This is a genomic window from Alloalcanivorax sp. C16-1 (assembly GCF_046507805.1).
Taxonomy (GTDB): domain Bacteria; phylum Pseudomonadota; class Gammaproteobacteria; order Pseudomonadales; family Alcanivoracaceae; genus Alloalcanivorax.
The window spans coordinates 113,771-224,449 of sequence record NZ_JBKFTK010000002.1; the positions used below are offsets into that span (position 1 = coordinate 113,771).

Here is a 110,679-nt window from a genome sequence, read left to right on the forward strand (position 1 = left end):
CTGTTCCAGGGGGACTGGCGCTGGCCGCTGGCGGCCAGTGGCGTGGTGGCGCTGGTCGGTGCTCTGGCCTGGTTGCCGATGCTGCGTTTCAAACCGTCGCGGACCACCCTGGCGCTGCCGCGTCCCTCGCTGTGGCGGCAGCGGGACGCCTGGATCCTGAGCCTGTTCTTCGGCTCCCAGAGCCTGCTGTTCTATACGCTCACCGCCTGGCTGGCCAAATTCTACATCGACACCGGCGTCAGCGAGGCCGAGGCCGGCCGCCTGCTGACCCTGTTCACCATCACCGGCATGCCGGCCAACTTTCTGGCGCCGCTGCTGTTCGCGCTGCTGCGTCGGCGCCGGCGGCTGGCGGTGGGGCTGCTGCAACTGCCGCCGCTGATCGGCATGGTGGGGCTGCTGGCGGCGCCGCTCACCGCGCCGGTGCTGTGGGTGGTGCTGCTCGGCTTCGGGCAGGGCTGCATGATCGCCCTGGGCCTGACGCTGATGGGCGTGCGCGGTGCCGACGCGCGGGTATCCGCCGGGCTGTCCGGCATGTGTCAGTCGCTGGGCTATCTGCTGGCGGCCACCGGCCCGGTGACCCTGGGCGCGCTCTATGACCTGTCCGGCGACTGGTTGCTGCCCATGTGGCTGCTGATGGGCGTGACCGTGGCCCAGGCGGTGGCCGGGGTGCGGGTGGCCGAGGGTCCGCCGATCCAGGCCGACGGCACCACGACTTCGCCGGAGCGCTGAACCGGACGGCGTTTTCGTGATCGTATAAAGTGATTGTACAGGTTGTCAGGACGCGGTTGCCGTGGGCGGCGGGCGTTCCTAAAATGCAACTCATTATCATTTTTGCGGGGGCGCCGGGGTCCGTGCGTCACTAAAACGTTCAAGGGTGGGTCGGCTACCGGGCCGGCCGCTCCCGAACTGGTCCGATTTCATGTCTGAATCCTCTCGTCCTTCCCGGCCGGGCGCCCCCCGGCGTCGCTGGGTGCTCGCGCTCGTTTTTCTGCTGGTGGTGCTCGGCCTGTGGTGGCTGCTGGGCCGTTCGCCCGGCAGTGGCGTGCCCGGCGGCCACCGGGGTGCCGCCTGGGATGGTCCGGTGGCGGTCAGCACGGTGCGCGCCGAAACCGGTCGCCTTACCGTGGAAGTGCGTGGCATCGGCACCGTTACCTCCCTGAACACGGCGGTGGTGCGCAGCCGGGTGGACGGCCTGCTGCTGGAGGTGAACTTCGAGGAAGGGGCCCGGGTGGAGCAAGGTGATCTGCTGGCGCGCATCGATCCGCGTCCCTATCAGGTGGCGCTGGACCAGGCCCGTGGCCAGTACCAGCGTGATCTGGCGGAACTGAAGGGCGCCCGTGAAGACCTGGAGCTGTACCAGCTGCTGGACCGTCAGGATTCCATCGCCGGCCAGCAGCTCAACCAGCAGAAGGCCCTGGTGGAGCAACTGGAAGGCACCGTGGCCACCGACCGGGCGGCGGTGGCCGACGCGGAGCTGCAGCTGTCCTGGACGCGCATCGAAGCGCCGATTTCCGGGCGCCTGGGTCTGCGCGCGGTGGACGCCGGCAACCTGGTAAGCAGCGCCGACACCGACGGCTTGGTAACGATCACCCGGATGGCCCCCATCGCGGTGGAATTCACCATCCCCGAAACCCGCCTGCGGGAACTGCTTGAGGCACGCGGGGACGACCGGCCGCTGACCGTGGAAGCGCTGGACCGGGACGAAAGCCGGGTGCTGGCCACCGGCGAACTGACCACCGTGGACAACCGCATCGACACCGCCACCGGCACCCTGCGCCTCAAGGCCCGCTTCGAGAACGCCGACGGCGTGCTGTTCCCCAACCAGTTCGTCAATGTGCGCCTGAAACTGCGCGCCCTGGACGAGGCGGTGGTGATTCCCACCGACGCGGTCCAGTACGGCTCCCAGGGCACCTACGTGTACCTGGTGGAGGACGGCAAGGCGACCCTGCGCACCCTGACCCTGGGGCCCACCGAGGGTGAGCGGGTGGCGGTGGAGTCCGGCCTGAAAGGCGGTGAGCAGGTGGTGCTGGAAGGGCTGGACCGGCTGCGCGAAGGCCGTGAGGTGGTGACGGAAGCGGACGCGCAACCGTGAGTGCGCGGCGCCCCGTGACCCGGCGGCGGGCCGGCGCGCGCGCGCCGGAGGCGAGCCGATGAGTCTGTCGCGCCCGTTCATCCTGCGCCCGGTGGCCACCTCGCTGCTGATGGCGGCGCTGCTGATGGCCGGCCTGCTGGCCTGGCGGCTGCTGCCGGTGGCGGCTTTGCCGCAGGTGGACTACCCGGTGATCCAGGTGTTCACCTTCCAGCCCGGCGCCGGCCCGGAGGTTACCGCGCGCACCATCACCGCGCCCCTGGAGCGCCAGCTCGGGCGCATCCCCGGCCTCAAGCAGATGTCGTCCACCAGCGCCGCCGGCGCTTCGGTGATCACCCTGCAATTCGACCTGGCCATGGACCTGGGGGTGGCCGAGCAGGAGGTGCAGGCGGCCATGAACACCGCCAGCAACCTGCTGCCCACGGACCTGCCCACGCCGCCCATCTACCGCAAGGTGAACCCGGCGGACGCGCCGATTCTGACCCTGGCGATCAGCTCCGCCACCCTGCCGTTGCCGGCCGTGCACGACCTGGTGGACACGCGCATCGCCCAGAAGCTGGCGCAGCTGTCCGGGGTCGGGCTGGTGAGTCTGGCCGGCGGCCAGCGTCCGGCCCTGCGGGTACAGACCAATCCCATGGCGCTGGCCGCCTATGGCGTCAGCCTGGAGGAGGTGCGCGCGGCCATCGCCGCCACCAACGTGAACCAGCCCAAGGGCAGCTTCGACGGACCGTTCCGCAGCACCATGCTGGAGGCCAACGACCAGATCCGCTCGGTGGCGGAATACCGTGATCTGATCGTCGCCTGGCGGGACGGCGTGCCGCTGCGTCTCGGGGATGTGGCGACCATCGTGGACGGCGCCGAGAACCGCTTTCTGGCCGCCTGGGCCGGGGATCAGCCGGCGGTGCTGGTGAACATCCAGCGCCAGCCCGGCGCCAATGTGATCGAGGTGGCCGACAGTGTCCGCGCCCTGTTGCCCCAGCTCACCGCCACCCTGCCGGCGGCGGTGGACGTGGCGGTGCTCACCGACCGCACCGAAAGCATCCGTGCCTCGGTGCGCGCCACCCAGACCGAGCTGCTGTTCGCCATCGGCCTGGTGGTGCTGGTCACCTTCGCGTTCCTGCGCAGCGTGCCGGCCACCATCATTCCCAGCGTGGCGGTGCCGCTGTCGCTGGTGGGCACCTTCGTGTTCATGTACATGGCGGGCTATTCGATCAACAACCTGACCCTGATGGCGCTGACCATCGCCACCGGGTTCGTGATCGACGACGCCATCGTCATGCTGGAGAACATCGCCCGCCACCGGGAACGCGGTGTCTCGCCGCTGGAGGCGGCCCTGCGCGGCGCCTCGGAAATCGGCTTCACGCTGGTGTCGCTGACCGTGTCGCTGATCGCGGTGCTGATCCCGCTGCTGTTCATGGGCGACGTGGTGGGGCGCCTGTTCCATGAGTTCGCGGTGACCCTGGCGGTGGCCATTGGTCTGTCGCTGCTGATCTCGCTGACGCTGACGCCGATGATGAGCGCGCGCATGCTGCGCCGGCCGCCGGGGCACGACCCGGAGGCGCCGTCGCTGATGAACCGGGTGCTGGGCCGCTACGACCGGGCGCTGACCTGGGTGCTGGCGCGGCAGACCGCCGCCCTGATGGTGATGCTGGCGACCATCGCGCTCACCGGACTGCTCTATCTGGCGGTGAAAAAAGATTTCTTCCCGGTGCAGGACAGCGGCGTGATCCAGGTGATCACCGAGGCGCCGCAGAGCGTTTCGTTCCAGGCCATGGGCGAGCGCCAGCAGCGGCTGGCCTCGGCGCTGCTGGCGGACCCGGGCGTCGCCAGCCTGTCCTCCTTTATCGGCGTGGACGGCACCAACACGGCGCTCAACAGCGGCCGCATGCTGATCAATCTGCCCGTCCACGGTGACCGGGACGAATCGGTGCAAACGGTGATGGCGCGTCTGGCCGAACGGGCCGCCGAGGTGGACGGCATCCGCGCCTGGTTTCAGCCGGTCCAGGAGCTGAGCATCGAGGACCGGGTCAGCCGCACCCAGTACCAGTTTTCCGTGACCACCCCGGACAGCGACGTGCTGGAGGAGTGGGTGCCGCTGCTGGTGGCGGCGCTGGCCGAGCGACCGGAATTGCGCGATGTGGCCAGCGATCTGCAGCAGCGCGCGGCCCAGGCCTACATCGACATTGACCGGGACCGGGCCGCCCGGCTCGGCATCCGCGTGGCGGACATCGCCGACGCCCTGCAGAACGCCTACGGCCAGCGTCAGGTGGCGACCCTGTTCACCCAGTCCAACCAGTACCGGGTGATCCTGGAAGCGGCCCCCCGTTTCGCCCAAGGGCTGCCGGCGCTGGAGCGCACCTATGTGAGCAACGCCGACGGCGAGCCGGTGCCGCTGGCCACCCTGGCGCGGGTCACCCAGCGCCACGGTGCCCTGCAGATCAACCACCAGGGGCAGTTCCCGTCCGCTACGTTGTCGTTCAATCTGGCGCCGGGGGCTTCCCTGGGCGAGGCGGTGGACGCGATCGAGACGGTGCAGCGCGAGATCGGGCTGCCCGCCCAGGTGGACAGCCGGTTCCAGGGCGCCGCCGAGGCATTCCGCGCGTCCCTGGCCAATACCCTGTGGCTGATCCTGGCGGCGGTGGTGGTGATGTACATCGTGCTGGGGGTGCTGTACGAGAGCTTTATTCATCCCATCACCATTCTTTCCACGCTGCCGTCGGCGGCGGTGGGCGCGCTGTTGGCGCTGCTGCTCACCGGCCGGCCCCTGGACCTGATCGCGGTGGTCGGGGTGGTGCTGCTGATCGGGCTGGTCAAGAAGAACGGCATCATGATGGTGGATTTCGCCCTGGACGCGCAGCGTCACGAAGGGCTGGCGCCGCGGGAGGCGATCCATCGTGCCGCGCTGCTGCGCTTCCGGCCGATTCTGATGACCACCCTGGCGGCGCTGTTCGGCGCCATCCCGCTGATGCTGGCCGGCGGCTCCGGCGCCGAGCTGCGCCAGCCGCTGGGGCTGGTGATGGTGGGCGGCCTGCTGGTGAGCCAGGTGCTGACCCTGTTCACCACGCCGGTGGTCTACCTGTTCTTTGACCGGCTGTCGCGGCGCCGGGCGGAGCCGGCGCGGTGAATCCGGCGGCGCTGTTCATCGCCCGGCCCATCGCCAGCGTGCTGATCGCGCTGGCGGTGGTGTTGGGCGGGTTGCTGGCCTGGCGATTGCTGCCGGTGGCGCCGTTGCCGCAGGTGGACCTGCCGGTGATCACGGTGAGCGCCAGCCTGCCCGGCGCCAGCCCGGAGAATATGGCCGCCAGCGTGGCCACGCCGCTGGAACGCTCCCTGGGCAGCATCTCCGGGGTCACCTCGATTTCCTCGCGCAGCGGCCAGGGCTCCACCGAGATCGCCTTGATCTTCGAGCTGGACCGGGACCTGAACGAAGCGGCCCGGGATGTGCAGGCGGCCATCAACGCGGTGCGCGGCCAGCTGCCCGCCGGCATGCCCGGCAATCCGCAGTACCGCAAGATCAATCCGTCCCAGGCACCGATCATGGGGCTGGCGCTGAGTTCGCCGAACCTGTCCCCGGCGCAGCTTTACGACGCCGCCTCCACGGTGCTGGCGCAGAAGATCGCGCAGATCCGCGGCGTCGGCGAAGTACGGGTGGACGGCGCCTCGCTGCCGGCGGTGCGGGTGCAGCTCAATCCCGGCGCCCTGGTGTCCCGGGGCATCGCCCTGGACCAGGTCAGCGACACCATTGGCGCCGCCAACGCCCTGCAGCCCCTGGGCGCGGTGGAGGAGGGCGAGCGCCACTGGGACCTGACCCTGAGCCGGGCCCTGGACCGGGCGGATGAGTACCGGCCCCTGGTGCTGCGCGCCGAGGACGGCGCCATCACCCGCCTGGACGACGTGGCCACCGTCACCGACTCGGTGGAGAACCGCTATACCAGCGGCTTCCACAACCAGCGCCCGGCGGTGATCGTGGAAATCAGCCGCCAGCCCGGCGCCAACATCGTCAGCACCATCGACGCCATTCGCCAGGAGCTGCCGGCGCTGCGCGCGCTGATGCCGGCGGACAGCCAGCTCACCGTGGTGATGGATCGCTCGCCGGGCATTCGCGCCTCGTTGAGCGAGGCGCAGACCTCCCTGCTGATCGCGGTGCTGCTGGTGGTGCTGGTGGTGTGGCTGTTCCTGGGCAGCGTGCGCACCGCGCTGATTCCGTCGGTGGCGATTCCGGTGTCGCTGATCGGCACCTTCGCGGTGATGTACTTCTACGGCTTCTCCCTGAACAACCTGTCGCTGATGGCGCTGATCGTCGCCGCCGGTCTGGTGGTGGACGACGCCATCGTGGTGTTGGAGAACGTGCAGCGCCATCGCGAGGCGGGCCTGCCGCCGATGCAGGCGGCGATCACCGGCGCCCGCGAGGTGGGCTTCACCCTGCTGGCCATGAATCTGGCACTGGTGGTGGTGTTCGTCTCCATCCTGTTCATGGGCGGGGTGGTGGAGAAACTGTTCCGGGAGTTTTCCCTGACCCTGGCGGCGGCCATGCTGATTTCCCTGGCCCTGTCGCTGACCCTGACACCGAGCCTGTGCGCGCGCTGGCTCACCCACCAGAGCCGCCAGGCGCCGGGACGGCTGGCGCGGCGCAGTGCCGCCCTGTTCGACGACCTGCGCGACGCCTACGCCACCAGCCTGGACTGGGCGCTGCGCCATGGCGTGCTGACGATGCTGGTGCTGGCGGCGGTGATCGGCGGCAACCTGTATTTGTACGTGGCGATTCCCAAGACCACCTTGCCGCAGCAGGACACCGGCCAGATCCGTGGCTTCGTGCGCGGCGACGACGGCTTCTCGTTCCAGGTAATGCAGCCCAAGATCGAGGCGTTCCGGCAACAGATCCTGGACGATCCGGCGGTGGCGGACGTCACCGGTACCTCCGGCGGTGACCGGGGCCTGACCAACGCCCAGCTCACCATCCGCCTCAAGCCACGGGCGGAGAGGGGCGTGTCCGCCCAGCAGGTGGTGGACCGGCTGCGCGCCACGGCGCCGCCGGTGCCCGGCGGCTTCCTGTTTCTGATGGTGGACCAGGACATCATGCTCTCCAGCCCGTTCAGCCGCAGCGAGCACGAACTGATTCTGCGCTCCGATTCCCTGGAAGCCCTGGATACCTGGGGCCGCAAGGTGGCCACCGCCATGCAACAACTGCCGGAGCTCACCGACGTGGACGACGCCGGCAACGAGGAAACCCGCCAGATCACCCTGGACATCGACCGCGAGGTGGCGCGCCGCTACGGCGTGGACATGCAAACCGTGGCCTCGGTGCTCAACAATTCGTTTTCCCAGCGCCAGGTGGCCACCCTTTACGATGAGCTCAATCAGTACCGGGTGGTGATGGAGCTGGACCCGCGCTACACCGCCGACCCCTCGGTGCTGGGGCAGTTGCAGGTGCTCACCGACGATGGCCAGCGGGTGCCGTTGTCCACCTTCGCCACCTGGCATTACGGCATGGCGCCGGACCGCATCCGCCATGAGGGCCAGTTCGCTTCCCAGGGCATCGGCTATGCGCTGGCGCCCGGGGTGGTGCTGTCCGAGGCCCAGGCCGCCATCGACGCCATGCTCAACCGGGTGATGCTGCCCACCGAGGTGCATGTGGCGCCGGAGAACAGCGGCCCCAAACTGACCGGCGAACTGAGCCAGCCGATGCTGATTCTGGCGGTGCTGGTGGCGGTCTACCTGGTGCTCGGGGTGTTGTACGAAAGCACCCTGCATCCGCTGACCATTCTCTCCACCCTGCCGTCGGCGGGGGTGGGCGCGCTGCTGGCGTTGCGGTTCAGCGGCACGCCGTTCAGCCTGATCGCGCTGCTCGGGCTGTTCCTGCTGATCGGCATCGTGATGAAAAACGCCATTCTGATGATCGACTTCGCCCTGGCCGCCCAGCGCCGTCAGGGGCTGGCGCCGCCGGCGGCGATCCGCCAGGCGGCGCTGCTGCGCCTGCGCCCGATCCTGATGACCAACCTGGCCGGCCTGCTCGGCGCCGTGCCGCTGGTATTGGGCCTGGCGGAAGGTTCGGAGTTGCGTCGCCCGCTGGGCATCACCATCATCGGCGGACTGGCCTTCAGCCAGTTGTTGACGCTGTACACCACGCCGGTGGTCTACCTGTATCTGGAACGGCTGCGGCAGTGGTCCCTGCGCCGCGCCGGTTCCTCCGACACCGTGAATGCCGCCCCATGAGTCTGCACCGATCCCTGCCCACCGTTACGCTTCTCGCCGCCGGCCTGCTGCTGGCCGCCTGCACCGTGGGGCCCGACTATCAACGTCCGGAGGCGCCGCTGCCGGCGGATTTCAAACACGAACAGGGCTGGCGCACGGTGCCGCCGCAAAGCTGGGCCGCCAGTGGCGAGTGGTGGCGGGCGTTCGACGATCCGGTGCTCACCGGCCTGCTGGATCAGGCGGCCGCCGCCAACCAGACCCTGGCCCAGGCCCAGGCCCGTTTCCGCGCCGCCGAGGCCCGCTGGGCCGATGCCCGCGCCGGTTACAGCCCGGTGCTGAGCGCCTCGATGGAGGGCCAGCGGCGCGGCAGCGATGAGTCGCGCAGCGTGGTCACCGGCAGCACCGTGCGCAGCGGCCGCATTACCGAGTCCTACAGTGCCGGGCTCAATCTCAACTGGGTGCCGGATCTGTGGGGCCGGGTACGGCGCCAGGTGGAAGCGGACCGCGCCGGTCTGCAGGCCAGCGCCGCCGATCTGGCGGCGGTGCGGTTGAGCATGCGCGTCTCCCTGGCGCAGAGCTATGTGCGGCTGCGCGCCCTGGACCGGCAAATGGCGCTGTTGCGGGAAACCATGGAGGCCTACGACCGTTCCCTGGAACTGACGCGCAATCAATACAACGCCGGCATCGTGGCGCGCTCCGACGTGATCCAGGCCCAGACCCAGAGCCAGTCCCTGCGCACCGAGCTGTCCGATCTGCGCAACCAGCGCGCCGCCGAGGAGAACGCCATCGCCGTGCTGATCGGCCGGGCGCCGTCGGAGTTCGCCCTGGCGCCAGCGGACCGGTTGCCCACGGTGCCGGCCCTGCCGGCGACCCTGCCCGGGGTACTGATCAGCCGCCGGCCGGACGTGGTGGTGGCGGAGCGGCAGGTGGCCGCCGCCAACGCCGGCATCGGCGTGGCGCGGGCCGCCTGGCTGCCGGACCTGACACTGACCGCCTCCTACGGCGTGGAGGCGGACCGCTTCTCCGATCTGCTCGACGCGCCGGTGCGGGTCTGGTCGGTGGGGCCGTCCCTGGCGCAGACCCTGTTCGACGGCGGCGCCCGCCGGGCCGCCAACGACCTGGCCCTGGCCGAGTACGACGAGCAGGTGGCGCTGTACCGGCAAACGGTGCTGGAAAGTCTGCGGGAAGTGGAGGACGCCCTGGCGGCGCTGCGCTTTCTGACACAGCAAAGCGAGCAGCAGGACGCGCTGCTGGCCCTGGCCCGGGACAACCTGCGGGTGGTCACCAACCGTTACCGGGCCGGCATGGTCACCTTTCTGGAAGTGGCCAACGCCCAGGACCTGGCGCTGGACGCCCAGCGCGCCCAATTACAGATTCTGGCCGATCGCCTGAACGCCTCGATCCGCCTGGCCGCCGCCATCGGCGGCGGCTGGGACCTGGACGATCCGGTGGTGCAAACGGTGGTGGAGCCGCCGCGGCCCTGGGAAGACAACGCTCAGTAGAGCGGGCTGTTCTTGTCCAGGTCGTTGAGCAGCCCCAGGAAGCGCTTGCGCTCCCGCTTCAGGCGGGCGCGCTGCTCCGCGTCCGCTTCGTGCAGTTCACCGGCCGGGCGCGCCTTGATCAGATTGCGCACCTGGTTGCGCAGCGCCTGGCGGTCGCCGTCCGGGTAGTACTGAAGAATCTGCTGCACGATCGGCTCCGCATCACGGGGACCCTCGCAGGCCAGTACCTGCTCGGTCCACTGCTGCAGCCGCTGCTGGCGCACCGGGTCGGTGAGCGACGCCAGGGCGGCCAGCAGCGTGTCCGGATCGGAATCGCTGATCAGCCGGCCCACGTACAGCGCGTGGCGGCGGCGCGCGTCCGGATGCTGAATGCGGCGTGCTTCGTCCAGGGCCGCGCGCAGCGGGTCATTGAGCGGCAGACGCGCTTGCTGGCCGGCCTTGAGGGCCATCAGCTCCAGGCCCACTTCCTGCAGTTCCTGCATTTCCAGTTTGCGGCGTGTCTTGCTCGTCAGGGGATCGTTATACTCGGTCATATCATCAACGCGGAAGAGAAAGCCTTAGTTTATGTCCGAAAACGCCAGCGCGACAGTTGATCTCGGTCCTCATTCCCTCGCCGCCGCCCGCGATGTGGTCGCCCGCGTGCTCGAGGAAGCCAAACGGCAGGGCGCCAGCGCCGCCGAAGCGCGCCTGAATCTGGCCCAGGGCCTGTCCGTGGACGTGCGCCTGGGCGAGGTGGAAACGGTGGAGTTCCACCGCGACCGCGGCCTCGGCGTGACCGTGTTCTTCGGCCAGCGCAAGGGCCACGCCAGCACCTCCGACGACAGCCCGGAAAGCCTGCGCGACGCGGTGGCCGCTGCCTGCGCCATCGCCCGCCATACCGAGGAAGACCCGTTCGCCGGTCTCGCCGAAGCGGATCAGCTGGCTGGCCCGGAGCCGGATCTGGCGCTGTATCACCCCTGGGCGCTGACCACCGATCAGGCCATCGAGGAAGCGCTGCGCTGTGAAAACGTGGCCCGTGACGACGCTCGCATCGTCAACTCCGAAGGGGCCTCGGTGAGCACCGGCGTCAGCGTGCAGGTGCTGGGTACCAGCGCCGGCTTTCTGCAGGGCCACGCCGGCACCTTCCACTCGCGCAGCTGCGCGGTGGTGGCCGAGGACGTCAACGGCATGCAGCGCAACTACTGGTACGACGGCAACCGCCAGGCCGACCGCATGGCCGGGCCGGAGCAGGTGGGCGAGGAAGCGCGCCGCCGCACCCTGGCGCGGCTCGGCGCCGAGGTGCCGGCCACCGGCCAATGGCCGGTGCTGCTGTCGCCGGAAATCGCCGCCACCCTGCTGGCGCATTTCGTGTCGGCGATCAGCGGCGGCACCCTGTACCGGCGCGCCTCCTTCCTGCGTGACCGGCTCGGCGAACGCCTGTTTCCCGCCGGTATCGACATCCGTGAGGATCCGCTGCAGGTGGGCGGCAACGGCTCCGCCGGGTTCGACGCGGACGGTCTGCCCACCCGTGCCCAGGCGTTCGTGGAGGACGGTGTGCTGAAGCGTTACGCGCTCGGCCTGTACGCGTCACGGCGTCTGGAAATGGCGCCCACCGGCAACGGCGGCGGGGTGCGTAATCTGTCCATCACCGACACCGGCGAGGACCTGGCGGCGCTGATGCGGCGCATGGGCACCGGCGTGCTGGTCACCGAGGTGATGGGGCAGGGCGTCAATCTGGTGACCGGGGATTATTCGCGGGGCGCCGCCGGTTTCTGGATTGAGAACGGTGTCATACAGAAGCCGCTTCAAGAGTTTACCATTGCCGGAAATCTGGGGGACATGTTCGCCGGCATTCAGGGGAGCGGTACCGATGTGGACCGTCGCGGCAACATTGCCTCCGGATCCCTTTTGCTGGCCGCGATGAAAGTGGCCGGCGTTTGAATCGTTATTTTTTTATTTGCTGAAAGCAAGGGAAGCTATCCATGAGTGATGTGAATCCGTATCAACAACCGGAAGCCGATGTCGTTGGCAACGCGACGGCCCCGGGAGATATGCAACTGAGCGAGCCCCGCAAGGTGACCGTGGGCGAGGCGCTGGGCTGGATCGGCGACGGCATGAAGCTGCTGTCCGGTCACTGGGGCGTGGTAATCGGGGCCCTGGTGCTGATCTTCGTGATCACCACCGTGTTGCAGTTCATTCCGTTGATCGGCCCGCTGGCGCAGCCGTTTCTGATGACGCTGCTGTACGGTGGCCTGGTGAAGATGTTTCACCGCATCGACACCACCGGCCAGTCCGATTTCACCGATCTGTTCGCCGGCTTTTCCCAGCGTACCGGTCCGCTGCTGCTGCTGTCGCTGGCCCAGCTGGGTGTGTTCCTGGCCATCGGTTTGCTGGTCGGTGGCCTGATGGTCATGACGCTGGGCGCCGGCGCGCTGTCGGGCATGGATCCGGGAGCAACCAGTGGTGGTCTGAGTGGCGGGCTGTTCCTGGTGTTGATGTTGGTGGCCGTGGTCGTGGTCACCTTGGTGGCGTTTCTGTTCTACTTCACCGTGCCGCTGGTGATGCTCACCGATACCGGCCCGGGCCGGGCCCTGAAACTCAGTTTCCAGGCGTGCCTCAAGAACCTGATCCCGATGGTCGTCTACGGTCTGGTGGCCACCGTGATCGTGGCGCTGGCGGCGCTGCCGGCGCTGCTCGGCTGGCTGTTCGTGATGCCGATCCTGGCCGGCGCCTTCTATCTGTCCTTTAAACAGGTCCTGACCGCGTCATGATCAATCCCTACCAGGGCCCGGAAGCGGACCTGGGCGGGCCCGCCGGCCCCGGCCCCGAGCGGGTCGGCGCCGCCAGGCGCCGGCCGATCGGCCATGGCTGGCTGTGGTGGCGGCGGGCCTGGCGGCTCACCGCCGCCAACCGGGTGCTCTGGTGCCTGGCCCTGCTGGTGTTCATGGCGGTGATCATGGGCATCAGCCTGCTCGGACTGTTCGTGCCGGTGCTCGGCAACTTCGCGCCGACGCTGATCGGGCCGGTGCTGGCGGCCGGTCTGATGCAACTGGCCTGGCGGCGCTGGCACGATGAGGAGTTCGATTTCGGGCAGCTGTTCGCCGGCTTTTCCCAGCGCACCGGGCCCCTGTTCCTGACCGGCCTGACCCAGGTGGGGCTGCAGATTCTGTTCACCCTGGTGATGGTGGCGGCGGCGCTGCTGCTGTTCGGCCGGGAAATCGCCGCCCTGTTTACCGCCGGCTTCCAGGGCGAGCCCCTGGATCCGGCCTCCGCCTCGGCGTTCGGGCAGATGGGTATCATCAAGACCGCGCTGCTGATGCTGATCATGGTGGCGGTGTCGATCCCCTATATGGCGGTGATCTGGTTTCAGGTGCCGCTGGTGTTCTTCGGCGACCGCCGGCCCCTGCCGGCGCTGAAGGAGAGTCTGGTGGCGGTGCTTCGCAACTGGCTGCCGATGCTCTGGTACGGCCTGGTGCCGATGCTGTTCTTGCTGCTGCTGGCGGTGTTGCTCGGTGTGCTGCTGGCCGGCGCGAATCTGCTGTTCGGCGCGGACAGCCTGGCCATGCTGGTGGTGGGCCTGGTCAGCGGCCTCCTGTCCCTGGTGTTCGCCCTGTTCTTGCTGGCCCTGACCACGGTGTCCGTCTACGCCTCGTTCCGGGATATCTTCGGCGTCGGCGACGACGAACCGGACGCCACGCCGGATTTGTGAGGAGGCGGCCGCCAGGCCGCTAGAGCAAACTGGCGTAGAGAATCGTCGCCAGCCCCAGAAACGCGAAGAACCCGACCACATCCGTAATGGTGGTGAGCACCACCGACCCGGCCAGCGCCGGGTCGATGCCCATGCGTTTCATGGCGATGGGAATCAGGGCCCCGGCGCCGGCGGCCACCACCAGGTTCAGCACCATGGCCGAGGCGATGATCATGCCCAGGCTGGCGTCGTCGAACCAGAGCGCGGCGGTGGCGCCGATCACCAGGGCCCAGAGCAGGCCGTTGAGCGCGCCCACCGCCAGTTCCTTGGTGAACAGATAACGGGTATTGCCTTCCTGCACCTGGCCCAGGGCCATGGCGCGGATCACCAGCGTCAGGGTCTGGCTGCCGGCGATGCCGCCCATGCTGGCCACGATCGGCATCAGCACCGCCAGGGCCACCACTTTTTCCAGGGTGTTTTCGAACAGACTGATCACCGCCGAGGCGGCCAGGGCGGTGAGCAGGTTGATGCCCAGCCACAGGGAACGGCGCCGCACCGTGTGCCACACCGAGCCGAAGGTGTCCTCGTCCTCGTCCAGGCCGGCCATGCCCATCAGCGAGTGGTCCGCTTCCTCGCGGATCACGTCCACCACGTCATCGATGGTGATCCGGCCCACCAGCACGCCGTTCTCGTCCACCACCGCGGCGGTGATCAGGTCGAGCCGTTCGAACAGCTTGGCCACGTCGTGGGCGGGGCGGTCGGCGGGGATCGCCTCCACGTCGGTGCGCATGGCTTCGCGCACCGTGGTGCCCGGGTCGGAGATCAGCACCCGGGTCAGCGGCAGCACGCCGATAAACTGGTTGCGGCGATTGACCACCAGTAGGTTGTCGGTGGTTTCGGGGATTTCACCGCGACGGCGCAGATAGCGCTGTACCACGCCGAAGGTGATCTCCGGGCGCACCGTGATCACGTCGGTGTTCATCAGGCCGCCGGCGGTGTCCTCCGGGTAGCTCATCACCTGTTCCAGGCGTTCCCGGTTCTGCGCGTCCAGGGCGGCCAGCACCTGGCTGGTGACCTGCTCGGGCAATTCCTGCAGCAGGTCGGCCAGGTCGTCGGTGTCCAGATCCTCGATCAGCGGGACCAGTTCTTCCGGCGGCAGGTCGCGCAGCAGTTCCACGCGCACCTCCTCGCCCAGGTACTGCAGCACCTCGGTTTCCTGCTCCTGGCTGAGCAGGCGCCAGAGAATTTCCCGTTCCCGGGGCGGGGAGGATTCCAGCAGGTGGGCGGTCTCGGCGCCGGGCAGGCTGTTGAGCAACTGGCGCACCTGGGAAAAGGTGCCCCCGGCCAGGGCCCGGTTAACGGCGTTGAGATTGCGCTTGTGCTGACTTTGTTCGGACATGACCCCTCCTCGCTGTGCGCCAGTTTAACCCAGCGCCGGCCAGGGAAGGATCAAAGGGTGAAAAAGCGGCCGCTACTCGCCTTCGTCGAACTTGCGTTCGAACAGGTCGGCCAGTTCGTCCATGGCGGGCACTTCGTCCTCGCCGTCCACCCGCACCGTCAGGGTGGTGCCCTTGGCGGCGCCCAGCATCAGCAGGCCCATGATGCTTTTGGCGTCGATCTGGCGCTCGCCGTGCAGCACCTGGATGGTGCAGCTGTAGCGGCAGGATACGCTCACCACCTTGGCGGCGGCGCGGGCGTGCAGGCCGAGCTTGTTGGTGATCGTCAGGTTCCGCTCAATCATCCATCCAGCTCCCGGTGGCGCACGTGCAGGGGCACGCCCTTTTCGCGCAGCCGTTGGGCCAGCTGTTCGGTGATGTAGACCGAGCGGTGGCGGCCACCGGTGCAGCCCACCGCCACGGTCACGTAGCTGCGATCGTTGGCGCCGTAGGCGGGCAGCCAGCGGTCCAGGAAGTGAAAGATGTCGTCGAGCATGGCGCCGCTTTCCGGGTGGCCGCGCAGAAACTCGGCCACCTTGTCGTCGCGGCCGGTGAGCGGGCGCAGGTCCCCCTGCCAGTGTGGGTTGGGCAGGGCGCGCACGTCGAACACCAGGTCGGCGTCGTGGGGCAGGCCGTTCTTGTAGCCGAACGACTGGATCAGCAGGGACAGCCGCACGTCCCGGCGCGCCACCCGCTGGCGGATCATATTGCGCAGGGTGTGCACGTCCAGGTTGCTGGTGTCGATCACCAGATCGGCGAGCTGGCGGATATCGGCCAGCAGTTTGGCTTCCAGCTCGATGGCGTCGGCCAGGGTGCGTTCGTCGCCGCTCAGGGGGTGCCGGCGACGGGTGGCGCTGAACCGCTTCAACAGCGTGGCCGGCTCCGCCTCGAGAAAGATGATCTCGGTGTCCAGCGGCTGCTGGCGCAGTTCCTCAATGATGCGATTGAACGCCAGCAACTGGCGGGGCAGGTTGCGGGCGTCCACGCCCACCGCCACGCGCTGCGGCGCGTGGTCCTCGTTCTGCAATTGCGCCGCGAGGGTGGGGAGCAGGCCCAGGGGCAGGTTGTCCACGCAATAATAGCCGTGGTCTTCCAGGGCCTGGAGGGCGGTGGTCTTGCCCGAGCCCGATCGTCCGCTGAGGATGGTCAGTTTCATAGCGATGGTCCGGCCGACCGGCTCAGGATGCCAGGCGAATTTCGGCCTCCGATTCCACCGCGGTCTGATACAGACGCTGATTGCCGTGGGCGTGGCGCAGGTCGCTGCGGTAGTCGTCGTCGTTGAACAGATTGGCCAGGTGGCTGAGGGTCTTGAGGTGCTGTTCCGGGTTCTGTTCCGGCACCAGCAGCACGAACACCAGGTCCACCGGACGCCCGTCCACCGCGTCGAAGTCCACCGGTTCGGACAGCTTCAGCAGCAGGCCGATGGCGGCGTCGCAGTGACCCAGCCGGCAGTGGGGGATGGCGATGCCCTCGCCGATGCCGGTGGAGCCCAGCTTTTCGCGGGCCACCAGGGCGTCGAAGACTTCCTGCTCGTTGAGGCCGCCACAGCTGGCCGCGGCCAGCTGGGCGATTTGGTCGAGCAACCGTTTTTTACTGGTGACCGCCACGTCGTCATAGGTGCGGTCTTCGGTGAGCAGTTCGCGTACTCGCATAATCGGGTTCTGGGCGACCTAGTGGCCGTGCTTGCGGCCCACGGTCTTTTCCTTGTGTTTGAGAATTTGCCGGTCCAGCTTGCTGGTCAGCGCATCAATGGCCGCGTACATGTCGTCCGCCTGGGCGGTGGCGAACAGGTCCGCTCCGGATATATGAATGGTGGATTCCGCCTTATGGCTCTTGGGCTCCGGGGAAAGGATCACCTGAACGCTGGTGATCTGGTCGGAGTGGCGCTCCAGTTTGGCGAACTTCTCGTCCACGTAGTCACGCAGGGCGTCGGTGATGTCCAGATGGTGGCCACTGAGGTTGATCTGCATAGCTGGCTCCTTCTCTCTTGTCGAAGAGATATCCGTTCCGGTCCGGCCTAGACCAGCCGCTTGCGCGCGCTGGAGGACGGGATTCGCATCGCCTCGCGGTACTTGGCGACGGTGCGGCGCGCCACCTTGATGCCCTGGTCGTTGAGCAGGCTTGCCAGCTTGTTGTCGCTGAGCGGCTTGCGAGGGTTCTCGGCGGCGACCAGCTTCTTAATGATGGCACGAATGGCGGTGGAGGAACACTCACCGCCGCCGTCCGTGTCCACATGGCTGGAGAAGAAGTACTTGAGCTCGAACACGCCCCGGGGCGTGAGCATGAATTTCTGGTTGGTGACCCGGCTGATGGTGGATTCGTGCATCTCCACCGCCTCGGCGATGTCGGCCAGCACCAGCGGTTTCATGGCTTCCTCGCCGTAGTTGAAGAAGTCCTGCTGCACCTCGACGATGCGGCTGGCGACCTTGAGCAGGGTGTCGTTGCGACTTTGCAGGCTTTTCAGGAACCACTTGGCTTCCTGCATGCAGTTGCGCAGGTACTGACCGTCGTCGCCGCCCACCTGCCGCGCCATCTGCGCGTACTGGGCCTGCAGATTGACCTTGGGCAGCACCTCTTCGTTGAGCTCCACCCGCCAGCCGCCCCGGTGGGCGCGCACCACCACGTCGGGCACCGCGTAGTCGGCGGTGTCGCCGCCGATCTGCTGGCCCGGTGCCGGGTCCAGGGTGCGCAGCAGACCCAGTGCCGCCACCAGGTCCGCCTCACTCACCGCCAGGGCGCGACGCAGGCCGGCGTAGTCGTGTTTTTCCAACAGCTCCTGGTGGACCAGCAGGGCGCGGGCGGTGTCCAGATGAGGGGTGTCGGCGGCCAGCTGGGCCAATTGCACGCCCAGGCATTCGGCCAGGTCGCGGCTGGCCACGCCCACCGGGTCGAACTGCTGCAGGCGGTGCAGCACCGCCACCACCTCGTCGTCTTCCAACGGGTCGTCCGGGTCGGCGATCTGGGTCTCGGCGGTGCCCACCAGATCCTCGAGGGAAACCGTGACATAGCCGCGCTCGTCCAGGGCTTCCAGGATGATCTGGGCGATCACCCGGTCGCGGTCGCTCATCGGGGTCAGGTTGAGCTGCCACTCCAGGTGGTCGAGCAGGGTGTCCGGGTTGGCGTGGCGCTGTTGCCAGGCGTCCGCGTCGTCGCCTTCACCGGCGCCGGCGCTGCTCTGGCCCACATAGAGGTCGTCCCACTCGCTGTCGGTTTCCACGCTGCCCTCGACCAGGTCGTCCAGGGCGTCGTCGCGCTCCAGCTCCATCTCGCCGTCGCCGTCCGGGTCGTCCGCGGAAAAGTCCTCGGCGCCGTCTTCCAGCTCCAGCAGGGGGTTGTTCTCCACCGCCTGCTGGATCTCCATGCGCAGGTCCAGCGTCGACAGCTGCAGCAGGCGGATTGCCTGCTGCAGCTGGGGCGTCATGGTCAGCTGCTGGCCGATTTGCAGTTGTAGAGTGGGTTTCATGCTACTGGGTCGCTCGTTCCCGAAGTCGGGCAGCATAGCAGCATTAATTTGCTTTAAGCAATAATCATGCCAAGTGTTGCTTTTCCCGGGGCGAGGGTGTAGGGCGGGGCCGGCGCGGGTGGCCGGTTCCGGTTATAGCCGGAAGTCCGCCCCCAGGTAGACGTCGCGAACCTGCTGGTTGCCGAGAATGGTGGTGGCGTCGCCGTCGGCGATGATGTGACCGGTACTGACAATATAGGCCGTGTCGCAGATGTCCAGGGTTTCGCGCACGTTATGGTCGGTGATCAGCACGCCGATGCCCCGTTCCTTCAGGTGGCGGATGATGCCCTTGATGTCGTTCACCGAGATCGGATCGACGCCGGCGAAGGGCTCGTCCAGCAGGATGAAATCCGGGTTGGTGGCCAGCCCGCGGGCGATTTCCGCCCGCCGGCGTTCGCCGCCGGACAGGCTCATGCCCATGGAGTCGCGAATGTGGTCGATGTGGAACTCGCTGAGCAGGCTTTCCAGTTGCTCCTCGCGCTGCGCCTTGGTCATTTCCTTGCGCGTTTCCAGGATCGCCATGATGTTCTGCTCCACGGTGAGCCGGCGGAAAATACTGGCTTCCTGGGGCAGATAGCCGATGCCCCGGCGGGCGCGGCCGTGCATCGGCAGGTGGGTGATGTCGTCGCCGTTGATTTCGATGCGGCCGGCATCGGCGGCCACCAGACCCACGATCATATAGAAGCAGGTGGTCTTGCCGGCGCCGTTGGGGCCCAGCAGGCCGACGATCTGGCCGGCTTCCACTTCCAGGGACACGTCCTCGATGACGCGGGTGCTTTTGTAGCTTTTGGCCAGGTTATGGGCGCTCAGATGTGCCATTCAGGGGGTCTCCGTGTTGCCGTCTTGAGCGCCGTTTTCGCCGGCCGGCTCGGTGTTCTTGGCCGGGATCACCAGCCGCACGCGCTTGTCGCCTTCACCGCTGGCGTCCACCCGCCGTGAATCCAGGTTGTACTGCACCCGGGCGCCCTCGAAGGTGTTGCCCTGGTGGTCCACATGGGCGTCGCCGGTAAGCACCAGCCGCCGGGCGCGCAGGTCGTAGACCAGGTTCCTGGCCCGCGCCTGCAGGTCCTCGCCCTCGCGCATGCGCACCGGATTGCCGGTGGCCTCCACGCGTACCAGTTGGTTGTTCTCCGTGAACAGCCGGATCACGTCGGCGTTCAGGCGCCGGTTGCCCTGGATCAGTTCCGCGTCGCCGCGGTACACGCCGGTGCCGGCGCTTTGCTCGAAGGTGGCGCTGTCGGCGCTCACCTCCACGGGCTGGCCGCCGGGAGGCTGGGCGGCGCCGGCCAGGCCGGCGAACAGCAGCCCGAACAGGCCGAGCCCTTTAATTGCTGCCCGTGAATTCACTTACCACTCCTTTTTCGAGGGTCATTTCGCCGCTGGTCAGGTCCGACCGCATGCTGCCGGCGCGGGTGTTGCCGTCGCGATGCTCCAGGGTCAGCGCGCCCGGCGAGCGGACCTGGCTGGCATCGTTCAGATACTCCAGTTCGTCGGTGCTGAGCGTGACGCCGTTGGTCTCGCTGCGTGCCTTGACCTGATCCAGAAACACGATCAGGTCGCCGTTGTCGCGCACTTCACCACGGCGGGAACGGATGGTCCAGATGCCGTTGTCGTTTTCCATGCGCAGATCCGGCTCGGTGAGCGTGGTCAGCGCCTCCCGTTGAAACTGCTCCAGGTGATCGGCCTTGAGCTCGTAGCTGACCTTGCCGGTGTCCCGGTCATAGGCCTTGGCGGTAATGGTGTCGGCAATGATCAGCGGGGCGCTGAGAAAGGCCTCGCGATCGTCCTCCAGGGGGTTGTCCCACTCGTGCAGGGTCATCAGCACGATCAGGCCGAGCAGCAGAATGCCGGAGGCGCTGAGCAGGCCCTGGCGTCTCACGGCGCCTCCCGCAATGCCAGCAGGGCATCGCAGATTTCACGGACCGCGCCGTCGCCGCCACGGGCCCGGGTAATGTGATCGGCGGCCTGCCGCGCGCAGGCATGGGCGTTGGCGGGGGCGAAGGCGATCTGGGCCCACTGCAGGGCCCCCACGTCCGGTTCATCGTCGCCGGCATAGCCGGTTTCCCGGGCACCGATACCCAGGCGCCCGGCCAGGTCGGCGAGGGCGACGGCCTTGTCCTCGCGGCCCTGAATGACGTGCTCGATGCCCAGTTCCCGGGCACGGCGCGCCACCATGGGCGTGTCCCGGCCGGTGATGATGGCCAGGGTGACGCCGCTGGCGGCCAGCTTCTTGAGGCCGTGGCCGTCGTGCACGTGAAACACCTTGAGGGTTTCGCCGTCCGGCCCGTAGTGCAGGCGGCCGTCGGTCATCACGCCGTCCACGTCGAACGCCATCAGGCGCAGGGCGCGGGCATCGGCGGTGGAAATCGAAAAAGCCATTACATCACTCCGGCGCGCAGCAGGTCCTGGGTGTTGAGCGCGCCGATCGGTCGACGCTGGTCATCACAGACGATCAGGCCGTTGATCTTGCGCGTTTCCATGATCTGCAGCGCCTCGGCGGCGAGCAGCCCCGGGGCCATGGTCACCGGGTGGCTGGACATCACCTCGGCGATGCCGGCCTGGCGGATATCCAGGCCCTTCTCCAGGGTGCGGCGCAGGTCGCCGTCGGTGAACAGACCGATCAGGCGGTCGTCCTCGTCCACCACCGTGGTCATCCCCAGGCCCTTGCGGGTCATTTCCAGCAACGCCTCGGACAGACTGGCGTCGCGGGGTACCCGCGGCAGGCGCTCCCCGGTGTGCATGATGTCATCCACCTTCAACAGCAGGCGCCGGCCCAGGCTGCCGCCCGGGTGGCTGAGGGCGAAATCCTCGGGGGTGAAGCCGCGCGCCTCCAGCAGGGCGATGGCCAGGGCGTCGCCCATGGCCAGAGTGGCGGTGGTGGAGGAGGTGGGCGCCAGATTGTGCGGGCAGGCCTCCTCCTCCACGGCCACGTCCAGGTGCACGTCGGACAGCCGCGCCAGGGACGACTCGGGGCGGCCGGTCATGCTGATCAGGCCGGCGCCCTTGCGCTTGATCACTGGCAGGATGGTGAGAATCTCGCCGGTTTCGCCGGAGTTGGACAGCGCCAGCACCACGTCGGCGCCGGTGATCATGCCCAGGTCGCCGTGGGAGGCCTCGCCCGGGTGCACGAAAAACGACGGGGTGCCGGTGCTGGCCAGGGTGGCGGCCACCTTGCTGCCGATATGGCCGCTTTTGCCCATGCCGGTGACGATCACGCGGCCGGGGCATTCGAGAATGCGCTCGCAGGCGCGCACGAAATCGTCGCTGACCCGCAGGCTCAGCGCGGCCACGGCGCGGGCTTCTTCGTCGAGAACGCGGCGGGCGATGGCGATGTGGTCGTTGCTCATGGTCTCTCGTGTCTCCTCGCTGGCGGCGATTATACACTGGCGCGCCCGCCCTGAGACCCCGCGCGGGCCACTGGCGTTCCCGGTGTCCCGCTCTTCACGGAACCCCGGTGCCCTCCCGTGTTCCAATAACAAACGCCTGGACACCCCGGTGGGAAAGCCGTACAACCGGGCATCAAGCAATTACAGGGAGTGAAGTATGACCTTAAAACAACCTTTCGCGGCGGTAATGGCGCTGGTTCTGATGGCCATGGCGGGCCTGGCCCAGGCCGCTCAGGATCCGCGCGAGCTGGTTCAGGACACCCTGGACCGCATGACCACCCTGATCGACCAGAACCGCGACCGGCTCAATAAGGAACCGGAGTACGCGCGCCAGCTGGTGCGCGAGGAACTGGTGCCGCTGGTGGACTTCAAGCGCATCACCCGCATGGTGATGGGTGATTACTTCGACGAGGCCAGCCGGGATCAGAAGTACCGTTTCCTGGACGTGTTCAAGAACAGCCTGATCAATACCTATGCCTCCGGCGTGACCCTGTACCAGGGTCAGAAGATCGAGGTGCTGCCGATGCGCGAGGAAGACCGCAAGGGCAACTATGCCCGGGTGCGGGTGCAGGGCACCACCGACGACGGCAAGGTGATTCCGGTGTATTTCACCCTGTTCCAGGACGGCGACCAGTGGAAGGTGGTGAACGTGTTCGTCAACGGCCTGGACCTGCGCGCCGTCTACCAGGCCCAGTTCGCCCAGTCCATGCAGCAATACGGTGACCTGGACAAGGCCATCGACAACTGGTCCGCCCAGAACGCCGACGTGGAAGAAAAGGTCGACATCGAGAGCGCCCCTCAAAGCGCTCGGTAATCCCGCCCTCCGGGGCCGGCGCCCGCCGGCCCCGGCATGACAACCCCGGTGGCCCTCGCGTATCATTCGCCCCTCAGCAATAAGGAGCGACCATGAATCCCGAAGACGTGAAGGCACTGGTGGAAGCCGGTTTCGACGATGCCGATGTGGCGGTGGAAGGCGAAGGTGACCGCTTCCTGATCCGCGTGGTATCCGATGCCTTCGAAGGGCTGATGCCGGTGAAACGCCAGCAGCTGATCTACGCCTGCATCAACGATCGCATCAAGGACAACAGCATTCACGCCGTGTCCCTCAAAACCTTCACCCGCGCCGAGTGGGACAAAGCCCAGAAAATGGGCATCGCCTGAAGACCGGGTTCTAAGAGACTTTCCATGGACAAATTGATCATCACCGGCGGCAAGCGCCTCGACGGCGAGATTCGTATTTCCGGTTCCAAGAACTCGTCGCTGCCGATCCTGGCCGCCACGCTGTTGGCCAGCGAGCCGGTGACGGTGGGCAACCTGCCGCATCTGCAGGACGTGACCACCCTGATCGAACTGCTCGGCCGCATGGGCGTGCAGCTGGTGATCGACGACCGCCTCAACGTGGAGGTCGACGCGTCCCGCATCGAGGACTTCGTGGCGCCCTACGATCTGGTCAAGACCATGCGCGCCTCGATCCTGGTGCTGGGCCCGTTGCTGGCTCACTTCGGCCGCGCTTCCGTGTCCCTGCCCGGCGGCTGCGCCATCGGCTCGCGGCCGGTGGACATCCACCTGCGCGGCCTGGAAGCCATGGGCGCCGACATCGAGGTGACCAACGGCTATGTGCACGCCAGCGTGGACGGGCGCCTGAAAGGCGCGCGCATCGTCATGGACACGGTCACCGTGACCGGCACCGAGAACCTGATGATGGCGGCGGCTCTGGCCGACGGCACCACCATTCTGGAAAACGCCGCCCGCGAGCCGGAAGTGGTGGACCTGGCCAACTTCATCAATGCCATGGGCGGCAAGGTCCGTGACGCCGGCAAGGACACCATCGTCGTCGAGGGCGTGGCCAAACTGGGCGGCTGCCACCACGAAGTGATTTCCGACCGCATCGAGACCGGCACCTATCTGATCGCCGCCGCCATCACCGGCGGGCGCATCAAGTGCAAGGACACCGACCCGACCCTGCTGGACGCGGTGCTGCAGAAGCTGGAAGAGGCCGGCGCCCGCATCGAGACCGGCGACGACTGGATCAGTCTGGACATGGAAGGCCGCCGGCCCAAGGCGGTGAGCCTGCGCACCGCGCCGTATCCGGCCATGCCCACCGATATGCAGGCGCAGTTCATGGCGCTGAACATCATCGCCGAGGGCACCGGCACCATCGTCGAGACGGTGTTCGAGAACCGCTTCATGCACGTGCAGGAAATGAACCGCATGGGCGCCGACATCGAAGTGCAGGGCAACACCGCCATCTGCCGGGGCGTGGAGAGCCTCACCGGCGCGCCGGTGATGGCCACCGACCTGCGCGCCTCGGCGTCCCTGGTGATCGCCGGCCTGGCCGCCTCCGGCGACACCACCGTGGACCGCATCTACCACATCGACCGTGGTTACGAGTGCATCGAGGAAAAATTGCAATCCCTGGGCGCGATCATCCGTCGCGTGCCGGGCTGAGTGGGACCGCGCCTGACATGACCGAGACACCGCTGACCATCGCCCTGTCCAAGGGCCGCATCCTCCAGGAGACGCTGCCGCTGCTCAAGGAAGCCGGCATCGAGCTGCTGGAGGATCCGTCCGCGTCGCGCAAACTGATCTTCGACACCACCCGGCCGGATGTGCGCATCATCGTGATCCGCGCCACCGACGTGCCGCCCTATGTGCAGCACGGTGGCGCCGATCTGGGCGTGGCCGGCAAGGACGTGCTCATGGAGCACGGCGCCGAGGGGCTGTTCGAACCTCTGGATCTGGAAATCGCCCGCTGCAAGCTGATGGTGGCCGCGCTCAAGGACGCGCCGCCGGTGAGCGGTCGGGTGCGGGTGGCCACCAAGTTCGTCAACGTGGCGCGGGCTTACTTCGCGCGCCAGGGCAAGCAGGCCGAGATCATCAAGCTCTATGGCGCCATGGAACTGGCGCCGCTGGTGGGGCTGGCGGACCGCATCGTCGACATCGTCGACACCGGCAACACCCTGCGCGCCAACGGCCTGGAGCCCACCGAGATCATCGCCGACGACATTTCCTCCCGGGTAGTGGTCAACCGGGCCAGCATGAAGACCCGTCACGCCGACATTCAGGGTATTCTGGATAAACTGGAACAAGCGGTAGCCAAACGACGGACTCCGGCATGAAAACCACTCGCCTCGACACCCGTGACAGCGATTTCACCGAACGCCTGAACGCCCTGACCGCCTGGAGCGAGGAGCGCGACGAGGAAGTCGGCGAGCGGGTGCGCGCCATCCTCCGCGACGTGGCGAAACGCGGCGACGCGGCGGTGGTGGAATACACCAACCGTTTCGACCGCCGTGACGCCGCCACCCTGGCCGATCTGACCGTGGAACGGCCGGAGCTGGAAGCGGCCCTGGCGCGGCTGTCCGCCGAACAGCGCCAGGCCCTGGAGGCCGCCGCCGCCCGGGTACGCGACTACCACGAACGCCAGAAGCAGGATTCCTGGAGCTACCGGGACGCGGACGGCACCCTGCTCGGCCAGCAGGTCACCGCCCTGGACCGCGCCGGCATCTACGTGCCCGGCGGCAAGGCCGCCTATCCCAGCTCGGTGCTGATGAACGCGCTGCCCGCCCACGTGGCCGGGGTCGGCGAGATCGTCATGGTCAGCCCGGCGCCGGACGGCGAGCTGGACGACATGGTGCTGGCCGCCGCCGCGGTGGCCGGGGTGGAGCGCTTCTTCACCGTGGGCGGCGCCCAGGCGGTGGCGGCGCTGGCCTTCGGCACCGAATCGATTCCGGCGGTGGACAAGATCGTCGGCCCGGGCAACATCTATGTGGCCGAGGCCAAGCGCCAGGTGTTCGGCAAGGTGGGCATCGATATGATCGCCGGCCCCTCGGAAATCCTGGTGGTCTGCGACGGCCTGACCGATCCCGAGTGGATCGCCATGGACCTGTTTTCCCAGGCGGAACACGACGAGGAGGCCCAGGCGATCCTGGTCAGCCCGGACGCCGCCTTCCTGGACAAGGTGCTGGAGACCATGGAGCGCCTGGCGCCGACCCTGGAACGGGAGGCGATCATCCGCACCTCCATGGCCAACCGGGGCGCGCTGATCCTGGCCCGGGACCTGGACGACGCCTTCGAGGTGGTTAACCGGATCAGCCCGGAGCATCTGGAGCTGTCCCTGGACGACGCCGGTCGCTGGGCGAAAAAAGTGCGCCACGCCGGCGCCATCTTCCTGGGCCGCTATACCCCGGAGGCCCTGGGCGACTACTGCGCCGGGCCCAACCACGTGCTGCCCACCAGCGCCACGGCGCGCTTCTCCTCGCCGCTGGGCGTCTATGATTTTCAGAAGCGCAGCTCGCTGATCGGCTGCTCCCCGGAGGGCGCCAGCGCCCTGGGGCGGGTGGCCTCGGTGCTGGCCCGGGGCGAGCGGCTCACCGCCCACGCCCGCAGCGCGGAGCTGAGAATCAAGAAAGACTGAGGCCTTATGAGCAAATTCTGGAGCCCGTTCGTCCGCGACCTGGAACCCTACGTGCCCGGCGAACAGCCGAAAATGGCCCGGCTGGTCAAGCTCAACACCAACGAACACCCGCTGGGCCCGTCGGCCAAGGTGATCGAGGCGATCCGCGCCGCCGCCGACGAGCGGCTGCGCCTCTACCCGGACCCGGACGCCCTCGAACTGAAGAACGCCATCGCCACCTATTACGGTGTGAAGACCGATCAGGTGTTCGTCGGCAACGGTTCCGACGAAGTGCTGGCGCACATCTTCTTCGGCCTGTTCAAACAGGACCGGCCGCTGTTGTTCCCGGACATCACCTACAGCTTCTACAAGGTCTATTGCGGGCTCTACGACATCGACTACCGGCCGGTGCCCCTGGACGACGACCTGGCCATCGACCCGGCGGACTATTCAGCCCCGAACGGTGGCATCATCTTCCCCAATCCGAACGCGCCCACCGGTCGCCTGCTGCCGCTGGACGCCATCGAGACCGTTCTCTCCGCCAACCCGGATTCGGTGGTGGTGGTGGACGAGGCCTATGTGGACTTCGGTGGCGCCACCGCCATCGCCCTGGTGGACCGCCATCCCAATCTGCTGGTCACCCAGACGCTGTCGAAATCCCGCGCCCTGGCCGGCGTGCGGGTCGGTTTCGCGGTGGGCGACGCGGCCCTGATCGAGGGCCTGGAACGGATCAAGAACAGCTTCAACTCCTACCCCCTGGACCGCCTGGCGATCGCCGCCGGCAAGGCCGCTTTCGAGGACGACGACTGGTTCCAGCGTGGCCGTGAATTGGTCATCGAGGAGCGCGAAACCCTGCGCCGCGCCCTGCAAGGGCTGGGCTTCGACGTGTTGCCCTCGGCGGCCAATTTCCTGTTCTGCCGCCACCCGTCACGGTCCGGCGCCGACCTGGCGGCGGCCCTGCGCGAGCAAGGCATCATCGTGCGTCACTTCGGCAAACCGGAGCGCATCCGCGACCACCTGCGTATCACCGTGGGGCGGCCGGATCAAAACCAGGCACTGATTAAGGCGCTAGAAGCGCTGCTCTGATCGTGGGGGGGGATGGGCGCGGCTGAAGCCGCTCCTACGATGCCGTGCCATTCGGTAGGAGCGGCTTTGCCGCAATCGGCTACGTTTGGTCTACTGCCGGGCCGGCGGGCGGGTGCCGATGGTTACGTCCAGATTCAGGCGCTGGCCATTGCGCAGCACATTGAGGGTCAGGGCGGTGCCGGGCTGGGTGCCGGCGATGCGGTTCATGGCTTCGTAGCCGTCGCCCATGGTCTCGTCGTTGATACCCACCAGCACGTCCTCGGCCTGCAGGCCGGCCTGCTGGGCGGGGCTGCCGGACACCACTTCGGTGATCACGCCGCCGCGCACCTCCTCCATGCCGAAGGTTTCCGCCAGGGTCGGGTTGATGTCCTGGACGCTGACGCCCAGGTAACCGCGGATCACGCGACCGTGTTCGATCAGGTCGCTCATCACCTCGCGGGCGATGGAGGCCGGGGTGGCGAAGCCGATGCCCTGCCAGTTGCCGTCCTGGGAGAGGATGGCGGTGTTGATGCCGATCAGGTGGCCGCGGGTGTCCACCAGGGCGCCGCCGGAGTTGCCCCGGTTGATGGCCGCGTCGGTCTGAATGAAATTCTCGAAGGTGGCGATGCCCAGGTGGGTACGACCGGTGGCGCTGACGATGCCCATGGACACGGTCTGGCCCACGCCCAGCGGGTTGCCGATGGCCAGCACCACATCGCCCACATTGACCGGCTGGGGGCCGTTCAGGTCGATCACCGGCAGATTCTCCAGGGCGATCTGCAGCAGCGCCAGGTCGGTTTCCGGGTCGGTGCCCACCACCCGCGCCGGCGCGTCGCGGCCGTCGCGCAGGGCCACCAGGATCTCGTCGGCGTCGCGGATCACGTGGTAGCTGGTCATGACGTAGCCGTCCGGCGAGACGATCACGCCGGAGCCCAGGCTGGCCAGGGCCCGTTCCCGGCGCGGTCGTTCCATGAAGCGGTCGAACAGGGGGTTGTCGCTGACGCTGTCGCCGCGGGTCACGATCTGGGTGGTGTAGACGTTGACCACCGCCGGCGCCGCGCGGGTCACGGCGCTGGCGTAGCTTTCCACCGCCGGCGCCGCGCCGCCGGCATTCTGGCGCTGCGCGCCGGGGCCCTGCTGGTACCACCACAGCACGCCCAGGCCCACGGCCAGGCCGGCCAGCACCGGCGGTGCCAGAAAGCGAAGCAGCTTCTTGACCACTGAGTTTGCCCCCACGAATCATGTAAACTGCGCGCAATGTTAGCACAGGGGAGAACGCCGATGCTGAAGCGCGACCACTTGCTGCGGGTGCTCGACGAGGCGCTGCAAACCCACCGTTTCCAGGACTATTGTCCCAATGGGCTGCAGGTGGAGGGCCGCGAACAGGTGCGGCGTCTGGTCACCGGAGTGACCGCCTGCCAGGCGCTGATCGACGCCGCCATCGTCGAGGAAGCGGACGCCATCCTGGTGCACCACGGCTATTTCTGGAAAAACGAGGATCAGCGGGTGCGCGGCATGAAGAAGCAGCGGCTGCAGAGCCTGCTGCGTCACGACATCAGTCTGTTCGCCTACCACCTGCCGCTGGATGCGCATCCGCAGATGGGCAACAATGCCCAGCTGGCGCGGCGCCTGGGGCTGCATGTGGAAGGTGGCCTTGAGCCGGACAACCCGCTGTCCATCGGCAACGTGGGGCGCCTGGACGAACCGATGAGCGCCGAGGACTTCGCCGCCCACGTGGAGGCGGTGCTGGGCCGCCAGGCGTTGCACATCGGCGACAGCCAGGACGAGATCGAGACCCTGGCCTGGTGCACCGGCGCCGCCCAGGGCTTTATCGAGCGGGCCCAGGCCCTGGGGGTGGACGCCTACCTGAGCGGTGAGATTTCCGAGCCGACCACCCATTTCGCCCGCGAAACCGGCATCCACTATTTCGCCTGCGGGCACCACGCCACCGAGCGCTACGGCGTGCAGGCAGTGGGCGAGTGGCTGGCCAACGAGTACGGGGTGGAGCACGTCTTCATCGACATCGACAACCCGGTGTAACCCGCCTTTCGGAGCAGTATCGCGCCGCCCGGGCCGGATCCCCGGACGTCGCGATTTCAGGAATTCCATGAACATCACGGTGATTTTCAACCCCACCGCCGGCGGCGGCAGGGCCCGGCGGCTGCGCCAGTTCGTGCGCGCCCTGGAACAGGGTGGCGCCCGCGTGCGGCTGTACCACACCCGCGCCCCGGGCGACGCCACCCGCTATCTGAACGCCTTGCAAAGCCAGGGCGAGTGCGTGGTGGCCGCCGGTGGCGACGGCACCACCAACGACGTCATCAATGGGCTGAACCCGGGCGTGGCGCTGGCGCTGTTTCCGATCGGCACCGCCAACGTGCTGGCCCGCGAGCTGAATCTGCCGCGCAAGCCGGAAGAGGCCGCCCGGGTGGTGCTGGAAGGGCGCACCCTGAACATCACGCCGGCGCTGCTCAATGGCCGCCGCTTTCTGGTGATGGCCGGGGTCGGCTACGACGCCTGGGTGGTCGATCAGGTGGACCTGATCGCCAAACGCCGCATCGGCAAGCTGGCCTACGCCCTCAGCATGCTGCGTCAGGTGTTCCGCTACGGCGAAGTGCGCTACCGGGTCACCGTGGACGGCCGGCCTTTGGACTGCTTCTCGGCGGTGATCAGCAATGGCCGCTATTATGGCGGCAGCTTTATTCTCAGCCGCCAGGCCAACCTGAGCCGGCGCAGTGTCCAGGTGCTGCTGTTCCAGCGGCCCGGCCGGTTGTTTCTGCTGCGTTGCCTGGCGGCGCTGCTGCTTGGCCGCATGGAGCGGGTGGATGGCGTCGCCTCGTTGAGCGCCGAGCGGGTCACGGTGACCGCGCCGGGCCTGGAGCCGGTGCAGACCGACGGTGACCCGGCCGGTTTTCTGCCCGCCGAGATCGAACTGGAAGCGGAACCGGTGGCGGTGCGGGTGCCCTGGGCATAAGGCCCAAACGGATTGTTCTTAGCAGCGCTGGAGACCGCCACGCCGGCGCCGGTATAATCCGCCGCCAACCCCAACGACCACCTTCTAGGGAGTGAACATGTCGCAACTGGTGAAACCCCATGGCAGCGAGACGCTGAAAACGCTGCTGCTGGACGGCGCCGAACGGGAACAGGCTCTGGCCGCCGCCAGGGACCTGCCGCAAATCCGCCTCAGCTCCCGGGAGCGGGGCGATCTGATCATGCTCGGCATCGGCGGCTTCACTCCCCTGGACGGCTTCATGGGCAAGGCCGATTGGCAGGGCGTGTGCGACAACATGGCGCTCACCGACGGTGTGTTCTGGCCGATCCCCATCACCCTGTCCACCGACGCCGCCACCGCCGACGGCCTGGCCGAGGGCGCGGAAGTGGCCCTGGTGGACGCCGACGGTGAGATCATGGGCTCCATGGTGGTGAACGAGAAGTACACCATCGACAAGGCCCACGAATGCCAACAGGTGTTCAAGACCACCGACGAAGAGCACCCGGGCGTGAAAATGGTGATGGCCCAGGGCGAGGTCAATCTGGCCGGCCCGGTCAAGGTGTTCAGCCAGGGCGAATTCCCCGAGAAATACGCGGGCATCTACATGACCCCGGCGGAAACCCGCGCCATGTTTGAACAGCGTGGCTGGAAAACCGTGGCCGCGTTCCAGACCCGCAACCCCATGCACCGCTCCCACGAGCACCTGGCGAAGATCGCCATCGAGATCTGTGACGGCGTCATGGTGCACTCCCTGCTGGGCAACCTGAAGCCCGGTGACATCCCCGCCGAAGTGCGCCAGGAAGCGATCAGCACCCTGGTGGAGCACTACTTCGTGGAGAACACCGTGGTGCAGTCCGGCTACCCGCTGGACATGCGCTACGCCGGCCCCCGCGAGGCGCTGCTGCACGCCCTGTTCCGCCAGAATTACGGTTGCTCCCATCTGATCGTGGGTCGTGACCATGCCGGCGTGGGTGACTATTACGGCCCGTTCGACGCCCATCACATCTTCGATGAGATCGCCGACGATGCGCTGATCACCCAGCCGCTGAAGATCGACTGGACCTTCTGGTGCGACAAGTGCGGCACCATGGCGAGCATGCGCACCTGCCCGCACACCGCCGACGACCGCGTTCTGGTCAGTGGCACCAAGCTGCGCAAGCTGCTCAGCGAGGGCGGCGACGTGCCGGACAACTTCAGCCGTCCGGAAGTGCTGGCGGTGCTGCGCGCCTATTACGAGGGGCTGCAGGACCACGAGAAGGTGAAAGTGGAACTCAAGGGCCACTCGGCACGCTGATCCGCGCCATCGCGCATAAAAAAACCCGGGCCTGGCCCGGGTTTTTTTATGCGTCGATTCGCTCGTTTCAGCGCGGGCGGTCGCTCTCGTCGTTGTCGTCGCGCACGTCGGCGTAATCGCGGGGCGGCTCCATCACCGTGGAGGGGCTGTTGTCCTCGTCCACGTTGACCGGACTGAACGGACCGTCCGCTTTCTTCTGCAGGCCGAAATCCTCGGACAGGGTGCCCTGGGCCTTGGGCGCGTAGTCGAGCGGCTGGGACAGCGGCGCTTCCGGCTCGTAGGCGGCGTCCAGGCTTTTCGCGGCGGCTTTCTTGCGGCCGGTTTCGCTGCACAGGTCGTGGGCGCCCCGGGACAGATGCTGATGCACGGCCCGGTAGGACTGGGTCAGTTCGTTGACCAGATCGGCGGTTTCCAGAAAATGATGATCCACCTGATCGCGATAATGGTTGAGGGCGTTGCGTGCGTCGTCGCGCTCGCGAATCACCTGGCTGGCCTGACGGCGCGCCGGCATCAGCCAATACAGCAAGCCGGCGCCCGCGATCAGGCCGGCCAGAAAAGTGAGCAGGTGGGTTGTCAGCGTATCCATGTCATACTCCCTCAAGGAATCACATTGCAGCACAGACCCCGTGGCCACGCCAAGCGAACCCGGGGTGAAATTGTATCGGGAGGAAACATGAGCCGTGATCGTCTGGCCCTGGAGGGCCCGGAAGGGACCCTGGAAGCGGCGCTGGAAGGCGATACCGACAACCCGGCGATGATCGCCATCGTCTGCCACCCGCATCCGCTGTTCGGCGGCACCATGGACAACAAGGTGGTCACCACCCTGGCGCGCGCCGCCCGGGACGCCGGCGCCGCCGTGTTGCGCTTCAATTTTCGCGGTGTTGGCAACAGCCAGGGCGCGTTCAGCGACGGCATCGGCGAGACCGAGGACCTGATCGCCGTGCATCGCTGGCTGACCCGCGAATTTCCGGACCGGCCACTGTGGCTGGCCGGGTTCTCCTTCGGCAGCTTCGTGGCGGCCCGGGGCGCCGAGGTGCTGGCCGCCAACGGCCAGGCGCCCAAGGCGCTGATGCTGGTGGCGCCGCCGGTGCACCATTTCGACTTCGAGGGCATCGAGACCGCAGGCTGCCCGGTGACGGTGGTGCAGGGCGAGGACGACGAGGTGGTGCCCGCCGAGCAGGTGTTCCGCTGGGCCGGGCAGACGCCGCTGACGCCGGACCTGATCCGCTTCCCGGACAGCGGCCATTTTTTCCACGGCAAACTGGTGGACCTCAAGGAAGTGGCGGCCTCGCGTTTGCCGGCCTAGGCCGGCCGCCATGGTCTGTCGCGGTCGAACGACCGTGATTGCGCAATGATTGTCAGCGCTTGCCGGTGACGCTACATTGAGTCGCCGTTCATCATCACCGGACACCATGACGCCCCTCGAGAAATACCAGGCCGACCTGACGCGCCCAGAATTCGTCCACGACGACGCCCAAGAGCAGGCGGTGCGCGCCCTGGATCACCTCCATCACAAGCTGTGTCAGGCACGCCCTCCGGCGGGCCTGCTGGCGAAGCTGCGCAAGCAAAAACGCACGCCGGAAAAGGGCCTGTACATGTGGGGCGGGGTAGGGCGCGGCAAGACCTACCTGATGGACGTGTTCTTCCAGTGCCTGCCGTTCGAGGAAAAGCGGCGCATGCACTTTCATCGCTTCATGCAGAAGGTGCACCGGCAGATGCGCGAGCGGCAGGGCGAGAAGAACCCGCTGACCAGCATCGCCCGGGAATTCGCCCAGCGCTACCGGGTACTGTGTTTCGACGAATTCTTCGTCACCGACATCACCGACGCCATGATCCTGGCCACCCTGATGCAGACGCTGTTCGACGAGGGCGTGACCCTGGTGGCCACTTCCAATATCGAGCCCGACGGGCTCTACAAGGACGGTCTGCAGCGCGCCCGTTTTCTGCCCGCCATCGAACTGCTCAAGCAGCACACCCGGGTGATGAACGTGGACGGCGGCCACGATTACCGGTTGCGGGTGCTGGAGCAGGCGGAACTGTTCCACTGCCCCCTGGGCGCCGAGGCGGACCGTTTCATGGAAGAGCGCTTCGCCGCCCTGGCCTCGGAGCACGGCCGCCACCGCGCCAACGGCAATATTCTGGTGGAAGGGCGCAAAATCGCCACGGTGAAATCCACCGACGACGTGGTCTGGTTCGATTTCGCCGCGCTCTGCGACGGGCCGCGCAGCCAGAACGATTACATCGAAATCGCCCGGGAGTTCCACACCGTGCTGGTTTCCGATGTGCAGCGCATGGGCGCCGGCAGCGACGACCGGGCGCGCCGCTTTATCAATCTGGTGGACGAATTCTACGACCGGGGCGTGAAGCTGGTGGTCACCGCGGAAACCCCCATCGAGGACCTGTACGCCGGCGACCGCCTGGGCTTTGAGTTCGAACGCACCCGCTCGCGGCTGCTGGAGATGCAGTCCCAGGAGTACCTGGCCCGGGAACACCTGGCCTGAGCGTTTTGGTCATTGTTCCCCGGGTGGGGCTGACGGGACACTCTGTATCCCGTTCATCGACCCGGAGACAGCCATGATTCCCCGTACCCTGTTCAGTTCCGACCACGAAGCCCTTCGCGACACCGTTCGCCGGTTCCTGGAAAACGAGGCCGTACCGCACCACGAACAGTGGGAGCAGGACGGCCAGGTGCCCAAGGCGCTGTGGCGCAAGGCCGGGGAACAGGGCTTTCTGTGCCCCATGGTCAGCGAGGAATACGGCGGCCTGGGCACCGACTTCCTGTACAGCGTGGTGATCAGCGAGGAAATCTCCCGGGCCGGCCTCACCGGCATCGGCTGGGGCCTGCACACCGAGATCGTGGCGCCCTACATTGAGCACTACGGCTCCGAAGCCATGAAGCAGAAGTACCTGCCGAAGATGGTCAGCGGCGAGATGATCGGCGCCATCGCCATGAGCGAACCCGGCGCCGGCTCAGACTTGCAGGGCGTCAAGACCAGCGCGGTCAAGGACGGCGACCACTACATCCTGAACGGCTCCAAGACCTTTATCACCAATGGCCAGAACGCCGACATCGTGATCGTGGTGGCCAAGACCGACCCGGCCAAGGGCGCCAAGGGCACCAGCCTGATCATCGTCGAGGAGGGCATGGAAGGCTTCGAGAAGGGCAAGAACCTGAAGAAAGTGGGCATGAAAGCCCAGGACACCTCCGAGCTGTTCTTCCAGGATGTGAAAGTGCCCGCCGAGAACCTGATCGGCCAGGAGGGCATGGGCTTCGTTTACCTGATGCAGGAACTGCCCCAGGAGCGGCTGGGCATCGCCATCAACGGCCTGGCCATGGCCGAGAGCGCCTTCCGGCACACGGTGGACTACGTCAAGGAACGCAAGGCGTTCGGCCAGCCCATCGCCGGCTTCCAGAACACCCAGTTCAAGCTGGCGGAAATGCGCACCAAGCTGGACGTGGCCCGGGCCTACGTGGACCGCTGCCTGGAAATGCACCTCAAGAAGGAGCTGGACATCCCCACCGCCGCCGGCGCCAAGTACTGGGTCACCGACCTGCAGTGCGAGATCATTGACGAGTGCGTGCAATTGCATGGTGGCTACGGCTACATGTGGGAGTACCCCATCGCCCGCATGTTCGCGGACGCCCGGGTGCAGCGCATCTACGGCGGCACCAACGAGATCATGAAAACCATCGTGGCCCGGGCGGTGCTGGCGGACTGAGGCCCGCAGGGGTGGGAAAGGCGACCGGGTGGTCGCCTTTTTTGTCGAAAAAACGCCCGGTTTTACATTCGCCGGCTTCTCGGTTCTGCCTTGCAAGTTTATTCTTACACCGTCGGTGTATACCGACTTTTTCCGGGTGCCCGGGTCTGTGTGGATGAAGCGACCCGGCGCCTTCGGCTCGATACGATGGAGAACAACATGATGAAAAGAAGAGGCGCGTTGCTCGCGGGTTCCGTGCTGTCGCTGGCTTCCGGCACGGCCCTCGCTTCCGGTTTTGGCGTTTCCTACCAGTCCGTGTCCGCCATGGGCACCGCCTACGCCGGCTCCGGTGTACTCAGCGAGGACGCCACCAACCAATGGTATAACCCCGCCACCCTGGCCGGTCTTTCATCCGCCCAGTTTTCCGTGGCCACCCATCAGGTGTGGATCGACACCACCTTCAAAGCGGACGGTGCATCCGGCCCCGGCGACTTCGAGGACGTGGAACCTTTCGTGGGCAGCGTGTTCCTGGCGGTGCCGTTCAACGACCGGGTCACCTTCGGCCTGGGCATCAATGCGCCCTTCGGCACCAAGATCGAGTACGAGGATGGCTGGGGCAACGCGGTCGCTCCGGGCGTGACCTCCGGCGACTTCTATGCCCAGGAATCCGACGTTAAGACCCTTAACGTAAACCCGGCGGTGGGTATCCAGGTCACCGATAACCTGCGCCTTGGCGCCGGTGTCAGCTATCAGAAGATTGATGCGGATATCGAGAACGCCGCTACTCGCCTTGAGGGTGACGACGACGCTTTCGGTTGGAACGTGGGCCTGACTTACAGCCCCAACGAAAACAACCATTTCGGCGTGGCCTACCGCTCCGAGATCAGCTACGACATCGACGGTGATATCACCTTCAAGCCGGCGGCTACCGGTTTGCCGGTCGCCCTGGAGTTCGCGGGTAAAACGAGTCTGGATTTGCCCGCAACCCTGCAGTTGTCCTACGCGGGTGACTTGAACGACCGCACCCAACTGCTGTTGGGCGTGGAGCGTATGTATTGGCACAGCCTGGATCGATTGGTGATTGACCATGCCGGTCCGGCACCGTTGCCGAACCCGGCGGTGGAGAACTTCAACTGGGACGACACCACCCGTTATTCCATCGGCCTGCGTCATACCCTGCCCAGCGACACCGTGCTGCGCCTGGGCCTGGCCAAGGAAGAGTCCACCCAGAGCAGCGACAACCGCTCCGCCATCTCCCCGGACTCCGATCGTGTCTGGGCCACCATTGGCGCCGGCTTCCAGCCCACCGACAACCTCAGCATCGACGTGGCCTACGCCCATATCTGGGTGGATGACGCGGACATCCGCCGTCAGGACGGCACCAAGCCGCCGCTGGCCGGCACCTACGAACTGGACGCCAACGTGATCGGCGCGCAGCTGAACTACCAGTTCTAAACGCCGTTCGCCAAGGCGAAATAAAAAAGCGGGTCCTCGGGCCCGCTTTTTTTATGACCGGATCAATGCGGTGTCTCCACCCGGAACCGCAGCGGCACGAACACCACCTCGATCTTGCCGTCCAGTTCCACCGGCACCTGACCGGCCAGCACGCTCCGGGGCAGCGGGTTGTTCAGGGCGTAGCTCTCCCGGTAGCCGGCCACCCGTTCCATGGGCAGGTCGAGCAGGCGGATCAGGCGCGCCGGCGATCGGTCACGGCCGTCGGGGGAATAGACCCATTCGGGAACAAGGCAGATCACGCCGTCCATTCGGATGGCGTCACATTGGATGGATACGTCGGGCTGCTCGTCCGAGCGCAGGTTGACGATAAGCGAGTCCATGCTCTAACCCCAGGAGATCAAGTCGTGCCGGTTCTTATTATTTGCTCAAAATATCACCTTGTGTGAACTGTATCACTTGACCGGTAAGCCAGCCCTTCGCTGTCGATCCTGCATCGTGAGACGGGAGCCCAGAAGGCGGTTTGCGTCTTTTTGCTCCGGTGACCGGTTGGCTTTACGGGCGGTGTCGGGCTCTGACAAGCTGCCCGAATGATCCCCGCTCAGGCGGGCCCGGCGATCCAGGTCGAATTGGTCGAGAACGGAAGGGAGGCCACGGAGATGTTGATCTGTTGCAGTGAGTGCCGTTACCGCAGTGCCCAACCGAGGCGCACCCATTATGGACCCGACGTGTGGTGCAATCATCCCGACAACCGGCAGTCGGTGCCGCAGGGCATCCTGGATGTGAAGACCACCCGGGTGAGTTGCGCCTTTGGCGCCGGCAAGCGGGCCGACCGGGGAGAGCCGATCGCGGAGCCGCTGGTGCGCACCCGCCGGCGCATCCCGGTGGTGGCGCCCGCTGAGCTGAGTCGCCGCGTCTAGGGCAGCAGGGCGGCGAGGGCCGGCGCCACCCGGTCGGCGATATGGGCGTAGCCCGCTTCGCCGGGGTGGTAGCCGTCCTCGGCCAGCAGCGCCGGGTCGGCGACCACCGGGTAGGCCAGAGCGTGCACGCCGGGCAGGCGGGCCGCCAGGGCCTGCTGGGCGCGGTCGAGCTGGCCGGCTCGGGCGCCGAGCACATCGCGCAGGGGACGGGGCAGGGCGGTGAAATGCTGCATCGGGGGCACCGCCAGCAGGGCCACGGGCAGGCCCGGCCGCTTCCGGCGCAGGGTGTCGATCAGCCGGCCCAGTTCCCGCTGGTAGCGGCGTGGCGAGGTGAGGCCGGTGGTGTCGTTGACGCCCAGGCTGACTACCACCAGGTCTTCTTCGGGGGCCGGCCGGTCGGCGAGCCGCGTCGCCAGGGCGGCGGCGCGGATGCCGTTGACGCCGTCCACCCGCCAGGCCACCGGGCGCCCCTGCTGCCGGTGCAGGGCCCGGGCCAATTGCGCGCCCAGGCCCTGATCATGTTCCCGTACGCCGACTCCCACGGCGGTGGATTCGCCCACCAGCAGCAGCCGCAGCGGCGCGCCGCCGGCGCCCGCCTGGCCGTGGTCGGCGCCGCCGGCTTCCGGCAGCCGCGGTGTATCACGCCGCGCCCGGCGGCCCTGCCAGAGCAGCAGCGGCGCGAGCAGCACGAAGGCCAGCCAGAAGCGCACCGCTTCAGCCCACGAACATGCGCCGCGCCAGCGGCAGCCCTTTGCGACCGGTGACCGCCAGGGTAGTGGTCAGGCCGGCCACCAGGGCCCCCACCACGCCGCAGGTCAGGACGTCCTGGCCGGTCAGGTACAGGCCCGGCACCCGGGTTTTCGGGCGCAGCCAGTCCTGATCGAAGCGTTGCGGGTCGTGGTCCAGCCCGTAGATTTCCCCGGTGGGGTAGCGGCAGAACCAGGCGGTGGACAGGGGCGTGGACAGCTCGTAGTAGTCCAGGTGATCGCGCAGGTTCGGGTGTTTCTCGAACAATTTTTCCAGCAGGCGACGGGCAAAGGCCTCTTTATGGGCCTCATAGTCCTCGCCGCGTTGGCCCCAGGTGGTGCCGTCCCACTGGCGGTACCAGTCATGGGGCGCGGCGGCGACGATTTCCACGGTGGCGCGGCCCGGGTAGCGGCGGGCGAAGTCCGGGTCCTTGGCGCTGGGAAACGAGATGTAGGTGAGCGGGATATCGTGCCGGTCCGGGTCGGCCAGGGCCTGGTCCAGCCGCGCTTCGTAATCGTTGTCCGGGTAGATCCAGTAGTTGGTTTTCGGCAGGCCCAGGTTCTCGGCGCTGTCGTCCAGGCCGATGTAGAGGCAGGCACTGGCCATGGAGCGCTGCACGCCGCTGAGCCGTTGCTGATAGAACTCATAGCCGGGGGCGTGTTCCGGCAGCAGTTCGGTGAAGGTATTGAACACGCCGGCGTCGCTGATCACGCAGGGCGCGCGCTCCTCGTGGCCGTCGGCCAGGCGCACGCCGGTGGCGCGGCCATTCTCCACCAGAATGTCGGTGACGTCGGCGTAGGTGAAGACGTCGCCGCCGCTTTGCTGGATCACCGGAATCACGGTGCGCGCGATCTGCGCCGCGCCGCCCACCGGGTAGTAACCGCCGTGCAGATAGTGGCGGGCGATCAGCGCGTGGATCAGAAAGCTGGAGCGGGACGGCGGCAGGCCGTTGTCGCCCCACTGGCCGGTGAGCACCGCGATCAGTTCCTGGTTGTCGGTGAGTTCCTCGAGCACCGCCCGGGTGGTGCGGTTGTAGCGGCCCAGGGCGCCCCGGTCCAGGCCCTTGCGGGCGATCCGCGCCAGCGCGCCGGGCAGCAGGCGGGTGACGGTGAGTGGCTGAACCGCGCCGGCGGCCTTCTTGATGGCGCGCAGGTAGGCGTCGATGGCGTCGTGCTCGCCGGGGAAGGCGCGCCGCAGCTCGTCGCGGAAGGCGGCCGGGCCGGCCATCAGGTCGTAATGGCGGTCGCCCAGGTGGATGCGGTCGTAGCAGGCGTCCATGGGCGCCCACTTCAGTTGCCCGTCGCTGATGTGGTCGAACAGCCGCCGGCCCAGGGTGTCGGCGCGGCCCATATCGCCAATGTAATGAACGCCCACGTCCCATTCATAGCCGTTGCGTTCATAGCTGTGGGTGAAACCACCGGCGGTGTAGTGCTGCTCGAACACGGCCACCTTCCAGCCCATCTTGCTCAGGCAGGCGGCGGTGGTCAGCCCGCCGATGCCGGAGCCGATCACCAGGGCATCGTAGGGGCCGTCGAGGCGGTTGGCGCGGTAGCGGCGGCCGACGCGCAGGCTGCTGGGTTGAGGGCTGGACATGGGTTCGCTCCCTGAAAGTACACAGTGTGCACATTGACCGGAACGACGATGTCCGTCAAGCGGTCGGGCGCCCGTCCGGGCGCCCGGTCTGGTCAGGGCGCGGGGATCGGGAAGCGGGTGTGGATCGCTTCCAGGGCGTCTTCCAGGTCCTTGTCCCAGGGCAGGTCGACGCTGTCCAGGTTCTCGCGGAGTTGGTTCAGGTTGGTGGCGCCGATGATGTTGCTGGTCACGAACGGGCGGGTGGTGACGAACTGAAGCGCCAGCTGGGTGGGGCTGACGCCGCGTTCCTCGGCCAGCTGGCAGTAGGCTTCGGTGGCGGCCACCGCCTGTTCGCCGTTATAGCGGGCGAACTGCTTGAAGCGGGTCAGGCGGGCATCGGCGGGCCACTGGCCGTGGCGGTATTTGCCGGTGAGCATGCCGAAGGCCAGTGGCGAGTACGCCAGCAGGCCCACGTTCTCGCGGTGCGCCACCTCCGCCAGGCCCACCTCGAAGCTGCGGTTGAGCAGGGAGTAGGGGTTCTGGATCGAGACCGGCGGCGCCAGGCCGATCTTCTCCGCTTCGCGCAGAAAGGTCATGGTGCCCCAGGGGGTTTCGTTGGACAGGCCCCAGTGGCGGATCTTGCCGGCGTCCACCAGCGCCTTGAGGCCGGCCACGGTGTCGGCGATGGGCACCGCCTCCGGCGCTTCCTTGTGCTTGTAATTGAGGCGGCCGAAAAAGTTGGTGGGGCGCTCCGGCCAGTGCAGTTGATAGAGGTCGATGACGTCGGTGCGCAACCGCTTGAGGCTGCCTTCCACCGCGTCGCGCAGGCTGTCGGCGGTGAAGCGCGGGCCGCCACGGATGTGTTTGACGTACTCGCCGGGACCGGCGGCCTTGGTGGCCAGCACCACTTTGTCCCGGTTGCCGGTGCGCGCGAACCATTCGCCGATGATTTCCTCGGTGCGAAACGAGGTTTCCGGGCTGGCCGGTACCGCGTACATTTCCGCGGTGTCGAAGAAGTTGACGCCCCGGGACAGGGCCAGCTCCATCTGCGCGAAGCCTTCCTCGGCGGTGTTCTGGTTGCCCCAGGTCATGGTGCCCAGGCAGAGGCTGCTGACCTTGAGGTCGGTGCCACCCAGCGGACGGTATTCCATAAACGGCTCTCCTGTGATCCGGAAACGAAGTCGAAAAACGCCCGGCGGCGGCCGGCGCAAGGGCAAGACTATAGCAGCACGTTTTCCCGCTTGTCTTTGTCGGGGTGGTTCAGTACAATTCGCACCCTCTTGCCCGGCGGGCTCTCGCCGGAGGGTTGATTGAACCCGTAACGTATTGAATTCAGGGCACAAATTTTAGGGAAGACTCCCATGAAGACCTTCAGCGCGAAACCGGAAAGCGTAAAGCGCGACTGGTATGTGGTGGACGCCTCCGGCAAAACGCTGGGCCGGCTGGCCGCGGAAATCGCCAGCCGTCTGCGCGGCAAGCATAAGCCGGAATACACGCCGCACGTGGACACCGGCGACTACATCGTCGTGATCAATGCGGAAAAAGTGGCCGTGACCGGCAAAAAAGCTTCCAACAAGATGTACTATCGCCACAGCGGTTACCCGGGCGGTATCAAGGAAGCCAACTTCGAGACCCTGATCAGCGAAAAACCGCAGATGGTGATCGAGAAAGCCGTGAAGGGCATGATGCCGCGTAACCCGCTGGGTCGCGACATGTTGCGCAAACTCAAAGTCTACGCCGGCGCCGAGCATCCGCATACTGCTCAGCAGCCGCAGCAGCTCGAACTCTAAGAGGTCAGTCGATGGCAACTGCAAACGCCGATTACGGAACCGGCCGCCGCAAGACGGCTTCCGCCCGCGTCTTCCTGCGCCCGGGCAGCGGTAACATCACCGTTAACGGTCGTCCGCTGGACGTGTTCTTCGGTCGCGAGACCAATCGCATGGTGGTGCGTCAGCCGCTGGAGCTGGTGGACGCCGCCGAGCGCTTCGACGTGTACGTCACCGTCAGCGGTGGCGGCAACAACGGTCAGGCCGGCGCCATCCGCCACGGTATCACCCGTGCGCTGATGGAGTACGACGGCGAGCTGCGTGGCGCCCTGCGCCGTGCCGGCTACGTGACCCGTGACGCCCGTGAGGTGGAACGTAAGAAAGTGGGTCTGCACAAAGCGCGTAAGCGTCCGCAGTACTCCAAGCGGTAAGACAGCGCGTCGCGTTGTCGAGCCCCGAAAAAGCCCGGCGTTGCTGGGCTTTTTTTATGCATAAATCAGTGGTTTAGCAAGGCGCCGGCGAACAATAACCGGTTGTCAGATGTGGTCTTTTTCATTACCATTTCCGCCGCCTTACTCCGCCCGGAGCACGAGCACCGACCTCGAGTCTCGGATCACCCCCCGAGCGTGGGATCTAAGGGGAGAATAATTCAATGAGCAATGACGGCGTAAATACCAGCCGCCGCACCTTTTTGATCGGCCTGACCTCAGCGGTGGGCGCGGCGGGTGCCATCGGCGCGGCGGTACCTTTTGTCAAATCCTGGCAGCCCAGCGCGAAGGCAGAGAATGCCGGCGCCCCCGTCGAGGTGGACGTCAGCAAACTCGATATGGGGCAGCGCGTGGTGGCCGAATGGCGCGGCCAGCCGATCTGGGTGGTGCGTCGCACCGACGACATGATCGCCAACCTGGACAAACTCAACGGCGAACTCAAGGATCCGCAGTCCGAGGCGGATCAGCAGCCGCCCTACGCGGCCAACGAGTGGCGCTCCATCAAAAAAGAATATCTGGTGCTGATCGGTATCTGTACCCACCTGGGTTGCTCCCCGCTGTTCGAGGAAGAGCCCACCGTGGAGCTGCAGTTCGGTGGTTTCTTCTGCCCCTGTCACGGTTCCAAGTTCGACCTGGCCGGCCGGGTCTATCAGGGTGTGCCGGCCCCCACCAACCTGGTGGTGCCGCCCCATTCCTACACCAGTGACGCCGTCATCATCATCGGTTCTGAAGAAGGGGAGACTGAGGCATGATGCGAATGGTCAATGGTTTGATCGACTGGGTGGATGCCCGTCTCCCCGTCGTCAACACCTACAAGAAGCACATGTCGGAGTACTACGCTCCGAAGAACTTCAATTTCTGGTACTACTTTGGGGTGCTCTCCATGGTGGTACTGATCAACCAGCTGCTCACCGGCATCTGGTTGACCATGTTCTATTCCCCGTCCGATGGTTTCGGTTCGGTGGAATACATCATGCGCGACGTGCAATGGGGCTGGCTGATCCGCTATATGCACGCGGTCGGTGCCTCGGCCTTCTTCGCGGTGGTCTACCTGCACATGTTCCGCGGCCTGCTGTACGGCTCCTACAAGCCGCCCCGCGAGCTGGTGTGGATCTTCGGCATGCTGATCTACGTGGCGCTGATGGCGGAAGGCTTCCTGGGCTACGTACTGCCCTGGGGCAACATGTCCTACTGGGGCGCCCAGGTGATCATTTCCCTGGCGGGCGCCATTCCGTTCGACATGCTGCCGTTCATCGACGCCAAGGACGCCAAGGAAATCGGTGAGGCGCTCACCACCTGGGTGCGCGGCGACTATCTGCTGTCCACCGCCACGGTGAACAAGTTCTTCGCCCTGCACGTGGTGGCCATTCCGCTGGTGCTGGTGGCCCTGGTCTTCCTGCACATCCTGGCGCTGCACGAAGTGGGTTCCAACAACCCGGACGGCGTCGAGATCAAGCAGAACAAGGACGAGAACGGCATTCCCCGCGATGGCATCCCGTTCCATCCGTACTACACGGTCAAGGACCTGCCCGGCGTGATCATCTTCCTGATGATCTTCGCGGTGGTGATCTTCTTCTTCCCCACCGGCGGCGGCTATCTGATCGAGAAGCCCAACTTCGTGGCGGCCAACCCGCTGAAGACGCCGGATCACATCGCGCCGGTGTGGTACTACGGGCCTTACTACGCCATGCTGCGGGCCACCACCATCGAATGGTTCGGCATGTCCGCCAAGTCCTGGGGCCTGATTGCCATGGGCGGCGGCATCGTGGTGCTGTTCCTGCTGCCCTGGCTGGACCGCCATCCGGTGAAATCCATCCGTTACAAGGGCTGGCTGAGCAAGACCCTGCTGCTGATCTTCGCGCTGGACTTCCTGATGCTCGGTTTCCTGGGCACCCAGCCGGCCTCCGGTCTGTACAAGACCCTGGCGCAGATCGGCACGGTCTACTACTTCCTGTTCTTCTTCTTGGCGCTGCCGCTGGCGCACCGATTCGAGAAGTCCAAGGCGGTTCCGGAACGTGTAACGGGGGGTCACTGATGAAGAAGCTGGTTGTAGCATTGCTGTTCAGCTGCCTGCCCGCGCTGGCCGGCGCGGCCGGCGGCCACGATGTGGAGCTGGAAAAAGCGCCGGTGAATCTGCAGGACAAAGTCAGCCTGCAAAATGGCGCCAAGCTGTTCGTTAACTATTGCATGGGCTGTCACAGCCTGGAGTACCTGCGTTATGGCCGCATGGCCGATGACCTGGGTATGTCCGACGAACTGACGCTGAAGTATCTGAACTTCACCACCGATAAGATCGGTGATCAGATGAAGAACGGCATGGCCGCCGAGGACGGCAAGACCTGGTTCGGCAACCCGCCGCCGGACCTGTCCCTGGCCGCCCGGCACCGTTCATCGGATTGGATCTACTCCTATCTGATCGGGTTCTACGAGGACGAGTCCCGTCCTTACGGGTACAATAACCACGTGTTCCCGAGCGTGGGCATGCCCCATGTGATGGCGAAGATGCAGCAGGACCTGAGTGAGGAAGAGTTTGAGTCCAATATGGGCGATATCACCAACTTCCTCACCTACGCGGCGGAGCCCATTGCCCCCACCCGCGAGCGGATCGGTGTGTACGTGCTGGTGTTCCTGGCGATTTTGCTGATCCCGGCCTACCTGCTGAAAAAGGAATACTGGAAGGACGTTCACTAAGCGGGCTTCGCCCCGTCAGGAACGCCTTCCGGCGAGCAACAGGGTAACCGCGCGAGCGGCTACCCTGTTTGTGTTATTGCGATATAGCGTGGAGATGACTCGACCATGGGTGTGGTGACCAAACGTTCCTCGATGACCTTTTTTTCCTCCCCGAACGATCATTATTGCCATCGGGTACGCATCGTTCTGGCGGAAAAAGGCGTCACCGTGGACATCGTCGACGTGGACAACGGCGATAAGCCGGAAGACCTGGCCTCGCTGAACCCTTACAACGAGGTGCCGACCCTGGTGGACCGGGAACTGACGCTGTATCAGTCCACGGTGATCATGGAGTATCTGGACGAACGCTTCCCGCATCCGCCGCTGCTGCCGGTGTATCCGGTGGCCCGGGCGCAAAGCCGGCTGCTGATCCACCGCATCGAGCGCGACTGGTGCCATCACGTGGACGCGCTGCTGATCGGCGAGGAGAAAGAAGCCTCCCTGAACAAACGCCGCAAGGAACTGCGTGAGGGGCTGATCGCCACGGCGCCGATCTTCAACGAGCTGCCGTTCTTCATGAGCGAGGAATTCACCCTGGTGGACTGCGTGATCGGTCCGATTCTGTGGCGGCTGCCGGCCATGGGCGTCGACCTGCCCGCCAAACAGGCCAAGCCGCTGATCGACTACGCCGAGCGCTTGTTCGACCGCGATGCGTTCCAGGTCAGCCTGTCCGAGGCCGAGCGCGAACTGCGTCAGCAACTGTAAGCCATGAGTGACGAGATGACCCCCAATCGCCCGTATCTGATACGGGCGATGCACGAATGGATCTGCGACAACGGTCTGACCACCCACCTGGCGGTGGACGCCCGCTACCCCGGCGCCGAGGTGCCGCAGGAGTTCGTCCAGGACGGCCAGATCGTACTGAATATCGCGCCCCGGGCGGTCACCGCCTTCGAGGCCGGCAATGAAGAGATCTCCTTTTCCGCTCGCTTCGGCGGCGTGCCGCACACCGTGCGTGTGCCGGTGGAGGCGGTGATGGCGGTGTTCGCCCGGGAGAACGGCCAGGGCATGGCGTTCGAGCCGGTGGAGCCGCCCCCGGAGCCGCCCGCCCCCGGGCCGGACGAGGGCGAGGACAACAAGCCCTCCCGGGCCAGCCACCTCAAGGTCGTCAAATAAAGGTAGTCCAATAAATGAAGCGATTTCTGTCGCCGCGATTGCGATTGGTTCTGGGTCTGGTTCTGGTTGTTTTCGCGGTGGCGGTGCTTCTTCGCGTCGCTTTCTATCTGGTTTTCATTGCCGATCAGGGGCTCAACCACGACGAGCTGTGGCAGGCCTTCGGCGTGGGCGTGCGGTTCGACCTGCGGGTGGCGTTACTGGTGGCTCTGCCGGTGGCGCTGCTCAGCCTGCTGCCCGGCGTGCTTGGTCTGCGTCGGGGGCGTGTCGCCCGGGGTCTGGCGGTGGCCTGGCTGGCCCTGGCCGGCGCCGCCCTGACGCTCACCTACGTGGCCGACTTCGCCCATTACAGCTACCTGGCGGAACGCCTGAACAGTTCCGTGTTGCGGTTCTTCGAGGACCGCCGGGATTCGCTGCTGATGGTGTGGGAAAGCTATCCGGTGATTCCGCTGGCACTGCTGCTGATCGCCGCCGCTCTGGCGTGTGGCTGGGCCGGCCGGCGCTGGGTGCGCCGCTTCACCGCCGGCAGCCCGCCGCGCCGGGGCTGGCTGGCCGGCATCCTGGTGAGCGTGGCCTGCATCTACCTTTATGCGCTGGGCATCATGGGCCAGTTCGGCGAGGTACCGCTGCGCTGGAGCGACGCCTACTTCGCCAACAATCAACAGGTGGCCGCCCTGGGTCTGAACCCGGCGGTGTTCTTCTACGACACCCTGACCACCGGCACCCGCAAGCACGACCCGGACGCCCTGGCACGCCACTATGAGTGGATGGCCGATTACCTGGATGTGCCGGAGGACGCCCGCCACCCGGAGGACGGGGAATTCGACTTCGCCCGTCAGGTTCAGGGGCATCCGCGCGGCGGTCGCCCGCCCAATGTGATTCTGATTCATCTGGAATCCATGGGCGCCAACCGGATGGGTCTGTACGGCAACCCCATGGAGGCCACGCCCAACCTGGACGCGCTCGGTCACCAGGGCTACTTTTTCCCCAACTTCATGGTGCCGTCCAGCGGCACGGCGCGCACCGTGTTCGGCCTGGTCACCGGCATTCCCGACGTGACCTGGGGCGGCTCCACCGCGTCGCGCAATCCTCAGATCGTCAATCAATACACCCTGGTGAACGCCTTCAAGGGCTACCAGCGGTTCTACTTTATCGGCGGCAACGCCGGCTGGGCCAATATCAGCGGCTTGCTGACCAACAATATCCGCGATCTGGAGCTGCACGAGGCCGGTGACTACGACGCGCCCAACGTGGACGTGTGGGGCATCTCCGACCGCTCCCTGTTCGACGCCGCCCACCGGCGCCTCAGCGAACTGGATCCGGATCAGCCGTTCATCGCCTTTATCCAGACCGCCGGCAACCATCGTCCTTTCACCATTCCCGACGACGGCTCAGGGTTTGAAAGCAAACAGCCGCCGGAAGGGGAGGTGCAGAAGCACAGCTTTCTGGGCAACGACCAGTACAACGCGGTGCGGCTGCTGGACCACAACGTGGGCCGTTTCATCAACGAGCTGGCCGCCAGCGAAGCCTACGGGGACAACACCCTGTACATCCTTTACGGCGATCATAACGACCGCTCCGAGTCGTCAAACCATATGGGTTACAGCGAATCCCTGGGCCTGGACAAGCACCATGTGCCGTTGATTCTGTACGGTCCGGGGGTGCTGGATGAGCCGCGCGTGATCGAGCATCCGGCCAGTCTGGTGGACATCATGCCCACCGCCCTGGGCCTCGTCGGACTGCCCTATGAGAACCGCACCCTGGGGCGCGATCTGCTCAACACCGAGGGGCCGTTCTACGCGCTCACCTTTGGCGGCAACCGCAGCCAGAACCCGCTGATCGGGTTGCTCGGCGCCGATTATCATATGAGCATGCAGTACGACGGCGACCGGCCCCGGTTGTACGCTCTGGACAACCCGGCCCTGAACGAGCCGGTCAACGAAGCCCGTCCGGAACTGCTGGAGCAGCGTAAGGCGATGCTGGAAGGCTTTTACCAGACCGCCCGCTACATGCTTCGCCACAACCAGCCTTGAGACCCGCCATCGGGGCGGATAAAAAAAGACCCGCCGGGGAGGCGGGTCGAAAAGAACTCAGCGCAAGGATCTGAGCAGGTCGGGCAGCCACAGGCTGATCTGCGGGAACAGGGTCACCAGCGCCAGCACCCCCAGCAGGGCCAGCAGGAACGGCCAGATGCTGCGAATGATCTTCTCCACCGGCACCCCGGATATCTGACTGGACACGAACAGGTTGACCCCCAGCGGCGGCGTCAGGAAAGCGATCTGGATATTGGTCACCAGGATGATGCCGAAGTGCACCGGGTTGATGCCGAAGGCGGTGACCAGCGGCACCAGGATCGGCGCCAGAATGATGATCGCCGACATGGTTTCCATGAAGGTGCCCACCAGAATCAGAAACACGTTGATCCACAGCAGAATCACCAGCGGGTTGGTGGACACCCCGGACATGGCCGCGGAAATCTGCTGCGGGATGGTTTCCAGGGTGATCACCTTGGCCAGCAGCGCCGAGCAGGCCACCACGATCATCAGCGCGCCGGAGATGCGATGGGTCTGTTCGAAGGCTTCATGGAGTGCCCGCGCGTCCAGCTGCCGGTACACGAAGCGGGCCACCACCAGCGCGTAGAACACCGCCACCACCGAGGCTTCCACCGGCGTGAACAGGCCGGAGTAGATGCCGCCGAGAATCAGCACCGGCAGGAACAGGGCGAACTTGGCGTGCCAGATCAGTGACCCCAGGCTTTCGTCCTCATCCTCCTGTTCGTGCACCGGGTTGACCACGGCGCCGGATCGTTTGGCCAGCACATAGGCGGTGAACACCAGCACCACGCCCATCAGCAGGCCGGGCAGCAGGCCGGCGGCGAACACGTCGGCGATGGAGACGTTGGCGATGATGGCGTAGATGATCATCGGGTTGCTGGGCGGAATCAGAATGCCCAGGGTGCCGCCGGTGGCGGTGACCGAGGCGGCGTAGGGCGCCGGGTAACCGTAGCGCACCATGGACGGAATCATGATCGAACCGATCGCCGCCACGGTGCCCGGCCCGGAGCCGGAGATGGCGGCGAAGAACATGCACGACAGGATCGTCACCATCCCCAGGCTGCCGGGAATGTGCCCGAACATGCGCCGGAAGATGCGAATGATGTCGTGGGTCAGGCCACCCTTCTCCATGATGTTGCCGGCCAGAATGAACGCCGGAATCGCCAGCAGCGCGAAATTGTCCACGCCGTTGAAAATGCTCTGCGCGGCGAACACCAGATCGGCGCCCAGGAACCAGGCGGCGGCGAAGCCGGTGAGGCCCAGCGCCGCGTAGATCGGCACGCCGAGCAGCAGCAGCGCCGGCAGCATGATGATCAGTACCCATTGGACGGTGGTCATGCCAGACCCTCCCCGGCCTCGCCGCGGGCGTTATGCCCGAACAGACGACTCAGCGCGGACAGCACGAAGGCCAGAATCAACACCACGAACAGATAGTTGGTATTGAAGCCGAGCACCGGGGATACGCTGGGATACTTGATGCCGTCGATCACGTTGCGGTAGCAGTAGATGATCATCAGCACATCGAACAGCAGCAGCAGGGCGGTGGTGATGCCTTCCACCAGGCCCCGGCCCAGGCGCCGGCTCAGCCAGTCGGAAAACACGCCGATGCGCAGGTCGGATTTGGTCAGCGACGAATAGCTGGCGCTGATAAAGACGAACGAGATAAAGGCGAACCGGGACAGCTCCTCGGTCCATTCCAGGCCGGCATTGAAGCTACGGCCGAAAATCTGCAGCAGCAGGGCCAGCACCATGCCCGACAGCAACAGATGGCACAGGGCCAGTTGGGACTTTCTCAGCAGGTTGTACATGTTTTTCTCCCACCGGGACGACGGGTGCCATCCCGGCCTCGGGCGGATTGTTTTATTGTTGGTCGGCCTTGTAGGACTCAAGAATGGTCAGCGCTTTGTCGGCGAGCGCCTCGCCGTCCTTGCCGATCAGGTGGTAGTAGTTGGGCCAGGCGGCGCGGGCCTTTTCCGCCCACGGCGTCTCGTCCTCGATGTCATCGATCTCGACGCCGGCCTCCTCCGCCAGCTTCCACCAGCGGGCTTCGTCCAGCGGTTGCCACCAGCGCACGTATTCGGTGGTTTCCCGACCGGCTCGCAGCACCGCCTCCTGCAGCTCCGGATCGAGATCCTGGAACCAGCGCTCGGACACCACGATGGGATGGGTGAGGATGGTGTAGTGCAACCGGGAGATGCGGCTGATCACCTCGTCGAATTTCATGCCGATGATGTCGCTGACCGGGCTGTCGCCCCCTTCCACCACGCCCTGTTGCAGCGCGCTGTACAGCTCGTTCCAGGCGATCGGCGCCGGCGAGGCGTTCCAGGATTTGTAGGTGCCGAGCATGATCGCGTTGGGCGGCACGCGCATTTTCAGCGGTGCCAGATCCGCCGGCGTTTCGATGGGCTGCGGCGCGTTGTAGAAGAAATGCCGCCAGCCGGTGTTTTCCCAGCCGACGATGCGCACCCCCGCTTCCTCGATCACCCGCGGCTGCAGCACCGGGGTAATGTGGTCCAGCAGATAGTTCGACTCTTCCGTGCTCTGGGTCAGGTAGGGCAGCAGCAGCACGTTCAGGCTGGGTGCCACCTGGGCCATGTTGTTGGTGGCCGGCAGCGTCACCTGGATCACACCCTGACGGGCCTGTTGCAGCATTTCCTTTTCGCTGCCGAGCTGCGAGCCGGGAAAAATCACCGGCCGGATACGGTTGTCGCTGTAGATGGCCACGAGTTCCGCGAAACGCTTCAGCGCCACGGTCTGGGAGCTCCATTCCATGTTCAGCGAATGGGCCAGACGCATGGTGATCTGGTCGCCTTCCTTGGGCACCGACCGGTAGTCGAACGGATTGGGGGTGTCGGCGGCCACCGTGGCGGTCCACAAAACGGTGGCGAGTAGGGCCAGCTTGGCGATTGTTTTCATGATTATCACCCTGTCGTTTTTTTACCAGGCCAGATAGGCGGCCTGCTCGATGGTATAGAAAGCGGACGCGGAGGCGCCCACGGAGTACGCGCCCAGCCCGGAGTGCTTCATGCCGCCGAACGGCATGTTCACGTCCGGCACCGTGCCGTTGTTCACGTGCAGCATTCCGTTGCGGCTCTCGTCCAGGAAGCGCTGGATCAGCGCGTGAGAATCCGAGAACAGGCTGGAGGTGAGCCCGTATTCGGTGTCGTTGAGAATCGTCAGCGCCTGGTCGGCGTCCTGGTAGGGCAGCACCGAGAGCACCGGGCCGAAGATTTCCTGACGGCTGGCGGTGTCGGACACGCCGGCGTGATCCAGCAGGGTGGGCGCGAAGAAATAGCCGCCCTCGCAGCCGGGGACATCCACCGCCTCGCCGCCGATGACCAGGCGGGCGCCTTCGTCCACCGCCCGGGCGGTGAGCGTTTTGACGCTGTCGAAATGAGCGCCGTTGCACAGCGGGCCCAGGGTGGTGCCCTCGTCCAGGCCATCGCCCAGCCGCAATGCCCGGGCCCGGTCGGTGAGTCCCCGCACCACGGCTTGATGCAGGTCGCGATGCACGATCACCCGGCTGAGGCTGGTGCAGCGCTGGCCACCGGTCTGGAAGGCGGCGCCGAACACCTGATCCAGGCAGCCGTCCAGGTCGGCGCTGTCGTTGATGATCACGCCGTTCTTGCCGCCCAGTTCCAGTTGCGCGGGCACCAGACCCTCGGCGGCGGCCAGGCCAACCTTGCGGCCCACCGCCACTGACCCGGTGAAGCTGACCCCGTCGAAGCGACCGGCGGCGGTAAGCTGGCTGGCGAAGGTGCCGCCGCAGGGCAGCACCTGTACCAGACCGGCGGGGAAGTGGCGCTCGGCGATGTCCGCCAGCAGGAAGGCCGCAGCCGGGGTTAACTGGGACGGTTTGATCACCAGCGCGTTGCCGAAGGCGATGGCCGGGCACAGTTTGCGCAGCGGCGTCATCGCCGGGAAATTCCACGGGCAGATGGCCAGCAGGGTGCCGCGCGGCCGGCGCAGGATCAGGTTGCGCACGCGCGGGCGGGCGGCGGCGGTGGTCTGCAGTTGCTGACGGGCGGCCTCGCCGGCCATGAAGCGGCCTTCGGCGCAGCCCTTGAGGATCTCGTTGCGCGCTTCGTTAAGCGGCTTGCCTTGTTCCAGGGTGATCGCTTCGGCGATGCGGTCCACGTTCGCCACCACCTCGTCGAGGAAGGCCAGCAGCCGGTCGCCGCGCGCCACCGGGGGCACCCCGGCCCATTCGGCCTGGGCCCGGGCGGCCTGGTCGAGCACCCGGTCCACGGCGTCCGGGGCGGTCACTTCCGCGTAGCCGCCCACCACCTGGTCCGGGTGCGCCGGATTGACGGTGTGGAAGGGCGTGCCGCCGCCGAGATGATGTTGGTAATCGAATTTCATGTCAGGACTCCGGGTTGGCGTCTTCAAGAATCAGGGCCGCGCCTTTCTCGCCGATCATCAGCGAGGGCGCATTGGTGTTGGCGGAGGTCACCTGGGGCATCACCGAGGCGTCCACCACGCGCAGGCCGTGCACGCCGCGCACGCGTAGACGGGGGTCGACCACGGCGCCGTCGTCGCTGCCCATGCGGCAGGTGCCCACGCAATGGAACACGGTGCCGCCGCGCTGGCGGGCGGACTCCCACAGGGCCTCGTCGCCGTCCACCTGTTCGCCGGGCTCCATTTCCACGTCCCAGAGATCCCGGAACGCGGGCTGGCGGGCGATGTCGCGAAGGATTTTCATGCCCTCCACGATCACCTTGCGGTCATGGGGGTCGGAGAAATAGCGGGGCTCGATGATCGGCGCCGCCGCCGGGTCGGCGGAGGCGATCCGCACCTGGCCCCGGGACCGGGGGTGGCACTGCCACACCGAGGCGGTGAAGCCGGGGTAGCGATGCAACGGCGTGCCCGGCTTGTCCACGGACAGCGGCATCACGTTGAACTGCACGTCCGGCCGGTCGCCGTCCGCGTAGCGGGTGCGGGCGCTGCCGCCCACCTGGCCGGCGCCCACGGTCAGCGAACCGGAGGCGCGCAGCAGCCATTCCAGGCCCATGCCCGCCAGCTTGAAGGGGTTGCGCACATCGGTGTTCAGGGACAGCTTGCGCTTCAACCGGTAGATGGCGCGCACCTGATAGTGATCCTGCAGGTTGGCGCCCACCTCCGGCGCATCGTGCACCGGCTCGATGCCGTGCCGGCGCAGCAGCTCGGCGGGGCCCACGCCGGACAGCTGCAGCAGCTGCGGTGTCTGGATGGCGCCGGCGCACAGCACCACCTCGCGGCGGGCGTCGGCTCGATGCACCTGGCCCTGGTGGCGCCATTCCACGCCCACCGCCCGGTTGCCGTCGAACACCACCCGGTTGGCCGGGGCCTCGGTGACGATGGTCAGGTTGGGGCGGTCCTTGATCGGGGTCAGAAACGCCTTGGCGGAGCTGCAACGCCAGCGGCCCTTGAGGCTCAGCTGATAGGGGCCGACGCCCCGGGTGTCGCTGCTGTTCATGTCCGGGTTGAAGGGCAGGCCGTATTCCCCGGCGGCGCGCAGCCAGGCCTGGCAGGCCGGGTTGTTGGTGCGCATGTCCGAGACTTCCAGTTCGCCCCGGTCGCCGCGACTGCGGTCGCCCCGGTCGGTGCCGGTGTAGCGCTCCAGACGGCGGAAGTAGGGCAGCACCTCGTCGTAGGACCAGCCGCTGGCGCCCTGTTCGGCCCAGCTGTCGTAATCCTCGCGCTGGCCGCGAATGAAGATCAGCCCGTTGATGGAGCTGGAGCCGCCGATCACCTTGCCCCGGGGCCAGACGATGTTGCGTCCGCCGCTGCCCTCGGAGGGTTCGGTGTCGAACAGGCGGGCCACCCGGGTATCGTAAATCGAGCGGTAGTAGCCCACCGGAAAGTGCAGCCAGAAATTGCGGTCCCAGCCGCCCGCCTCCAGCAACAGCACCCGGTTGTCGCGGTTCGCGGACAGCCGGTTCGCGACGATGCAGCCGGCCGAGCCGGCGCCCACCACGATGTAGTCGTATTGTTTGTCGGACACCGTGTACTCCTTGCGGTGAGAAGTCATGAAGTCCTAATGTTAGGACATCAGTTGATGCGAACGTTTCCACATGCTAGGTTTCCTGTCAAGCGTTTGCCGGGAAGTAAAGGGAAGGGAATGGATGGCTGATCACAACGATGACCGCGGGCTGCTGAGCGCCAGCCCGATCCCCCTGTACGTGCAGGTGGCGGACATTATCCGTTACCGGATCGGTCGCGGCGTGTGGGCGGAGGGCAGCCTGCTGCCGCCCATCGAGGTGCTGATGAAGGAGTTCGCGGTGTCCCGGGTGACGGTGCGCCAGGCCCTGCAATTACTGGCCCGCTCCGGTCTGATCCAGGTGCAGCGCGGGGTCGGCACCCTGGTGCTGCAGGCCGGCACCGGCCCGCATCCGGTGAAGGTGGAAACCACCCTGCAGGCGCTGGTGGAGGCCTATCGTGGCGACACGCCGGTGGTCACCAATATTTCCGATTCCAGCACCCCGCCCAGCCTCACCGACGCCGACGGCACCCCGGCGGCCCACTACCACCACCTGCGCCGGGTGCACGCCCGCCAGGGGGTGAAGTACTGCGTGATCTCCATCTACCTGGAAAAGAGCGTGTTCAAGAAAGCGGAGAAACGCTTTCGCAACGAGATCATCCTGCCGGTGCTGATGTCCCTGGACCTGACCGTGGCCCAGGCCAAGCAGAGCATCACCATCGCCAAGGCGGACCTGGAAGTGGCGCGGCTGCTGGACATGCCCCTGGGGGACCCGATCGCCAATGTGCGGCGGGTGCTGGTGGACGCCGACAACACCATCATTTACGTCGCCGAGGCCACCTACCGCGGCGACTACATTCATCTGGAAATGGACCTGAAAGCATGAACCACCCGGTGGCCGTCCGCGCCCTCGACACCTTCGTCTACCGCTGCCCCCTGGACACCCCGGTGCAGACCTCCTTCGGCACCATGCTGGACCGGCCCATGGTAGTGGTGCGGGTCACCGACCAGGATGGCCACCAGGGCTGGGGCGAAATCTGGTGCAACTTCCCGATGGTGGGAGCGGAACACCGGGCCCGGCTGGTGGACAGTGTGTTCCGCGCGCAGCTGGTGGATCGGGAGTTCGAGTCGCCGGCGGCGGCGTACCTGGCCCTGGAGGCGGGCACCCGGGTGCTGGCGCTGCAGAGCGCCGAGCCCGGGCCGTTCGCCCAGTGTCTGTCCGGCATTGACCTGGCGCTGTGGGACCTGTGCGCGCGCCGCGCCGGCCAGCCGCTGTGGCGCTATCTGGGCGGCGACACGGACCGTATCCCGGTGTACGCCAGCGGCCTCAACCCCACCGCCCCGGAGCGGCTGGCGGCGGCGCGGGCGGCCGAGGGCTACACCCGTTTCAAGCTGAAGATCGGCTTCGGCGCGGAGCGCGATCTGGCCAATCTGGCGGCGCTGCGCGACACCCTGGGCGAGCAGGCCTCATTGATGGTGGACGTGAACCAGGGCTGGACCCTGGAACAGGCCCGGGAGCAACTGCCGGCGCTGAACCGGCTGGGTCTGGGGTGGATCGAGGAGCCGCTGCTGTGCACCGCGCCCTGGTCGGACTGGCAGGCGCTGGCGGCGCTCACCGACATTCCGGTGTCCGCCGGCGAGAACCTGATGGGCGAGGACCGCTTCCGCGAGGCCATCGACAGCGGCGCGTTGTCGATTCTGCAACCGGACGTGGCCAAGTGGGGCGGCCTGAGCCGCGGCCTGCCGCTGGCGAAGGCCATCAATGACGCCGGGCTGCGGTATTTTCCGCATTATCTGGGCGGCGGCATCGGCCTGCTGGCCTCCGGCCATTTGCTGGCGGCGGTGGGCGGTGACGGGGCGCTGGAAGTGGATGCCAACCCCAATCCGCTGCGCACCGAGCTGGCCGGCGCGCTCAATCGGGTGGAACAGGGCATGGCCGCCCTGGGGGACGCACCCGGTATCGGCCCGCTGGACGGCCTGGCCGCCCTGGAGCCTTACCGGGTGGTGTGAACCGCGATCAGTCCACGTATTCGATGATCTTGACGATCTTCTGCACGCCGCCGACTTGCTGCACCTGGGCCACCACCGAATCCGCTTCGGCGCGGCTGAGCAGGCCCATCAGGTAGACCACGCCGTTCACCGTCACCACCTTGGTGCGCCAGCCCGGGGTCTCGCTGTGGGTCAGCAGGCGGCTTTTCACTTTGGTGGTCAGCCAGGTGTCGTTGGTGCGCGCCAGGGTGCCGGTCTTGCCGGACACTTTCAGTTCGTTGTGCACATGGCGCACGTGGCGCACCTGGTCGGCGATGTTGCCGGCCTGCACGCGCAGGTCGTCGCTGGCCACTTCACCGGCCAGCAGCACATTGCCGTTGAAGCTCACCACCACGATGTGGCTCTCGTCCAGCTCGGCGCTGGTGCGGGCCAGATTGATCTTGATCTTGCGCTCGATGTTGCCGTCCTCGACGAAGGCGCCGAAGGTGCGCGAGCCGTGGTCGGCGTCCACCGGTTCCTGGGACATGTTCTTGGTCATGGCGGCGCAGCCGGACAGCAGCAGGGTGGCCAGCAGGGCCATCAGGCCGAGGTGACGCATTACGGGCCTCCAAACAATTGTTGGTCGATGAAATCGCAAAGCGCGTGGATCACCAGCAGGTGCACTTCCTGAATGCGGGCAGTGGACGTGGCCGGTACCCGCACTTCGATGTCGCCGGGGCCGTAAAGGTTCACCATCTCGCCGCCTTCCTTGCCGGTCATCGCGACCACCTTCATTTCCCGGTCGTGGGCGGCCTGGATCGCCTGGATCACATTGGCGGAGTTGCCGCTGGTGGAGATCGCCAGCAGCACGTCACCGGCGTTGCCCAGGGCACGCACCTGCTTGGAAAAGATTTCGTTGTAGCTGTAGTCATTGGCGATCGAGGTGAGCGTGGACGAATCGGTGGTCAGCGCCACCGCCGGCAGGGCCGGCCGCTCCATCTCGAACCGGTTGAGCAGCTCGGAGGAAAAGTGCTGGGCGTCGCCGGCGGAGCCGCCGTTGCCGCAGGTGAGAATCTTGCCGCCGTTGAGCAGGCACTCGACCATCACCTGGCCGGCGGCGGCGATTACCTCGGGCAGCACCTCGCCGGCCTTGGCCTTGGTTTCCAGGCTTTCGGCGAACAATTGTCTGATGCGCTCCACACTCATTTATCCGTCTCCGTAAAAAGCGTTCTGTATCCAATCATAGCGCACCGCGCCCTGTTCATCCGGTTCCAGGCCCACCACGTCGAAGCGGCAGGGTCGGCGGGCCTGAAACGGGTAGCGTCCGAGAAAATGACGCGCCGCGCGAACCAGACGGCGCTGCTTGCGGGTGTCCACGGAAGCCAGGGCGCCGCCGTAGCCGCGTCCGGCGCGCCAGCGCACCTCCACGAATACCAGGGTGTCGCCGTGCTCCATGATCAGATCCACTTCCCCCAGCCGGCAGCGGTAGTTGGCCGCCAGCGGTGTCAGCCCGCGCTCGCGCAGCCACTCGAGCACGCGGCGCTCGGCGCGCAGGCCCCGTTGCCTGCGCCAATCCCTGTTGTTGCCTTCCATGGCTTCTTTCCCCCCTGGAAAGAATGGTGATGTTCCCTCAATCGAAGCGGTTGTTCTCCAGCGAGGCGCCGCCGCCGAAGCGGGGCAGCGGTTGCGGCTGGCCACGGCGGAATTCCGCCCAGTCGGACTCGCGCACCAGCCGCGCCCCGTCCAGATGCAGAGTGCCGGTGACGCCGGGCAGGTCGCTGCCGGCCACCGTGCGCAGCAGGTAGAGCCGCGCCTGCAGCCGGTAGGCGTCCACGCCCATGGCGAACAGACGATTGTAACGACCGTGGCCCTCCGGCCAGGTTTCCCGGGCCAGTTGGTGCAGACGGGTATCCTGATAAAGAATCCACGGCATGTCCACGAAGCGCACGCCGTCCAGATCCTGATCCCGACGCGGCGCCGGGGTGCCGTCGTAGATGTAGGAGGTGGCGTACACCGGCAGATTGCGTGCGTAATGGAAATTGAGCAGCGGCTTGAGCTGGCGGCCCTGGTTGGGGTTGGCGACCATGAACAGGAAGCTCATGTTGTCACCGCGCCGGGGCTGATATTCCTGACGCCGGCCGGTGCTGCCGTCATAGCGGCGGGCGCTGTCCATCAGACTTTTCACGGTGTCGCCCAGCTCATCGTCGTGGAAGGCGCTTTCCACGGTGACCTGGCCGCCCCGGTCCTGCCAGGCGGAAATAAAGGCTTCGCCCACGCGGCGGCCCCATTCGCTGTCCGGATACAGCACGCCGGCCTGACGATGGCCTTCGCGCCAGGCCTGATCGGCGATTTGCCGGGCCTCGTCTTCCGGGGCCAGGCCGAACTGGAACAGCGGCGCCTGGCGGCTGTCCTGATCCAGATAATTGAGCGCCAGCACGGTCACCGGCGGGGTGCCCAGGGCGGCCAGGTCCGCCACCTTGTCCTTGGCCAGCGGGCCGATCACGAATTGGGCGCCGTCGTCCACGGCGCGCTGCAGCACGCTGCGCATGTCCGCGTCGCTGACATCGTAGAAGCGCAGGTCCGGGGTCGGGTTGCCCGCCTGCTCGGCACTGTAGAAGGCGGTCATCAGGCCGTCGCGGATGGCTTCGGCGGCCGGGGCCAGGGGGCCACTTTCCGGCAGCAGCACGGCCACCCGCTGGGGGCGCTCCCGGGCGGCCTGTTGCAGGGCGCCGACCATTTCCGGCAGCTGGCGGGCGGCCGGGTGGTTGGGCCAGGTCTCGCGCCATGCCTGCAGACGCTGCACCTGGGCATCGATGTTGGCCTGCGGGTCCCGGTACAGCAGCGCCAGCTCCATCCAGCCGCGCAGATCGTCGGTGGCCTGCCCGGAGCGGGTCTCCAGCTCTTCCATGGGCAGGCTCATCAGGGCTTCCCAGGTGAGCTTACGGTTGTAGCGCTGGTCGTCATTGTCGAGCAAGGCGTCCACCGCCACCCGCTGGCGCAGGCTGTCCAGCAGCCGGCCGTCCAGGGCCAGGGCGTCGGCGCGCAGCAGTTTCATACGCGCCTGGCGGCCGGCGTCGAACCCGTTGAGGGTGGCCTGGCGCTGGTCGAGCAGGTCCAGCGCCCGCTGCGGTTGCTGTTCGGCGAGCAGCGCCTGGGTGCGCAGCCGCAGCCAGTGATAGCGCTGGTCCTGGGTCTGGGCGTTGCCGTCGTCCACCTGGTCGAGCAACTCGCCGGCGTCGGCGGCGCGGTCGTTGATCAGGTAATAGCGGGCCCAGGCCAGGGCGGTGTCGGTGCGCACCGGCTCGGCCAGCTGCGCCAGCCGCTGGTTGGCGTCGGCGATCTGTTGCGGGGCCTCGCGGGCGGGGGCGGCCCGGTCCCGGTCGGACGTGGTGCCCTGGGGGGCGGGTAACTGACAGCCGGTGATGAACACAATCAGTGCCATCGTGGCCAGACGAGCCGGTCGAAAATCCATGGCGGTGGGGCAACCCTTTGCGACTACGGGAACGGTGCCGGTATTGTAGGCGGTTTGCGGCGCGTGAATCACCCTGACGGCCGCCAACTTTTACACAACTTCTGGAACTCTTCATGAGCGGCACCCTGTATGTGGTCAGTACCCCCATCGGTCACCTCGACGACATCACCCGCCGGGCGCTGGCGGTGCTGGGCGAGGTGGACTGGATCGCCGCCGAGGACACCCGCCACAGCCAGGCGCTGATGAACCATATCGGCGTCGGCACCCGGCTGATCAGTTACCACGACCACAATGAGGCGCAGCGTACGCCGGAACTGGTCAAGCGTCTGGCGGAGGGCGACCAGGGCGCCCTGATCAGCGACGCCGGCACGCCGCTGGTCAGCGATCCCGGTTATCGGCTGGTGCGCGCCTGCCAGGACGCCGGCGTGACGGTGGTGCCGGTGCCCGGCGCCTCGGCGCTGCTGGCGGCGCTGGCGGTGTCCGGCCAGCCCAGTGACCGGTTTCTGTTCGAGGGGTTCCTGCCCGCCAAGGGGGCCGCCCGGGAGCGGGCTCTGGAGCGCCTGGCCGGCAGCGACGTCACCACCCTCATCTATGAGGCGCCGCACCGGGTGCTGTCGTTGCTGGAGGCGCTGGCGCCCAAGGTGGCTCCGGACCGGGAACTGACCGTCTGCCGGGAACTGACCAAACGCTTCGAAACCGTGCGCCGGGGCCCGGTGGCGGAGATTCTTGAATGGGTGAGCGGCGACAAGGACCAGCGGCGCGGCGAACTGGTGCTGGTGCTGGGGCCGGCGGCGCGGGGCGATGAGCTGGGTGAGCGCGACCGGGCCCTGGCCCGGGCGTTGCTGGAGGAGCTGCCGCTGTCCCGGGCGGCGCGCATTCTCGCCGCCCACACCGGCCTCAAGCGGCAGCAACTCTATGCCTACCTGGAAAACCTGTAGGAGCGACCGGGGGCATTGTCGTGCTATGCTCCGCGCCGGACCGGTCAGGCAGCCGCTGGTGGCTTCGCGCCACTGGAGGAAAGTCCGGGCTCCATAGGGCAGGGTGCCAGGTAACGCCTGGGGGCCGCGCTGGCGACGGCGCGGTCACGGCAAGTGCCGCAGAAAACAAACCGCCACTTTCCTCGGAAAGCGGTAAGGGTGAAAAGGTGCGGTAAGAGCGCACCGCGCCGCTGGCAACAGCGGTGGCAGGGTAAACCCCACCCGGAGCAAGACCAAATAGGGATCCCATGGCGTGGCCCGCGCTGGATCCGGGTAGGTCGCTAGAGGCCCGCGGCGACGCGGGTCCCAGATGAATGGCTGCCCACGACAGAACCCGGCTTATCGACCGGTCCACCCAAACATCGAACCTTGACCCCGATCAGTCCGCCGGCCGCCGCCGGCGGCTATCCTCCGCGCCAGACCTACGGGGGGATCGGGGACTCATGGCCAAAGCGGATATTCTGTTCGAGAACGAGGACCACCGGGTGGTGCGCTACGCGGACCTGGTGAAAGGCGAAGGCATTCAGGCCAACCAGTTCGCCATCCGCCACGGCCGTCACGGCGCCCTGATCGATCCCGGCGGCGATCTCACCTTCACGCCGCTGACCATCGAACTGAGTCGTCACCTGGACCTCAAGTCCCTGGACTATATTCTCGCCTCCCACCAGGACCCGGACATCATCGCCTCGCTGCCCCGCTGGATGCTGCATTCCGACTGCAAGGTGGCGGTGTCGAAGCTGTGGTCCCGGTTCCTGCCTCATCTGGCCTCCACCTTTGTCACCAGTCGGGTGGGGGAGCAATGGCAGGCGCGCATTCTGGCGCTGCCCGACGAGGGCGCCCGGCTGCCGTTCGGTGATACCGAACTGTGGGCGCTGCCGGCCCACTTTCTGCATTCCGTGGGCAACTTCAGCTTCTTTGATCCGATCAGCCGTATTCTGTTTTCCGGTGACATCGGCGCGTCCCTGGATGGCGAGGAGGGCGCGGTGGGCCGCTTCGAGGACCACGTCCCCGCCATGGCCGGCTTCCATCGGCGTTATATGGCCGGCAACCGGGCCTGCCGGTTGTGGGTGCGCATGATCCGCGAACTGGCCCCGGCGATGATCGTCCCCCAGCACGGCGGGTACTTCGACCAGCCGGGCACCGTGTCCCGCTTCCTGGACTGGCTGGAGCACCTGGAATGCGGCCCGGATTTGATGGAGCCCCGCCAGTACCGGCTTCCGCCGCGAGTCAGTACTTACCCGGAATAACTGCAAAAAGTTATTTCATTGAAATTTTATATAATAAAATAATCTAACACTTAAAGTGTTTTCTTGGAAACGCCACTCAGGCGTTTGATTCCGTTCAGAACTCCCCCGTCAACACCCTCTCCGCCCCCTCTGTGACGCAGCTAACAAACTGATTTTCAAAGATTTTCTTTTACATTCGCCGATCTCGACGAGCTTGACTTGCCGATTCCCGTGGACCTAGAGTGTCGCAATGTGGTGAAAAGTGGGATGAAGTGGAGAAAAACGCTCATCCGGTGGCATGAAGTGGGAAGGATCCGCACTCAACCCGAGAGAGGGGAAGGCCAGTGTTCAACGGGCGTACCGCGCTCAATCTGGATGCAAAAGGTCGGCTGACCGTGCCGACCCGATACCGTGAGTCGCTGAACAGCGCTTGCGGTGGCCGTGTCGTGCTTACCCAACACCCTTATGACGCCTGCCTGGTGATGTACCCCGCCCCGGAATGGCGGGACATCGCCCGTCAGGTGGCGAGCCAGAGCGATGCCCACGCCCAGGTGCGCGCCCTCAAGCGCCGTTTCCTGGGGCAGGCCGCGGAAATGGAAATGGACGGTAACGGCCGCTTGCTGGTACCGCCGGAACTGCGGGACGTGGTCGGTCTGGAGAAGCGCGCCATGCTGGTGGGCTTGATGCACCGTTTCGAAATCTGGGCCGAGGACACCTGGAACCAACTGGAACAACAGAGCCTGGATCAGGAGGCCATGCCCGAAAGCGTGCAGGCCCTGTCCTTCTAGGGTCGTTAGGGCGGCGGGTATGAGCAACGACAATAAGCAGTACGAGCACCAGCCGGTGATGCTGGAGGAGGTACTGGAAATGTGGGCCACCCGCGCGGACGGTTTTTACGTGGACGGCACCTTCGGGCGCGGCGGTCACAGCCGCGCGCTGCTGGCCCGTCTCGATGCCGCCGCCCGCCTGGTGGGGATCGACCGTGATCCGCAGGCGGTGGCCACCGGCGAACGGCTGGCCGCCGAGGACGGTCGTTTCCGCATTCATCGTGCCCGCTTCGATTGTCTGCCGGAGCTGGTGGCCGCCGAGGGCCGGCCCATTGATGGTCTGTTGCTGGATCTGGGCGTGTCGTCGCCGCAGTTGGACGACGCCTCACGCGGGTTCAGCTTCCTGCGCGACGGTCCCCTGGACATGCGCATGGACCCGGAGCACGGCGAGAGCGTGGCCGACTGGCTGGCCCGGGCCGACGAGAAGGCCATCGCCGACGTGCTGTACCAGTACGGCGAGGAGCGCAAGTCGCGCCGCATCGCCCGCCGCATCCGCGAGCGCCGCGAGCAGCAGCCGCTGCGCACCACCGGCGAGCTGGCGGCCCTGATCGAATCGGCCCTGGGACGCGGGGAGCCGGGCAAGCACCCGGCCACGCGCAGCTTCCAGGCCCTGCGTATTCATATAAACGGGGAACTGGACGCCTTACGCAACGTGCTGGACCAAGCCCTTGAGACGCTCGCCATCGGCGGGCGTCTCGCCATTATCAGCTTCCATTCCCTGGAAGACCGGCTGGTGAAACGGTTTATCCGCGATCACTCCGGCCTGGCCCCGAAGGGCCGGGGCGGCCTGCCGATGATGGACGAACCGCCCGAACGGCTGCGGCCGCTGGGCAAGGCGCTGCGCGCCGGCGAGGCGGAAGTGCGCGTCAATGCGCGCAGCCGCAGCGCCGTGTTGCGGGTGGCGGAGAAGGTGGCATGAGCGCCCGCTGGCTGGCGCCGTTGCTGCTGCTGCTGGTGGTGGCCTCGGCCCTGGGCGTGGCCTACAGCGTCCACGAGGCGCGCCGGCTCACCGACCGCACCCAGCAACTGCTCAGCGAGCAGGCGGAGCTGGAAACCCGTTGGGGCCAGTTGTTGCTGGAACACAGTACCTGGGGCAGTTACGCCCGGGTGGAGCGCCTGGCCCGTGAGGAGCTGGGCATGAAATTACCGGAAACCGACGAGCGAGTGTTGATACGGCCATGAAAGGGGCGCGCCGAACGTCACAAAAGGCCAAACGGCAAGCCAACCGGACGCTGCGCTGGCGCTTCGTGCTGGGCTTCTGGGCGCTGTGCGGCTCGGTGCTGGTGGCGCGGGCGGTGCAGCTGCAGGTGGTCGAGCACGATTTTCTCGCCCACCAGGGCGAGATCCGCAATCTGCGCGTGGAGCCGGTGGCCGCCCACCGTGGCGTGATTCGCGACCGCGAAGGCCGGCCGCTGGCCGTCAGCACCCCGGTGATCACCCTGTGGGCCAACCCCAGCGAGGCCCTGGAGCACCCCGAGAAGTGGGCGCTGCTGGGCAACAACCCGATCATCAGCCGGGCCGACTTCGCCAAGCGCATCGAGCGTCACAAGAACAAGGAATTCATCTACCTGGCTCGCGGCCTGGCGCCGGAGCAGGCCGCCACCATCCTCGACAAGGGCATTCCCGGCATCCACCGGCTCACCGAATACCGCCGTTACTATCCCGCCGGCGAGGTCACCAGCCATGTGGTGGGCTTCACCGACATCGACGAGCGCGGTCAGGAAGGCGTGGAACTGGCGTTCGAGGATCGCCTGTCCGGCAAGGCCGGGCGCAAGCAGGTGGTGCGCGATCTGCTGGGCCGCGTGATCCAGGACATCGAGGTGCTGGAACCGGCCGCCCCCGGCCAGGACGTGACCCTGAGCCTGGACCTGCGCCTGCAGTACCTGGCCTACAAGGAGCTGCTGGCCGCCACCCGCCGCTTCCAGGCCGCCGGCGGCTCCGCGGTGGTGCTGGATGTGAAGACCGGCGAGATTCTGGCGATGGTCAATCAGCCGGCCTACAACCCCAATAACCGGGGCAACCTGGACACCGCCAGCCTGCGCAATCGGGCGGTCACCGACCTGTTCGAACCCGGCTCCACCATGAAGCCGTTCACCGTGGCCGCCGCCCTGGAGCAGGGTCTGGTGACGCCGACCACGGTGATCAACACCCATCCCGGTTATCTGCGCGTGGGACCCAAGACCATCCGTGACCACCGCGATTACGGCGTCATCGATGTGACCACGGTGCTCACCAAGAGCTCCAACGTGGGCACCAGCAAGCTGGCGCTGTCCATGGAGCCGCAGGTGCTGCCCAGCTATCTGGAGCGGTTCGGTTTCGGCCAGCCCACCGGCATCGCCTTCCCCGGGGAAAGCGACGGCATGCTGCCGCTGCGCGCCCGCTGGCGTGACGTGGAGCGGGCGGCGCTGTCCTACGGCTACGGCGTCAGTGTGTCCGCCCTGCAGCTGGCCCAGGCCTACGCGATCATGGCCAACCACGGCCGCAAGGTGCCGCTGACCCTGGCCAAGGTCGACACGCCGCCCAAGGGCGAAGCGGTGATCGCGGCGGACACCGCCGATTCCCTGGTGCGCATGCTGGAAACCGTGGTCAGCCTGGAAGGCACCGCCAGCCGCGCGCGCATCCCCGGCTATCAGGTGGCGGGCAAGACCGGCACGGTGCACAAGATCACCCGCCACGGCTACGCCGACGACCGCTATATCGGCCTGTTCGCCGGCATCGCCCCGGCCTCCAACCCGCGCATCGCCGCCGTGGTGGTGATCGACGATCCGCGCGGCAAGGCCTACTACGGTGGCCTGGTGGCGGCGCCGGTGTTCTCCGCCATCGTCAGCGGTGTACTGCGTACCCTGCACGTGCCGCCGGACAAGACCGACGGCCTGATCGCCGGTGATCTGGACGGGGAGGGCCGCTCATGAGCACCCTGAGCCAGCTGCTGCCCGATTGCCCGCTGCCGGCGGCGCTGCGCGACCGGCCGGTGCCGGCGCTGCGCCTCGACAGCCGCGCGGTGCAGCGCGGCGACCTGTTTCTGGCGGTGCCCGGCCACCAGACCGACGGCCGTCGCTTTATCGACGCCGCCGTGCGTGCCGGCGCCGCCACCGTGCTGGAAGAGGGCGACACCTTCGCGGTGCGCGCCAGCGATCCGGTGGCGCACCTGGTGGTGCCGGACCTGCGCCGGCAGGTGGGCGTGCTGGCGGCCCGTTTCTACGACCAGCCGGGCCGGCGCCTCAAGGTGATCGGCGTCACCGGCACCAACGGCAAGACCAGCATCACCTGGTTCCTGCGCGACGCCCTGGACGCGCTGGGTTTCCACTGCGGCCTGATGGGCACCCTGGGCGTGGGCCTGAAGGGCCGCGAGCGCGGCACCGGCCACACCACGCCGGACCCCATCGGCCTGCAGCAGGGGCTGCGCGATCTGTACCAGGACGGCGCCGACGCGGTGGCCATGGAAGTGTCCTCCCACGCGCTGGATCAACACCGCCTGGGCGACACCCCGATCCGCGCCGCCGTGTTCAGCAACCTGAGCCGCGATCATCTCGATTATCACGGCGACATGGACAGCTACCTGCTGGCCAAGGTGGCTCTGTTTACCCGGCCGAACCTGAGCCAGGCGGTGATCAACGACGACGACCCGGCGTCCCAGACCCTGCTGACACGGCTCAACGACGGCGTGCGTTGCATCACCTTCGGTGCCCGACCTGGCGCCACCGTGCGCTGCGTGGCCTGCCAGCCGCACCCGCGGGGCATGGACCTGCGCTTCACCGTGGGCGGTGAGGCGGTGAACGTGTCCGTGCCCCTGTTCGGCGCCTTCAACCGCAGCAATCTGATGGCGGTGGCCGGCGTGCTGCACGGTTTCGGTGTCACGCCGGAGCGTCTGCAGAGCGCCCTGGCCGCGGTGACGCCGGTGCCCGGTCGCATGCAGCCGATCCTGGAACCGGGCAAACCCACCGTGATCGTCGATTACGCGCACACGCCGGATGGCCTGGAAAAAGCCCTGGCGGCGGTGCGCGAGCATTTCCAGGGCCGCCTGCATTGCGTGGTCGGCTGCGGCGGCGACCGGGACACCGGCAAGCGCCCGCTGATGGCCGCCGTGGCCGAGGCCGGCGCCGATCGGGTGATCCTGACCAGCGACAACCCGCGCAGCGAGGACCCGCAGGCGATTCTTGACGCCATGCTGGCCGGTGCCCGGGCCCCGGCGGCCATGGACACCCGCGTGGACCGCCGCGAGGCGGTGCGCCGCGCGGTGACCGGCGCCGAGGCCGGTGACGTGGTGCTGGTGGCCGGCAAGGGCCACGAGGACTACCAGGAAATTCAGGGCGAGCGCCTGCCGCTGGACGACCGGGAACTGGCCCGCGAAGCGCTGGCCCTGTGGGGCCGGGGAGGCGCGTCATGATGCGTCTGAGCGAGATTCGCGACTGGACCGGCGGCGAGCTGCGGGGTGACGACATGGAGATCAGCGCGGTGAGCACCGACAGCCGTGCCCTGATCGACGGCAGCCTGTTCGTGGCCCTGCGCGGCGACCGTTTCGACGGGCATGACTTCCTGGAGCAGGCCCGCGCCGCCGGCGCCCGCGCGGTGGTGGTGGAGCGCGATCAGGACCTGTTTGATCGCCAGGTGCGCGTCGCCGATGGCCGCCAGGCCCTGGGTCGGATCGCCGCCGGCCAGGCCGCGCGCTTCCCGATTCCGCGGGTGGCGGTGACCGGCAACGCCGGCAAGACCACGGTAAAGGAAATGATCGCCGTGCTGCTGGGCGAGGGCACCCTGGCCACCCGCGGCAACCTGAACAACGACATCGGCGTGCCGCTGACGCTGCTGCGCCTGGGCCCGGAACACCGCCGCGCGGTGATCGAGCTGGGCGCCAACGCTCCCGGCGAAATCGCCTGGACCGTGTCCCTGGTCAAGCCGCGGGTGGCGTTGATCACCAATGTGACCGGCGCGCACCTGGAAGGCTTCGGCAGCATGGACGGCATCGCCCGGGCCAAGGCCGAGATTTTCACCGGCTGCGCCGAGGGCGCCACCGCCATCGTCAACAACGACGACCACTATGCGGATTTCTTCGCCGAGCGCGCCACCGAACAGGGCCTGCGGGTGCGGCGCGTGGGCGTGCGCCACACCGACGGTTGCGATCTGTACGCCGAGTCGGTGCGGCTGGACGAGCAGGGCGCCGACTTCCTGCTGCAGCCCCTGGGGCTGAGTGTGCGGCTGCCGCTGGTGGGCGCCCATCAGGTTGGCAATGCCCTGCTGGCGCTGGCCGCGGTGCAGGCGCTGGGCGAGGACCTGGCGGTGGTGGCGCCGCGTCTGGAGCAGCTCAAGCCGGTGCCCGGGCGCATGAATGTGCTGAGCGTGCAAGGCGGCACCCTGGTGGACGATACCTACAACGCCAACCCGGGCTCGGTGCGCGCCGCCATCGCCTGGCTGGCGGACCGTCCGGCGCCGCGCGCCCTGGTGCTGGGGCCCATCGGCGAACTCGGCCCGGACACGGAAACACTGATCGGCGAATTGGGCGCGGACGCCCGGCGGGCCGGTCTCGACACACTGATCACGGTGCCCGGCGCCGAATCCGCCGCGCGCGGCTTCGGCGACGGCGCCCGGCCGGTGGACAACCACGACCAGGCCGCCGGCCTGGCGCGCGAAATTCTCGCCGCCGGCGGCACGGTACTGGTCAAGGGGTCGCGTTTCGCCCGCATGGAGCAGGTGGTGCAACGGCTCACCAATAATGAGGGGGGACAGCACTGATGCTGCTTTGGCTGGCGGAACAACTGAGCGGACTCTACAACGGCTTCACGGTGTTCCAGTACATTACGCTGCGCGCCATTCTGGCGGTGCTGACCGCGCTGTTCCTGGCGTTCTGGATCGGCCCGGTGATGATCCGCAAGCTGCAGGAAAAACAGGTCGGCCAGGCGATCCGCGACGACGGCCCGAAAAGCCATCTGAGCAAGGCCGGCACCCCGACCATGGGCGGCGGCCTGATTCTGGTGTCGATCGCCATCGCCACCCTGCTGTGGGCGGACCTGGGCAACCGCTTCGTGTGGATCACCCTGGCGGTGCTGACCGTGTTCGGCGCCGTGGGCTGGGTGGACGACTGGCGCAAGGTGGTGGAGAAGAACCCGCGCGGCCTGCCGGCCCGCTGGAAATACTTCTGGCAGTCGGTGGGCGCCCTGGGCGCCGGCCTGGCCCTGTATTTCACCGCCCAGAGCCCGGCGGAAACCCAACTGATCGTGCCGTTCTTCAAGACCGTGGCGCTCAACATGGGCCTGTTCTATGTGGTGCTCACCTATTTCGTGATCACCGGCGCGTCCAACGCGGTCAACCTCACCGACGGCCTGGACGGCCTGGCGATCATGCCCACCGTGCTGGTGGCGGCGGCGCTGGGCGTGTTCGCGTACGCCAGCGGCCACGCGGAATTCGCCACCTACCTGCAGATTCCCTACATCGCCGGGGCCGGCGAATTGGTGGTGATCGTCGCCGGCCTGTGCGGCGCCGGGCTGGGCTTTCTGTGGTTCAACGCCTACCCGGCGCAGGTGTTCATGGGCGACGTGGGTGCCTTGTCCCTGGGCGCGGTGCTGGGCGTGATGGCGGTGATCGTCCGTCAGGAAATCGTGCTGTTCATCATGGGCGGCGTGTTCGTGATGGAGACCGTGTCGGTGATGCTGCAGGTGGCCTCGTTCAAGCTCACCGGCCGGCGCATTTTCCGCATGGCGCCGATCCATCACCACTTTGAACTGAAAGGGTGGCCGGAGCCGAAGATCATCGTGCGGTTCTGGATCATCACCGTGATTCTCGTACTGGTGGGTCTCGCGACCCTGAAAATTCGCTAAAGGGCGGAATAAGAAATATATGCCGAAAGACGCGTTCGATCTGGTCATTGGTCTCGGGGTTACCGGGCACTCCGTGATCCGCTATCTGGCGGATCAGGGCATGCCCGCGCGCGCCCTGGACACCCGTGAGGCTCCGGCCGGGCTGGACCATCTGCGCGCCGAATACCCCAAGCTCAAGATCCATACCGGCGGCTTCAAGAGCGGCTGGATGAAGCGTGCCCGCCGGCTGATCGTCAGCCCCGGCGTGGCGGTGTCCACCCCGGCCATCGCCGAGCAGGCCGCCGAGGGCAAGGAAGTGATCGGCGACATCGAACTGTTCGCCCGCGCCGCCAGCCGCCCGCTGGTGGGCATCACCGGTTCCAACGCCAAGAGCACCGTGGTCACGCTGCTCGGCGAAGTGGCGAAAGCCTGCGACGCCAAGCCCGGCGTGGGTGGCAACCTGGGCGTGCCGGCCCTGGACCTGCTGCGCGAGGACGCGGCGCTGTACGTGCTGGAGCTGTCCAGCTTTCAGTTGGAAACCACCTACAGCCTGAACGCCCAGGTGGCCAGCATTCTCAACGTGTCCCAGGACCATCTGGACCGTTACGGCAAGTTCAGCGATTACGTGGCCGCCAAGCAGCGCATCTACGACGGCTGCCAGGTGGCGGTGTGGAACCGGGACGATCTGGCCACCCGACCGCAGAACCCGGCGCCCCGGGAAATCACCTTCGGCAGCCACCCGGAAGCGCACTATCGCCTGGACGCGGAGCGGCGGGTGCTGACCTGCCAGGGCGAGGAACTGCTGCGCCTGGACGAGCTGGCGCTCACCGGCCACCACAACGCCATGAACGTGCTGGCGGTGCTGGCTATGAGCGACGCCCTGGGCTTCGACCGGGCCACCGCCCTGGCCACCATCAAGGTATTCAAGGGCCTGCCGCACCGCTGCCAGCTGATCGCCGAGGCCGGTGAGGTGCGCTGGATCAACGACTCCAAGGCCACCAATGTGGGGGCCACCCTGGCGGCGCTCACCGGCATCGGCGAGGCCATCCCGGGTAAGGTGATCCTGATCGCCGGCGGTCAGGGCAAGGGCCAGGAATTCTCGCCCATGGGCGAGCCCGCCCGGCAATACCTGCGTGCGGCGCTGCTGCTGGGTCAGGACGCGGACAAGGTGGCCGACGGCCTGGCCGGCGTGCCCTGCGAACGGGTGGCGGACATGGCCGCCGCCGTGGCCCGGGCCCGGCAACTGGCACAGGCCGGCGACGCGGTGCTGCTGTCGCCGGCCTGTGCCTCCTTCGATATGTACAGCGGCTACACCGCCCGGGGCGACGACTTCACCGCCCGCGCGAAGGAGGTGACCGGTGGCTAATCCGCTGATGTCGCTGCGCCAAACCGGTGTCGACCGTCCGCTGCTGTGGGCGGTGGCGCTGCTGAGCCTGGCGGGGCTGGTGATCGTCACCTCCGCGTCCCTGCAGATCGGCGAAACGCGACTCGGCAACCCGTTCTACTACGGCATGCGCCACGGCCTGTATCTGCTGGCCGGGGTCGGCGTGGGCCTGTTCGTCTATTGCTGCGTGCCGCTGACGGTGCTGGAAAAACTGCGCTTCGCGGCGCTGCCGGTGGCGGTGGTGTTCCTGCTGCTGGTGTTCGTCCCCGGTCTGGGCCGGGAAGTGAACGGCTCCACCCGCTGGATCGCGCTGCCCGGCCTGACCATTCAGGCGTCCGAGGTGGTCAAACTGTGCTTCGTGCTGTACCTGGCCGGCTACATCGCCCAGCACAAGGCCGCCCTGGAAACCCGCTGGAAGGCGTTTCTGATTCCGCTGGGCGTGCTCGGCGCCCTGACCTTGATGCTGCTGCTGCAGCCGGACTTCGGCGCCGTGGTGGTGCTGGGCATCACCGCCATGGGCATGCTGTTCCTGGCCGGTGTGCCGACCCTGCGGTTCCTGCTGATCGGCCTGGCGGCGGTGATGCTGGCGGCGGTGGTGGCACTGGCGGAACCCTACCGGGTGGCGCGCCTGATGAGCTTCACCGACCCCTGGGCGGACCAGTACGGGGCCGGCTACCAGCTGACCCAGAGCCTGATCGCCTTCGGCCGCGGCCACTTCATGGGCGTGGGGCTGGGCAACAGCGTGCAAAAACTGTTTTACCTGCCGGAAGCGCACACCGACTTCGTGTTCGCGGTGCTGGCCGAAGAGTGGGGGCTGCTGGGCGTGCTGGCGATGCTGGCCGGTTTCACGGTGCTCGGCTGGCGGGTGTTCCGCATCGGCCACGGGCTGGAAGAACGCGGCTTTCTCTATCACGCCTATCTGGTGTACGGCTGCGCGCTGGTGTTTTGCGCCCAGGCGTTCATCAACGTGGGCGTGAACATGGGCGTGCTGCCCACCAAGGGGCTGACCCTGCCGTTCGTCAGTTACGGCGGCTCGTCCCTGTTGATTTCGGCGGCCATGGTGGCGCTGGTGTTGCGTGCCGGCGCCGAGCAGTCCCGCCTCCAGGCCAGAGGGAGGACGCAATGAGCAAAGGGACGGTTCTGATCATGGCCGGCGGCACCGGCGGGCACGTGTTCCCGGCGCTGGCGGTGGCCCGCGAACTCACCGAGGCCGGCTTCCAGGTGCTGTGGCTGGGCGCCGAGGGCGGCATGGAAACCCGGCTGGTGCCCAAACACGGCTTCCAGGTGGCCACCCTGGGCGTGGGCCGGCTGCGTGGCGGCGGCCTCAAGCGCAAATTGGTCGGCCCGCTGCAGATGCTGCGCGCCCTGTGGCAGGCGAGCCGCCTGATCCGCCGGGTCAAGCCGGTGCTGGCGGTGGGCTTCGGTGGCTTCGTCAGCGCCCCCGGCGGCCTGGCCGCGCGGCTGGCCGGCGTGCCGCTGGTGGTGCATGAGCAGAACGCGGTGCCCGGACTGACCAACCGCACCCTGGCGCGCTTCGCCACCGAGACCCTGGAAGGCTTCGAGGGAGCGATGCCCGGCGGCGTCTGGGTGGGCAATCCGGTGCGTGCCGAGATCGCCGCCCTGGCGGAGCCCACCGAACGTTACCAGGCCCGGCGCGGCGCCCTGCGGGTGCTGGTGCTGGGCGGCAGCCAGGGCGCGCTGGCGCTTAACCAGGACCTGCCGGAACTGCTGATGGCGGCGCTCGGCAATCAGCTGGAGGTGCGCCATCAATGCGGCGCCGGTCGCGAGAACGAAGCGCTGCCGGTCTACCAGGCCCTGGGCCTGCCCGCCCGGGTCAGCGAATTCATCGACGACATGGCCGAGGCCTATGCCTGGGCCGATCTGGTGGTGTGCCGGGCCGGCGCCCTGACGGTGGCGGAAGTGGCCGCCGCCGGCGTGGCCGCGCTGTTCGTGCCGCTGCCCACCGCGGTGGACGACCACCAGACGCTTAACGCGCGCTGGCTGGTGGACCGCGGCGCCGCGCTGATGATGGCGCAGAGCGACATGAACGCCGGCACCCTGGCGCGCAGCCTGGCCGGCATGACCGAACGGGACGCCCTGGCGCAGATCGCCTGCCGCGCCCGCCAGCTGGCGGTGCCGGACAGCGCCGCCCGGGTGGCGAAATTGTGCGAGGAGGTGGCCCATGGCCGCTAGCAACACGAAAGCCGCTGGCAACATGAAACCGGAAGCGGTGCACACCGTGCCGGAGATGCGCCGCATCCGGGGCATCCACTTCGTCGGTATCGGCGGCGCCGGCATGTGCGGCATCGCCGAGGTGCTGGCCAACCAGGGCTACGCGGTGAGCGGCAGCGACATCAAGGAATCACCGGTGGTGGCGCGCCTGCGTGAGCTGGGCGTGCGCGTGGACATCGGGCACCGGGCCGGCAACATCGAGGACGCGGACGTGGTGGTCACCTCCACGGCGGTGAAAACCGACAACGTGGAAGTGGCCGCCGCCCACGAGCGCCGCGTGCCGGTGGTGCCGCGGGCGGAAATGCTGGCGGAGCTGATGCGCTTCCGCCACGGCATCGCCGTGGCCGGGACCCACGGCAAGACCACCACCACCTCCATGGTGGCGTCGATTCTGGCGGAAGCCGGGCTGGATCCGACCTTTGTGATCGGTGGCCGCCTGAACAGCGCCGGCACCAACGCGCGCCTGGGCCAGAGCCGTTACCTGGTGGCCGAGGCGGACGAATCCGACGCCAGCTTCCTGCATCTGCAGCCGATGAGCGCCATCGTCACCAATATCGACGCCGACCATATGCACACCTACGGCGGCGATTTCGCGCGGCTGGAAAACACCTTTATCGAGTTCCTGCACAACCTGCCGTTCTACGGCGTGGCGGTGATGTGCGTGGACGATCCGGTGGTGCGCAAGCTGCTGCCCCGGGTCAACCGCCAGGTGATCCGCTACGGCTTCAGCGAGGACGCGGACCTGCGCGCCGAGGACGTGGTCCAGGACGGCCTGCGTACCCGCTTCCGGGTGGTGCGCAGCGAAGGCGCGCCCCTGGACATCACCCTGAACATGCCCGGCCGGCACAACGTGCTCAACGCCCTGGCGGCGATCGCGGTGGCCGCCGACGAGGGCGCCGACGACCAGGCCATCGTGCGCGGGCTGAACGGCTTCGGCGGCGTGGGCCGGCGTTTCGACGTGCTCGGCGAATACCCCTGCGACGGCGGCAGCGCCACCCTGGTGGACGACTACGGCCACCACCCGCGCGAGGTGGGCGCCACCATCGCCGCGATCCGCCAGGGCTGGCCCGGCCGTCGGCTGGTGATGCTGTTCCAGCCGCACCGTTACACCCGTACCCGCGACCTCTACGAGGATTTCGTGGAGGTGCTCGGCGAGGTGGATCAATTGCTGCTGCTGGAGGTCTATGGGGCCGGCGAGGAACCGATTCCCGGCGCCGACAGCCGCGCCCTGATGCGCAGTCTGCGCCAGCGCGCGCGCATCGAGCCGCTGTACGTGGACGACCCGGCCAAGCTGCCCGGGTTGCTGAAACAGGTATTGAAGAACGGCGATCTGCTGGTCACCCAGGGCGCCGGTAACGTGGGCACCATCGCCCGGGACCTGGCGGAACAGGTCAGCGGCCCGGCGCAAGGAGACGAACATCGTGGTTAACCGCTTGGACAGCGCCATGAAGCAACGCCTGGCCCGTATCGGCCGGGTGGCGGTGTTGGCCGGGGGCGACTCCGCCGAGCGGTCGGTGTCGCTGAAGAGCGGCGCCGCCGTGCATCAGGCGCTGCGTCAGCTGGGACTGATCGCCGAGCTGGTGGATCCTGCGGACAGCGGCGTGGGCACCCTCAAGGGCTTCGACGTGGCCTTTATCGCCCTGCACGGTCGCGGCGGCGAGGACGGCGTGATCCAGGGCGTGCTCGAGCACCTGGGCGTGCCCTACACCGGGTCCGGCGTGATGGCCTCCGCCATCGGCATGGACAAGGTGCGCACCAAGCAGCTGTGGAAGGGCGCCGGTCTGCCGACCCCGGACTTCTATGTGGACGGCATCTCCGAGGTGCCGGCGGCGATGGGCTTCCCGCGCATGGTCAAGCCCTCCCATGAGGGCTCGTCCATCGGCATGGCCAAGGTAGACGGCGAGGCGGATCTGTCCGCCGCCCTGGCCGCCGCCCGCCAGTACGACAGCGAGGTGCTGGTGGAGGCCTGGGTGCACGGGCCGGAGTACACGGTGGCGGTGGTGGGCGACCAGGCGTTGCCGGCGATCCGTCTGAAGACGCCCCACGCCTTTTACGATTTCGAAGCCAAATACCAGGCCACCAGCACCGAATATCTGTGCCCGGCCGGGCTCGACGACGGCGACGAACAGGCCCTGCGTGACCTGGCCCTGCGGGCCTTCCGGGTGGTCGGCTGCCAGGGCTGGGGCCGGGTCGACGTGATGCGCGACGAGCAGGGCCGGTGGCAGCTGCTGGAAGTGAACACGGTGCCGGGCATGACCGACCACAGCCTGGTGCCGATGGCCGCCAGGGCCGCCGGCGACGACTTCGCCACCCTGGTGGCGCGCATTCTGCTGGAGGCCATGGACCGGGCCCCGGCGGCCAAGACGAAAAAAGGGAGCAAGGCCCGTGGCTAGGGCGCCGCGCCGCACGCCGGAGCCGCGCCGCGGCCGGGGCGCGTCCCCACGGGCGACCCGCGCCCGCCGGCAGGCGCCGAAAGTACCGCTGCGCCAGCGGCTGGCGGCGGCGGTGCCCGGGGTCCTGGCCTCGCTGGTGGCGGTGGTGCTGGTGGCCGGGGTGATCTGGCTGCCGCGGGTGCTGGATCAGTACCCGATCCGCAAGGTCGGCGTGGACGGCGTCACCGACGTGCGTCGCCAGCAGCAGGTGCAGACCGCGCTGGCCGCTCTGGTCCGCGACGCCAACTATTTTTCGGCGCCGCTGGAGGACATCTACCAGCGCGCCGCCGGCCTCAGCTGGGTGTCGGACGTGTCCGTGCGCCGGCAGTGGCCGGACACGGTCAAGCTGACCATCACCGAGCGCGAGCCGGTGGCGGTATGGAACGAGAGCGTGCTGGTGTCGCGCAACGGCGAGCCGTTCCAGGCGCTCAAACAGTACGACCTGACCGGCCTGCCGCGACTCAACGGGCCGGAGCAGCGCCTGGAAGCGGTGATGGGCTTCTACCACAGCATGAGCAAGTTGCTGCGCGAAGTGGGCCTGGGCATCGAGCGCATGGAAGTGAACGCGCGGCTCACCGCCCGCCTGACCCTGGACAACCAGATGCAGGTGGTGGTGGACCGGGAAAATTACGTGGGTAAGTTACGCCGCTTCACGCGGCTCTACCGTGGCGTGCTGAGCACCGACAGCCGCGGAGTGGCCCGGGTCGACCTGCGCTATGCCGATGGCATCGCGGTGACCTGGCGGGATCAAAAAGCATGAGCAAACAGAGGACGTACCTCTAATGGCGAACGCAGTGGACAACATGATCGTGGGTCTCGACATCGGCACCTCCAAGGTGGTGGCCATCGTCGGCCAGGTCACCGAGGAGGGCACCGTGGAAGTGGTGGGCCTCGGCTCCCAGCCGTCGCGGGGGATGAAGAAGGGCGTGGTGGTGGACATCGAGGCCACCGTGCGCTCGATCCAGCGCGCCGTGGAAGAGGCGGAGTTGATGGCCGGTTGCCAGATCCATTCCGTGTACGCCGGCATCGCCGGCTCCCACGTGCGCAGCCTCAACTCCCACGGCATCGTGGCGATCCGTGATCGGGAAGTGACCCAGGCGGACATCGACCGGGTCATCGACGCCGCCCAGGCGGTGGCGATCCCGGCGGACCAGAAGACCCTGCATGTGCTGCCCCAGGAATACGTGGTGGACAACCAGGAAGGGGTGCGCGAGCCGGTGGGCATGAGCGGCGTGCGGCTGGAAGCCAAAGTGCACCTGGTGACCTGCGCGGTGAACGCCGCCCAGAACATCGAGAAGTGCGTGCGCCGCTGCGGCCTGGAAGTGGAGGACATCATCCTCGAGCAGCTGGCCAGCGCGCACTCGGTGCTTACCGAGGACGAGCGCGAGCTGGGTGTGTGCATCGTCGACATCGGCGGCGGTACCACCGACATCGCCATCTTCACCGAAGGCGCGATCCGCCACACCGCCAACATTCCGATCGCCGGCGATCAGGTCACCAACGACATCGCCATGGCGCTGCGCACGCCCAAGCAGCACGCCGACGAGATCAAGATCAAGTACGCCTGCGCGCTGACGCAACTGGCCGGCGCCGACGAGACCATCAAGGTGCCCAGCGTCGGCGACCGGCCGCCGCGCACCCTCAGCCGCCAGAACCTGGCCGAGGTGGTGGAGCCGCGCTACGACGAGCTGTTCACCCTGATCCAGGCGGAAATCCGCCGCTCCGGGTTCGAGGACATGATCCCCGGCGGCATCGTGCTCACCGGCGGTTCTTCCAAGATCGAGGGCGCGGCGGAACTGGCCGAGGAAATCTTTCACATGCCGGTGCGCCTGGGCACGCCGCAGGGCGTGGCCGGGCTCACCGATGTGGTGCGCAACCCGATTTATTCCACCTCCGTGGGGCTGCTGTTGTACGGCCAGCGCATGGAGAAGGAAGGACGCAGCCCCCGCGCCCAGGCCGGCGGCGGCGAAGTGAACTGGATGGAACGCTTCAAGAAGTGGTTCCAGGGCAACTTTTGAGGATCGCGGCCAAAGCCGCGAATCCAAACGGTTTCGACCTCGGGCCAAGAGCGGCCCGAAGCCGGAAAAAGCAGTAAACAGGGAAGCATTAACGGGAGATCAACCATGCAATTCAAACTTGAAGATTCCGTACCTCATGGCGCGGTCATCAAAGTAGTGGGCGTCGGTGGCGGCGGCGGCAACGCCGTGGACCACATGGTGCGCTCAAACGTGGAAGGCGTGGATTTCATCTGCGCCAACACCGACGCGCAGGCGCTGCGTAATTCCTCGGCCAAAACCGTGATCCAGCTCGGCAGCCAGGTCACCAAGGGCCTGGGCGCCGGCGCCAACCCGGACATCGGCCGGCAGTCCGCTCTGGAAGACCGTGAGCGCATCGCCGAGCTGCTGGACGGCGCCGACATGGTGTTCGTCACCGCCGGCATGGGCGGCGGCACCGGCACCGGCGCGGCGCCGGTGGTGGCCGAGATCGCCAAGGAACTGGGCATCCTCACGGTGGCGGTGGTCACCAAGCCGTTCCCGTTCGAGGGCAAGAAGCGCATGCGTTCCGCCCAGGAAGGCATCGAGGCGCTCAAGGAGCACGTGCACTCGCTGATCACCATCCCCAACGAGAAGCTGCAGTCCGTGCTGGGCGGCTCCACCACCCTGCTGGACGCCTTCAAGGCGGCCAACGAGGTGCTGCAGGGCGCGGTCAAGGGCATTGCCGATCTGATCGTGCGCCCGGGCATGATCAACGTCGACTTCGCCGACGTGCGCACGGTGATGAGCGAAATGGGCACCGCGATGATGGGCACCGGCATCGCCAGCGGCGACAACCGGGCGGCGGAAGCGGCCCAGGCGGCGATTTCCAGCCCGCTGCTGGAGGACGTGGACCTGCGTGGCGCCCGCGGCATCCTGATCAACATCACCGCCAACGAGTCCATCGCCCTGGACGAGTTCTCCGAGGTGGGTGATATCGTCAGCGAGCTGGCCAGTGAAGACGCCAATGTGATCATCGGCACGGCCATCGACCCGGACATGGGTGACAATATCTCGGTGACCGTGGTCGCCACCGGGCTGGGCGCCGCCCAGCAGGAACTGAAGGTGGTGCGCGGGCGTCAAACCCCCATGGGTGCCGACGGCCGGGTGGACTACAACGACCTGGATCGTCCCGCCGTGGAGCGCAAACGGGCCCAGCAGCAGGCCGCCGGCGGTGGCCGGCAGGCGGTCAACACCGCGGAAGACCTGGATTTCATTGATATTCCGACCTTCCTCCGCCGTCAGGCTGACTGACGGCGGCGGATACGTGGTGCGCAAAAGGGAATTTTGTTATGATCGCCCCCTTATTTGCGTTGAGGATGGCTGTATCCTTAGCGGATACCGGAATTTTGTGACGGATCAATGATCAGACAACGAACCCTCAAGAACGTGATCCGCGCCACCGGCGTGGGCCTGCACACCGGCGAAAAGGTTTATCTGACGGTACGGCCGGCGCCGGTCGACACGGGCATCGTGTTCCGTCGTGTGGACCTGGATCCGGTGGTGGAAATCGCCGCCGGCGCCGAGAACGTGGGCGAAACCACCCTGTCCACCACCCTGGTGAAGGACGGCGTCAAGGTGGGTACCGTGGAGCACCTGCTCTCGGCCATGGCCGGCCTGGGCATCGACAACGCCTACGTGGAGTTGTCGGCGCCGGAAGTGCCGATCATGGACGGCAGCGCCGGGCCCTTCGTGTTCCTGCTGCAGTCCGCCGGCATCAAGGAGCAGGAGGCCGCCAAGAAGTTCATCCGCATCAAGAAGGAAGTCACCGTCCGCGAGCAGGACAAAGTGGCCACCTTCGTGCCGTTCGATGGCTTCAAGGTGACCTTCTCGATCGACTTTGATCACCCGGTGTTCGAGGAACGCAGCCAGCTGGCCAGCATCGACTTTTCCTCCACGTCCTTCGTGAAGGAAGTGGCGCGTGCCCGGACCTTCGGGTTCATGCGCGACATCGAGTTCCTGCGCAGCCAGAACCTGGCCCTCGGCGGCAGCGTCGACAACGCCATCGTGGTGGACGAGTTCCGCATCCTCAACGAGGACGGTCTTCGTTACGACGACGAATTCGTCAAGCACAAGATGCTGGACGCCATCGGCGACCTGTATCAGCTGGGCCACAGCCTGATCGGCGAGTTCGTGGGTCACAAATCCGGCCATGCCCTCAACAACGCCCTCCTGCGTGAGCTGCTCAAGCAGGAAGACGCCTGGGAACTGGTCACGTTCGAGGACGCGGACACCGCGCCGATCTCCTACGTGAAGCCGATCATGGCCGCGGAGTAACCCTCCGCGCCCCACGCACACCGTGAGGGATCACGGTGATTGCCTCCCTGTGCGCCCCGGTCGTCTCCCGCGACCGGGGCGCTCTTATTTCGGGTCGCGGCTGCCGGGCCCGGCCCGGCCCGCCAGCCGGCGCAGCGCCGCCGCCAGGTCCGGATCGTCGATGTAGTCCGCCGCCTGCCGCAGGTGGCTGGCGCTGTGGGCGTCCAGGGTCGGGCCGGGGGCGGCGGGCGCCTTGCCCGGTGCGGCGGCGCCCAGCTCCCGCCGGCCGGTGACCACGATCTTGAGCGCCTGGCCGGAGGGCAGGGCGCGCTCCAGACGCGGCAGATGAAAGCGCAGCAGCTGGGCGGTGGCGCTGGTTTCCACCAGGGCCAGCCAGCGCTGCTCTTCCTGCACCAGCCGCACCCGGTCGCGCAGGGCCGGCGGCAGGCAGTCCCGGGGGTCGCCGGGGGTGTCTCCGCCACGCCCGCGGGCGGCCCGCGCCAGGCGCTTCAGCGCCGGATGGGCGTGGATCAGACCCTGGAGTTCGTCGGGCAGGGTTTTCTTGCTCATGCCTTTTCCTTACGCTACCCTGCGATTGTAAAAAATCATTTAAGGCACCTTTGTTTCACCCTCCGGGGGGCGCTTCACGGCCAAGGATTTGCCCGGGCGAGCCAGCGGCACGCTCGTGATGGCGCGTTTTTGAACCCATTTTCCCGGGGCCGGTCGGAGCACAGGTTCCGCGAGTGAAGAGGTCGTTCGCCGTTGCCATGAACATCATATTGTTGAACAGCAAGCGGGGCCACTCCCGCACCCTGTCGGTACCCCGCCACCTGCCAGTGATTCTGCTGGCGGCGCTGGTGGTGCTGCCGGTGCTGGTCGGTGTCGGCGCCTATTGGGTCAGCTACCGCTGGGCCCCGCCGTCCTACACCGACGCGGTGGCCGCCCGCTTCCAGGACCATCTGGACGCCCAGGCCCACGAAGTCTCCGAGCTGAAACGGCTCAGCGAGGAGCAGATCCGCGCCCTGACCCTGAAGCTGGCCGACGCCCAGGCCCGCCTGACCCGTCTGGACGCCCTGGGCGAACGGCTGGTGGACGTGGCCGGCATCGACAGCGAGGAGTTCGATTTCGGTGGCGGCATGGCGGTGGGCGGCCCGGAAACGGAGGAGGGCAGCGCCTTCACGCCGCCGTCCTTCCTGGAGGAGCTGAGCGCGCTCACCGAAACCCTGGAGCGCCGTGAGCAGCAACTGAACATCCTCGAGAACCTGCTCGCCGACCGGCACCTGGAAAGCGAGACCTTCCTGGCCGGTCGGCCCATCGTGCACGGCTGGATGTCCAGCCGCTTCGGCCGCCGCGCCGACCCCTTCACCGGCAAGCTGGCCTGGCACGGTGGCGTGGACTTCGCCGGCAAGGACGGGTCCGATGTGGTGGCCACCGCCGCCGGCGTGGTCACCTTCGCCGGCGAGCGCACCGGTTACGGCAAACTGGTGGAGATCAACCACGGCAACGGCATCAGCACCCGCTATGGCCACGCCAAGGAAGTGAGCGTGAAGGTGGGCGATATCGTGCGCACCGGCGACGTGGTCGCCCTGATGGGCTCCACCGGCCGCTCCACCGGCCCCCACGTGCATTACGAAGTGCTCAAGGATGGCCGCCAGGTCAATCCGCACCCCTATATCTACCGCGCCCGCCGCTAAAACCCCACAGTAGGAGCGGCCGCTCGGCCGCGATCGCGGCCGAATGGCCGCTCCTACCGCTTGAAACTCTGCCCCCCGCACCTTATCTCCCTGGTCTATTGTGTTTAGAATGGCTTCTTTTCGCCCTACCCATTGATATAAGAACGGACGTTTCATGCTGGCTACCATCGTCAAGACAGTCTTCGGGACCAAGAACGACCGCGAGCTCAAGCGGATCCGCCGTGTGGTGTCGGCGGTCAACGCCCGCGCCGACGAGATCGCGCAACTGGACGACGCGGCGCTGCAGGCCAAAACCGCCGAACTGAAAGCCGCCCACGCCGAAGGCAAGACCCTGGATGAGCTGCTGCCGGAAGCGTTCGCGGTGTGTCGCGAGGCCGCCACCCGGGTGATGGGCATGCGCCATTTCGATGTGCAGCTGATGGGGGGCATCGCGCTGCACGAGGGCCGCATCGCGGAGATGCGCACCGGTGAAGGTAAAACCCTGACCGCCACCCTGCCCACCTACCTGAACGCGCTCACCGGCAGCGGCGTGCACGTGGTCACGGTGAACGATTACCTGGCCGAGCGGGACGCCAACTGGATGCGCCCGCTGTACGAATTCCTGGGCCTGAGCGTGGGGGTGATCTTCTCCCAGCAGCCCCAGGAACAGAAACGCGAAGCCTACGGCTGCGACGTGACCTACGGCACCAACAACGAATTCGGTTTCGATTACCTGCGCGACAACATGGCGTTCCGTCTGGAAGACCGGGTGCAGCGCCCGCTCTACTACGCCATCGTCGACGAGGTGGACTCGATCCTGATCGACGAAGCGCGCACGCCGCTGATTATTTCCGGCCCGGCGGCGGACTCCTCCGAGTTGTACAAGCAGATGAACGTGCTGATTCCCCGGCTCAAGGCGCAGACCGAGGAAGACGAAGGCGACTATTTCATCGATGAGAAACAGCGCCAGGTGGAGCTCACCGAGGAAGGCCACCAGCTGATCGAGTCGCTGCTGGTGGAAAACAATATCCTGGAGGAGGGCGAAAGCCTCTACGCCGCCCATAATCTGACCCTGCTGCACCACGTGCACGCCGCGCTCAAGGCCCATGCGCTGTTCCACAAGGATCGTGAATACGTGGTGCAGAACGGTCAGATCGTGATCGTCGACGAGCACACCGGCCGCACCATGCCCGGCCGCCGCTGGTCCGAGGGCATCCACCAGGCGGTGGAAGCCAAGGAAGGGGTGCGCATTCAGCAGGAAAACCAGACCCTGGCCTCCACCACCTTCCAGAACTACTTCCGTCTCTACGAGAAGCTGGCCGGCATGACCGGTACCGCCGACACCGAGGCGGTGGAATTCCGCCAGATCTACGGCATGGACGTGGTGGTGATTCCCACCAACCGGCCGATGGTCCGTAAGGACGCCAATGATCTGGTCTACCTGACCCTGCAGGAAAAATTCGACGCCATCGTGGAAGCGGTGCGTGACTGCGTGGAGCGGGGCGCGCCGGTGCTGGTGGGCACCGCCACCATCGAGGCCTCCGAGTACCTGGCCCAGCGGCTCACCGAGGAAAAGATCAAGCACCAGGTGCTCAACGCCAAGCAGCACCAGCGCGAGGCGCAGGTGATCGCCCAGGCCGGCCGGCCGGGCACCGTGACCATCGCCACCAACATGGCCGGTCGCGGTACCGACATCATGCTCGGCGGCAACGCCGAGGAAGAAATCAAGCACATGGATGAGCCCTCCGAGGAGCTGGCGGAAAAGATCCGCTCCGAATGGGAGGAGAACCACAAGACGGTGCTGGAGGCCGGCGGCCTGCACATCATCGGCACCGAGCGCCACGAATCCCGCCGCATCGACAACCAGCTGCGTGGCCGCGCCGGCCGCCAGGGCGACCCGGGCTACACCCGCTTCTTCCTGTCCATGGAAGACGACCTGATGCGCATCTTCGCGTCCGACCGGGTGCGCAACATGATGCGCTCACTGGGCCTGAAGGACGGTGAAGCCATCGAGCACCGCTGGGTGACCCGCGCCATCGAGAACGCCCAGCGCAAGGTGGAAGCCCGCAACTTCGACATCCGCAAGAACCTGCTGGAATACGACAACGTGGCCAACGACCAGCGCAAGGTGGTCTACAGCCAGCGTGAGCAGATTCTGGAAAGCGAGGACCTGGCGTCCTCGGTGGAAAGCATCCGCCGGGACGTGGTGCCGGAAGTGGTGCACAACCATATGCCGCCGGGCTCCGTGGAAGACCAGTGGGACGCGGAGGGCCTGGAAAAGACCCTGTACGCCGAGTACGGCTGCGACGTGCCGATCCAGCGCTGGCTGGAAGAGGACAAGGGCCTGCACATCGAGGGCATCACCGAGCGCGTCATTGAGCAGCTGGAAGCCCAGTACGAGCGCAAGCGCGCGGACATCGGCCCGGACACCCTGCGCCAGATCGAGAAGCACCTGATGCTGCAGATCCTCGACCGGCACTGGAAGGAGCATCTGGCCAGCATGGACCACCTGCGGCAGGGCATTCACCTGCGCGGTTACGCGCAGAAGAACCCCAAGCAGGAGTACAAGAAGGAAGCCTTCGAGCTGTTCCAGACCATGCTCAACCAGATTCAGCATGAGCTGATCCGGGTGGTGCACAGCTTCGAGGTGCGTCGCGACGACGAGGTGGAGCGTCTGGAAGCGCAGCGCCGCGAGGAAGCCCGTGAGCAGGCGGAAAAAATGAACGCCCGCCAGGAGCAGCTGGCGGCGCCGAGCGCCGACGGCGCCGCGCCGGCGGCCGCCCCGGAGGGCGAGGACACACCGCGCACGGTGGTGCGCGAAGGCCGCAAGATCGGCCGCAACGAGCCCTGTCCCTGCGGCTCCGGCAAGAAGTACAAGCACTGCCACGGCAAGCTGGAATCCTGATATGACACAGACGCAATGGTTCCCGGTGGCCGGCGTCAAGCTGGCCGCCATTGAAGCGGGCATCAAGAAGGCCAATCGCAAGGACCTGGTGGTGATCGAGCTGGCCGAGGGCGGGCGCGCCGCCGGCGTGTTCACCACCAACCGCTTTCAGGCGGCGCCGGTGCAGGTGGCGCGGCGCAATCTTCAGCAGAGCGCGCCCCGCTATCTGATGATCAACACCGGCTACGCCAACGCCGGCACCGGGGACAAGGGCTTCGCCTATTGCGAGGAAACCTGCCTGTTATTGTCCGAGCTGGCCCATTGCGCGCCCTCGGAAGTGCTGCCGTTCTCCACCGGCGTGATCGGCCAGACCTTCCCCATGAAGCCCTTCGAGGAAGGGCTGCCGCGGGCCCTGGAAGGTCTGGATGAGCACGGTTGGGGCCGCGCCGCGGAAGGCATCATGACCACCGACACGGTGCCGAAAGTGGCCAGCCGCCGGGTCGAGCTGGACGGTAAAACCGTGACCATCACCGGCATGGCCAAGGGCGCCGGCATGATCAAGCCGAACATGGCCACCATGCTCGGCTTTATCGCCACCGACGCCGGCGTGGCGCAGCCGCTGCTGGACCAGTGGGTGAAGCGGCTGGCGGACGCCTCGTTCAACCGCATCACCGTGGACGGCGATACCTCCACCAACGACGCCTGCCTGCTGATCGCCTCCGGCCGTGCCGGGGTGACCATCGACGACGGCGATTCCCGGCCGGCGGCGCTGCTCTACGAGGCCCTGGAAGCGGTGTTCGTGGAGCTGGCCCAGGCGCTGATCCGCGACGCCGAGGGCGCCAGCAAGTTCGTCTCCATCGAGGTGGCCGGCGCGCGCAGCGACCGGGATGCCCAGATCGTGGCGGAAACCATCGGCCATTCGCCGCTGGTGAAGACCGCGCTGTTCGCCTCCGACCCCAACTGGGGCCGGATTCTGGCCGCCGTGGGCCGGGCACCCATCGACACTCTGGACGTGGAGAAAGTGGCGGTGTGGCTGGACGACGTGCAGATCGTCGCCGAAGGCGGCGTGGCGGACAGCTACACGGAAGAGCAGGGCGCGCGGGTGATGGCCCGCCCGGACATCACCATCCGCGTGGACCTGGGTGCCGGCGAAGGCCGTGGCCAGGTCTGGACCTGCGACTTCAGCTACGATTACGTGAAAATCAACGCCGAATACCGCACCTGATCCGATGCCCGCCGCGCCGCTGCCTGAAATCGTCGTCGTCGCCGGCATCATTCCGGACGGCGACGACCGCCTCTGCCTGAGCCGCCGTCCGGCGCACAAGCATCAGGGCGGCCTGTGGGAGTTTCCCGGTGGCAAGGTGGAATCCGGTGAGCCGCTGGAGCGGGCCCTGGCCCGGGAGCTCCATGAGGAACTGGGCCTGGACGATGTGCAATCCCGCCCGTTTCTGACCGTGCGCCACCGCTACCCGGACCTGCACGTCACCCTGCATTTCCGCGAAGTCACCGCCTTTGCTGGCGAGCCCCATGGCCGCGAGGGCCAGCCGGTGGAGTGGGTGCCGCGTACGGAACTCTCCGCCCGCGCCTTTCCGGCCGCCAACCGGCCGGTGGCGGTGGCCCTGCAACTGCCGCCGGAGTGGGTGATTCCCCCCGAAACACTGGACCAGGCCGAGGTGATCGCCGGACTGGCGCGGCTGGACCCGGCTCGTCAGGGCGTCTATCTGCGCGGCTGGAGCGGCCATCCGGCGGTGGCCGCCGCCTGTCGGGACCGGGGCCTGCGTTTCTGGATTCGCGATGACGCCGCCACGGCCCGCCGGGAAGGGGCGTTCGGGCTGCATCTCAGCGGCCAGGGGCTGGCGCGGGCGGAACGGGACGGGGTGCCGGCCTTCGACGGCCTGCTGTCGGTGGCCTGCCACGACGCCGCGCAAATCGAGCGGGCGATGGCGCTGGGCGCCGACATGGCCACTCTGTCGCCGGTGCGTGCCACGCCCACCCATCCGGAGGCGTCGCCCCTGGGCTGGGACGGCTTCGCCGATCTGATCGCGGGCAACCCGCTGGTGTTCTACGCGCTCGGTGGTGTCACCCCGGACGATCTGGCCACTGCCCGGGGCCACGGCGCCTACGGGGTCGCCGGTATTCGCGGCTTCTGGCGCGGCTGAAGCGCAACGCCGCGGTTCAGCTCAGATCGTCCAGATCGTCCGTCGGCGCGTCCGGGTCCCCGGCAATGCTGTGCCGCTCCGAGGCCCAATCCCCCAGATCAATCAGCTTGCAGCGTTCACTGCAGAACGGCCGCCAGGGGTTGTCGTCCCAGCGCGTGGGCTTCTTGCATTGCGGGCAAGGGTAGATGCGAGTGGGTTTATCCGCCATGTCGTTCCGCGAGTGTCAGATAGGTTTGGTGCAGCGCTTCCAGTCGCTCGTGGAGCAGTGCCAGGGGGCCGTGATTTTCCACCACGTCGTGGGCCAGGGCGCGGCGCCGCTCGCGCTGCATCTGCGCTTTCATGATCGCCGCGACCTGGGTGTCCGGCACCTGATCGCGGGCCACGGTGCGGGCCACCTGCACCTCCGGCGGCACATCAATCACCAGAATCCGATGCACCATGTCCTTCTGGCTGCCTTCCAGCAGCAGCGGCGACACCAGCACGGTATAGGGGGTGGTGCTGGTACGGATCTGGCGACGCAGTTCCTCGCCGATGGCGGGGTGGGTGATGGCCTCCAGATCGCGGCGCGCGGCCTCGTCGCTGAACACGATGTCACGCAGGGCACGCCGGTTCAAGGTGCCGTCGGTTTGCAGCACCGGCTCGCCGAACCGGTCGACGATGGCGTCCAGCGCCGGCTGCCCCGGCTCCACCACCCGGCGCGACGCCAGGTCCGCGTCCACCACGGCGATGCCGCGGCCGGCCAGATAATCGGTGGCGGCGGTCTTGCCGCTGCCGATGCCGCCGGTCAGGCCCACTACGAACATAAGCGCTCCTTGGAAAGCGGAAGACGATACAGCAAGCAGGATACAGGATGAAGAGGGCGGGTCGGCCAAGACGCCGACCCGCCGTTAACCGAGGTTGAACAGCCCGAGATAGCCGCTCACGATTTGCTCGCCCCACAGCAGGGCGATCCAGCCGGCGATGGCCAGATAGGGACCGAAGGGGATGCCCTGGCCCCGTTTGACGGCGCCGGTGGCCATCATGACCAGCGCGAACATCAGCCCCACCACCGACGACAGCAGGATCACCAGGGGCAGATACTGCCAGCCCAGCCAGGCGCCCAGGGCGGTGAGCAGTTTGAAGTCGCCGTAGCCCATGCCTTCCTTGCCGGTCAGCAGCTTGAACACCCAGTACAGGCTCCACAGCGACAGGTAGCCGGCCATGGCGCCGACCACCGCGTCCGCCAGGGTCACCGGCGCAACGCCGAGCAGCGCGGCCAGCAGGCCCGCCCACAGCAGCGGATAGGTAAGATCGTCGGGCAGCAGGGTGGTGTCCAGGTCGATCACCGCCAGGGCCAGCAGCGTGAAGCTGGCGTACAGGGTGAACGGCAGCCAGATGCCGTAGCCGAACCGCCAGGCGCACAGCCCCGCCACCAGGGCGGTGAGCAGCTCGATGACCGGGTAACGCTTGCTGATGGCGGTCCCGCACTGGCTGCATCGGCCTTTCAGTGCCAGCCAGCTAACCACCGGAATGTTCTCGTGCCAGCGGATGCCGTGACCGCAATGCGGGCAGCGTGAGCGCGGTACCACCAGATTGAACACCGGCTCTTCTTCGGCGGGCTGACCCAGCAGTTCCCGGGCCTCCCGGCGCCAGCCGGCTTCCATCATTTTCGGGACCCGGTGGATCACCACATTCAGAAAACTGCCCACCAGCAGACCGAACAGGGCGGTGACGACGATCAGGACGACCGGGTTGGCGGCAAGGTACTGCAAAGGCGTCACGCGTTATACCACCTGGCCGAGTTGGAAGATGGGCAGGTACATGGCGATGATCAGGCCGCCGATCAGCACGCCCAGCACCGCCATGATCAGCGGTTCCAGCATGCTGGTCAGGCCGTCCACCATGTTGTCCACCTCGTCCTCGTAATAGGTGGCCACCTTGGCGAGCATGGCGTCCAGGGAACCGGACTCCTCGCCGATGGCGGTCATCTGCAGGGCCATGGCCGGGAACACCCCGGTGGAGCGCATGGCGAACTGCAGCTGCTGGCCGGTGGCCACGTCCTCCTTCACCTGCAGCACCGCCTTGCGGTAGACCACGTTGCCGGTGGCGCCGGCGCAGGCGTCCAGGGCCTCGATCAACGGCACCCCGGCGGCGAAGGTGGTGGACAGGGTGCGGGCGAAGCGGGCCACCGTGGCCTTATGGGTGATCGGGCCGATGATCGGCAGCCGGAGCAGCAGGCGGTCCACCGCGTCGTGGAAGGCCTTGGAGCGCTTGCGGCCTTCCACGAACCCGAAGATCAGCCCGGCGGTAATAAAAAGAATGAGCAGAAAATTGGCCTGCAGCCCTTCGGATATCCCGATTACGAATTGCGTAAAGGCGGGCAGCTCGGCGCCGAAGCCCTCGAACAACTCCTGAAAGGTCGGCACCACTTTAACCAGCAGAATACCGGTCACGATCACGGCTACGCAGATTACGGCGATGGGGTATTTCACCGCCTTTTTGATCTTGGCCTTCAGGGCCTCGGTTTTCTCTTTATAGAGCGCCACCCGATCCAGCATGGTCTCCAGGGAGCCGGACGCCTCGCCGGACTCGATCAGGCTGCAGTACAGATCGTCGAACAGGCGCGGGTGCTGGCGCAGGGCGCCGGCGAAGTTGTTACCGCCTTCCACGTCCACCTTGAGCTTCATCACCACATCGCGCATGGACGGATTGTCCAACCCGTCGGCGACGATTTCGAAAGCCTGCACCAGGGGCACGCCGGCTTTCATCATGGTGGCCATCTGGCGGGTGAACAGGGCGATATCGAGGGGCTTGATCTTTTTCTTGCCCCCGAACAGGGATACCTCGCGCTTCTTGACCACCTTCCTGGCCTGAATACCCTGTTTGCGCAGTTCGGCGCGCACCAGCGCCGGCCCCTTGCCGGACACTTCCCCCTTTACCCGTGAACCCTTGCGGTCGATCCCTTCATAAACGAAGGTGGCCGTCTTTTCCTGTGCTGCGGTTTTTGCCATAAATGTTGCCCCTGCCCCCGATTAATGGCCGCTGGTCACGCGGCTCACCTCCTCGAGGCTGGTGACGCCGTGCATGACCTTGATCAGGCCGGAACGATACAGATCGTTGAACCCTTCCTGGCGGCATTGATCGCCAATCTGGATGGAATTGCCTTCTTCCATGATGATGCGGCTGATGCCGTCGGTTATGCGGACGACTTCGTAGATCCCCACTCGCCCCTTGTAGCCCCCTCTGCATTTATCGCAACCCTCGCCGTGGGGGGCGTAAACAGTAAAGCCGGTTTCCAGGTCGGCGTCCGTGAAACCCATCTCAAGCAGGGATTGCCTGGGCACCGCTACCGGTTCCTTGCAGTGCTCGCAGAGCCGGCGTGCCAGCCGCTGGGCGATGATCAGAATCACCGAGGTGGCGATATTGAACGACGGCACGCCCATATTGCGCAGACGCGTCAGGGTTTCCGGGGCGCTGTTGGTGTGCAGGGTGGAGAGCACCAGGTGACCGGTCTGCGCCGCCTTGACCGCGATTTCCGCGGTTTCCAGATCGCGGATCTCGCCCACCAGCACCACGTCCGGATCCTGCCGCAGAAAGGCGCGCAGGGCGGAGGAGAAATCCAGCCCCTGCTTGGGGTTCACATTGACCTGGTTGACGCCCTCCAGGTTGATTTCCACCGGATCCTCGGCGGTGGAAATATTGCGCTCCGGCGTATTGAGAATGTTCACGCCGGTATACAGCGATACGGTTTTCCCGGACCCGGTGGGGCCGGTGACCAGGATCATGCCCTGCGGTTTTTGCAGGGCGTCCATATACATCTGCTTCTGCTCCGGCTCGTAGCCGAGGGCGTCGATGCCCATCTTGGCGCTTTCCGGATCCAGGATCCGCAGCACGATTTTCTCGCCGAACAGGGTGGGGCAGGTGTTGACCCGGAAGTCGATGGCCCGGGTCTTGGAAATCTTCAGTTTGATGCGCCCGTCCTGGGGCACGCGGCGCTCGGAAATATCCAGGCGCGCCATCACCTTGAGGCGGGCGGCCAGCTTGCTGGCGATGTTCACCGGCGGCTTGGACACGGTCTGTAGAATACCGTCCTGGCGAAAACGCACCCGGTAATTTTTTTCGTAGGGCTCGAAATGCAGATCCGAGGCGCCGCCCTTGATGGCGTCCAGCAGCAGTTTGTTGACGAAGCGCACGATGGGCGCGTCGTCGGCGCCGGCGGTGTCGTCGCCGCCGGCCTGGGCCGGGGCCGCATCGGCGGTTTCCAGATTATCCAGATCGTCGTCCAGATTCTCGAACGCCTTGCCTTCCTGCTCCGACTCCACCTGATCGATCCAGCGACGCAGCTTGTCGTCCTCGACGATCACCGTCTCCACGTTGAGGCCGGTGTTGAAGCGGATCTCTTCCAGGGCGGGCAGGTTGGTGGGGTCGGACACCGCCACGAACAGCCGGCTGCCACGGCGCATCAGCGGCAGGATGGTGTGCTTGGTGACCAGTCGCGGATCGACGATGTCCTTGATGATGCTGTCGCGGGCGAACGCGTTCAGATCCACCAGTGGATCGCCGAACTCCTCCGCCGCCGAGCGGGCCACCACCAGTGCCCCCACCTTGCCGGTGGCCACCAGATGATGGACCAGTGGTGTTCTGGCCTCGCGGGCTTCCACCGTGGCGCTCTGGGCCGCCTCCATGGACAGGTGGCCTTCCTTTACCAAACGGCGGGCGAGGCCGCTCAGGGACGATACGGAACTATTCATGGGCCATGGCCGGTTTGATCGGTCTGGTTATGGGAAAAAGGTCTTACCCCGGCAAGAGATTGGCAGCCTTGCCGGGTGCTGTAAAGAGTGTGTAATCAGACATTTGGCGAACAGAGCTGCGACGCCGCCTGAAGCTGACACGGAGGGTCAAGGTGGCTGACAAAGTGCGTCACCCGGTGACAAAAAAAGGCATCCCGGCGGGGCGTTTCCGGCCCGCGACGCCGGACAAACCGGGCGTGAAGGAGTTGGCCCAATAGCTGCATAAGGGAGGTGCAGGCGCTCGCCTCGGGGGTGAGCACACATAAAAAGTTTCCAGTGTGGAGAGACTGTTATGAAACAAGTGCAAAAGGGTTTTACGCTGATCGAACTGATGATCGTGGTGGCGATCATCGGCATTCTGGCGGCTGTGGCGCTGCCCGCCTACCAGGACTACACCACCCGAGCGAAAATCAGCGAGTGCGTCACCGCTATTGCTGCTTGTAAAACTTCCGTTACGGAATACTACTCCTCTCAAGGTAGTTTCCCGGCCGACGCCGATGCGGCTGGTTGCAGCAGTAATGAAACGCAGTACTGTGGCGAGCCGTCTGTTGAAGACGGGGAAGTAACCGTACAGGTCAAAACCGCAGCAGGTGTGGACCAAGCCTGTGACTTGGTGTTGACCCCTAATGAAGATGCTAACAACAGCTTCATTGAGTCCTGGTCAGGTTCTACCGCGTGTGATACCAAATATGTGCCGGCTAACTTCCGCTCATAATATGTCTTGAAGAAAAGGGCGCCTTTCAGGCGCCTTTTTTTTGGAACTCTTATGCGTATAATTTTCCTTCTGATTTTATTGTCGGTTTCCGGTCTGTGTATGGCCGATGAGGAAAAAATTCGAGCTTCAATGCTCCATGCCGATTTGGGGGCTAGAATCGAATTTATAGAACCCAGCCCTATGGCAGGCCTGTACACAGTGGCCCTCGAGGGCGGACGAGTCCTTTATGCGAGCGCTGACGGGCGTTTTTTTATCCAGGGCCGGCTCTATCAAGCTGCCGATGGCAAGACAATAAATCTTACGGACCAGCAGGAGCGCGAAGGTATTGCACGGACCATTGCCAACCTCGATGAGTCCGAAATGATCGTTTTCCCCTCCGATGATGAAAAAGCCGTGGTCACCGTCTTCACGGACACCACCTGTCCGTTCTGTCACAAGCTTCATGAAGAAATCGAGGATATCAACGAAGCAGGTATCACGATCCGCTATCTGGCCTATCCCAGGCAAGGCCTGAAGTCCGACGCCTATGAAAACATGGTATCGGTCTGGTGCTCCGAGGATCGTCGTAAGGCCTTCTCCGACGCCATCGATAATGATCGAATTAAAGCTTCGTCCTGCGATAACCCAGTCAAAAAGCACTATCTGTTGGGGCAGCAGATAGGACTTCAGGGTACGCCGACACTGATCTTTCAGGATGGCTTGGTGGTGAGCGGTTATCGACCAGCGGAAACCATCAGAAAGATGGCTGAATCGATAAAGAGCAAAGCGGAATAGGTTTGAGCGGCGCCCTGCTCTCGAGATGGAAGAGCGCGACGCTTTTGATGAGCGTCGCGGCGGCCTTGCTGATAATGCTTCAGCCCTGGTTCCGCCCGGCAGCGCTCCAGGCGTTTGATTTCCAGCGATGGGTAGAGGTGATCTGCCTCATTGCTCTGTGTGTTCTTTCCTCGCCTTACGCGCTGGTGCGTTCGCGGCAAACACCACTAATTTTTTTGCTTCTTCTCATCTCGATGACTCTGGCGATACTGTCCGCGTGGATTGCCTACGGCGCCAGCTTCTTATCGATTTCGGTGTTCAGGGCTTTTTTGTACGCTATCGCAATGGTCGGGCTTATCGGCGCATGGTCGCAGAGTCCCGTTCTCGTGCGAAGGGTTTTCTCCGGGAGCATTCTGATCTCGATCGCCCTCTATCTGACTTATACGATGCTCGGCGCTGCGGCGCTGGTGATGTCGGGCGTGTTCGACAGAACGTTTCTGGTCTCCGGGTTCTCTAACGTCAATCATGCCGCCGGCTTTCTGCTGGTTACTCTGCTTATCCTGCCGGGCCTGGCAGCCTCCTTTGACCGGACGCGGGTGGTGCAGTTGCTGATCTATGTGCTTTCACCGATAACTGCCTTCTTCTTGCTGGTCATCGGTTCGCGTGGTGCGATGCTGGCAGGGCTGTTTGTGGCGGGTGTATTGTGCTTGTTTCGTCACCAGAGGGAGGTCGGTCTTTATCTTCGGTGGTTATTGTTCACGATTGCGACCGGAATAATCCTTTATATTTTTTTCAGGATTATCTTGGTCCTGACGGGTGTCGACGTCTTCCGAAGTAGCAAAGCGTTGGTGAGCGACAGTGGCCGCCTTGAGCTTTACCTGAGGGCCTGGGAAGGCGCCTTGGCGTCCCCCTGGCTGGGGCATGGCCCATTAAGTTACGCGGCTATTCCTGGTGTCGTGCTCGGGCACGCCCACAATGTGCTGCTGACTGCATTGTACGAGGATGGTTTTCCATGTGTCTTGCTTTTATCGGGGCTGGTGGGCTATGTCGTTTGGGTACTATGGAAAGGCAGGCTACGAATCATCAACAGCCCTGCGGCGATTTCGGGCGTTTCGGTATTGATGGCGTTCACCGTACACAGCCAATTTAGTGGTTTGCCGATGATTCCGACCACGATGTTAATCGTTACAGTTGCGTTGGCTTTCGTGGCTTCCGCCTGGCCCTCCCGGACACCAAGCCTTTCCCGCACTGGGACCCTGGCGGGCGGATTGGTCGGCTTGATGCTTGGAGGGTGCTACCTGCTGATGGCAATCAGTTACTGGCAAGCCATCGATGGCACCGTGCATCAAAAACCGAGATTTTGGCTGCAAGGTGGCACCGAAACCTGGGTAGAGTCGAGCGGCATTCAATTCAAAACCCGATAGCCCCGCCCGCGCATACAATTCTTCAGCACCTGCTGCTTCTCCTGCTGAGCGCCGCCGGCCTTGCTGGCGCCGCCCACCACCGCGCCACCGCCGGCCATGGTGGCGGCGGTGCCGGAGTTGCCGAAGATGGCGCCGAGCAGGCCGCCGATCACGGCGCCGCCGACGGCGCCTTCGGCGGCGTCACGGCCGGTGCCGACCTGGTCGGCGGTGGCCTGGCAGTCGGCCAGATCCTGCTGGTATTGCGCTTCGTCCACGTTCTGTTTGTCGACGATGACGCGGTCGGTGGAGGCGCAGGCGCTGAGCAGCAGGGTGCCGAGGGTCAGCGCGGCGAGTGTGCGGGGAAACGGGGGGCGCATAGTGGGCTCCTTGGCGCGAGGCCGGCCTGGGTCAGGCCTTCATCATAGGAGTTCGCCCGCCGGGCGGCCAGCGGGCAGGGGCGTGGTTTAACAGGGTTTTAATTGAGCGATGAAACTCGCGGCCGGGTCAGTCGGGTTGCTGGAGTGCAATCCGCGCGAATTCCGCCAGATCATCCAGATGACGCTCGATGATGGCCACGACGATGGGCAGCTGCATCTTTTGATAATTGTGTACGGCGGTATTGCGGAAGCCCACCATCTTTCTGAGCACTTCGCCCAGCCTGTCCTCGATATAGGCGCTTTTGACCAACAGGTCGAACAGGTCTCCGGAGCTTTGTGGCACGCCCAGGCGATTCCGTTTCACCAAGTAGGCCGCCAGATCAATGGCGGCTTCGCAGGCGCGCTGGATGTTCAGAATCGCGGCGTCCTGCCGGGTGAAATCCTGCGAAAAATGCTGGCCGGCATTGCGGTACTCCTCTCGAGCCCGGTTGCAGCAATGCTCAATGGTGGCCGCCTTATTGACAATAACGTCATCGACCATAGACGGACCCCGTTTCCCGAATCCGTTCGATGATGGGGCGCCGGATGATTTCCCAGTCCCAGTATTCACGCTGGGCGGCGGAGACAAAAAGGTCGCCGGCGTGATCGGCCTGCCACAGTATCCGCCCTTTACTGACCACCTGATACTTCATAACCGTGCTGGCCTGTCTGAGGTCCACAAGGTCGACGGAGCGCCTGGCCTTGCCGGCCAGCGTTGAGGACAGCTCCCATAGCAGCAGGGGGTCAAGGGGGCGGTCGCCCAGAAGCGCGATATCCAGATCACTGTCCTCTCCGTCGGAGTGGTCCGCCGCGCTGCCAAACAAGAACACGGCGCGCAGATCTGTGAGGGTATCGCGGAGCAGCTTTACCAGCGCATCAAGATCATGGCCCATAAGGTTCGCCATCGGGAGGCAAGTCGAGATACCGATACTACCCGTCGGCGCCGACCCGTCAAAGTGGCGGGTCGACCAGCCGCAGCGACAGATCCACCGCCTGCACGTTCTTGGTCAGGGCGCCGGAAGACAGATACAGGTCCCGATTGCCGGGAAGGGCGCGGGCGTCCTCCAGGGTGCAGTTGCCGGACACCTCCAGGGCGCTTTGCGGGGCCAGGTCCACGGCCTCGGCGATCATCGCCGGGGTGAAGTTGTCGAGCATGATCTGGTCCGGTTCCAGGGTGGCGGCCTCGCGCAGCTCGTCCAGGTTTTCCACTTCCACGATGATCTTCTTGCCCGGGCCCTGTTCACGGGCCGCGCGGATGGCGGCGGTGATGGAGCCGCAGGCGGTGATGTGGTTTTCCTTGATCAGGAAGGCGTCGTACAGGCCCAGCCGGTGATTCTGGCAGCCGCCGCACAGTACCGCGTATTTCTGGGCGTCGCGCAGGCCCGGCAGGGTTTTGCGGGTGTCCAGGATGGTCACGCGGGTGCCGGCCACGGCGTCGGCATAGCGGCGCGCGGTGGTGGCGGTGGCCATCAGGGTCTGCAGGAAGTTCAAGGCGATGCGCTCGCCGGTGAGGATGCGCCGGGTGTTGCCGCGCAGGGTACAGAAGGTGGTGCCGGGTTCCAGCAGGTCGCCGTCGCGGGCGTGCCATTCCAGCGTGACGCCGCCCAGCTGACGGAACACTTCCTCGGCCCAGGCGCTGCCGCACAGCACCGCTTGTTCGCGGGTGAGGACGGTGGCGGTGGCGGTGCTGTCCTCGGGGATCAGGCCGGCGGTCAGGTCGCCGTCGCCCAGATCCTCCTCGATGGCGAAGGCCACGGTGCGTTGCAGATGGCGTCGGGCATACTCGGGCAGGGGACGACCCTCGCTGGGAAGCGGCGCGTCGGTGTGCGGGGTGCGTTTATTCATGGCGTTCGAAAAACTCTTTGCTCAGGCGCACCACCACGGGTGCCAGTAATAACAGGGCGATCAGGTTGGGTACCGCCATCAGGATGTTCATGATGTCGGCCAGGGCCCAGACCAGGTCCAGGCCCACGGTGGCCCCCACCGGCACCATCAGCACCCAGACCACACGGAACGGCATCACCGCCCGCTCGCCGAACAGATACTGGGTGCAGCGCTCGCTGTAGAGGCTCCAGCCGAGCAGGGTGGTGAAAGCGAACACCGCCAGACCGCACACCACCACCACGTCACCCAGGTCACCAAAGGTGGTGGCGAAGGCGGCAGTGGACAACGGCGCGCCTTTCTCGCCACTGGTCCAGACGCCGGAGGCGATGATGGCCAGGCCGGTGACGGAGCATACCACGATGGTATCGATAAAAGTGCCGAGCATGGCGATGCTGCCCTGGCGGGCCGGGTGGTCGGTGTTGGCGGAGGCGTGGGCGATGGGGGCGCTGCCCAGGCCCGCCTCGTTGGAAAAGATGCCCCGCGCCATGCCGAAGCGGATCGCCTCCTTGACCGCGGCACCGGCGAAGCCGCCGGCGGCGGCGGTGCCGGTGAAGGCGTCGTTGAAACACAGCGCCAGGGCGGCGGGCAGCTGGGCGGCGTGGTCGGCGAGCACGAACAGGCCGGCCAGCAGGTAGGCCAGGGCCATGAACGGCACGATAAAGGTGGCCACCCGGGCGATGCGCTTGACCCCGCCGAGCACCACCAGCGCCACCAGCACCGCCAGGGTCAGCCCGGTGGCCCAGGTGGGCACGCCGAAACTGTCGTTCAGACCATGGGCCACGGAATTGGCCTGCACGGTATTGCCGATGCCGAAGCCGGCGAACATACCAAAAAACGCGAAGATCAGCGCCAGCCAGGCCCAGTTGCGGCCCAGGCCGTTGCGGATGTAATACATGGGCCCGCCCACGTACTGGCCGCGCTGGTCCTTCTCGCGGTAGTGCACCGCCAGCACCGCCTCCGCGTATTTGGTGGCCATGCCCACCAGGGCGATCAACCACATCCACACCAGGGCGCCCGGGCCGCCGGAATGGATGGCGGTGGCCACCCCGACGATATTGCCGGTGCCGATGGTGGCCGAGAGAGAGGTGGCCAGGGCGGCGCCGGCGGCGATGGTGCCCTCACCGGTGGACGGCGCGAACACCTGCCGGAAACCGAACGCCAGCCGCCGCAGGGGCAGGAACGCCAGGCGCAGGGTGAGGTACAGCCCGGTGCCGGCGATCAGGATCAGCGCCGGCCAGCCCCACAGCACTTCACTGATGGCCTTGAGGGTGGTGATAAGCTCGCTCATTGTGGACTTTCCCCGATGCGGTTGAGCATTATTGTTGGCGGTTCCCGAGCACAACCCGAGCACAAAGAGTAGGTAAAACCGCCGCCGGGTGAAAGCGGCGGCGTGCCGCTCACCCCAAAGGCTCAAGCTGCAAACTGGTTCAAAATACCGATGCGCCCGCCGTGATAGCGTGTTACCTGTGTGAGGCAACCATGAGCAAACGGCGAGCGATGAGTTCGATGACGCAACTCGTTGCGCTCGACCGCTGCTCTTCGACCCCATTCCGACCATCGCCCGGCGCGAAGGAAGACGAATTCCCATGGCCAAGGTAACGCGATTAACACCGATCGAGGGCGGCCGGCGAGCCGGTCAGGAGCGGCGGGAGCAGGTGCTGCCGCGCCCCCTGGAGGCGGTGCGTGACCACGTGCTGGAACGCTGCGGCGTGATGCTGTCCGATATGCTCGACGGCGCCGACGACACCCTGTTTGATCTGGCCGACAAGGAAACCGACCGCGAGCGGGACCGCTACTTCGACGCCATGCGCGAACTGCGCATCCAGCGGGCGGGCATCGAAGCCGGCTTCCGCCGGGCGTTGCAGCGGGTGTTTCAGGACACCGGCCGGGACCCGGACACCGGCCCCCGCGTCAGCGACCGGGTGGATGTGGAAAACCTCTCCCTGGTGCAACACGACGAACTGGAAATCTCGGTGGCCCTGGACAATCTGGGTCGCCGCGCCCGCGGCGGCTGCGAGGAGGCTCTGGGTGCCTTCCGGCACCGGCTGGAGTACCTGTTCGAGGGCCAGCGGCGCATCACCGAGAAGAACAACCCCCTGGAGCCGCGTAACCTGGCCGCCTGCTTTACCGAGGGGCTGGAACGCCTGGCCCTGGACATCCGCGCCCGCCTGATCGTGCTCAAACTGTTCGAGCGGGTGGTGATGGACGAGGCCTGTGCCCTGGTGGGCGAATCCAACCGCCTGCTGGCCGACGCCGGCGTGCTGCCCGCCATGAAGGAAGCGCCGCTGCCCACCGGTGGCCGCGCGCCGTCCTCCGGTGCCACGCCGGCCCGCCGTCAGGCGCCCGCCACCGATGATGCGGCCCCCGCTCCGCCGGCCGCCGGCGCGGCGCCCGGCAATGACCAGATGTTCGGCCTGCTGCAGGAGTTGCTCACCACCCTGCGCGGGTTCGGCGCGTCCGCCACCACCCCCCCGACCGCGCCCCCGGCCGCGCCGCCGCCGGCCTCCGGCATGGCGGTGCTGCACAACGGCCAGCCCTACTTCAACGGCGCGCCGCTGGCCGGCGACGCCCGGGTGGAGGCGGTCAGCAGCCAGGATCTGTTCGCGCTGCTCACCCGTTTGCAGCGTCTGGAGCAGGCGCTGGAAGGGCCGGCCCTGGCCGAGCGCAACCTCAAGGAAGAACTCAGCGAGCTGCTCGACAGCGAGCACGGCGAGGCGATCCACGCCCTGGAGCAGGCCGATGACGATGTCATCAATCTGGTCTCCATGCTGTTTGATTTCATCCTCGACGATGAGGGCCTGCCGGCGGAAATCAAAGCGCTGATCGGCCGCCTGCAGATTCCCTTGTTGAAGGTGGCGATCGTCGACAAGACCTTCTTCAGTAATGACGAACACGACGCCCGGCTGCTGCTCAATACCCTGGCCCGGGCGGGCAGTCAGTGGGACCCGCAACAGGGCCGTGACGATGAACTCTACCGCCGCATCGACCGGGCGGTGCACGCCATCATCGACGATTACGACGAGGACGCGGGCCTGTTCCGCGACCTGCTCGACGATTTCGACGCCTATTTCCGCGCCCAGCACGACCGCGCCGAGCGCGTCGCCGAGCGCGTCCGCGAGGTGGAAGAGGGCAAGGCCCGCGCCGAGCAGGCGGGCGAGGCGGTGGGCGCCCTGATCGATGGCCGGCTGGCCGGTCGGTCGGTGCCGGACGTGGTGGTGCGGTTGCTGCGCCAGGGCTGGCAGCAGGTGCTGTACCTGACCTGGCTGCGGGCCGGGCCGGACAGCGACGCCTGGCGCCGCCAGGCCAAGGTGGTGGACGCGCTGGTCTGGAGCGTGCTGCCGCACCGCGATCAGGCCGAGCTGCAACGGCTCCGGGACCTGGCCCCGAAACTGCGCCGGGCGGTACAGCACGGGCTGGCCGGCATCGAATACGACGCGGCGGAGACCGACGCCCTGCTGGACGAACTGGCGGGCGTCCACGCGGCCCTGCTGGAAGGGCTGGAAACCGCCCGGGTCACCGTGCCCAGGGTGGAGGCGTCCAAGGTGGCGGAGACCGCGCCGGAGTATGAACCGGAACCGGCGCTGCCCGACGACCACGAGCAGGTGCGCCGGGCACGGGCGCTGCGCGCCGGCCAGTGGGCGGAATTCGACGACCCGGAAGGTGCCCGGCGCGCCAAGCTGGCGGCCAATATTCGCGACGGCGCCAAGCTGGTATTCATCAACCGCCGGGGCATCAAGGTGGGCGAGTACGACGCGGCCGGACTGGGGGCGGCCCTGGAGCGCGGCGAGGTGCGTCTGATCGAGGAGGGCGCTCTGTTCGACCGGGCTCTGGAGGCGGTGATCGGCGACCTGCGCCGCCGCCACGAGGGCGTTGAAAGTTAAAGCCCCGCCGCCCTGTCCCCGCTTGCAGCTTGCAGCTTGCCGCCCGAAACTACCCCCATGCTCACTCTCACCGACCACTGGATCGACCAGGCCCGCCGGGTGCCGTCGCCCAACTTCAATGCGCGGCCGGACCCGGAGGATATCGCCCTGGTGGTGATCCACAACATCAGCCTGCCACCGGAGCGCTTCGGTGGCCCCTGGATCGAAGCGTTCTTCCAGAACCGCCTGGACCCGGACGCCGATCCCTATTTCCAGACCCTGCGCGACCTCAAGGTGTCGTCCCACTTCCTGATCCGCCGCGACGGCGAACTGGTGCAGTTCGTGGCCTGTGACCGGCGCGCCTGGCACGCTGGCGTGTCGCGCTGGCGTGGCCGCGACAACTGCAACGACTTTTCCCTCGGCATCGAACTGGAGGGCGCCGACCGGATTCCCTACCAGGACGCCCAGTACCGTTGCCTGAACGCCTTGCTGGACGTCTTGATCGCCCATTACCCCAGGCTGTCCCGCGACACCCTCACCGGCCACGAACACATCGCCCCGGGCCGCAAAACCGACCCGGGGCCGGCGTTCGACTGGACCCGTCTGCCGTCGCCCTGAGCGGCCCGGTGGCCGGGCGCCTGGACCGCGCCCGCCGGTGCCGTATGATGCGGGGAACGGTCCGTTCGGAGATCCGCGACAATGAAACTGTTGGTATTGCTGCTGGCGCTGGTGCTGCGCCGCCGGGACGGCGGCTGGCCGGTCTGGCTGGCCCGCGAAGATCGACACCGCCGCTTCCTGGTCGCCCTGGCGCCCGCCAGCGGCGTGCCAGGGTGGTGGCTGGCGGTGGCCTTGCCGGCCCTGCTGGCGGCGCTGCTGTTCGCCTGGTTCGACGGCCCGGTGGGCGCCCTGGCCACGCTGCTGCTGGGTACGCCCCTGCTGCTCTGGCTGATCGGCGTGGACAGTGAATTCCGGCACCTGGACAACCTGCTGGTGCGCGGTCGCATGAACGACCACGACGCCCTGGCGGCGGGCGCCGCCGAGGCCTTCGAGCAGCCCGCCGGCGCCTGCGACGGCGACTGGTTCGACGGCCTCTGCGGTCGGGTACTGGAGCGGGCGGCGCTGCTGTTCGCGGTGGTGTTCTGGCTCACCGTGCTGGGGTTCGGCGCCGCCGTGCTGCTGGTGCTCAACCGGGCCTGGCTGCGCCGCGATCCGGACGCCGGCGACTGGGCCCGCAGCCTGGACGCGGCCCTGTGCTGGATTCCGGCCCGGCTGACGGTGCTGGCGCTGGCCCTGGTGGGCCACTTCGGGGCGGTCATCGCCGCCGCCGCCGGGCGCCTGTGGCGGCTGGACGACGGCCGCGAACTGCTGGGCGCGGTGGCCGCCGCCGCGGTGGCGCGGGAAACCGAGGGCCGGGACCCCCCGTTCCAGCACGGCGTGGACCGGCTGGAGGCCCTGCAGGGCCTGTTATTACGGGCGCTGGCGGTGTGGCTGATCTTCGCCGCGCTGTGGGTTTTGCTGCCGGCCTGAGCCCGCCGGACGGCGTGGCGATCTTGTTGCAATTTCCGGTCCGGCGGTGCGTGGCCGGGCAGTCACGCAAACTGGTAGTATACCGAGACGGCCTATTTACCCAGGCCGTTTCCTTTCCTTGCCGGCGTGGTGATCCCGCGCCGGCCTTGGCAACGCGATAAAGGACGCACGCCCATGCAGAAAAGAAACTTTTTTGATGATGCCGACCCGGCGGAAACGCGGGAGTGGCTTGAGGCCCTGGAATCGGTGCTGGAGCGGGAGGGGCCGGAACGGGCCGTCTGGCTGCTGGAAACCCTCACCAACGAAGCCCAGGAACAGGGTGCCATCCGTGCCCACCTGAACACCCCTTACCTGAACACCATCGCGCCCAAGGACGAAGCGCCGATTCCCGGCGACATCTACATGGAACGCCGGATCCGCTCGCTGATCCGCTGGAACGCCCTGGCGATGGTGGCCAAGGCCAACATGGACGACGACGAACTGGGCGGCCACATCGCCAGCTTCGCGTCCTCGGCCACCCTGTACGACATCGGCTTCAGCCACTTCTTCCACGCTCCCCATGACGATAACCCCGGTGACCTGGTGTACTACCAGGGCCATTCGGCACCGGGCATCTACGCGCGGGCCTATCTGGAAGGCCGTGTCAGCGAAGACCAGATGGACAACTTCCGCCGGGAAGTGGACGGCAAGGGCCTGTCCTCCTACCCGCACCCCTGGCTGATGCCGGACTTCTGGCAATTCCCTACCGTATCCATGGGCCTCGGCCCGATCCAGGCCATCTATCAGGCCTACGTCATGAAGTACCTGCAGAACCGGGAGCTGATCCCGGATCGCAAGCGCAAGGTGTGGGCGTTTCTGGGCGACGGTGAAATGGACGAGCCGGAATCCCTGGGCGCGCTGTCCATGGCCGGCCGCGAGCAGCTCGACAATCTGGTGTTCGTGGTCAACTGCAACCTGCAGCGTCTGGACGGCCCGGTGCGCGGCAACGGCAAGATCATCCAGGAACTGGAAGGCCTGTTCCGGGGCGCCGGCTGGAACGTGATCAAGGTGGTCTGGGGCCGGCTCTGGGACCCACTGCTGGAGAAGGACACCGACGGCCTGCTGCGCCGCCGCATGGAAGAAGCGGTGGACGGCGAATACCAGGCCTACAAGAAAGAAGGCGGCGCCTACACCCGCGAGCATTTCTTCGGCAAATACCCGGAGCTGAAGAAAATGGTCGAGCACATGAGCGACGAGGACGTGTACCGCCTGAACCGGGGTGGCCATGATCCGTTCAAGGTGTACGCGGCCTACCACCAGGCGGTGAACAGCGACCGGCCCACGGTGATCCTGGCCAAGACCGTGAAGGGCTACGCCACCGGCGCCGGCGAGGCGGTCAACAAGGCCCACCAGATGAAGAAGATCGATCTGGACAGCCTCAAGGAATTCCGCGACCGCTTCGACATCCCGCTCGACGATGAGCAGCTCAAGGATCTGCCGTATTACCACCCGGGCGCCGACTCCCCGGAAATGCGCTACATGAACGAGCAGCGCGAGAAGCTGGGCGGCTACATGCCGGTGCGCCGGCGCGAGGCCAGCCAGCCGCTGACCATGCCCGGCCTGGACATCTTCCAGAACTTCCTGGAAGGCAGCGGTGACCGCGAACTGTCCACCACCATGGCGTTCGTGCGCATGCTCAGCGCGCTGATCAAGGACAAGAACATCGGCAAGCGGGTGGTGCCCATCGTCCCCGACGAGGCGCGCACCTTCGGCATGGAAGGCATGTTCCGCCAGCTCGGCATCTACTCTTCCAAGGGCCAGCAGTACCAGCCCGAGGACGCCGGGCAGATGATGTTCTACCGGGAAGACAAGAAGGGCCAGATCCTGGAGGAAGGCATCAACGAGGCCGGCGCCATGAGCGCCTGGATCGCCGCCGCCACCAGCTACAGCGTGCACGACTTCACGCTGATCCCGTTCTTTATCTACTACTCCATGTTCGGACCGCAGCGCACCGGCGACCTGTGGTGGGCGGCCGGCGACAGCCAGGCCCGTGGTTTCCTGCTGGGCGGTACCGCCGGGCGTACCACGCTCAACGGCGAGGGCCTGCAGCACCAGGACGGCCACAGCCATATCCTGACCAGCACCATCCCCAACTGCGTCAGCTACGATCCCACCTACGCCTACGAGCTGGCGGTGATCCTGCAGGACGGCCTGCGCCGCATGTATCAGGACCATGAGAATGTGTACTACTACCTCACCCTGATGAACGAGAACTACCAGCACGGCGCCATGCCGAAGGGCGCCGAGGAAGGCATCCGCAAGGGCATGTACCTGCTGCGCGAAGGCAAGGGCAAGAGCGGCAAGAAAGCCAAGCGCGTGCAGCTGCTGGGTTCCGGCACCATCCTGCGCGAAGTGGAAGCGGCCGCCGAGCTGCTGCGCGAGGACTTCGGCGTGGCCGCCGACGTGTGGAGCGTGACCAGCTTCAACGAGCTGCGCCGCGAAGGGCTGCGCGCCGACCGCGACCGCATGCTCAAGCCGGACATGAAGGTGGCGCCCACCTGGGTGGAACAATGCCTGGACAAGCGCCAGGGCCCGGTGATCGCGTCCACCGACTACATCAAGGCCTATGCCGACCAGATCCGCCCCTGGGTGAAAGCGCCCTACACGGTGCTCGGCACCGACGGGTACGGCCGCAGTGACTCCCGCGCCAAACTGCGCAGCTTCTTCGAAGTGGACCGTTACTTCGTGGTGCTGGCGGCACTGAGCGCGCTGCGTGACCAGGGCGACCTGGACGCCGCCACCGTCAAGGAGGCGATCAAGAAATACGGCATTGATCCGGAAAAACCCTATCCGGTGACGCACTGAACTCTCAGAAGGAGTGACCTGTGAGCAAGGAAACCATCCGGGTACCCGATATCGGCAGCAGTGATCCTGTTGACGTGATCGAGGTGTCCGTCAAGAAAGGCGACAACGTCGAGGCCGAAGACACCATCGTGGTGTTGGAATCGGACAAGGCGTCGCTGGAAGTGCCCTGCCCCAAGGCGGGCACGGTACTGGAACTGAAAGTGAAAGCCGGCGACCAGGTGAAGGAGGGCGACCCGCTCCTGGACCTGGACGTGGCCGGTGAAGACGGCGGTGACGATTCTGGCGACGACGCCAGCGACGATGAGTCCAAGGGCGAAGCCTCCGACGACGAAGCCTCCGACGACGAAGCCTCCGATCAGCAGGACGACGCCGACGGCGCCGACCCGCAAGACGATGAGTCCTCCGCCAAACCGGCGGCCGGCGGCACCCGCACGGTGGCGGCGCCGGACCTGGGCGACATCGATGCCGCCGAGATCATCGAGATCAATGTGGCCGAGGGCGACAGCGTCGAGGCCGAGCAGACCATTCTGGTGATCGAGTCCGACAAGGCTTCCCTGGAAGTGCCCAGCCCGGAAGCGGGCACGGTGAAGAAACTGCTGGTGAAGGTCGGCGACAAGATCGGCACCGGCACCGACCTGATGGAACTGGAAACCGCCGGTGGCGGCCAGGCCGACGGCGGCGCGTCCGGCAAAGGGGCCTCGGAGAAAGGGGCTTCAGAGAAAGGGACTTCAGAGAAAGGGAGCGGGGAAAAAGGCGGCTCGGAAAAAGCCGCCCGCTCCCGCAAATCCGACCTGGACGAAAAGCCCTCGGAAGCCAGCCGCCAGAGCGCCGCCCCGGAAACCCCCGAGCGCTCCCAGGGCAAACCGTCCGCGTCGGTGCACGCCGGCCCGGCGGTGCGCAAGCTGGCCCGGGAAACCGGCATCGACCTGGCCGACGTGCCGCCCAGCGGGCCCAAGGACCGCATTCTCAAGGAAGACGTGCACGCGCTGATCAAGCAGCGTCTGGAAAACCCGCCCGCCGCCGGCGGCGCCGGGGCCCCGGACCTGCCGGAGATCGACTTCAGCGAGTTCGGCCCGGTGGAGCGTCAGGAGCTCAACAAGCTGCGCAAGGTGGCGGCCAGGAACCTGCACCGCAGCTGGATCACCATTCCCCACGTGACCCAGTTCGACGAGGCGGACATCACCGAGCTGGAAGCCTTCCGCAAGAGCCAGAACAAGGCCCTGGAAAAAGAAGGCGTGAAGCTCACCATGCTGGCCTTTCTGGTCAAGGCCTGCGCCAACGCGCTGCGGGAATTTCCGCGCTTCAACAGCTCCCTGGAGCTGGGCGGCGAGGCGCTGATCATGAAGGACTACGTGCACATCGGCATCGCCGTGGACACGCCCAATGGTCTGGTGGTGCCGGTGATCCGAGACGCCGACAAGAAGGGGCTCAAGGAGATCGCCCTGGAAATGGGCGAGCTGGCCGGTAAGGCCCGCGACCGCAAGCTGTCACCGGCGGACATGAAGGGCGCCACCTTCAGTATCTCGTCGCTGGGTGGCATCGGCGGCACCGCCTTTACCCCGATCGTCAACTGGCCGGAGGTGGCGATCCTGGGGGTCAGCCGTTCCGACACCAAACCGGTGTGGGACGGCAAGGCGTTCCAGCCGCGGCTGACGCTGCCGCTGTCGCTGTCCTACGATCACCGCGTGATCGACGGCGCCGACGCGGCCCGTTTCACCAGCTATCTGAGCCAGTTGCTGAGTGATATGCGGCGGGCGTTGTTGTAACGCCGGGTCGTTAAAACCATCGCGGCGGAAGCGGCTCCCACGGGTTCTGTAGGAGCGGCTTCCGCCGCGATTTTTTTGCAACGCCAAGGTTTATTCCTTACCGCGACGCTCCTGCATTTTTTCCTTCCGCTCTTCCCATTTCTCCCGGCGCTTCTCGCGCATTGCCTCGGCTTTCGCCTGTTGTTCCGGCGTCAGCACCGCCTTGATCCGGCCTTCGGTTTCATCGTGCAGGGCACGCATTTTCTTGCCCTGTTCCTCCATGATGGTCTTGATGCGCGCCTGCTGGTCGGCGTTCAGGTCCAGTTCCTTGGCCATGTGTTCGACCATACGGTCCGGACCCGGGCCGGGTTTCGGGGCGGCCATCACCGGGCCGGTCAGGGCGGCGCCGGTAACCAGGGCAAGCGCGAGAGTGGTGATCTTTTTCATGGGGCTTCTCCTTGAAGCGATTCGATTCACCGTCAGTGTCGCCGCAAATTGTGCAGCCACTATGCAGGAATCGTGAAAACCCATCGCGACGGCTAGGCGTCGTCGTCCGGCGTCTGCAGCCGGTAGCCCACGCCGTAGACGCTGCCGATCCAGTCGTGATCGCCGGTCAGCCCCTCGCTGAGCTTGCGCCGCAGCTTGCGGATATGGCTGTCGATGGTGCGGTCGGACACCACCCGGTGGTCCGGGTAGATCACATCCATCAACTGGTCGCGGCTCCAGATGCGGCCGGGCTGGCGGGCCAGGGTGGCCAGCAGCTCGAATTCAATGGCGGTGAGCGGCACCCGGGCGCCACCGTGCACCGCCTCGAAGCGGTGCCGGTCCAGCTCCAGCCCGGGCGCCTCGTCGCGGCTGTCGCCCCGGGCCCGGCGCAGCACCGCCTTGACCCGCGCCACCACCTCGCGGGGGCTGAACGGCTTGCAGATGTAATCGTCGGCGCCGATCTCCAGGCCCAGCAGGCGGTCCACTTCCTCCACCCGGGCGGTGATCATCAGCACCGGCACGTCGGAGAAACGGCGGATCGCCTTGCACACCTCCATGCCGTCGCCGTCCGGCAGCATCAGGTCCAGCAGCACCGCGTCGAAGCGGCCGTCGCGCACGCGCTGTTCCGCCTCCCGGGCACTGGCGGTGTGCTCCGGCTGGAAATGGCTGTGGCGCAGGTAGTCGGCCAGCAGCTGGGCGAGGCGCGGCTCGTCTTCCACGATCAGAATGTGGGCCATGGTCATTGTCCTCGTTGCGGGCCGGCGGCCGGTTCCCGTGGCAGACGCACGACGATGCGCAACCCGCCCAGCGGGCCGTGCCGCGCCTCGATGGTGCCGCCGTGGGCTTCCACGATGCGCTGGCCGATGGCCAGCCCCAGGCCGGCGCCGCCGGTGTCCCGGTTGCGTGAGCTCTCCACCCGGTACAGGTGATCGAACAGGCGCGGCAGCGCTTCGTCGGGCACGCCCGGGGTGCTGTCGTCCAGGGTCAGCCGCCACTGGTCGGCGTCGGCCTCCAGCACCAGCCGCACCCGGCCGCCCTGGTCGGTGTATTTGAGGCTGTTCTGCAGCAGGTTGTCCAACAGCTGCCGCAGCCGTACCGGGTCGCCGCTGATCGGCGCCGGCGGCAGGGTGGTCTCCAGCGTCACCCGGCGCCGTTCCAGGGCCGGGCGCAACGCGTCCACGGCGTCCTCGCAGAGGCTGTCCAGATCCAGCGGGCGGAAGTGGTAGCGCAGGTTGCCGGCGTCCGCCAGGGCCAGATCGTGCAGGTCGTTGACCAGATGGGTGAGCTGGCGCACCTGGGATTCCAGGGCGGCGATGCCCTCCTGGTTGAGCGGGCGCACGCCATCCACCATGGCTTCCAGTTCGCCCTGCAACACCGACAACGGCGTGCGCAGCTCGTGGGCGATGTCCGAGAACCAGCGCTGGCGGGCCCGGCGGCCCTGGTCCAGCCGTTCGCCCAGGCCGTTCACATGACGGATCAACTGGCCGATCTCGTCGCGGCGCGGGCTGGTCAGGCGCGCCTCGTATTCCCCCTCGCGCAGGCGCCGGGTGTGGCGGGTGAGGGCGGTCACCGGCGCCACCAGGTGTCGGGCCAGCAGCCAGGACACCAGCAGCGACAGGCCCAGCCCCACCAGCGCCATGGTCGACATAAAGCGCAGCAGCCGCTCCTGGAAACGGCGGTCCAGCTTGTCGCGAATGGCTTCCTGGTCCGGGTAGGCGAGCCAGCCCACCAGGGTGTCGCCGACCCGGATCGGCACCTGCTCGCTGAGCCGGGACGGCGGCGGCGGGCCCAGCAGCGGGCGCTTGTCCGGGCTCAGCAGGGTCAGGTGATGGGGCGCGTCCCGGTCCCGGCGCGGCCCGCCGCCGTCGCGCTCCAGACGCGCCTCCCGGTCCCCGGCCAGCCAATAGAGCCGCGCCAGCAGGCGCGGCTCCTCGAGCAGGAAACGCCAGCTGCCGCGCTGGCCGTAGAGCACGCCGAGATGCTCCGCCAGCCGCTCCACCTGGGCCTGCTGGCGCTCGTCGATGTACTTGCTCAGGCTCTGCTCGAAGGCGAAAAAGAAGAAACCGCCGGCGGCCAGGATCAGCACCAGGAAGGTGGCCAGGAAGGTGACGAACAGTTTGTTGCGGATGCCCATGACGGCGGCGGCCTCGCCGGGAAGTGAGCGGCCAGTTTAATCGGCGTTCCGCGCCGGCCCCAGTGTCTTGCACATTCTTTCAAAATCGGGCGGCTTTCGGCTTTCAACTGCCCCCCGGTGCGGGTCTAATGAATCCCCACTGACAGCCAATTCGGACGGTGTGTTATGAGCGACGACGGCAAAGGCAAAACCCGCATCAATCGCGTGATCACGCGCAGCGGCGACGACGGTCGCACCGGCCTGGCGGACGGCTCGCGGGTGGCCAAGGACCACCCGCGTATTCAGGCGCTGGGTACGCTGGATGAGCTGAACAGCGCCTTGGGCGTGTTACGCGCCCGGGGGCTGGACGCGGATCTGGACGGCCTGCTGGAGAATCTGCAGCACCTGCTGTTCGATCTGGGCGGCGAGCTGGCGGTGCCCGGCACCCACACCCTCACCGACCAGGATCTGGTGGAGCTGGAATCCCAGGCCGACACCCTCAACGCGGAACTGCCGCCCCTGGAGGAATTCGTGCTGCCCGGCGGTCACCCGGACGCCGCCTGGTGTCACCACTGCCGGACCCTGGCGCGGCGCGCGGAACGGGATCTGCTGACCCTGGCCGCCGGCGACGAGGACAGCGTCAACCCGGTCAGCCGGGCGGTGCTCAACCGCCTGGGCGATCTGCTGTTCGTGATGGCGCGGCTGATCAACCAGCGCACCGACACCGCCGAACCGCAGTGGGTGCAACGCCGGGACCGTTAAGGCCGGTCGCTGCTACGGGGCGGTGGCGGTGTGGTCGCGCACGGCGGCGACGATCTCCCGGTGGGCGGGCAGGTCCAGGCCCAGCCGCTCCGCCTGGCGCAGCAGCCAGCCGTTGATGGCCTCGATCTCGGTGGCCGCGCCACGCTGCATGTCCGCGCGCATGGACGAGGTATTGCCCGCCGTGGCGCGGGCCACCGCCGCCACCTGTTGCCGGGAATCGCCGGACCAGGCCGGGTCCAGGGCGCCGAGCAGGGCGTCCGCCTCGTCCGCCAGCCGCGCCGCCCGGGCGGTCAGGTCCGGGTCTTCCAGCAGCCGCCCGTTGGGCACGTCGTACAGACCGGTGAGCGGATTGATCACCGCGTTGGCCACCAGCTTGCGCCATTGCCGCTCGCGGATTGGCGCCGCCCATTCCAGCCCCGGCCAGTGTGCCGCCAGCGTGTCGAACCAGGCCGGCGCCGGCCCGCCCCGGGCGCGGCCCATCCAGGTTTGATTTTCCGCCACCAGATGGTGGGTCGGATGGCGGCCCTTCACCGCCGAGGTGGTGACCACCTCGATCAGATCGGCGCCGGCGGGCAGCAGGCCGTCCAGACTGCCCAGGCCGTTCTGCAGACGCAGCACGGTGACGTCCGGGGCCAGCGGCAGCTCCGCCAGAGCGGCGGCGCTGTAGGGCGTTTTGCAGGCCACCACCAGATGGCGGATCGGCCCCGCCGGGGCGGCGGGCAGGTCCAGCGTGCGGGGCGCCCGCCGGTCCTCGAAGGTCAGGGTTTTGCGCGCCGGCGAAGGGCGCCGCACCACCACCGGAAAGCCGGCGTCGCGCAGGTAAAAGGCGGCCAGGGTGCCCATATTGCCGGCACCGGCCAGATGCCAGACGGGAAGGTCGGAAGAGGGGGTCATGGCGGCTATGCTAGCCGGTTGTGCCCGGCCCGGGAAACCGGGACCATGTGCGCTTTGATGGGACGGAGCCCCGATGCCTGATTTGCGTGAGACCCTGTGGTCCGCCTGGCGCCTGTACAGCCATCCGCGGGTCCTGGTGATGTTGTTTCTCGGCTTTTCCGCCGGGCTGCCCTATC

Annotated in this window: 106 protein-coding genes and 1 other RNA gene (2 of these 107 only partly in view); 65 read left to right on the top strand and 42 right to left on the bottom strand. The window is 66.6% G+C overall.

Going from position 1 to position 110,679, the window contains the following annotated elements; translation table 11 throughout:
- From ACLD0W_RS07695 to ACLD0W_RS07715, 5 genes are all read left to right on the top strand, one after another.
- A protein-coding gene (locus tag ACLD0W_RS07695) for an MFS transporter (protein ID WP_410306910.1) crosses the window boundary here: on the top strand, positions 1-729 show its 3' portion. Its footprint begins 498 nt before the window's first position; only the last 729 of its 1,227 coding nucleotides appear in the window; the start codon falls outside the window, past its left edge; it ends in the stop codon at positions 727-729.
- 241 nt (positions 730-970) lie between these two features.
- The gene (locus tag ACLD0W_RS07700; protein ID WP_410306911.1) at positions 971-2,092 is read left to right on the top strand and encodes an efflux RND transporter periplasmic adaptor subunit; all 1,122 of its coding nucleotides are present in this window, start codon (positions 971-973) and stop codon (positions 2,090-2,092) included.
- A gap of 58 nt (positions 2,093-2,150) precedes the next feature.
- On the top strand, positions 2,151-5,213 hold the full coding sequence (locus ACLD0W_RS07705; RefSeq protein ID WP_410306912.1) for a multidrug efflux RND transporter permease subunit: 3,063 nt from the start codon (positions 2,151-2,153) through the stop codon (positions 5,211-5,213).
- Positions 5,210-8,302, top strand: coding sequence for an efflux RND transporter permease subunit (locus tag ACLD0W_RS07710; RefSeq protein ID WP_410306913.1), 3,093 nt, complete (start codon positions 5,210-5,212; stop codon positions 8,300-8,302). Before ACLD0W_RS07705 ends, ACLD0W_RS07710 begins: the two co-directional genes overlap by 4 nt.
- On the top strand, positions 8,299-9,783 hold the full coding sequence (locus ACLD0W_RS07715) for an efflux transporter outer membrane subunit (protein WP_410306914.1): 1,485 nt from the start codon (positions 8,299-8,301) through the stop codon (positions 9,781-9,783). The genes ACLD0W_RS07710 and ACLD0W_RS07715 overlap by 4 nt, the downstream gene beginning before the upstream one ends.
- On the opposite strand, the gene yjgA is transcribed toward ACLD0W_RS07715, so the two are convergent.
- Positions 9,777-10,316 (bottom strand): ribosome biogenesis factor YjgA, encoded by a 540-nt coding sequence (gene yjgA, locus ACLD0W_RS07720; RefSeq protein WP_410306915.1) that lies wholly within the window; start codon positions 10,314-10,316, stop codon positions 9,777-9,779. The two genes, ACLD0W_RS07715 and yjgA, sit on opposite strands and share 7 nt — an antisense overlap.
- A 31-nt stretch (positions 10,317-10,347) precedes the next feature.
- Here yjgA and pmbA point away from each other — a divergent pair, with 31 nt between their 5' ends.
- The 3 genes from pmbA to ACLD0W_RS07735 all read left to right on the top strand — a co-directional run bounded on the left by pmbA (position 10,348) and on the right by ACLD0W_RS07735 (position 13,471).
- Entirely contained in the window at positions 10,348-11,703 is a 1,356-nt protein-coding gene (gene pmbA / locus ACLD0W_RS07725; protein ID WP_410306916.1) for a metalloprotease PmbA, read from the top strand.
- Positions 11,704-11,813: 110 nt separating this feature from the next.
- Positions 11,814-12,533, top strand: coding sequence for a BPSS1780 family membrane protein (locus tag ACLD0W_RS07730; protein ID WP_410306917.1), 720 nt, complete (start codon positions 11,814-11,816; stop codon positions 12,531-12,533).
- A complete protein-coding gene (locus tag ACLD0W_RS07735) occupies positions 12,530-13,471 on the top strand; it encodes a BPSS1780 family membrane protein (RefSeq protein ID WP_410306918.1) in 942 nt (313 codons plus the stop codon). The genes ACLD0W_RS07730 and ACLD0W_RS07735 overlap by 4 nt, the downstream gene beginning before the upstream one ends.
- 19 nt (positions 13,472-13,490) lie before the next feature.
- On the opposite strand, the gene mgtE is transcribed toward ACLD0W_RS07735, so the two are convergent.
- The 11 genes from mgtE to ACLD0W_RS07790 all read right to left on the bottom strand — a co-directional run bounded on the left by mgtE (position 13,491) and on the right by ACLD0W_RS07790 (position 21,735).
- Positions 13,491-14,849, bottom strand: coding sequence for a magnesium transporter (gene mgtE / locus ACLD0W_RS07740; RefSeq protein ID WP_410306919.1), 1,359 nt, complete (start codon positions 14,847-14,849; stop codon positions 13,491-13,493).
- Positions 14,850-14,921: 72 nt separating this feature from the next.
- Positions 14,922-15,191, bottom strand: coding sequence for an HPr family phosphocarrier protein (locus ACLD0W_RS07745; RefSeq protein WP_410306920.1), 270 nt, complete (start codon positions 15,189-15,191; stop codon positions 14,922-14,924).
- On the bottom strand, positions 15,188-16,042 hold the full coding sequence (gene rapZ / locus ACLD0W_RS07750; RefSeq protein WP_410306921.1) for an RNase adapter RapZ: 855 nt from the start codon (positions 16,040-16,042) through the stop codon (positions 15,188-15,190). Before rapZ ends, ACLD0W_RS07745 begins: the two co-directional genes overlap by 4 nt.
- Before the next feature lie 22 nt (positions 16,043-16,064).
- The gene (gene ptsN, locus ACLD0W_RS07755) at positions 16,065-16,538 is read right to left on the bottom strand and encodes a PTS IIA-like nitrogen regulatory protein PtsN (protein ID WP_204426942.1); all 474 of its coding nucleotides are present in this window, start codon (positions 16,536-16,538) and stop codon (positions 16,065-16,067) included.
- An 18-nt stretch (positions 16,539-16,556) separates the two neighbouring features.
- Entirely contained in the window at positions 16,557-16,856 is a 300-nt protein-coding gene (gene hpf, locus ACLD0W_RS07760) for a ribosome hibernation-promoting factor, HPF/YfiA family (RefSeq protein ID WP_138774174.1), read from the bottom strand.
- Between the two features lie 47 nt (positions 16,857-16,903).
- Positions 16,904-18,349 carry an RNA polymerase factor sigma-54 gene (locus ACLD0W_RS07765; protein ID WP_410306922.1) on the bottom strand — a complete coding sequence of 482 codons (1,446 nt, stop codon included), beginning with the start codon at positions 18,347-18,349 and terminating at the stop codon, positions 16,904-16,906.
- 132 nt (positions 18,350-18,481) lie between these two features.
- Positions 18,482-19,207 (bottom strand): LPS export ABC transporter ATP-binding protein, encoded by a 726-nt coding sequence (gene lptB / locus ACLD0W_RS07770; RefSeq protein WP_410306923.1) that lies wholly within the window; start codon positions 19,205-19,207, stop codon positions 18,482-18,484.
- Complete coding sequence (gene lptA / locus ACLD0W_RS07775) at positions 19,208-19,735, bottom strand: lipopolysaccharide transport periplasmic protein LptA (protein ID WP_410306924.1); 528 nt, start codon at positions 19,733-19,735, stop codon at positions 19,208-19,210.
- Entirely contained in the window at positions 19,713-20,267 is a 555-nt protein-coding gene (gene lptC, locus ACLD0W_RS07780) for an LPS export ABC transporter periplasmic protein LptC (protein WP_410306925.1), read from the bottom strand. The genes lptA and lptC overlap by 23 nt, the downstream gene beginning before the upstream one ends.
- A complete protein-coding gene (locus tag ACLD0W_RS07785; protein WP_410306926.1) occupies positions 20,264-20,767 on the bottom strand; it encodes a KdsC family phosphatase in 504 nt (167 codons plus the stop codon). The genes lptC and ACLD0W_RS07785 overlap by 4 nt, the downstream gene beginning before the upstream one ends.
- A complete protein-coding gene (locus ACLD0W_RS07790) occupies positions 20,767-21,735 on the bottom strand; it encodes a KpsF/GutQ family sugar-phosphate isomerase (RefSeq protein ID WP_410306927.1) in 969 nt (322 codons plus the stop codon). Before ACLD0W_RS07790 ends, ACLD0W_RS07785 begins: the two co-directional genes overlap by 1 nt.
- Positions 21,736-21,931: 196 nt before the next feature.
- On the opposite strand from ACLD0W_RS07790, the gene ACLD0W_RS07795 reads away from it, so the two are divergent.
- From ACLD0W_RS07795 to hisC, 6 genes are all read left to right on the top strand, one after another.
- The gene (locus ACLD0W_RS07795) at positions 21,932-22,588 is read left to right on the top strand and encodes a phospholipid-binding protein MlaC (RefSeq protein WP_410306928.1); all 657 of its coding nucleotides are present in this window, start codon (positions 21,932-21,934) and stop codon (positions 22,586-22,588) included.
- A 92-nt stretch (positions 22,589-22,680) separates the two neighbouring features.
- Positions 22,681-22,935 (top strand): BolA family protein, encoded by a 255-nt coding sequence (locus ACLD0W_RS07800; RefSeq protein WP_410306929.1) that lies wholly within the window; start codon positions 22,681-22,683, stop codon positions 22,933-22,935.
- A gap of 24 nt (positions 22,936-22,959) precedes the next feature.
- The gene (gene murA / locus ACLD0W_RS07805) at positions 22,960-24,222 is read left to right on the top strand and encodes a UDP-N-acetylglucosamine 1-carboxyvinyltransferase (RefSeq protein ID WP_410306930.1); all 1,263 of its coding nucleotides are present in this window, start codon (positions 22,960-22,962) and stop codon (positions 24,220-24,222) included.
- 17 nt (positions 24,223-24,239) lie between these two features.
- On the top strand, positions 24,240-24,893 hold the full coding sequence (gene hisG / locus ACLD0W_RS07810; protein WP_410306931.1) for an ATP phosphoribosyltransferase: 654 nt from the start codon (positions 24,240-24,242) through the stop codon (positions 24,891-24,893).
- Complete coding sequence (gene hisD, locus ACLD0W_RS07815; RefSeq protein WP_410306932.1) at positions 24,890-26,191, top strand: histidinol dehydrogenase; 1,302 nt, start codon at positions 24,890-24,892, stop codon at positions 26,189-26,191. The genes hisG and hisD overlap by 4 nt, the downstream gene beginning before the upstream one ends.
- 6 nt (positions 26,192-26,197) lie before the next feature.
- Complete coding sequence (gene hisC, locus ACLD0W_RS07820) at positions 26,198-27,256, top strand: histidinol-phosphate transaminase (RefSeq protein ID WP_410306933.1); 1,059 nt, start codon at positions 26,198-26,200, stop codon at positions 27,254-27,256.
- Between the two features lie 90 nt (positions 27,257-27,346).
- On the opposite strand, the gene ACLD0W_RS07825 is transcribed toward hisC, so the two are convergent.
- On the bottom strand, positions 27,347-28,456 hold the full coding sequence (locus ACLD0W_RS07825) for a trypsin-like peptidase domain-containing protein (protein ID WP_410306934.1): 1,110 nt from the start codon (positions 28,454-28,456) through the stop codon (positions 27,347-27,349).
- A gap of 60 nt (positions 28,457-28,516) precedes the next feature.
- Here ACLD0W_RS07825 and ACLD0W_RS07830 point away from each other — a divergent pair, with 60 nt between their 5' ends.
- From ACLD0W_RS07830 to sat, 3 genes are all read left to right on the top strand, one after another.
- Entirely contained in the window at positions 28,517-29,275 is a 759-nt protein-coding gene (locus ACLD0W_RS07830) for a Nif3-like dinuclear metal center hexameric protein (RefSeq protein WP_410306935.1), read from the top strand.
- Between the two features lie 67 nt (positions 29,276-29,342).
- Positions 29,343-30,206 carry a diacylglycerol/lipid kinase family protein gene (locus ACLD0W_RS07835; protein WP_410306936.1) on the top strand — a complete coding sequence of 288 codons (864 nt, stop codon included), beginning with the start codon at positions 29,343-29,345 and terminating at the stop codon, positions 30,204-30,206.
- A gap of 97 nt (positions 30,207-30,303) precedes the next feature.
- Positions 30,304-31,518 (top strand): sulfate adenylyltransferase, encoded by a 1,215-nt coding sequence (gene sat, locus ACLD0W_RS07840; protein WP_410306937.1) that lies wholly within the window; start codon positions 30,304-30,306, stop codon positions 31,516-31,518.
- 67 nt (positions 31,519-31,585) lie between these two features.
- Here sat and ACLD0W_RS07845 read toward each other — a convergent pair whose 3' ends face one another.
- Positions 31,586-32,104 (bottom strand): YhcB family protein, encoded by a 519-nt coding sequence (locus ACLD0W_RS07845; RefSeq protein ID WP_410306938.1) that lies wholly within the window; start codon positions 32,102-32,104, stop codon positions 31,586-31,588.
- Positions 32,105-32,191: 87 nt separating this feature from the next.
- Here ACLD0W_RS07845 and ACLD0W_RS07850 point away from each other — a divergent pair, with 87 nt between their 5' ends.
- The 4 genes from ACLD0W_RS07850 (at position 32,192) to ACLD0W_RS07865 (ending at position 36,672) form a co-directional block, all read left to right on the top strand.
- Positions 32,192-32,824: an alpha/beta hydrolase gene (locus tag ACLD0W_RS07850; RefSeq protein ID WP_410306939.1), complete on the top strand. Its 633-nt coding sequence runs from the start codon at positions 32,192-32,194 to the stop codon at positions 32,822-32,824.
- 106 nt (positions 32,825-32,930) lie between these two features.
- Positions 32,931-34,019, top strand: a complete 1,089-nt coding sequence (gene zapE / locus ACLD0W_RS07855; RefSeq protein ID WP_410306940.1) for a cell division protein ZapE — start codon at positions 32,931-32,933, stop codon at positions 34,017-34,019.
- Positions 34,020-34,092: 73 nt separating this feature from the next.
- Positions 34,093-35,238, top strand: a complete 1,146-nt coding sequence (locus tag ACLD0W_RS07860) for an acyl-CoA dehydrogenase family protein (protein WP_410306941.1) — start codon at positions 34,093-34,095, stop codon at positions 35,236-35,238.
- A gap of 198 nt (positions 35,239-35,436) precedes the next feature.
- Positions 35,437-36,672, top strand: a complete 1,236-nt coding sequence (locus tag ACLD0W_RS07865; protein ID WP_410306942.1) for an OmpP1/FadL family transporter — start codon at positions 35,437-35,439, stop codon at positions 36,670-36,672.
- A gap of 62 nt (positions 36,673-36,734) precedes the next feature.
- On the opposite strand, the gene ACLD0W_RS07870 is transcribed toward ACLD0W_RS07865, so the two are convergent.
- Complete coding sequence (locus ACLD0W_RS07870; RefSeq protein ID WP_410306943.1) at positions 36,735-37,052, bottom strand: hypothetical protein; 318 nt, start codon at positions 37,050-37,052, stop codon at positions 36,735-36,737.
- Positions 37,053-37,397: 345 nt separating this feature from the next.
- On the opposite strand from ACLD0W_RS07870, the gene ACLD0W_RS07875 reads away from it, so the two are divergent.
- Positions 37,398-37,589, top strand: a complete 192-nt coding sequence (locus ACLD0W_RS07875; RefSeq protein WP_410306944.1) for a hypothetical protein — start codon at positions 37,398-37,400, stop codon at positions 37,587-37,589.
- Here the strand turns inward: ACLD0W_RS07875 and ACLD0W_RS07880 are convergent.
- The 3 genes from ACLD0W_RS07880 to ACLD0W_RS07890 form a co-directional block, all read right to left on the bottom strand.
- Positions 37,586-38,299: an SGNH/GDSL hydrolase family protein gene (locus ACLD0W_RS07880; RefSeq protein ID WP_410306945.1), complete on the bottom strand. Its 714-nt coding sequence runs from the start codon at positions 38,297-38,299 to the stop codon at positions 37,586-37,588. The genes ACLD0W_RS07875 and ACLD0W_RS07880 overlap by 4 nt on opposite strands.
- 4 nt (positions 38,300-38,303) lie before the next feature.
- A complete protein-coding gene (locus ACLD0W_RS07885) occupies positions 38,304-39,929 on the bottom strand; it encodes a phytoene desaturase family protein (protein ID WP_410306946.1) in 1,626 nt (541 codons plus the stop codon).
- A 92-nt stretch (positions 39,930-40,021) separates the two neighbouring features.
- Complete coding sequence (locus ACLD0W_RS07890; RefSeq protein ID WP_410306947.1) at positions 40,022-41,059, bottom strand: aldo/keto reductase; 1,038 nt, start codon at positions 41,057-41,059, stop codon at positions 40,022-40,024.
- Between the two features lie 210 nt (positions 41,060-41,269).
- Here ACLD0W_RS07890 and rplM point away from each other — a divergent pair, with 210 nt between their 5' ends.
- From rplM to ACLD0W_RS07930, 8 genes are all read left to right on the top strand, one after another.
- Positions 41,270-41,698, top strand: coding sequence for a 50S ribosomal protein L13 (gene rplM, locus ACLD0W_RS07895; RefSeq protein ID WP_204426908.1), 429 nt, complete (start codon positions 41,270-41,272; stop codon positions 41,696-41,698).
- 11 nt (positions 41,699-41,709) lie between these two features.
- The gene (gene rpsI / locus ACLD0W_RS07900) at positions 41,710-42,105 is read left to right on the top strand and encodes a 30S ribosomal protein S9 (RefSeq protein ID WP_204426907.1); all 396 of its coding nucleotides are present in this window, start codon (positions 41,710-41,712) and stop codon (positions 42,103-42,105) included.
- A gap of 221 nt (positions 42,106-42,326) precedes the next feature.
- Positions 42,327-42,914 carry a ubiquinol-cytochrome c reductase iron-sulfur subunit gene (gene petA, locus ACLD0W_RS07905; RefSeq protein WP_410306948.1) on the top strand — a complete coding sequence of 196 codons (588 nt, stop codon included), beginning with the start codon at positions 42,327-42,329 and terminating at the stop codon, positions 42,912-42,914.
- Entirely contained in the window at positions 42,911-44,197 is a 1,287-nt protein-coding gene (locus tag ACLD0W_RS07910) for a cytochrome b (protein WP_410306949.1), read from the top strand. The genes petA and ACLD0W_RS07910 overlap by 4 nt, the downstream gene beginning before the upstream one ends.
- Positions 44,197-44,853 (top strand): cytochrome c1, encoded by a 657-nt coding sequence (locus ACLD0W_RS07915; RefSeq protein WP_410306950.1) that lies wholly within the window; start codon positions 44,197-44,199, stop codon positions 44,851-44,853. The genes ACLD0W_RS07910 and ACLD0W_RS07915 overlap by 1 nt, the downstream gene beginning before the upstream one ends.
- A 105-nt stretch (positions 44,854-44,958) precedes the next feature.
- The gene (locus tag ACLD0W_RS07920; protein WP_204426903.1) at positions 44,959-45,597 is read left to right on the top strand and encodes a glutathione S-transferase N-terminal domain-containing protein; all 639 of its coding nucleotides are present in this window, start codon (positions 44,959-44,961) and stop codon (positions 45,595-45,597) included.
- A 3-nt stretch (positions 45,598-45,600) separates the two neighbouring features.
- On the top strand, positions 45,601-46,008 hold the full coding sequence (locus tag ACLD0W_RS07925) for a ClpXP protease specificity-enhancing factor (protein WP_410306951.1): 408 nt from the start codon (positions 45,601-45,603) through the stop codon (positions 46,006-46,008).
- Positions 46,009-46,022: 14 nt separating this feature from the next.
- Positions 46,023-48,038 carry an LTA synthase family protein gene (locus tag ACLD0W_RS07930; RefSeq protein WP_410306952.1) on the top strand — a complete coding sequence of 672 codons (2,016 nt, stop codon included), beginning with the start codon at positions 46,023-46,025 and terminating at the stop codon, positions 48,036-48,038.
- A gap of 57 nt (positions 48,039-48,095) precedes the next feature.
- On the opposite strand, the gene ACLD0W_RS07935 is transcribed toward ACLD0W_RS07930, so the two are convergent.
- The 5 genes from ACLD0W_RS07935 to ACLD0W_RS07955 are packed head-to-tail and all read right to left on the bottom strand — an operon-like array spanning position 48,096 to position 54,042.
- Entirely contained in the window at positions 48,096-49,397 is a 1,302-nt protein-coding gene (locus tag ACLD0W_RS07935) for a TRAP transporter large permease (protein WP_410306953.1), read from the bottom strand.
- Positions 49,394-49,867: a TRAP transporter small permease gene (locus tag ACLD0W_RS07940; RefSeq protein WP_410306954.1), complete on the bottom strand. Its 474-nt coding sequence runs from the start codon at positions 49,865-49,867 to the stop codon at positions 49,394-49,396. Before ACLD0W_RS07940 ends, ACLD0W_RS07935 begins: the two co-directional genes overlap by 4 nt.
- Positions 49,868-49,919: 52 nt before the next feature.
- Positions 49,920-50,975, bottom strand: coding sequence for a TRAP transporter substrate-binding protein (locus ACLD0W_RS07945; RefSeq protein WP_410306955.1), 1,056 nt, complete (start codon positions 50,973-50,975; stop codon positions 49,920-49,922).
- Positions 50,976-50,996: 21 nt separating this feature from the next.
- The gene (locus ACLD0W_RS07950) at positions 50,997-52,421 is read right to left on the bottom strand and encodes an aldehyde dehydrogenase family protein (RefSeq protein WP_410306956.1); all 1,425 of its coding nucleotides are present in this window, start codon (positions 52,419-52,421) and stop codon (positions 50,997-50,999) included.
- A gap of 1 nt (position 52,422) precedes the next feature.
- Complete coding sequence (locus tag ACLD0W_RS07955) at positions 52,423-54,042, bottom strand: GMC family oxidoreductase (RefSeq protein WP_410306957.1); 1,620 nt, start codon at positions 54,040-54,042, stop codon at positions 52,423-52,425.
- Between the two features lie 121 nt (positions 54,043-54,163).
- On the opposite strand from ACLD0W_RS07955, the gene ACLD0W_RS07960 reads away from it, so the two are divergent.
- Positions 54,164-54,904 carry a GntR family transcriptional regulator gene (locus ACLD0W_RS07960; RefSeq protein WP_410306958.1) on the top strand — a complete coding sequence of 247 codons (741 nt, stop codon included), beginning with the start codon at positions 54,164-54,166 and terminating at the stop codon, positions 54,902-54,904.
- Positions 54,901-56,028, top strand: coding sequence for a mandelate racemase/muconate lactonizing enzyme family protein (locus ACLD0W_RS07965; protein WP_410306959.1), 1,128 nt, complete (start codon positions 54,901-54,903; stop codon positions 56,026-56,028). The genes ACLD0W_RS07960 and ACLD0W_RS07965 overlap by 4 nt, the downstream gene beginning before the upstream one ends.
- 7 nt (positions 56,029-56,035) lie before the next feature.
- Here the strand turns inward: ACLD0W_RS07965 and ACLD0W_RS07970 are convergent, their stop codons facing one another.
- From ACLD0W_RS07970 to ACLD0W_RS07985, 4 genes are read right to left on the bottom strand one after another with little or no spacing between them, the layout of a single operon-like run.
- On the bottom strand, positions 56,036-56,605 hold the full coding sequence (locus tag ACLD0W_RS07970; RefSeq protein WP_410306960.1) for a BON domain-containing protein: 570 nt from the start codon (positions 56,603-56,605) through the stop codon (positions 56,036-56,038).
- Positions 56,605-57,192, bottom strand: a complete 588-nt coding sequence (locus tag ACLD0W_RS07975) for a phosphoheptose isomerase (protein WP_204426892.1) — start codon at positions 57,190-57,192, stop codon at positions 56,605-56,607. Before ACLD0W_RS07975 ends, ACLD0W_RS07970 begins: the two co-directional genes overlap by 1 nt.
- Positions 57,193-57,579 (bottom strand): YraN family protein, encoded by a 387-nt coding sequence (locus ACLD0W_RS07980; RefSeq protein ID WP_410306961.1) that lies wholly within the window; start codon positions 57,577-57,579, stop codon positions 57,193-57,195.
- A 37-nt stretch (positions 57,580-57,616) separates the two neighbouring features.
- Positions 57,617-59,458 (bottom strand): penicillin-binding protein activator, encoded by a 1,842-nt coding sequence (locus ACLD0W_RS07985; RefSeq protein ID WP_410306962.1) that lies wholly within the window; start codon positions 59,456-59,458, stop codon positions 57,617-57,619.
- Between the two features lie 113 nt (positions 59,459-59,571).
- On the opposite strand from ACLD0W_RS07985, the gene rsmI reads away from it, so the two are divergent.
- The 19 genes from rsmI (at position 59,572) to lpxC (ending at position 79,637) form a co-directional block, all read left to right on the top strand.
- Positions 59,572-60,396 carry a 16S rRNA (cytidine(1402)-2'-O)-methyltransferase gene (gene rsmI, locus ACLD0W_RS07990; protein WP_410306963.1) on the top strand — a complete coding sequence of 275 codons (825 nt, stop codon included), beginning with the start codon at positions 59,572-59,574 and terminating at the stop codon, positions 60,394-60,396.
- 36 nt (positions 60,397-60,432) lie between these two features.
- An RNA gene (gene rnpB / locus ACLD0W_RS07995) (RNase P RNA component class A) lies at positions 60,433-60,793 on the top strand.
- An 85-nt stretch (positions 60,794-60,878) separates the two neighbouring features.
- On the top strand, positions 60,879-61,682 hold the full coding sequence (locus ACLD0W_RS08000; RefSeq protein ID WP_410306964.1) for an MBL fold metallo-hydrolase: 804 nt from the start codon (positions 60,879-60,881) through the stop codon (positions 61,680-61,682).
- A 323-nt stretch (positions 61,683-62,005) separates the two neighbouring features.
- Positions 62,006-62,449 carry a division/cell wall cluster transcriptional repressor MraZ gene (mraZ, locus tag ACLD0W_RS08005; RefSeq protein ID WP_138774129.1) on the top strand — a complete coding sequence of 148 codons (444 nt, stop codon included), beginning with the start codon at positions 62,006-62,008 and terminating at the stop codon, positions 62,447-62,449.
- Between the two features lie 19 nt (positions 62,450-62,468).
- Positions 62,469-63,407: a 16S rRNA (cytosine(1402)-N(4))-methyltransferase RsmH gene (gene rsmH / locus ACLD0W_RS08010; RefSeq protein ID WP_410306965.1), complete on the top strand. Its 939-nt coding sequence runs from the start codon at positions 62,469-62,471 to the stop codon at positions 63,405-63,407.
- Complete coding sequence (ftsL, locus tag ACLD0W_RS08015; protein ID WP_410306966.1) at positions 63,404-63,670, top strand: cell division protein FtsL; 267 nt, start codon at positions 63,404-63,406, stop codon at positions 63,668-63,670. Before rsmH ends, ftsL begins: the two co-directional genes overlap by 4 nt.
- Entirely contained in the window at positions 63,667-65,400 is a 1,734-nt protein-coding gene (locus tag ACLD0W_RS08020; protein WP_410306967.1) for a peptidoglycan D,D-transpeptidase FtsI family protein, read from the top strand. Before ftsL ends, ACLD0W_RS08020 begins: the two co-directional genes overlap by 4 nt.
- On the top strand, positions 65,397-66,875 hold the full coding sequence (locus ACLD0W_RS08025) for a UDP-N-acetylmuramoyl-L-alanyl-D-glutamate--2,6-diaminopimelate ligase (RefSeq protein WP_410306968.1): 1,479 nt from the start codon (positions 65,397-65,399) through the stop codon (positions 66,873-66,875). Before ACLD0W_RS08020 ends, ACLD0W_RS08025 begins: the two co-directional genes overlap by 4 nt.
- Positions 66,872-68,218 carry a UDP-N-acetylmuramoyl-tripeptide--D-alanyl-D-alanine ligase gene (murF, locus tag ACLD0W_RS08030; RefSeq protein ID WP_410306969.1) on the top strand — a complete coding sequence of 449 codons (1,347 nt, stop codon included), beginning with the start codon at positions 66,872-66,874 and terminating at the stop codon, positions 68,216-68,218. The genes ACLD0W_RS08025 and murF overlap by 4 nt, the downstream gene beginning before the upstream one ends.
- Complete coding sequence (mraY, locus tag ACLD0W_RS08035; protein ID WP_410306970.1) at positions 68,218-69,300, top strand: phospho-N-acetylmuramoyl-pentapeptide-transferase; 1,083 nt, start codon at positions 68,218-68,220, stop codon at positions 69,298-69,300. The genes murF and mraY overlap by 1 nt, the downstream gene beginning before the upstream one ends.
- A 19-nt stretch (positions 69,301-69,319) precedes the next feature.
- Positions 69,320-70,645, top strand: a complete 1,326-nt coding sequence (gene murD, locus ACLD0W_RS08040) for a UDP-N-acetylmuramoyl-L-alanine--D-glutamate ligase (RefSeq protein ID WP_410306971.1) — start codon at positions 69,320-69,322, stop codon at positions 70,643-70,645.
- 7 nt (positions 70,646-70,652) lie between these two features.
- A complete protein-coding gene (gene ftsW, locus ACLD0W_RS08045) occupies positions 70,653-71,789 on the top strand; it encodes a putative lipid II flippase FtsW (RefSeq protein WP_410307478.1) in 1,137 nt (378 codons plus the stop codon).
- Positions 71,786-72,856, top strand: coding sequence for an undecaprenyldiphospho-muramoylpentapeptide beta-N-acetylglucosaminyltransferase (gene murG / locus ACLD0W_RS08050; protein ID WP_410306972.1), 1,071 nt, complete (start codon positions 71,786-71,788; stop codon positions 72,854-72,856). The genes ftsW and murG overlap by 4 nt, the downstream gene beginning before the upstream one ends.
- Complete coding sequence (gene murC / locus ACLD0W_RS08055; protein ID WP_410306973.1) at positions 72,846-74,324, top strand: UDP-N-acetylmuramate--L-alanine ligase; 1,479 nt, start codon at positions 72,846-72,848, stop codon at positions 74,322-74,324. The genes murG and murC overlap by 11 nt, the downstream gene beginning before the upstream one ends.
- 16 nt (positions 74,325-74,340) lie before the next feature.
- Positions 74,341-75,288 (top strand): D-alanine--D-alanine ligase, encoded by a 948-nt coding sequence (locus ACLD0W_RS08060; protein WP_410307479.1) that lies wholly within the window; start codon positions 74,341-74,343, stop codon positions 75,286-75,288.
- Positions 75,281-76,087, top strand: coding sequence for a cell division protein FtsQ/DivIB (locus ACLD0W_RS08065; RefSeq protein ID WP_410306974.1), 807 nt, complete (start codon positions 75,281-75,283; stop codon positions 76,085-76,087). Before ACLD0W_RS08060 ends, ACLD0W_RS08065 begins: the two co-directional genes overlap by 8 nt.
- A 22-nt stretch (positions 76,088-76,109) precedes the next feature.
- Entirely contained in the window at positions 76,110-77,345 is a 1,236-nt protein-coding gene (gene ftsA / locus ACLD0W_RS08070) for a cell division protein FtsA (RefSeq protein WP_410306975.1), read from the top strand.
- 105 nt (positions 77,346-77,450) lie between these two features.
- Entirely contained in the window at positions 77,451-78,614 is a 1,164-nt protein-coding gene (gene ftsZ / locus ACLD0W_RS08075) for a cell division protein FtsZ (RefSeq protein ID WP_410306976.1), read from the top strand.
- A 108-nt stretch (positions 78,615-78,722) separates the two neighbouring features.
- Entirely contained in the window at positions 78,723-79,637 is a 915-nt protein-coding gene (gene lpxC, locus ACLD0W_RS08080) for a UDP-3-O-acyl-N-acetylglucosamine deacetylase (RefSeq protein WP_204426875.1), read from the top strand.
- An 84-nt stretch (positions 79,638-79,721) separates the two neighbouring features.
- Here lpxC and ACLD0W_RS08085 read toward each other — a convergent pair whose 3' ends face one another.
- Positions 79,722-80,186, bottom strand: a complete 465-nt coding sequence (locus ACLD0W_RS08085) for a hypothetical protein (protein WP_410306977.1) — start codon at positions 80,184-80,186, stop codon at positions 79,722-79,724.
- A 197-nt stretch (positions 80,187-80,383) separates the two neighbouring features.
- Between ACLD0W_RS08085 and ACLD0W_RS08090 the strand changes: the two genes are divergently transcribed.
- The 4 genes from ACLD0W_RS08090 (at position 80,384) to ACLD0W_RS08105 (ending at position 86,332) form a co-directional block, all read left to right on the top strand.
- Complete coding sequence (locus ACLD0W_RS08090) at positions 80,384-81,310, top strand: M23 family metallopeptidase (RefSeq protein ID WP_410306978.1); 927 nt, start codon at positions 80,384-80,386, stop codon at positions 81,308-81,310.
- Between the two features lie 154 nt (positions 81,311-81,464).
- Positions 81,465-84,194 carry a preprotein translocase subunit SecA gene (gene secA, locus ACLD0W_RS08095; RefSeq protein ID WP_410306979.1) on the top strand — a complete coding sequence of 910 codons (2,730 nt, stop codon included), beginning with the start codon at positions 81,465-81,467 and terminating at the stop codon, positions 84,192-84,194.
- 1 nt (position 84,195) lies between these two features.
- The gene (gene argJ, locus ACLD0W_RS08100; RefSeq protein ID WP_410306980.1) at positions 84,196-85,398 is read left to right on the top strand and encodes a bifunctional glutamate N-acetyltransferase/amino-acid acetyltransferase ArgJ; all 1,203 of its coding nucleotides are present in this window, start codon (positions 84,196-84,198) and stop codon (positions 85,396-85,398) included.
- Positions 85,399-85,402: 4 nt separating this feature from the next.
- Complete coding sequence (locus ACLD0W_RS08105) at positions 85,403-86,332, top strand: Nudix family hydrolase (RefSeq protein WP_410306981.1); 930 nt, start codon at positions 85,403-85,405, stop codon at positions 86,330-86,332.
- 16 nt (positions 86,333-86,348) lie between these two features.
- Here the strand turns inward: ACLD0W_RS08105 and ACLD0W_RS08110 are convergent, their stop codons facing one another.
- From ACLD0W_RS08110 to pilB, 5 genes are all read right to left on the bottom strand, one after another.
- On the bottom strand, positions 86,349-86,540 hold the full coding sequence (locus ACLD0W_RS08110) for a DNA gyrase inhibitor YacG (RefSeq protein WP_228233444.1): 192 nt from the start codon (positions 86,538-86,540) through the stop codon (positions 86,349-86,351).
- Positions 86,530-87,135, bottom strand: a complete 606-nt coding sequence (coaE, locus tag ACLD0W_RS08115) for a dephospho-CoA kinase (RefSeq protein ID WP_410306982.1) — start codon at positions 87,133-87,135, stop codon at positions 86,530-86,532. The genes ACLD0W_RS08110 and coaE overlap by 11 nt, the downstream gene beginning before the upstream one ends.
- An 84-nt stretch (positions 87,136-87,219) precedes the next feature.
- Positions 87,220-88,092: a prepilin peptidase gene (locus ACLD0W_RS08120; RefSeq protein WP_410306983.1), complete on the bottom strand. Its 873-nt coding sequence runs from the start codon at positions 88,090-88,092 to the stop codon at positions 87,220-87,222.
- Positions 88,093-88,095: 3 nt separating this feature from the next.
- On the bottom strand, positions 88,096-89,322 hold the full coding sequence (locus ACLD0W_RS08125; RefSeq protein WP_410306984.1) for a type II secretion system F family protein: 1,227 nt from the start codon (positions 89,320-89,322) through the stop codon (positions 88,096-88,098).
- A 21-nt stretch (positions 89,323-89,343) separates the two neighbouring features.
- Positions 89,344-91,062: a type IV-A pilus assembly ATPase PilB gene (gene pilB / locus ACLD0W_RS08130; RefSeq protein WP_410306985.1), complete on the bottom strand. Its 1,719-nt coding sequence runs from the start codon at positions 91,060-91,062 to the stop codon at positions 89,344-89,346.
- A 331-nt stretch (positions 91,063-91,393) separates the two neighbouring features.
- Between pilB and ACLD0W_RS08135 the strand changes: the two genes are divergently transcribed.
- From ACLD0W_RS08135 to ACLD0W_RS08145, 3 genes are read left to right on the top strand one after another with little or no spacing between them, the layout of a single operon-like run.
- On the top strand, positions 91,394-91,816 hold the full coding sequence (locus ACLD0W_RS08135) for a pilin (RefSeq protein ID WP_410306986.1): 423 nt from the start codon (positions 91,394-91,396) through the stop codon (positions 91,814-91,816).
- Positions 91,817-91,867: 51 nt separating this feature from the next.
- Positions 91,868-92,590 carry a bifunctional protein-disulfide isomerase/oxidoreductase DsbC gene (dsbC, locus tag ACLD0W_RS08140; RefSeq protein ID WP_410306987.1) on the top strand — a complete coding sequence of 241 codons (723 nt, stop codon included), beginning with the start codon at positions 91,868-91,870 and terminating at the stop codon, positions 92,588-92,590.
- 2 nt (positions 92,591-92,592) lie between these two features.
- Positions 92,593-93,993: an O-antigen ligase family protein gene (locus tag ACLD0W_RS08145; RefSeq protein ID WP_410306988.1), complete on the top strand. Its 1,401-nt coding sequence runs from the start codon at positions 92,593-92,595 to the stop codon at positions 93,991-93,993.
- On the opposite strand, the gene ACLD0W_RS08150 is transcribed toward ACLD0W_RS08145, so the two are convergent.
- From ACLD0W_RS08150 to ACLD0W_RS08170, 5 genes are all read right to left on the bottom strand, one after another.
- Positions 93,975-94,349 carry a glycine zipper family protein gene (locus tag ACLD0W_RS08150; RefSeq protein WP_410306989.1) on the bottom strand — a complete coding sequence of 125 codons (375 nt, stop codon included), beginning with the start codon at positions 94,347-94,349 and terminating at the stop codon, positions 93,975-93,977. The genes ACLD0W_RS08145 and ACLD0W_RS08150 overlap by 19 nt on opposite strands.
- Before the next feature lie 127 nt (positions 94,350-94,476).
- The gene (gene hepT / locus ACLD0W_RS08155) at positions 94,477-94,890 is read right to left on the bottom strand and encodes a type VII toxin-antitoxin system HepT family RNase toxin (protein ID WP_410306990.1); all 414 of its coding nucleotides are present in this window, start codon (positions 94,888-94,890) and stop codon (positions 94,477-94,479) included.
- On the bottom strand, positions 94,880-95,281 hold the full coding sequence (mntA, locus tag ACLD0W_RS08160) for a type VII toxin-antitoxin system MntA family adenylyltransferase antitoxin (protein WP_410306991.1): 402 nt from the start codon (positions 95,279-95,281) through the stop codon (positions 94,880-94,882). The genes hepT and mntA overlap by 11 nt, the downstream gene beginning before the upstream one ends.
- A gap of 58 nt (positions 95,282-95,339) precedes the next feature.
- Positions 95,340-96,233 (bottom strand): carboxylating nicotinate-nucleotide diphosphorylase, encoded by an 894-nt coding sequence (gene nadC / locus ACLD0W_RS08165; protein ID WP_410306992.1) that lies wholly within the window; start codon positions 96,231-96,233, stop codon positions 95,340-95,342.
- Complete coding sequence (locus ACLD0W_RS08170) at positions 96,226-97,560, bottom strand: alanine/glycine:cation symporter family protein (RefSeq protein ID WP_410306993.1); 1,335 nt, start codon at positions 97,558-97,560, stop codon at positions 96,226-96,228. The genes nadC and ACLD0W_RS08170 overlap by 8 nt, the downstream gene beginning before the upstream one ends.
- Before the next feature lie 298 nt (positions 97,561-97,858).
- On the opposite strand from ACLD0W_RS08170, the gene ACLD0W_RS08175 reads away from it, so the two are divergent.
- The 5 genes from ACLD0W_RS08175 to aceF all read left to right on the top strand — a co-directional run bounded on the left by ACLD0W_RS08175 (position 97,859) and on the right by aceF (position 106,269).
- Entirely contained in the window at positions 97,859-100,153 is a 2,295-nt protein-coding gene (locus ACLD0W_RS08175) for a DUF1631 domain-containing protein (protein ID WP_410306994.1), read from the top strand.
- Positions 100,154-100,210: 57 nt separating this feature from the next.
- On the top strand, positions 100,211-100,750 hold the full coding sequence (gene ampD / locus ACLD0W_RS08180) for a 1,6-anhydro-N-acetylmuramyl-L-alanine amidase AmpD (protein ID WP_410306995.1): 540 nt from the start codon (positions 100,211-100,213) through the stop codon (positions 100,748-100,750).
- An 81-nt stretch (positions 100,751-100,831) separates the two neighbouring features.
- Positions 100,832-101,659, top strand: a complete 828-nt coding sequence (locus ACLD0W_RS08185) for a hypothetical protein (RefSeq protein WP_410306996.1) — start codon at positions 100,832-100,834, stop codon at positions 101,657-101,659.
- Positions 101,660-101,833: 174 nt separating this feature from the next.
- Entirely contained in the window at positions 101,834-104,503 is a 2,670-nt protein-coding gene (aceE, locus tag ACLD0W_RS08190; protein WP_410306997.1) for a pyruvate dehydrogenase (acetyl-transferring), homodimeric type, read from the top strand.
- Positions 104,504-104,523: 20 nt separating this feature from the next.
- The gene (gene aceF, locus ACLD0W_RS08195) at positions 104,524-106,269 is read left to right on the top strand and encodes a dihydrolipoyllysine-residue acetyltransferase (RefSeq protein WP_410306998.1); all 1,746 of its coding nucleotides are present in this window, start codon (positions 104,524-104,526) and stop codon (positions 106,267-106,269) included.
- A 90-nt stretch (positions 106,270-106,359) separates the two neighbouring features.
- On the opposite strand, the gene ACLD0W_RS08200 is transcribed toward aceF, so the two are convergent.
- The 3 genes from ACLD0W_RS08200 to ACLD0W_RS08210 all read right to left on the bottom strand — a co-directional run bounded on the left by ACLD0W_RS08200 (position 106,360) and on the right by ACLD0W_RS08210 (position 108,868).
- The gene (locus tag ACLD0W_RS08200) at positions 106,360-106,695 is read right to left on the bottom strand and encodes a Spy/CpxP family protein refolding chaperone (protein WP_410306999.1); all 336 of its coding nucleotides are present in this window, start codon (positions 106,693-106,695) and stop codon (positions 106,360-106,362) included.
- 92 nt (positions 106,696-106,787) lie between these two features.
- Positions 106,788-107,471, bottom strand: a complete 684-nt coding sequence (locus ACLD0W_RS08205; RefSeq protein ID WP_410307000.1) for a response regulator — start codon at positions 107,469-107,471, stop codon at positions 106,788-106,790.
- 2 nt (positions 107,472-107,473) lie between these two features.
- Positions 107,474-108,868, bottom strand: a complete 1,395-nt coding sequence (locus ACLD0W_RS08210; RefSeq protein ID WP_410307001.1) for an ATP-binding protein — start codon at positions 108,866-108,868, stop codon at positions 107,474-107,476.
- Between the two features lie 165 nt (positions 108,869-109,033).
- Between ACLD0W_RS08210 and ACLD0W_RS08215 the strand changes: the two genes are divergently transcribed.
- Positions 109,034-109,609, top strand: coding sequence for a cob(I)yrinic acid a,c-diamide adenosyltransferase (locus tag ACLD0W_RS08215; protein WP_410307002.1), 576 nt, complete (start codon positions 109,034-109,036; stop codon positions 109,607-109,609).
- Between the two features lie 12 nt (positions 109,610-109,621).
- Here the strand turns inward: ACLD0W_RS08215 and ACLD0W_RS08220 are convergent, their stop codons facing one another.
- Positions 109,622-110,503, bottom strand: a complete 882-nt coding sequence (locus tag ACLD0W_RS08220; protein WP_410307003.1) for a ketopantoate reductase family protein — start codon at positions 110,501-110,503, stop codon at positions 109,622-109,624.
- A gap of 73 nt (positions 110,504-110,576) precedes the next feature.
- On the opposite strand from ACLD0W_RS08220, the gene ACLD0W_RS08225 reads away from it, so the two are divergent.
- Positions 110,577-110,679, top strand: partial view of an AmpG family muropeptide MFS transporter gene (locus ACLD0W_RS08225; protein ID WP_410307004.1) — the start only. The gene runs 1,238 nt beyond the window's last position; the window shows 103 of its 1,341 coding nt (coding positions 1-103); the start codon lies at positions 110,577-110,579; its stop codon lies off the right edge, out of view.

What these genes read in the sequence shown, in the direction of transcription:
- rplM (WP_204426908.1), top strand. Translation starts at nt 41,270, where the DNA reads ATGAAGACCTTCAGCGCGAAACCGGAAAGCGTAAAGCGCGACTGGTAT.
- nadC (WP_410306992.1), bottom strand. Translation starts at nt 96,233, where the DNA reads ATGAATAAACGCACCCCGCACACCGACGCGCCGCTTCCCAGCGAGGGT.
- ACLD0W_RS07795 (WP_410306928.1), top strand. Translation starts at nt 21,932, where the DNA reads ATGACCTTAAAACAACCTTTCGCGGCGGTAATGGCGCTGGTTCTGATG.
- ACLD0W_RS08025 (WP_410306968.1), top strand. Translation starts at nt 65,397, where the DNA reads ATGAGCACCCTGAGCCAGCTGCTGCCCGATTGCCCGCTGCCGGCGGCG.
- ACLD0W_RS07765 (WP_410306922.1), bottom strand. Translation starts at nt 18,349, where the DNA reads ATGAAACCCACTCTACAACTGCAAATCGGCCAGCAGCTGACCATGACG.
- ACLD0W_RS07835 (WP_410306936.1), top strand. Translation starts at nt 29,343, where the DNA reads ATGAACATCACGGTGATTTTCAACCCCACCGCCGGCGGCGGCAGGGCC.
- ACLD0W_RS08060 (WP_410307479.1), top strand. Translation starts at nt 74,341, where the DNA reads ATGAAGCAACGCCTGGCCCGTATCGGCCGGGTGGCGGTGTTGGCCGGG.
- argJ (WP_410306980.1), top strand. Translation starts at nt 84,196, where the DNA reads ATGACACAGACGCAATGGTTCCCGGTGGCCGGCGTCAAGCTGGCCGCC.
- ACLD0W_RS07730 (WP_410306917.1), top strand. Translation starts at nt 11,814, where the DNA reads ATGCAACTGAGCGAGCCCCGCAAGGTGACCGTGGGCGAGGCGCTGGGC.
- dsbC (WP_410306987.1), top strand. Translation starts at nt 91,868, where the DNA reads ATGCGTATAATTTTCCTTCTGATTTTATTGTCGGTTTCCGGTCTGTGT.
- ACLD0W_RS07790 (WP_410306927.1), bottom strand. Translation starts at nt 21,735, where the DNA reads ATGAGCAACGACCACATCGCCATCGCCCGCCGCGTTCTCGACGAAGAA.
- murF (WP_410306969.1), top strand. Translation starts at nt 66,872, where the DNA reads ATGATGCGTCTGAGCGAGATTCGCGACTGGACCGGCGGCGAGCTGCGG.
- ACLD0W_RS08135 (WP_410306986.1), top strand. Translation starts at nt 91,394, where the DNA reads ATGAAACAAGTGCAAAAGGGTTTTACGCTGATCGAACTGATGATCGTG.
- murC (WP_410306973.1), top strand. Translation starts at nt 72,846, where the DNA reads ATGGCCGCTAGCAACACGAAAGCCGCTGGCAACATGAAACCGGAAGCG.
- ACLD0W_RS07890 (WP_410306947.1), bottom strand. Translation starts at nt 41,059, where the DNA reads ATGGAATACCGTCCGCTGGGTGGCACCGACCTCAAGGTCAGCAGCCTC.
- hpf (WP_138774174.1), bottom strand. Translation starts at nt 16,856, where the DNA reads ATGCAGATCAACCTCAGTGGCCACCATCTGGACATCACCGACGCCCTG.
- ACLD0W_RS08150 (WP_410306989.1), bottom strand. Translation starts at nt 94,349, where the DNA reads ATGCGCCCCCCGTTTCCCCGCACACTCGCCGCGCTGACCCTCGGCACC.
- ACLD0W_RS07870 (WP_410306943.1), bottom strand. Translation starts at nt 37,052, where the DNA reads ATGGACTCGCTTATCGTCAACCTGCGCTCGGACGAGCAGCCCGACGTA.
- ACLD0W_RS07850 (WP_410306939.1), top strand. Translation starts at nt 32,192, where the DNA reads ATGAGCCGTGATCGTCTGGCCCTGGAGGGCCCGGAAGGGACCCTGGAA.
- ACLD0W_RS07925 (WP_410306951.1), top strand. Translation starts at nt 45,601, where the DNA reads ATGAGTGACGAGATGACCCCCAATCGCCCGTATCTGATACGGGCGATG.
- mgtE (WP_410306919.1), bottom strand. Translation starts at nt 14,849, where the DNA reads ATGTCCGAACAAAGTCAGCACAAGCGCAATCTCAACGCCGTTAACCGG.
- ACLD0W_RS07865 (WP_410306942.1), top strand. Translation starts at nt 35,437, where the DNA reads ATGATGAAAAGAAGAGGCGCGTTGCTCGCGGGTTCCGTGCTGTCGCTG.
- ACLD0W_RS08175 (WP_410306994.1), top strand. Translation starts at nt 97,859, where the DNA reads ATGGCCAAGGTAACGCGATTAACACCGATCGAGGGCGGCCGGCGAGCC.
- ACLD0W_RS08085 (WP_410306977.1), bottom strand. Translation starts at nt 80,186, where the DNA reads ATGAGCAAGAAAACCCTGCCCGACGAACTCCAGGGTCTGATCCACGCC.
- ACLD0W_RS08090 (WP_410306978.1), top strand. Translation starts at nt 80,384, where the DNA reads ATGAACATCATATTGTTGAACAGCAAGCGGGGCCACTCCCGCACCCTG.
- ACLD0W_RS07915 (WP_410306950.1), top strand. Translation starts at nt 44,197, where the DNA reads ATGAAGAAGCTGGTTGTAGCATTGCTGTTCAGCTGCCTGCCCGCGCTG.
- murG (WP_410306972.1), top strand. Translation starts at nt 71,786, where the DNA reads ATGAGCAAAGGGACGGTTCTGATCATGGCCGGCGGCACCGGCGGGCAC.
- zapE (WP_410306940.1), top strand. Translation starts at nt 32,931, where the DNA reads ATGACGCCCCTCGAGAAATACCAGGCCGACCTGACGCGCCCAGAATTC.
- ACLD0W_RS07940 (WP_410306954.1), bottom strand. Translation starts at nt 49,867, where the DNA reads ATGTACAACCTGCTGAGAAAGTCCCAACTGGCCCTGTGCCATCTGTTG.
- ftsA (WP_410306975.1), top strand. Translation starts at nt 76,110, where the DNA reads ATGGCGAACGCAGTGGACAACATGATCGTGGGTCTCGACATCGGCACC.
- rapZ (WP_410306921.1), bottom strand. Translation starts at nt 16,042, where the DNA reads ATGAAACTGACCATCCTCAGCGGACGATCGGGCTCGGGCAAGACCACC.
- ACLD0W_RS08210 (WP_410307001.1), bottom strand. Translation starts at nt 108,868, where the DNA reads ATGGGCATCCGCAACAAACTGTTCGTCACCTTCCTGGCCACCTTCCTG.
- coaE (WP_410306982.1), bottom strand. Translation starts at nt 87,135, where the DNA reads ATGTTCGTAGTGGGCCTGACCGGCGGCATCGGCAGCGGCAAGACCGCC.
- ftsZ (WP_410306976.1), top strand. Translation starts at nt 77,451, where the DNA reads ATGCAATTCAAACTTGAAGATTCCGTACCTCATGGCGCGGTCATCAAA.
- pilB (WP_410306985.1), bottom strand. Translation starts at nt 91,062, where the DNA reads ATGAATAGTTCCGTATCGTCCCTGAGCGGCCTCGCCCGCCGTTTGGTA.
- ACLD0W_RS08000 (WP_410306964.1), top strand. Translation starts at nt 60,879, where the DNA reads ATGGCCAAAGCGGATATTCTGTTCGAGAACGAGGACCACCGGGTGGTG.
- ACLD0W_RS07960 (WP_410306958.1), top strand. Translation starts at nt 54,164, where the DNA reads ATGGCTGATCACAACGATGACCGCGGGCTGCTGAGCGCCAGCCCGATC.
- ACLD0W_RS07935 (WP_410306953.1), bottom strand. Translation starts at nt 49,397, where the DNA reads ATGACCACCGTCCAATGGGTACTGATCATCATGCTGCCGGCGCTGCTG.
- mraY (WP_410306970.1), top strand. Translation starts at nt 68,218, where the DNA reads ATGCTGCTTTGGCTGGCGGAACAACTGAGCGGACTCTACAACGGCTTC.
- ACLD0W_RS08170 (WP_410306993.1), bottom strand. Translation starts at nt 97,560, where the DNA reads ATGAGCGAGCTTATCACCACCCTCAAGGCCATCAGTGAAGTGCTGTGG.
- petA (WP_410306948.1), top strand. Translation starts at nt 42,327, where the DNA reads ATGAGCAATGACGGCGTAAATACCAGCCGCCGCACCTTTTTGATCGGC.
- ACLD0W_RS07745 (WP_410306920.1), bottom strand. Translation starts at nt 15,191, where the DNA reads ATGATTGAGCGGAACCTGACGATCACCAACAAGCTCGGCCTGCACGCC.
- ACLD0W_RS08185 (WP_410306996.1), top strand. Translation starts at nt 100,832, where the DNA reads ATGAAACTGTTGGTATTGCTGCTGGCGCTGGTGCTGCGCCGCCGGGAC.
- ftsW (WP_410307478.1), top strand. Translation starts at nt 70,653, where the DNA reads ATGTCGCTGCGCCAAACCGGTGTCGACCGTCCGCTGCTGTGGGCGGTG.
- ACLD0W_RS07845 (WP_410306938.1), bottom strand. Translation starts at nt 32,104, where the DNA reads ATGGATACGCTGACAACCCACCTGCTCACTTTTCTGGCCGGCCTGATC.
- mntA (WP_410306991.1), bottom strand. Translation starts at nt 95,281, where the DNA reads ATGGGCCATGATCTTGATGCGCTGGTAAAGCTGCTCCGCGATACCCTC.
- yjgA (WP_410306915.1), bottom strand. Translation starts at nt 10,316, where the DNA reads ATGACCGAGTATAACGATCCCCTGACGAGCAAGACACGCCGCAAACTG.
- secA (WP_410306979.1), top strand. Translation starts at nt 81,465, where the DNA reads ATGCTGGCTACCATCGTCAAGACAGTCTTCGGGACCAAGAACGACCGC.
- ACLD0W_RS07910 (WP_410306949.1), top strand. Translation starts at nt 42,911, where the DNA reads ATGATGCGAATGGTCAATGGTTTGATCGACTGGGTGGATGCCCGTCTC.
- rsmH (WP_410306965.1), top strand. Translation starts at nt 62,469, where the DNA reads ATGAGCAACGACAATAAGCAGTACGAGCACCAGCCGGTGATGCTGGAG.
- ACLD0W_RS07950 (WP_410306956.1), bottom strand. Translation starts at nt 52,421, where the DNA reads ATGAAATTCGATTACCAACATCATCTCGGCGGCGGCACGCCCTTCCAC.
- hisD (WP_410306932.1), top strand. Translation starts at nt 24,890, where the DNA reads ATGAAAACCACTCGCCTCGACACCCGTGACAGCGATTTCACCGAACGC.
- murA (WP_410306930.1), top strand. Translation starts at nt 22,960, where the DNA reads ATGGACAAATTGATCATCACCGGCGGCAAGCGCCTCGACGGCGAGATT.
- ftsL (WP_410306966.1), top strand. Translation starts at nt 63,404, where the DNA reads ATGAGCGCCCGCTGGCTGGCGCCGTTGCTGCTGCTGCTGGTGGTGGCC.
- ACLD0W_RS08110 (WP_228233444.1), bottom strand. Translation starts at nt 86,540, where the DNA reads ATGGCGGATAAACCCACTCGCATCTACCCTTGCCCGCAATGCAAGAAG.
- rpsI (WP_204426907.1), top strand. Translation starts at nt 41,710, where the DNA reads ATGGCAACTGCAAACGCCGATTACGGAACCGGCCGCCGCAAGACGGCT.
- ACLD0W_RS08215 (WP_410307002.1), top strand. Translation starts at nt 109,034, where the DNA reads ATGAGCGACGACGGCAAAGGCAAAACCCGCATCAATCGCGTGATCACG.
- sat (WP_410306937.1), top strand. Translation starts at nt 30,304, where the DNA reads ATGTCGCAACTGGTGAAACCCCATGGCAGCGAGACGCTGAAAACGCTG.
- pmbA (WP_410306916.1), top strand. Translation starts at nt 10,348, where the DNA reads ATGTCCGAAAACGCCAGCGCGACAGTTGATCTCGGTCCTCATTCCCTC.
- hisG (WP_410306931.1), top strand. Translation starts at nt 24,240, where the DNA reads ATGACCGAGACACCGCTGACCATCGCCCTGTCCAAGGGCCGCATCCTC.
- ACLD0W_RS08020 (WP_410306967.1), top strand. Translation starts at nt 63,667, where the DNA reads ATGAAAGGGGCGCGCCGAACGTCACAAAAGGCCAAACGGCAAGCCAAC.
- lpxC (WP_204426875.1), top strand. Translation starts at nt 78,723, where the DNA reads ATGATCAGACAACGAACCCTCAAGAACGTGATCCGCGCCACCGGCGTG.
- ACLD0W_RS08220 (WP_410307003.1), bottom strand. Translation starts at nt 110,503, where the DNA reads ATGACCCCCTCTTCCGACCTTCCCGTCTGGCATCTGGCCGGTGCCGGC.
- ACLD0W_RS07800 (WP_410306929.1), top strand. Translation starts at nt 22,681, where the DNA reads ATGAATCCCGAAGACGTGAAGGCACTGGTGGAAGCCGGTTTCGACGAT.
- ACLD0W_RS07965 (WP_410306959.1), top strand. Translation starts at nt 54,901, where the DNA reads ATGAACCACCCGGTGGCCGTCCGCGCCCTCGACACCTTCGTCTACCGC.
- rsmI (WP_410306963.1), top strand. Translation starts at nt 59,572, where the DNA reads ATGAGCGGCACCCTGTATGTGGTCAGTACCCCCATCGGTCACCTCGAC.
- murD (WP_410306971.1), top strand. Translation starts at nt 69,320, where the DNA reads ATGCCGAAAGACGCGTTCGATCTGGTCATTGGTCTCGGGGTTACCGGG.
- ACLD0W_RS07920 (WP_204426903.1), top strand. Translation starts at nt 44,959, where the DNA reads ATGGGTGTGGTGACCAAACGTTCCTCGATGACCTTTTTTTCCTCCCCG.
- ACLD0W_RS07885 (WP_410306946.1), bottom strand. Translation starts at nt 39,929, where the DNA reads ATGTCCAGCCCTCAACCCAGCAGCCTGCGCGTCGGCCGCCGCTACCGC.
- aceE (WP_410306997.1), top strand. Translation starts at nt 101,834, where the DNA reads ATGCAGAAAAGAAACTTTTTTGATGATGCCGACCCGGCGGAAACGCGG.
- hisC (WP_410306933.1), top strand. Translation starts at nt 26,198, where the DNA reads ATGAGCAAATTCTGGAGCCCGTTCGTCCGCGACCTGGAACCCTACGTG.
- ACLD0W_RS07860 (WP_410306941.1), top strand. Translation starts at nt 34,093, where the DNA reads ATGATTCCCCGTACCCTGTTCAGTTCCGACCACGAAGCCCTTCGCGAC.
- ACLD0W_RS07705 (WP_410306912.1), top strand. Translation starts at nt 2,151, where the DNA reads ATGAGTCTGTCGCGCCCGTTCATCCTGCGCCCGGTGGCCACCTCGCTG.
- ACLD0W_RS07945 (WP_410306955.1), bottom strand. Translation starts at nt 50,975, where the DNA reads ATGAAAACAATCGCCAAGCTGGCCCTACTCGCCACCGTTTTGTGGACC.
- ACLD0W_RS07735 (WP_410306918.1), top strand. Translation starts at nt 12,530, where the DNA reads ATGATCAATCCCTACCAGGGCCCGGAAGCGGACCTGGGCGGGCCCGCC.
- ampD (WP_410306995.1), top strand. Translation starts at nt 100,211, where the DNA reads ATGCTCACTCTCACCGACCACTGGATCGACCAGGCCCGCCGGGTGCCG.
- ACLD0W_RS07930 (WP_410306952.1), top strand. Translation starts at nt 46,023, where the DNA reads ATGAAGCGATTTCTGTCGCCGCGATTGCGATTGGTTCTGGGTCTGGTT.
- ACLD0W_RS07970 (WP_410306960.1), bottom strand. Translation starts at nt 56,605, where the DNA reads ATGCGTCACCTCGGCCTGATGGCCCTGCTGGCCACCCTGCTGCTGTCC.
- ACLD0W_RS08105 (WP_410306981.1), top strand. Translation starts at nt 85,403, where the DNA reads ATGCCCGCCGCGCCGCTGCCTGAAATCGTCGTCGTCGCCGGCATCATT.
- ACLD0W_RS07985 (WP_410306962.1), bottom strand. Translation starts at nt 59,458, where the DNA reads ATGGATTTTCGACCGGCTCGTCTGGCCACGATGGCACTGATTGTGTTC.
- ACLD0W_RS08205 (WP_410307000.1), bottom strand. Translation starts at nt 107,471, where the DNA reads ATGGCCCACATTCTGATCGTGGAAGACGAGCCGCGCCTCGCCCAGCTG.
- hepT (WP_410306990.1), bottom strand. Translation starts at nt 94,890, where the DNA reads ATGGTCGATGACGTTATTGTCAATAAGGCGGCCACCATTGAGCATTGC.
- ACLD0W_RS07715 (WP_410306914.1), top strand. Translation starts at nt 8,299, where the DNA reads ATGAGTCTGCACCGATCCCTGCCCACCGTTACGCTTCTCGCCGCCGGC.
- ACLD0W_RS08125 (WP_410306984.1), bottom strand. Translation starts at nt 89,322, where the DNA reads ATGGCAAAAACCGCAGCACAGGAAAAGACGGCCACCTTCGTTTATGAA.
- ACLD0W_RS07830 (WP_410306935.1), top strand. Translation starts at nt 28,517, where the DNA reads ATGCTGAAGCGCGACCACTTGCTGCGGGTGCTCGACGAGGCGCTGCAA.
- ACLD0W_RS07980 (WP_410306961.1), bottom strand. Translation starts at nt 57,579, where the DNA reads ATGGAAGGCAACAACAGGGATTGGCGCAGGCAACGGGGCCTGCGCGCC.
- ptsN (WP_204426942.1), bottom strand. Translation starts at nt 16,538, where the DNA reads ATGCGAGTACGCGAACTGCTCACCGAAGACCGCACCTATGACGACGTG.
- ACLD0W_RS07975 (WP_204426892.1), bottom strand. Translation starts at nt 57,192, where the DNA reads ATGAGTGTGGAGCGCATCAGACAATTGTTCGCCGAAAGCCTGGAAACC.
- ACLD0W_RS08200 (WP_410306999.1), bottom strand. Translation starts at nt 106,695, where the DNA reads ATGAAAAAGATCACCACTCTCGCGCTTGCCCTGGTTACCGGCGCCGCC.
- ACLD0W_RS07785 (WP_410306926.1), bottom strand. Translation starts at nt 20,767, where the DNA reads ATGGCTTTTTCGATTTCCACCGCCGATGCCCGCGCCCTGCGCCTGATG.
- lptB (WP_410306923.1), bottom strand. Translation starts at nt 19,207, where the DNA reads ATGGCACATCTGAGCGCCCATAACCTGGCCAAAAGCTACAAAAGCACC.